The organism is Alcaligenes ammonioxydans (assembly GCF_019343455.1).
Classification (GTDB): domain Bacteria; phylum Pseudomonadota; class Gammaproteobacteria; order Burkholderiales; family Burkholderiaceae_B; genus Alcaligenes; species Alcaligenes ammonioxydans.
Genome location: NZ_CP049362.1, coordinates 573,015 through 685,258 on the forward strand (window position 1 = coordinate 573,015; position 112,244 = coordinate 685,258).

The 112,244-nt window shown below is 58.3% G+C and carries 111 protein-coding genes, 1 tRNA gene and 2 pseudogenes (2 of these 114 cut by a window edge); 53 read left to right on the forward strand and 61 right to left on the reverse strand.

Features of this window, described 5'->3' with window-relative positions:
• From pyk to gcl, 6 genes are all read right to left on the reverse strand, one after another.
• Positions 1-42 carry the 5' end (the start) of a pyruvate kinase gene (gene pyk, locus FE795_RS02585; RefSeq protein WP_003803891.1) on the reverse strand. It extends 1,380 nt beyond the left edge of the window, so the window shows 42 of its 1,422 coding nt (coding positions 1-42); it begins with the start codon at positions 40-42; its stop codon lies beyond the left edge, outside the window.
• A 29-nt stretch (positions 43-71) separates the two neighbouring features.
• Positions 72-470, reverse strand: coding sequence for a GlcG/HbpS family heme-binding protein (locus FE795_RS02590; protein WP_003803889.1), 399 nt, complete (start codon positions 468-470; stop codon positions 72-74).
• A 23-nt stretch (positions 471-493) separates the two neighbouring features.
• The gene (locus FE795_RS02595) at positions 494-1,771 is read right to left on the reverse strand and encodes a glycerate kinase type-2 family protein (protein WP_131071278.1); all 1,278 of its coding nucleotides are present in this window, start codon (positions 1,769-1,771) and stop codon (positions 494-496) included.
• 223 nt (positions 1,772-1,994) lie between these two features.
• On the reverse strand, positions 1,995-2,879 hold the full coding sequence (locus FE795_RS02600) for a 2-hydroxy-3-oxopropionate reductase (protein ID WP_003803882.1): 885 nt from the start codon (positions 2,877-2,879) through the stop codon (positions 1,995-1,997).
• A 39-nt stretch (positions 2,880-2,918) separates the two neighbouring features.
• Positions 2,919-3,707: a hydroxypyruvate isomerase gene (gene hyi / locus FE795_RS02605; RefSeq protein WP_003803881.1), complete on the reverse strand. Its 789-nt coding sequence runs from the start codon at positions 3,705-3,707 to the stop codon at positions 2,919-2,921.
• A gap of 28 nt (positions 3,708-3,735) precedes the next feature.
• Entirely contained in the window at positions 3,736-5,511 is a 1,776-nt protein-coding gene (gene gcl / locus FE795_RS02610; protein ID WP_003803878.1) for a glyoxylate carboligase, read from the reverse strand.
• Positions 5,512-5,621: 110 nt separating this feature from the next.
• On the opposite strand from gcl, the gene FE795_RS02615 reads away from it, so the two are divergent.
• Positions 5,622-6,539 carry a LysR family transcriptional regulator gene (locus FE795_RS02615; RefSeq protein ID WP_059318628.1) on the forward strand — a complete coding sequence of 306 codons (918 nt, stop codon included), beginning with the start codon at positions 5,622-5,624 and terminating at the stop codon, positions 6,537-6,539.
• 26 nt (positions 6,540-6,565) lie between these two features.
• Here the strand turns inward: FE795_RS02615 and FE795_RS02620 are convergent, their stop codons facing one another.
• The 6 genes from FE795_RS02620 to uraD form a co-directional block, all read right to left on the reverse strand.
• Positions 6,566-7,444 carry a hypothetical protein gene (locus FE795_RS02620; RefSeq protein WP_003803868.1) on the reverse strand — a complete coding sequence of 293 codons (879 nt, stop codon included), beginning with the start codon at positions 7,442-7,444 and terminating at the stop codon, positions 6,566-6,568.
• Positions 7,445-7,644: 200 nt separating this feature from the next.
• On the reverse strand, positions 7,645-9,129 hold the full coding sequence (locus tag FE795_RS02625; RefSeq protein WP_003803867.1) for a nucleobase:cation symporter-2 family protein: 1,485 nt from the start codon (positions 9,127-9,129) through the stop codon (positions 7,645-7,647).
• 369 nt (positions 9,130-9,498) lie between these two features.
• Entirely contained in the window at positions 9,499-9,684 is a 186-nt protein-coding gene (locus FE795_RS02630) for a 4-oxalocrotonate tautomerase (RefSeq protein WP_003803864.1), read from the reverse strand.
• A gap of 23 nt (positions 9,685-9,707) precedes the next feature.
• Positions 9,708-10,499 (reverse strand): class II aldolase/adducin family protein, encoded by a 792-nt coding sequence (locus tag FE795_RS02635; protein WP_219235596.1) that lies wholly within the window; start codon positions 10,497-10,499, stop codon positions 9,708-9,710.
• Positions 10,496-11,008 (reverse strand): ureidoglycolate lyase, encoded by a 513-nt coding sequence (locus tag FE795_RS02640; RefSeq protein WP_131071281.1) that lies wholly within the window; start codon positions 11,006-11,008, stop codon positions 10,496-10,498. Before FE795_RS02640 ends, FE795_RS02635 begins: the two co-directional genes overlap by 4 nt.
• Before the next feature lie 146 nt (positions 11,009-11,154).
• Positions 11,155-11,685: a 2-oxo-4-hydroxy-4-carboxy-5-ureidoimidazoline decarboxylase gene (gene uraD / locus FE795_RS02645; RefSeq protein WP_003803856.1), complete on the reverse strand. Its 531-nt coding sequence runs from the start codon at positions 11,683-11,685 to the stop codon at positions 11,155-11,157.
• Positions 11,686-11,977: 292 nt separating this feature from the next.
• Here uraD and FE795_RS02650 point away from each other — a divergent pair, with 292 nt between their 5' ends.
• The 9 genes and pseudogenes from FE795_RS02650 to FE795_RS17395 all read left to right on the forward strand — a co-directional run bounded on the left by FE795_RS02650 (position 11,978) and on the right by FE795_RS17395 (position 22,711).
• Positions 11,978-12,934 (forward strand): LysR family transcriptional regulator, encoded by a 957-nt coding sequence (locus FE795_RS02650; RefSeq protein ID WP_003803852.1) that lies wholly within the window; start codon positions 11,978-11,980, stop codon positions 12,932-12,934.
• 200 nt (positions 12,935-13,134) lie between these two features.
• A complete protein-coding gene (locus FE795_RS02655; RefSeq protein ID WP_003803851.1) occupies positions 13,135-14,259 on the forward strand; it encodes an MraY family glycosyltransferase in 1,125 nt (374 codons plus the stop codon).
• 55 nt (positions 14,260-14,314) lie between these two features.
• Positions 14,315-15,589: a Vi polysaccharide biosynthesis UDP-N-acetylglucosamine C-6 dehydrogenase TviB gene (tviB, locus tag FE795_RS02660; RefSeq protein WP_003803850.1), complete on the forward strand. Its 1,275-nt coding sequence runs from the start codon at positions 14,315-14,317 to the stop codon at positions 15,587-15,589.
• A 14-nt stretch (positions 15,590-15,603) separates the two neighbouring features.
• Positions 15,604-16,629 (forward strand): SDR family oxidoreductase, encoded by a 1,026-nt coding sequence (locus FE795_RS02665; RefSeq protein WP_003803849.1) that lies wholly within the window; start codon positions 15,604-15,606, stop codon positions 16,627-16,629.
• Entirely contained in the window at positions 16,626-17,987 is a 1,362-nt protein-coding gene (murJ, locus tag FE795_RS02670; protein ID WP_003803848.1) for a murein biosynthesis integral membrane protein MurJ, read from the forward strand. Before FE795_RS02665 ends, murJ begins: the two co-directional genes overlap by 4 nt.
• 39 nt (positions 17,988-18,026) lie before the next feature.
• On the forward strand, positions 18,027-19,136 hold the full coding sequence (locus FE795_RS02675; protein ID WP_039943882.1) for a glycosyltransferase family 4 protein: 1,110 nt from the start codon (positions 18,027-18,029) through the stop codon (positions 19,134-19,136).
• Between the two features lie 63 nt (positions 19,137-19,199).
• The gene (locus FE795_RS02680; RefSeq protein ID WP_059318632.1) at positions 19,200-20,327 is read left to right on the forward strand and encodes a glycosyltransferase family 4 protein; all 1,128 of its coding nucleotides are present in this window, start codon (positions 19,200-19,202) and stop codon (positions 20,325-20,327) included.
• A pseudogene (locus FE795_RS17390) lies at positions 20,324-21,388 on the forward strand (glycosyltransferase); the annotation flags it as partial. The gene FE795_RS02680 and the pseudogene FE795_RS17390, both read left to right, overlap by 4 nt.
• Before the next feature lie 207 nt (positions 21,389-21,595).
• The gene (locus tag FE795_RS17395; RefSeq protein ID WP_059318800.1) at positions 21,596-22,711 is read left to right on the forward strand and encodes a glycosyltransferase family 4 protein; all 1,116 of its coding nucleotides are present in this window, start codon (positions 21,596-21,598) and stop codon (positions 22,709-22,711) included.
• A 160-nt stretch (positions 22,712-22,871) separates the two neighbouring features.
• On the opposite strand, the gene FE795_RS02690 is transcribed toward FE795_RS17395, so the two are convergent.
• On the reverse strand, positions 22,872-24,260 hold the full coding sequence (locus tag FE795_RS02690) for a phosphomannomutase/phosphoglucomutase (protein ID WP_003803844.1): 1,389 nt from the start codon (positions 24,258-24,260) through the stop codon (positions 22,872-22,874).
• 128 nt (positions 24,261-24,388) lie between these two features.
• Here FE795_RS02690 and FE795_RS02695 point away from each other — a divergent pair, with 128 nt between their 5' ends.
• Positions 24,389-25,804, forward strand: a complete 1,416-nt coding sequence (locus tag FE795_RS02695; RefSeq protein ID WP_059318634.1) for an FAD-binding oxidoreductase — start codon at positions 24,389-24,391, stop codon at positions 25,802-25,804.
• A gap of 16 nt (positions 25,805-25,820) precedes the next feature.
• A complete protein-coding gene (locus FE795_RS02700; protein ID WP_059318635.1) occupies positions 25,821-26,507 on the forward strand; it encodes a phosphatase PAP2 family protein in 687 nt (228 codons plus the stop codon).
• Between the two features lie 193 nt (positions 26,508-26,700).
• On the opposite strand, the gene fahA is transcribed toward FE795_RS02700, so the two are convergent.
• The 6 genes from fahA to mutM form a co-directional block, all read right to left on the reverse strand.
• Entirely contained in the window at positions 26,701-28,026 is a 1,326-nt protein-coding gene (gene fahA, locus FE795_RS02705) for a fumarylacetoacetase (protein WP_219235598.1), read from the reverse strand.
• Entirely contained in the window at positions 28,023-29,327 is a 1,305-nt protein-coding gene (gene hmgA / locus FE795_RS02710; protein WP_219235600.1) for a homogentisate 1,2-dioxygenase, read from the reverse strand. The genes fahA and hmgA overlap by 4 nt, the downstream gene beginning before the upstream one ends.
• 14 nt (positions 29,328-29,341) lie before the next feature.
• Entirely contained in the window at positions 29,342-29,551 is a 210-nt protein-coding gene (locus FE795_RS02715; RefSeq protein WP_003803823.1) for a DUF2783 domain-containing protein, read from the reverse strand.
• Complete coding sequence (locus FE795_RS02720) at positions 29,539-31,212, reverse strand: FAD-dependent oxidoreductase (protein WP_219235602.1); 1,674 nt, start codon at positions 31,210-31,212, stop codon at positions 29,539-29,541. Before FE795_RS02720 ends, FE795_RS02715 begins: the two co-directional genes overlap by 13 nt.
• A 24-nt stretch (positions 31,213-31,236) precedes the next feature.
• The gene (locus FE795_RS02725) at positions 31,237-32,193 is read right to left on the reverse strand and encodes an MBL fold metallo-hydrolase (RefSeq protein ID WP_003803820.1); all 957 of its coding nucleotides are present in this window, start codon (positions 32,191-32,193) and stop codon (positions 31,237-31,239) included.
• A gap of 163 nt (positions 32,194-32,356) precedes the next feature.
• Positions 32,357-33,184: a bifunctional DNA-formamidopyrimidine glycosylase/DNA-(apurinic or apyrimidinic site) lyase gene (gene mutM, locus FE795_RS02730; RefSeq protein WP_131071284.1), complete on the reverse strand. Its 828-nt coding sequence runs from the start codon at positions 33,182-33,184 to the stop codon at positions 32,357-32,359.
• 122 nt (positions 33,185-33,306) lie between these two features.
• On the opposite strand from mutM, the gene FE795_RS02735 reads away from it, so the two are divergent.
• From FE795_RS02735 to FE795_RS02780, 10 genes and pseudogenes are all read left to right on the forward strand, one after another.
• Positions 33,307-35,052 (forward strand): tetratricopeptide repeat protein, encoded by a 1,746-nt coding sequence (locus FE795_RS02735; RefSeq protein ID WP_230406242.1) that lies wholly within the window; start codon positions 33,307-33,309, stop codon positions 35,050-35,052.
• A 2-nt stretch (positions 35,053-35,054) separates the two neighbouring features.
• Positions 35,055-35,644, forward strand: a pseudogene (locus FE795_RS02740) (outer membrane lipoprotein LolB).
• A 20-nt stretch (positions 35,645-35,664) separates the two neighbouring features.
• Positions 35,665-36,603, forward strand: coding sequence for a 4-(cytidine 5'-diphospho)-2-C-methyl-D-erythritol kinase (ispE, locus tag FE795_RS02745; protein ID WP_059318642.1), 939 nt, complete (start codon positions 35,665-35,667; stop codon positions 36,601-36,603).
• Positions 36,604-36,608: 5 nt separating this feature from the next.
• A tRNA-Gln gene (locus tag FE795_RS02750) sits at positions 36,609-36,685 on the forward strand.
• A gap of 104 nt (positions 36,686-36,789) precedes the next feature.
• The gene (locus FE795_RS02755; protein ID WP_003803813.1) at positions 36,790-37,740 is read left to right on the forward strand and encodes a ribose-phosphate pyrophosphokinase; all 951 of its coding nucleotides are present in this window, start codon (positions 36,790-36,792) and stop codon (positions 37,738-37,740) included.
• Between the two features lie 97 nt (positions 37,741-37,837).
• Complete coding sequence (locus FE795_RS02760) at positions 37,838-38,434, forward strand: 50S ribosomal protein L25/general stress protein Ctc (RefSeq protein ID WP_003803811.1); 597 nt, start codon at positions 37,838-37,840, stop codon at positions 38,432-38,434.
• Positions 38,435-38,560: 126 nt separating this feature from the next.
• Positions 38,561-39,157, forward strand: a complete 597-nt coding sequence (gene pth / locus FE795_RS02765; protein WP_003803810.1) for an aminoacyl-tRNA hydrolase — start codon at positions 38,561-38,563, stop codon at positions 39,155-39,157.
• Positions 39,158-39,160: 3 nt separating this feature from the next.
• Positions 39,161-39,982 carry a CPBP family glutamic-type intramembrane protease gene (locus FE795_RS02770; RefSeq protein ID WP_003803808.1) on the forward strand — a complete coding sequence of 274 codons (822 nt, stop codon included), beginning with the start codon at positions 39,161-39,163 and terminating at the stop codon, positions 39,980-39,982.
• A 131-nt stretch (positions 39,983-40,113) separates the two neighbouring features.
• A complete protein-coding gene (gene ychF, locus FE795_RS02775; protein WP_003803805.1) occupies positions 40,114-41,205 on the forward strand; it encodes a redox-regulated ATPase YchF in 1,092 nt (363 codons plus the stop codon).
• Positions 41,206-41,423: 218 nt separating this feature from the next.
• Entirely contained in the window at positions 41,424-42,608 is a 1,185-nt protein-coding gene (locus FE795_RS02780; protein ID WP_219235604.1) for a tyrosine-type recombinase/integrase, read from the forward strand.
• 27 nt (positions 42,609-42,635) lie between these two features.
• On the opposite strand, the gene FE795_RS02785 is transcribed toward FE795_RS02780, so the two are convergent.
• The 17 genes from FE795_RS02785 to FE795_RS17210 all read right to left on the reverse strand — a co-directional run bounded on the left by FE795_RS02785 (position 42,636) and on the right by FE795_RS17210 (position 61,807).
• Complete coding sequence (locus tag FE795_RS02785) at positions 42,636-43,745, reverse strand: hypothetical protein (protein WP_219235605.1); 1,110 nt, start codon at positions 43,743-43,745, stop codon at positions 42,636-42,638.
• 67 nt (positions 43,746-43,812) lie between these two features.
• Complete coding sequence (qatD, locus tag FE795_RS02790) at positions 43,813-44,562, reverse strand: Qat anti-phage system TatD family nuclease QatD (protein WP_219235607.1); 750 nt, start codon at positions 44,560-44,562, stop codon at positions 43,813-43,815.
• A 16-nt stretch (positions 44,563-44,578) separates the two neighbouring features.
• Positions 44,579-45,946: a Qat anti-phage system QueC-like protein QatC gene (qatC, locus tag FE795_RS02795; protein WP_219235609.1), complete on the reverse strand. Its 1,368-nt coding sequence runs from the start codon at positions 45,944-45,946 to the stop codon at positions 44,579-44,581.
• Positions 45,943-46,494, reverse strand: a complete 552-nt coding sequence (gene qatB / locus FE795_RS17200; RefSeq protein WP_226034183.1) for a Qat anti-phage system associated protein QatB — start codon at positions 46,492-46,494, stop codon at positions 45,943-45,945. The genes qatC and qatB overlap by 4 nt, the downstream gene beginning before the upstream one ends.
• Positions 46,404-46,760 carry a hypothetical protein gene (locus FE795_RS17205; RefSeq protein ID WP_230406245.1) on the reverse strand — a complete coding sequence of 119 codons (357 nt, stop codon included), beginning with the start codon at positions 46,758-46,760 and terminating at the stop codon, positions 46,404-46,406. Before FE795_RS17205 ends, qatB begins: the two co-directional genes overlap by 91 nt.
• Positions 46,761-46,826: 66 nt before the next feature.
• Positions 46,827-48,761 (reverse strand): Qat anti-phage system ATPase QatA, encoded by a 1,935-nt coding sequence (gene qatA / locus FE795_RS02805; RefSeq protein WP_219235626.1) that lies wholly within the window; start codon positions 48,759-48,761, stop codon positions 46,827-46,829.
• Between the two features lie 45 nt (positions 48,762-48,806).
• Positions 48,807-52,010, reverse strand: a complete 3,204-nt coding sequence (locus FE795_RS02810; RefSeq protein ID WP_219236092.1) for a type I restriction endonuclease subunit R — start codon at positions 52,008-52,010, stop codon at positions 48,807-48,809.
• 34 nt (positions 52,011-52,044) lie between these two features.
• The gene (locus FE795_RS02815; protein WP_219235630.1) at positions 52,045-53,091 is read right to left on the reverse strand and encodes a hypothetical protein; all 1,047 of its coding nucleotides are present in this window, start codon (positions 53,089-53,091) and stop codon (positions 52,045-52,047) included.
• Positions 53,092-53,095: 4 nt separating this feature from the next.
• A complete protein-coding gene (locus FE795_RS02820; protein ID WP_219235632.1) occupies positions 53,096-54,409 on the reverse strand; it encodes a restriction endonuclease subunit S in 1,314 nt (437 codons plus the stop codon).
• Positions 54,399-55,955 (reverse strand): class I SAM-dependent DNA methyltransferase, encoded by a 1,557-nt coding sequence (locus FE795_RS02825; protein WP_219235634.1) that lies wholly within the window; start codon positions 55,953-55,955, stop codon positions 54,399-54,401. Before FE795_RS02825 ends, FE795_RS02820 begins: the two co-directional genes overlap by 11 nt.
• Positions 55,956-55,962: 7 nt before the next feature.
• A complete protein-coding gene (locus tag FE795_RS02830) occupies positions 55,963-56,889 on the reverse strand; it encodes a helix-turn-helix transcriptional regulator (protein ID WP_230406246.1) in 927 nt (308 codons plus the stop codon).
• A 193-nt stretch (positions 56,890-57,082) separates the two neighbouring features.
• Positions 57,083-57,856, reverse strand: coding sequence for a plasmid recombination protein (locus FE795_RS02835; protein WP_219235636.1), 774 nt, complete (start codon positions 57,854-57,856; stop codon positions 57,083-57,085).
• A gap of 323 nt (positions 57,857-58,179) precedes the next feature.
• Positions 58,180-58,578 carry a hypothetical protein gene (locus FE795_RS02840; protein ID WP_219235638.1) on the reverse strand — a complete coding sequence of 133 codons (399 nt, stop codon included), beginning with the start codon at positions 58,576-58,578 and terminating at the stop codon, positions 58,180-58,182.
• Positions 58,575-59,486: a hypothetical protein gene (locus FE795_RS02845; protein WP_219235639.1), complete on the reverse strand. Its 912-nt coding sequence runs from the start codon at positions 59,484-59,486 to the stop codon at positions 58,575-58,577. The genes FE795_RS02840 and FE795_RS02845 overlap by 4 nt, the downstream gene beginning before the upstream one ends.
• A 24-nt stretch (positions 59,487-59,510) precedes the next feature.
• Positions 59,511-59,717 carry a helix-turn-helix transcriptional regulator gene (locus FE795_RS02850; RefSeq protein WP_071845397.1) on the reverse strand — a complete coding sequence of 69 codons (207 nt, stop codon included), beginning with the start codon at positions 59,715-59,717 and terminating at the stop codon, positions 59,511-59,513.
• Positions 59,718-60,187: 470 nt separating this feature from the next.
• Positions 60,188-60,910, reverse strand: coding sequence for a hypothetical protein (locus FE795_RS02855; protein ID WP_219235641.1), 723 nt, complete (start codon positions 60,908-60,910; stop codon positions 60,188-60,190).
• A 204-nt stretch (positions 60,911-61,114) separates the two neighbouring features.
• A complete protein-coding gene (locus tag FE795_RS17210) occupies positions 61,115-61,807 on the reverse strand; it encodes a hypothetical protein (protein WP_230406247.1) in 693 nt (230 codons plus the stop codon).
• Positions 61,808-61,844: 37 nt separating this feature from the next.
• Here FE795_RS17210 and FE795_RS17215 point away from each other — a divergent pair, with 37 nt between their 5' ends.
• Positions 61,845-62,609, forward strand: a complete 765-nt coding sequence (locus FE795_RS17215) for an AAA family ATPase (protein WP_230406248.1) — start codon at positions 61,845-61,847, stop codon at positions 62,607-62,609.
• Positions 62,610-62,701: 92 nt separating this feature from the next.
• Here FE795_RS17215 and FE795_RS02865 read toward each other — a convergent pair whose 3' ends face one another.
• The gene (locus tag FE795_RS02865; protein WP_219235643.1) at positions 62,702-63,130 is read right to left on the reverse strand and encodes a hypothetical protein; all 429 of its coding nucleotides are present in this window, start codon (positions 63,128-63,130) and stop codon (positions 62,702-62,704) included.
• Between the two features lie 2 nt (positions 63,131-63,132).
• Positions 63,133-64,245 carry a hypothetical protein gene (locus FE795_RS02870; RefSeq protein ID WP_230406249.1) on the reverse strand — a complete coding sequence of 371 codons (1,113 nt, stop codon included), beginning with the start codon at positions 64,243-64,245 and terminating at the stop codon, positions 63,133-63,135.
• Between the two features lie 108 nt (positions 64,246-64,353).
• Between FE795_RS02870 and FE795_RS02875 the strand changes: the two genes are divergently transcribed.
• Entirely contained in the window at positions 64,354-64,584 is a 231-nt protein-coding gene (locus FE795_RS02875; RefSeq protein ID WP_103524200.1) for a helix-turn-helix domain-containing protein, read from the forward strand.
• A gap of 379 nt (positions 64,585-64,963) precedes the next feature.
• Here FE795_RS02875 and FE795_RS02880 read toward each other — a convergent pair whose 3' ends face one another.
• Both FE795_RS02880 and FE795_RS02885 read right to left on the reverse strand, forming a co-directional pair.
• Entirely contained in the window at positions 64,964-66,199 is a 1,236-nt protein-coding gene (locus tag FE795_RS02880; protein ID WP_219235645.1) for an autotransporter outer membrane beta-barrel domain-containing protein, read from the reverse strand.
• A 270-nt stretch (positions 66,200-66,469) separates the two neighbouring features.
• Entirely contained in the window at positions 66,470-67,120 is a 651-nt protein-coding gene (locus FE795_RS02885; protein WP_003803801.1) for a carbonic anhydrase, read from the reverse strand.
• A gap of 108 nt (positions 67,121-67,228) precedes the next feature.
• Between FE795_RS02885 and cynR the strand changes: the two genes are divergently transcribed.
• Entirely contained in the window at positions 67,229-68,116 is an 888-nt protein-coding gene (cynR, locus tag FE795_RS02890) for a transcriptional regulator CynR (RefSeq protein WP_003803800.1), read from the forward strand.
• Positions 68,117-68,158: 42 nt separating this feature from the next.
• Here the strand turns inward: cynR and FE795_RS02895 are convergent, their stop codons facing one another.
• Positions 68,159-68,701: an ureidoglycolate lyase gene (locus FE795_RS02895; RefSeq protein WP_230406250.1), complete on the reverse strand. Its 543-nt coding sequence runs from the start codon at positions 68,699-68,701 to the stop codon at positions 68,159-68,161.
• A 214-nt stretch (positions 68,702-68,915) separates the two neighbouring features.
• Between FE795_RS02895 and ccmA the strand changes: the two genes are divergently transcribed.
• Genes ccmA through FE795_RS02945 form a run of 10 tightly spaced genes read left to right on the forward strand, consistent with a single transcriptional unit; the run spans position 68,916 to position 76,134 of the window.
• Positions 68,916-69,536 carry a cytochrome c biogenesis heme-transporting ATPase CcmA gene (gene ccmA / locus FE795_RS02900; RefSeq protein WP_039943770.1) on the forward strand — a complete coding sequence of 207 codons (621 nt, stop codon included), beginning with the start codon at positions 68,916-68,918 and terminating at the stop codon, positions 69,534-69,536.
• Positions 69,530-70,198 carry a heme exporter protein CcmB gene (gene ccmB, locus FE795_RS02905; RefSeq protein ID WP_003803794.1) on the forward strand — a complete coding sequence of 223 codons (669 nt, stop codon included), beginning with the start codon at positions 69,530-69,532 and terminating at the stop codon, positions 70,196-70,198. Before ccmA ends, ccmB begins: the two co-directional genes overlap by 7 nt.
• Before the next feature lie 5 nt (positions 70,199-70,203).
• Complete coding sequence (ccmC, locus tag FE795_RS02910; protein WP_003803793.1) at positions 70,204-70,935, forward strand: heme ABC transporter permease CcmC; 732 nt, start codon at positions 70,204-70,206, stop codon at positions 70,933-70,935.
• Between the two features lie 17 nt (positions 70,936-70,952).
• Positions 70,953-71,120 carry a heme exporter protein CcmD gene (ccmD, locus tag FE795_RS02915; RefSeq protein WP_230406251.1) on the forward strand — a complete coding sequence of 56 codons (168 nt, stop codon included), beginning with the start codon at positions 70,953-70,955 and terminating at the stop codon, positions 71,118-71,120.
• Positions 71,113-71,562 (forward strand): cytochrome c maturation protein CcmE, encoded by a 450-nt coding sequence (gene ccmE / locus FE795_RS02920; protein ID WP_003803788.1) that lies wholly within the window; start codon positions 71,113-71,115, stop codon positions 71,560-71,562. The genes ccmD and ccmE overlap by 8 nt, the downstream gene beginning before the upstream one ends.
• Positions 71,559-73,526, forward strand: a complete 1,968-nt coding sequence (locus tag FE795_RS02925; protein WP_003803787.1) for a heme lyase CcmF/NrfE family subunit — start codon at positions 71,559-71,561, stop codon at positions 73,524-73,526. Before ccmE ends, FE795_RS02925 begins: the two co-directional genes overlap by 4 nt.
• Positions 73,523-74,053, forward strand: a complete 531-nt coding sequence (locus FE795_RS02930) for a DsbE family thiol:disulfide interchange protein (RefSeq protein ID WP_003803786.1) — start codon at positions 73,523-73,525, stop codon at positions 74,051-74,053. The genes FE795_RS02925 and FE795_RS02930 overlap by 4 nt, the downstream gene beginning before the upstream one ends.
• Positions 74,050-74,523: a cytochrome c-type biogenesis protein gene (locus FE795_RS02935; RefSeq protein WP_219235647.1), complete on the forward strand. Its 474-nt coding sequence runs from the start codon at positions 74,050-74,052 to the stop codon at positions 74,521-74,523. Before FE795_RS02930 ends, FE795_RS02935 begins: the two co-directional genes overlap by 4 nt.
• Positions 74,520-75,395 (forward strand): c-type cytochrome biogenesis protein CcmI, encoded by an 876-nt coding sequence (gene ccmI / locus FE795_RS02940; RefSeq protein WP_003803784.1) that lies wholly within the window; start codon positions 74,520-74,522, stop codon positions 75,393-75,395. Before FE795_RS02935 ends, ccmI begins: the two co-directional genes overlap by 4 nt.
• A gap of 1 nt (position 75,396) precedes the next feature.
• Entirely contained in the window at positions 75,397-76,134 is a 738-nt protein-coding gene (locus FE795_RS02945) for a cytochrome c biogenesis CcdA family protein (protein ID WP_219235648.1), read from the forward strand.
• 59 nt (positions 76,135-76,193) lie between these two features.
• Here FE795_RS02945 and FE795_RS02950 read toward each other — a convergent pair whose 3' ends face one another.
• From FE795_RS02950 to FE795_RS02965, 4 genes are all read right to left on the reverse strand, one after another.
• Entirely contained in the window at positions 76,194-76,943 is a 750-nt protein-coding gene (locus FE795_RS02950; protein WP_219235650.1) for an SDR family oxidoreductase, read from the reverse strand.
• A 224-nt stretch (positions 76,944-77,167) separates the two neighbouring features.
• Positions 77,168-78,232 carry a bifunctional DNA-binding transcriptional regulator/O6-methylguanine-DNA methyltransferase Ada gene (gene ada / locus FE795_RS02955; RefSeq protein WP_219235652.1) on the reverse strand — a complete coding sequence of 355 codons (1,065 nt, stop codon included), beginning with the start codon at positions 78,230-78,232 and terminating at the stop codon, positions 77,168-77,170.
• A 219-nt stretch (positions 78,233-78,451) separates the two neighbouring features.
• On the reverse strand, positions 78,452-78,646 hold the full coding sequence (locus FE795_RS02960; protein ID WP_003803780.1) for a heavy-metal-associated domain-containing protein: 195 nt from the start codon (positions 78,644-78,646) through the stop codon (positions 78,452-78,454).
• A gap of 72 nt (positions 78,647-78,718) precedes the next feature.
• Positions 78,719-79,156: an Ivy family c-type lysozyme inhibitor gene (locus FE795_RS02965; protein WP_003803779.1), complete on the reverse strand. Its 438-nt coding sequence runs from the start codon at positions 79,154-79,156 to the stop codon at positions 78,719-78,721.
• A 325-nt stretch (positions 79,157-79,481) separates the two neighbouring features.
• Between FE795_RS02965 and FE795_RS02970 the strand changes: the two genes are divergently transcribed.
• The 7 genes from FE795_RS02970 (at position 79,482) to serA (ending at position 86,779) form a co-directional block, all read left to right on the forward strand.
• A complete protein-coding gene (locus FE795_RS02970; protein WP_003803778.1) occupies positions 79,482-80,651 on the forward strand; it encodes an ABC transporter substrate-binding protein in 1,170 nt (389 codons plus the stop codon).
• Positions 80,652-80,671: 20 nt separating this feature from the next.
• Positions 80,672-81,592: a branched-chain amino acid ABC transporter permease gene (locus FE795_RS02975; protein WP_003803777.1), complete on the forward strand. Its 921-nt coding sequence runs from the start codon at positions 80,672-80,674 to the stop codon at positions 81,590-81,592.
• A 3-nt stretch (positions 81,593-81,595) separates the two neighbouring features.
• Positions 81,596-82,558: a branched-chain amino acid ABC transporter permease gene (locus FE795_RS02980; RefSeq protein ID WP_003803776.1), complete on the forward strand. Its 963-nt coding sequence runs from the start codon at positions 81,596-81,598 to the stop codon at positions 82,556-82,558.
• Positions 82,555-83,373 (forward strand): ABC transporter ATP-binding protein, encoded by an 819-nt coding sequence (locus tag FE795_RS02985; protein WP_003803775.1) that lies wholly within the window; start codon positions 82,555-82,557, stop codon positions 83,371-83,373. Before FE795_RS02980 ends, FE795_RS02985 begins: the two co-directional genes overlap by 4 nt.
• Complete coding sequence (locus FE795_RS02990) at positions 83,366-84,070, forward strand: ABC transporter ATP-binding protein (RefSeq protein ID WP_059318648.1); 705 nt, start codon at positions 83,366-83,368, stop codon at positions 84,068-84,070. The genes FE795_RS02985 and FE795_RS02990 overlap by 8 nt, the downstream gene beginning before the upstream one ends.
• 275 nt (positions 84,071-84,345) lie before the next feature.
• Positions 84,346-85,347, forward strand: a complete 1,002-nt coding sequence (locus FE795_RS02995) for a cytochrome-c peroxidase (protein WP_059318649.1) — start codon at positions 84,346-84,348, stop codon at positions 85,345-85,347.
• A 223-nt stretch (positions 85,348-85,570) separates the two neighbouring features.
• Positions 85,571-86,779: a phosphoglycerate dehydrogenase gene (gene serA, locus FE795_RS03000; protein WP_131071291.1), complete on the forward strand. Its 1,209-nt coding sequence runs from the start codon at positions 85,571-85,573 to the stop codon at positions 86,777-86,779.
• A 136-nt stretch (positions 86,780-86,915) separates the two neighbouring features.
• On the opposite strand, the gene FE795_RS03005 is transcribed toward serA, so the two are convergent.
• A complete protein-coding gene (locus FE795_RS03005) occupies positions 86,916-87,368 on the reverse strand; it encodes an RrF2 family transcriptional regulator (RefSeq protein WP_219235654.1) in 453 nt (150 codons plus the stop codon).
• A 2-nt stretch (positions 87,369-87,370) separates the two neighbouring features.
• Positions 87,371-87,775 carry a group III truncated hemoglobin gene (locus FE795_RS03010; RefSeq protein ID WP_003803768.1) on the reverse strand — a complete coding sequence of 135 codons (405 nt, stop codon included), beginning with the start codon at positions 87,773-87,775 and terminating at the stop codon, positions 87,371-87,373.
• Positions 87,776-88,119: 344 nt separating this feature from the next.
• Here FE795_RS03010 and FE795_RS03015 point away from each other — a divergent pair, with 344 nt between their 5' ends.
• A complete protein-coding gene (locus FE795_RS03015) occupies positions 88,120-89,139 on the forward strand; it encodes a glycosyltransferase family 2 protein (RefSeq protein WP_003803766.1) in 1,020 nt (339 codons plus the stop codon).
• A 124-nt stretch (positions 89,140-89,263) separates the two neighbouring features.
• A complete protein-coding gene (locus FE795_RS03020; protein WP_230406252.1) occupies positions 89,264-90,934 on the forward strand; it encodes an ArnT family glycosyltransferase in 1,671 nt (556 codons plus the stop codon).
• Here the strand turns inward: FE795_RS03020 and FE795_RS03025 are convergent.
• On the reverse strand, positions 90,873-91,250 hold the full coding sequence (locus FE795_RS03025; RefSeq protein WP_039943765.1) for a GtrA family protein: 378 nt from the start codon (positions 91,248-91,250) through the stop codon (positions 90,873-90,875). The two genes, FE795_RS03020 and FE795_RS03025, sit on opposite strands and share 62 nt — an antisense overlap.
• A 66-nt stretch (positions 91,251-91,316) precedes the next feature.
• Between FE795_RS03025 and FE795_RS03030 the strand changes: the two genes are divergently transcribed.
• Complete coding sequence (locus tag FE795_RS03030; protein WP_100214885.1) at positions 91,317-92,075, forward strand: ChbG/HpnK family deacetylase; 759 nt, start codon at positions 91,317-91,319, stop codon at positions 92,073-92,075.
• Positions 92,076-92,084: 9 nt separating this feature from the next.
• Here FE795_RS03030 and FE795_RS03035 read toward each other — a convergent pair whose 3' ends face one another.
• Positions 92,085-92,681, reverse strand: a complete 597-nt coding sequence (locus FE795_RS03035; RefSeq protein WP_003803761.1) for a GNAT family N-acetyltransferase — start codon at positions 92,679-92,681, stop codon at positions 92,085-92,087.
• Positions 92,682-92,731: 50 nt separating this feature from the next.
• Here FE795_RS03035 and FE795_RS03040 point away from each other — a divergent pair, with 50 nt between their 5' ends.
• Together FE795_RS03040 and FE795_RS03045 are read left to right on the forward strand one after the other, a co-directional pair.
• The gene (locus tag FE795_RS03040; RefSeq protein WP_003803759.1) at positions 92,732-93,073 is read left to right on the forward strand and encodes a TIGR01244 family sulfur transferase; all 342 of its coding nucleotides are present in this window, start codon (positions 92,732-92,734) and stop codon (positions 93,071-93,073) included.
• Positions 93,074-93,160: 87 nt separating this feature from the next.
• Entirely contained in the window at positions 93,161-93,622 is a 462-nt protein-coding gene (locus FE795_RS03045; protein ID WP_003803758.1) for a universal stress protein, read from the forward strand.
• A 166-nt stretch (positions 93,623-93,788) separates the two neighbouring features.
• Here FE795_RS03045 and FE795_RS03050 read toward each other — a convergent pair whose 3' ends face one another.
• From FE795_RS03050 to FE795_RS03070, 5 genes are read right to left on the reverse strand one after another with little or no spacing between them, the layout of a single operon-like run.
• Positions 93,789-94,040, reverse strand: a complete 252-nt coding sequence (locus FE795_RS03050) for a formate dehydrogenase subunit delta (protein WP_219235656.1) — start codon at positions 94,038-94,040, stop codon at positions 93,789-93,791.
• Positions 94,037-94,903 carry a formate dehydrogenase accessory sulfurtransferase FdhD gene (gene fdhD / locus FE795_RS03055; protein ID WP_219235658.1) on the reverse strand — a complete coding sequence of 289 codons (867 nt, stop codon included), beginning with the start codon at positions 94,901-94,903 and terminating at the stop codon, positions 94,037-94,039. The genes FE795_RS03050 and fdhD overlap by 4 nt, the downstream gene beginning before the upstream one ends.
• Positions 94,904-94,934: 31 nt before the next feature.
• Complete coding sequence (fdhF, locus tag FE795_RS03060; RefSeq protein WP_219235659.1) at positions 94,935-97,859, reverse strand: formate dehydrogenase subunit alpha; 2,925 nt, start codon at positions 97,857-97,859, stop codon at positions 94,935-94,937.
• A 13-nt stretch (positions 97,860-97,872) separates the two neighbouring features.
• Positions 97,873-99,441, reverse strand: a complete 1,569-nt coding sequence (locus tag FE795_RS03065; protein WP_219235661.1) for a formate dehydrogenase beta subunit — start codon at positions 99,439-99,441, stop codon at positions 97,873-97,875.
• The gene (locus tag FE795_RS03070) at positions 99,438-99,944 is read right to left on the reverse strand and encodes a formate dehydrogenase subunit gamma (protein ID WP_003803748.1); all 507 of its coding nucleotides are present in this window, start codon (positions 99,942-99,944) and stop codon (positions 99,438-99,440) included. Before FE795_RS03070 ends, FE795_RS03065 begins: the two co-directional genes overlap by 4 nt.
• A gap of 201 nt (positions 99,945-100,145) precedes the next feature.
• Here FE795_RS03070 and FE795_RS03075 point away from each other — a divergent pair, with 201 nt between their 5' ends.
• From FE795_RS03075 to mobA, 3 genes are all read left to right on the forward strand, one after another.
• Positions 100,146-101,252: a substrate-binding domain-containing protein gene (locus FE795_RS03075; protein WP_039943870.1), complete on the forward strand. Its 1,107-nt coding sequence runs from the start codon at positions 100,146-100,148 to the stop codon at positions 101,250-101,252.
• A gap of 68 nt (positions 101,253-101,320) precedes the next feature.
• Positions 101,321-102,574 (forward strand): GTP 3',8-cyclase MoaA, encoded by a 1,254-nt coding sequence (gene moaA / locus FE795_RS03080; protein ID WP_230406253.1) that lies wholly within the window; start codon positions 101,321-101,323, stop codon positions 102,572-102,574.
• A 14-nt stretch (positions 102,575-102,588) separates the two neighbouring features.
• A complete protein-coding gene (gene mobA, locus FE795_RS03085; protein ID WP_081050097.1) occupies positions 102,589-103,170 on the forward strand; it encodes a molybdenum cofactor guanylyltransferase MobA in 582 nt (193 codons plus the stop codon).
• Positions 103,171-103,388: 218 nt separating this feature from the next.
• Here the strand turns inward: mobA and FE795_RS03090 are convergent, their stop codons facing one another.
• The 7 genes from FE795_RS03090 to FE795_RS03120 form a co-directional block, all read right to left on the reverse strand.
• The gene (locus FE795_RS03090) at positions 103,389-104,594 is read right to left on the reverse strand and encodes a molybdopterin molybdotransferase MoeA (protein ID WP_131071297.1); all 1,206 of its coding nucleotides are present in this window, start codon (positions 104,592-104,594) and stop codon (positions 103,389-103,391) included.
• A 103-nt stretch (positions 104,595-104,697) separates the two neighbouring features.
• Positions 104,698-105,228, reverse strand: coding sequence for a molybdenum cofactor biosynthesis protein B (gene moaB, locus FE795_RS03095; protein WP_059318656.1), 531 nt, complete (start codon positions 105,226-105,228; stop codon positions 104,698-104,700).
• Positions 105,221-105,700: a molybdenum cofactor biosynthesis protein MoaE gene (locus FE795_RS03100; protein ID WP_059318657.1), complete on the reverse strand. Its 480-nt coding sequence runs from the start codon at positions 105,698-105,700 to the stop codon at positions 105,221-105,223. Before FE795_RS03100 ends, moaB begins: the two co-directional genes overlap by 8 nt.
• A gap of 1 nt (position 105,701) precedes the next feature.
• Positions 105,702-105,986 carry a molybdopterin converting factor subunit 1 gene (gene moaD / locus FE795_RS03105; protein WP_003803738.1) on the reverse strand — a complete coding sequence of 95 codons (285 nt, stop codon included), beginning with the start codon at positions 105,984-105,986 and terminating at the stop codon, positions 105,702-105,704.
• Positions 105,987-106,021: 35 nt separating this feature from the next.
• Positions 106,022-106,525, reverse strand: a complete 504-nt coding sequence (gene moaC, locus FE795_RS03110) for a cyclic pyranopterin monophosphate synthase MoaC (RefSeq protein WP_003803737.1) — start codon at positions 106,523-106,525, stop codon at positions 106,022-106,024.
• A gap of 80 nt (positions 106,526-106,605) precedes the next feature.
• Positions 106,606-107,244 carry a response regulator transcription factor gene (locus tag FE795_RS03115; RefSeq protein WP_003803736.1) on the reverse strand — a complete coding sequence of 213 codons (639 nt, stop codon included), beginning with the start codon at positions 107,242-107,244 and terminating at the stop codon, positions 106,606-106,608.
• On the reverse strand, positions 107,241-109,208 hold the full coding sequence (locus FE795_RS03120) for a PAS domain S-box protein (protein ID WP_131071299.1): 1,968 nt from the start codon (positions 109,206-109,208) through the stop codon (positions 107,241-107,243). Before FE795_RS03120 ends, FE795_RS03115 begins: the two co-directional genes overlap by 4 nt.
• 115 nt (positions 109,209-109,323) lie before the next feature.
• Here FE795_RS03120 and FE795_RS03125 point away from each other — a divergent pair, with 115 nt between their 5' ends.
• From FE795_RS03125 to FE795_RS03135, 3 genes are all read left to right on the forward strand, one after another.
• Positions 109,324-110,307 (forward strand): TRAP transporter substrate-binding protein, encoded by a 984-nt coding sequence (locus FE795_RS03125; RefSeq protein WP_003803732.1) that lies wholly within the window; start codon positions 109,324-109,326, stop codon positions 110,305-110,307.
• 118 nt (positions 110,308-110,425) lie between these two features.
• Complete coding sequence (locus FE795_RS03130; protein ID WP_003803728.1) at positions 110,426-111,061, forward strand: TRAP transporter small permease; 636 nt, start codon at positions 110,426-110,428, stop codon at positions 111,059-111,061.
• A protein-coding gene (locus tag FE795_RS03135) for a TRAP transporter large permease (protein WP_003803726.1) crosses the window boundary here: on the forward strand, positions 111,058-112,244 show its 5' portion. It continues 139 nt past the right edge of the window; only the first 1,187 of its 1,326 coding nucleotides appear in the window; the start codon lies at positions 111,058-111,060; the stop codon falls past the right edge of the window. The genes FE795_RS03130 and FE795_RS03135 overlap by 4 nt, the downstream gene beginning before the upstream one ends.

Genomic DNA, 112,244 nt, shown 5'->3' on the forward strand with positions numbered 1-112,244 from the left:
ACCCAGGGTAGCCAGAATGCGGGAATGACGTTGACGTTTCATGGGTTGTTGTCCTTAGGGGGATCGATAGCTCAAAGAGCAGCGATACCGGCGCGGGCGATCTGAGCGTCTTCGGGTGCTTTCACGCCGGACACGCCGACAGCACCAATCACTTGACCGTCCACCACGATTGGCTCGCCGCCCTCCAGTGGTGTGATGGGCATGGACAGAGCGGCAAAGCGACCATTGTTGACCATGTCTTCAAAGACCTTGCTGGGTTTGCCACCGCCCAGCACGCAGGTTTGCGCTTTTGCCGGGGCAACCTGGGCGCTCATCAGGGGAGCGCCATCCATGCGTTGCATCCACAGCGCATGACCGCCCGCGTCGCAAATGGCGATGCTGACGGCCCAGTTGTTTTTCAGTGCTTCTTGCTCGGCTGCAGCGGCCATTTTTTTGACATCGGTCAGGGTCAGTGCTTTTGTGTCTCTCATGTCCATTTCCTTTAAGAAAAGCGTTAATCGCTAGGGGATAAAACCAGAATTGCGCGAAAATCGTTGACATTGGTCAGGGTCGGACCCGTAACCAAGGCATCGTCCAGGGCTTCAAAAAAGCCGTGACCATCATTATTGTCCAGACTGGCCCTGGGGCGTATACCTTGTTGCCAGGCACGCTCCAATGTGTCGGGACCGCAGAAGGCACCGGCAATCTCTTCCTGGCCATCTACCCCGTCAGTATCGCCTGCCAGACCATAAATGTCGGCTGCGCCGTTCAAGGCGATCGCCGTGGACAGCAGAAACTCCACATTGCGACCGCCACGGCCCTGGCCACGCAAGGTCACGGTGGTTTCTCCGCCAGAGAGCAGGACGCAGGGAGCCTGGGCGGGCTGCCCGTGTTTGGCCACGCTCAGGGCAATGCCGGCCATGACCTTGCCGACCTCGCGGGCCTCGCCCTCAATGCTGTCGCCCAACAGGACCGGGTGGACACCGCTGGCCTGGGCGACCCGAGCGGCAGCCTGCAAAGCCAGTTGCGGCGTGGCTACCAGATGGGTGGTGACATGAGCCAGGCGAGGGTCATCGGGCTTGATGGTTTCGCCTTCGCCACTTTCCAGCCGGGCACGGGCAGCGGCAGGGATGTCAATGCCATAGCGCTGAATGATGTCCAGCGCTTGTGCGCAGGTGGTGGGATCGGCCACCGTGGGACCCGACGCGATGTCCATGGGCTGGTCGCCCGGGACGTCCGAAATGAGCAGGTTCAGGACACGGGCAGGCGCACAGGCCGCCGCCAGACGCCCCCCTTTGATGGCCGACAGGTGGCGACGCACCGTGTTCATCTCACCAATCGAGGCGCCCGATTTCAGCAAGGCCTTATTGATGGCTTGCTTGTCGGCCAAGGTAATGCCTTCTCCGGCTAAAGGCAGCAGAGACGAACCGCCGCCGGAAATAAGACAGATCACCAGGTCATCTTCAGTGAGATTGCTGACTGTTCGCAAAATTTCGCGGGCGGCATCTTCGCCAGCCTGGTCAGGCACAGGGTGAGACGCTTCCAAAATGGTGATGTGGTCGCAGGGTACGCTGTAGCCGTAGCGGGTGACGACCACGCCGCTGATGGGGCCTTTGTCCCAGTGACGCTCCAGCGCCTGGGCCATCGCTGCCGATGCCTTGCCGGCGCCAATCACAATGGTGCGTCCTTTAGGAGCATCGGGCAGGTAGGGCGGGATGCAGTGTTCGGGTTGAGCCGCGTTGACGGCAGCCTGAAACATTTTGCTGAGTAAGTCTTGTGGCTCGATCTTCATGGGTCAATCCTAAGGCAGAGCGATGGCAACTGACCATCTTACCGCGCTACAACACGCCTTCATGAGATCACTGGGACTTGCTGCCCCCCTGGGGAGTGCAGGCTGTCCTGGTGAGGTCCGGCGGTAAAAAAAGCGGGCTGCAGCCCGCTTGCTGGAGGCCATGCCTGTGTTGGTCTGGGGCATGCAGCAAACCAGCACGGGCGGGAACCCCCTTGAACCGGTCTTATTGACCAATCTCGTAGTTGGCCATGATCTCCAGGGCCCGGACCATCGCGGAGTGGTCCTGTGCAGCGCCACCGTGCGCGGCGCAGGTGTTGAACAACTCCTGTGCGGTAGCGGTGTTGGGCAGAGCCACGCCTAGCTGACGCGCGGTGGTCAGGGCCAGGTTCAGGTCTTTCTGGTGCAATTCGATGCGAAAGCCCGGGTCAAACGTGCGCTTGACCATGCGCTCGCCGTGAACTTCCAGAATGCGCGAGTTGGCAAAACCGCCCATCAGGGCCTCACGGACCTTGCCAGCATCGGCACCAGCCTTGGAGGCCAGCAACAGGGCTTCGCCCACGGCTTCAATGGTCAGGGCCACGATGATCTGGTTGGCAACTTTGGTGATTTGACCGTCGCCGTAGCCACCCACCAGGGTGATGTTCTTGCCCATCAGTTCGAACAGCGGCTTGACCTTGTCGAAGGCTTCCTGCTTGCCACCGACCATGATGGTCAGGGAGCCGGCCTTGGCGCCGACTTCCCCGCCAGAGACGGGAGCGTCCAGGTACTCGCCGCCCAGCTTGACGATGCGTTCGGCAAAGTCCTTGGTGGCGACCGGGGAAATGGAGCTCATGTCCACCACGATCTTGCCAGCGCTCAGGCCCGCGGCCACGCCGTTTTCACCAAACAGGGCATCTTCCACGTGGGGGGTATCGGGAACCATGGTGATGATGATGTCAGCCTGGCGGGTGACTTCGGCGCCATTCTCGCAAACGGTAGCGCCTGCTTCTTTGACGCTTTTGGGGAAGTCGCCACGGGTGTAGGCGAACAGTTCATGACCGCCTTTGATCAAGTTGACCGCCATGGGTGCGCCCATGATGCCCAAACCAATAAAACCGATTTTAGCCATTGTGTAATCTCCTAATAATTATCTGCAGGTATCCGACGATCAGGCGGTGACTTCTGTCAGCTCCGTCATCCAGCCCAGGCCATCCTTGGTCACGCCAGCGGGCTTGTACTCGCCGCCGATCCAGCCTTGATAGCCGATGCTGTCGATGTACTTGAACAGCCAGGCGTAGTTGATCTCGCCCGTACCCGGTTCGTTACGACCGGGGTTATCTGCAATCTGAATGTGTGCGATCTTGTCCAGGTGCTTTTTCAGTGTGTTGGCCAGCTCGCCTTCCATGCGCTGGGCGTGGTAGACGTCGTACTGAATGAACAGATTGTCCGAACCGACGTCCTGCAACAGAGCCGCAGCCTGTTCGGTGCGATTCAGGTAGAAACCGGGGATGTCGAAGGTGTTGATGGGTTCAACCAGCAGACGCAGACCAGCGTCTTTCAGCTTGGCTGCCGCAAACTGCAGGTTGCTGACCAGCGTTTTGTGGGCCAGTTCGCGATCAGCGCCGTCGGCCAGTTTGCCGGCCAGGCAGTTCACCTGTTTGCAGCCCAGCGCGGTGGCGTATTCGATGGCACGGCCAACGCCGTCCTGGAATTCGCCCACACGCTCGGGCAGGATTGCAATGCCGCGCTCGCCGCCGTCCCAGTCGCCCGCAGGCAGGTTGTGCAACACCTGGGTCAGACCGTGTTGTTGCAGTTTGTCAGCCAGCTGCTGTTTGTCGTAGGCGTAGGGGAACAGGTACTCCACTCCCTTGAAACCGGCTTGGGCCGCTGCCTGGAAGCGATCCAGGAAGTCGTGCTCGTTAAACAGCATGGTCAGGTTGGCGGCAAATTTTGGCATAGTGCTACTCCGTTTTTTAAATCAGCAATCAGTCCATCAGCGAGATGGCGGTGGGGGCGTCAATACCCGCTTCGGCCAAGGATTCGAACTCTGTCACATTGTGCAGTTCGGTGCCCATGGCAATGTTGGTGACGCGCTCCAGGATCAGTTCAATCACAACCGGCACGCTGAATTCTTTCATCCATGCACGAGCCTGTTCAATGGCAGGCTGAATGTCTTCGGGTTTGTGGACGCGGATGGCCTTGCAACCCAGACCTTCCACCACGGTGATGTGATCCACGCCATAACCTTCGGTTTCAGGGGCATTGATATTGTCAAAGGCCAGTTGCACACAATAGTCCATCTCAAAGCCGCGTTGTGCCTGACGAATCAGACCCAGGTAGGCGTTGTTGACCAGAATGTGCAGGTAAGGCAGCTTGAATTGTGCGCCCACGGCCAGCTCTTCAATCATGAACTGGAAGTCGTAGTCGCCCGAAATGGCCACCACTTCACGGCCTGGGTCAGCCGCAACCACACCCAAAGCGGCAGGAATGGTCCAGCCCAGTGGGCCTGCCTGACCGCAGTTGATCCAGTGGCGTGGCTTGTACACGTGCAGGAACTGGGCGGCGGCAATCTGCGACAGACCGATGGTGCTGACGTAGGTGGTGGAGGGGCCAAAGGCGCGGTTCATCTCTTCGTAAACGCGCTGCGGCTTCAAGGGCACATTGTCAAAGCTGGTCTTGCGCTGCAAGGTGGCTTTACGTTTCTGGCATTCTGCAACCCATGCGGCGCGGTCACGCAACTTGCCGGCAGCCTTGTACTCTTTGGCCACTTCAATAAACAGTTTCAGCGCAGCACCGGCGTCCGAGGCAATGCCCAGGTCCGGACCGAACACACGCCCGATCTGGGTGGGTTCAATATCCACGTGCACGAACTTGCGGCCTTCGGTGTAGACGTCAACCGAACCGGTATGGCGGTTGGCCCAGCGGTTGCCGATACCAAATACAAAGTCCGATGCCAGCAAGGTCTGGTTGCCGTAGCGGTGCGAGGTTTGCAGTCCGACCATACCGGCCATCAGCGGGTGATCGTCAGCCACGGTGCCCCAGCCCATCAGGGTCGGGATGACCGGCACATTGACCAGTTCAGCAAATTCTTGCAGCAGCTCGGAGGCGTTGGCGTTGATGACACCACCACCGGAGACGATCAGCGGACGCTCGGAAGCGTTCAGCAGTTCGATGGCTTTTTCAGCCTGAGCGCGGGTGGCCGTCGGTTTGTACGCTTCCAGGGGCGAGTAGGTGTCCAGATCGAATTCGATCTCGGCCATCTGCACGTCGATAGGCATATCAATCAGCACAGGACCGGGGCGGCCCGAGCGCATGATGTGAAAGGCTTGCTGGAACACACGCGGGATCAGATCGGGTTCGCGAACGGTCACTGCCCACTTGGTCACGGGTTTGGCAATGGATTCGATGTCCACAGCCTGGAAATCCTCTTTGTACAGGCGGGCGCGAGGGGCCTGGCCGGTAATGCACAGAATCGGGATCGAGTCAGCCGATGCGGAGTACAGACCGGTAATCATGTCTGTGCCAGCGGGGCCGGATGTGCCGATGCACACGCCGATATTGCCGGGATTGGCACGGGTAAAACCTTCGGCCATGTGGGAGGCACCTTCCACGTGGCGGGCGAGAATGTGATCAAAGCCACCTTCTTTGCGCAACGCGGAGTAGAAGGGGTTGATGGCGGCGCCGGGCACGCCAAATACGGTGCTCACGCCTTCTTTACGTAAAATTGCGGCGGCGGCGTCCACTGCTCTCATTCGAGCCATTGATATCTCCTAGATCATCGTTTGACGAAATTCACAACTCGATAATAAGGAGTGATAGACCTGCCTAGAAATGGTGGTACGATTGTTTCTATCGATACTTGGAGTATTGAATGAGCCGTTACACCGAAATTAGAAGTTTTGCGTTGGTCGCTGAAAAAGGCAGTTTTGCGGCTGCTTCCGTGGTCGAGGGCGTGACCCCCGTGGTCATGGGCCGTCGCCTGGATGCACTGGAGCAGCGTCTGGGCGTACGTTTGATGCACCGTTCCACTCGTGGTCTGACCCTGACGGATTTGGGCGAACAATTTCTGGAGCAATGCAAGCAGATCCTGAAGGACTTTGAGGAGGCGGAGGCCAGTATCAGCGCCCAGCGCAAGGTGGTGCGTGGGCACCTGGTGGTATCGGCTCCGGCGGCCTTTGGACGGCGCCATGTAGCCCCGCATGCCTTGTCCTTTAAAAAACGCTATCCCGAACTGAAGCTGTCCTTTAACTTTACGGACAGCGTGGTCGATCTGGTGCGCGAAGGCTATGACATGGCCTTGCGGATTGGCGAGGTCACCGACCCCAATTACGTGGCGGTGCGCTTGTATCCGAACCGTCGGGTAGTGTGTGGTACGCCCGAGTATTTTGAGCGCCACGGCGTGCCGCGTGTGCCCGAGGACCTGGCGCGTCACAATTGTCTGGCGTTCAATTTGCAGGGCGGGCAGCAGCGGGGCTGGACCTTTTTGCGTGATGGCCGGCCTTTTGCGGTACGAGTCGATGGAGACCTCGATTGCAATGACGGTGAGCTGCTTTTTAACTGGGTCAAGCAGGGCTGGGGCATAGGCTGGCGGTCCACTTGGGAGATCCAGCCCGAACTCAAGCGAGGCGAGCTGGTCACCGTGCTTAATGAGTTCGAAGTCCCCAGCTATGACATTCAGGCGGTGTATCAGCAGCAACGCTATTTGCCCGCCAAGGTGCGGCGCTTTATCGATTACCTGCGAGTCATCTACAACACGCCAGGCTACTGGGATGGCGAGGTGCAGTTCTAGACGGGGGCTGTTTTCTTGTCTCCTGCTTAGAAATGCCATTCCACCTGTACGGTCGGAGCGCTGGTTTTAATACCGGGCTTCAGGTTGCCGTTCGCCATGTAGCGGTTGCCGAATTTGTTGTGCCAGTATTCATAGCCAATGCCCACCCACAGGGTGTTTTTCTTGTCGAAGGCCACTTTGCCTACGTCCGCCATCAGGGAGGTACGCACCAGGACTTCAGACTTGGTGCTGATCCCGGCGTAGTCATGGCCTTTGGGGCTGGCATAGTTGGCAAAACCCTGGAACTTCAGCGGCAAGGCGCCTACCTCGAAAGGCAGGTTCCAGTTCAGACTAGCCATGAACTGAGGGTCAAACGAGCGGCGGCTATCGGGGCAGGCTGGTGCTCCCAGGCCGCAGTGGTTCCATTCTTTACCGATCATCAGGCTGAGATCGACAAAGCCGCGGGGCACATCAAACTTGAAGGTCGGGCCCAGCACCAGCAGACGCTTACGAGGTGCAAAGGCGGTGTTCTTGGTGTTCAGATCAAAGCCTGCCGTGATGGCTACGTCCTTGACCGGACCAAAGCCCAGGTCCTTGTCGAACACTTTGCCCATGGAAAGCTGGTGGCGGTAGGTCGCGTAGAACTCGGTGGCGCCATTGCTGCCATTTCCGCTGGACGGGTCGTAGCGGTCGGACTGCAAAACATCCAGATTAAAAAAGTTCTGTCCCAGGCTGTAGCCGTTGACGTGCGTCAGGCTCAGGATGTGCTTCTGGATAGTCCGATCGTTCATGGGCTCGGTGTATTGCGTGCTGAAGCGATAGCCCAGGAACGTGTCGCTCCAGTCTGCGGCCAGAGCAGTGCCCGATAGCAGGGGGGCGGCCAGCAAGGTGCATGCCCAACGGGCGGCGGGGCGTCGATGTTTCATGGTGTCTCCTCTTTGTTTGAGCGCAAGCAGGCCCTTGGGATCTGATGTCCCTTTCGGCCTGAGGCTTTGGTTTTTGGATAGGGGGTGCTACTGACTGTGCTTAGATTAATTATGGACAGTCGATACTTTTCCGTATGTACTGCGGAAATTTGAGTAAGCGCCCGTTTCAGGTCGGGCGCTTACTCGAAAAGGAGGGCGGCTTAGCCGTTTTGTGCGGCCAGATGGTTGCTGCTGTCTTCGGTCGTTTCGGCTGCGTCGGCCTGCTTGCGGGCCTGGGTGGCGGCAGTGGATTCGACCGTGTGGCCCTGATCTGCGTATTTCTGAACACCGTTGAAAAACAGATTCAGCACGATGGCAGAGACGGCGGCCAACAGGATTCCGCTGTGCAGCAGGGGAGCCAGAGCGGGAGGCATCTTGTCCAGCAGGTGCTCGGCGACCAGGGGAATCATGCCAAAGCCTAGGCTGATGGCCACGATGTAGGGGTTGTAGGGGTTGCGATTCAGGTTGGCAGACATCAGGATCTTGATGCCGGTGGCAGCCACCATGCCAAACATCACGATGCCCGCGCCACCCAGAACGTAGTTGGGGATGGAAGCCACGACAAAGGCCATTTTGGGAAACAGGCCCAGTATGATCAGGAAAGCACCGCCCATGACGCATACCCAGCGGCTGCGTACGCCGGTCACGCTGACCAGCCCCACGTTTTGCGAGAAGGAGCTGTGTGGAAAGGTGTTCATGATGCCACCGACCAGCGTACCCAGCCCATCAGTGCGCAGGCCACGCACCAGCGCTTCACGGTCAGTAGGACGGCCACAGATGGAACCCAGTGCCAGGAACATGCCCAGGGATTCAACCATGATGACCACCATGATCAGTGACAATACTGCCGCCGCGCCCAGCAGTGCCCAACTGAATGTGGGAACCCCGAAGTGAAAGGGCGTCACCACGGCAAACCAGCTGGTCTGATCTAGGCCATCGAAGGTGATGCGACCCATGGCCAGTGAAACGAAAAAGCCCGCAAGCAGCCCAATCAGCACCGCTACGTTTGCCAGAAAACCGCGTGCGAACTTGGTGATCAGCAAGATGACGGTCAGTACCATCAAAGCAATGGCCAGGTTCTCCAACGAGCCGTATTCAGGGTTGGGCATGGACAGGCCAGTGGCTGGGTCAGTAATCGTTGGAGAGCCGCCGCCGATCCAGTTCAGGCCCACACGCATCAGCGTCACGCCAATGACGGTAATGATGATGCCAGTCACAACGGGCGGAAAAAGCCCCATCAGACGGCTGAATACCGGGGCGATCACAATGCTGAAGATACCGGCCAGGATGGTGGCACCGAAAATGCCCGGCAGACCCAGTTGAGGGTCCAGGCCAATGGCAATCATGGGGCTGACTGCCGCAAAAGACACTCCCATCATCACCGGCAGCTTGATGCCGAAGATACCCAAGCCGCGAGCCTGGATGATGGTAATCAGGCCACAGCACAGCAGGTCAGCATTAATCAGGAATGCGATCTGTTCTTTGGTCAGGCCCAGGGCGGCGCCAATAATCAGGGGGACAGCAACTGCACCTGCGTACATCACCATGACGTGCTGTAAACCAAGGGTTGCCAGGCGCGCCGTTGGCAGGCGCTCGTCTACACCGTCGCAAGCAGTGGGTGTGGACACTTCTGGGTTGGCGGACATCCGGGTCTCCTTATTTAATACGTTATGCGCAGCCGATGCCTGGGCCGCGTAAGCATAAAGTTATCGGATGGGCGGTATCACTGGAAGGCGGTACGGCTTGATAAGTAGAATACGTAAAAACATATGGCAGGCTGATCGGTGCAAGGGTGAAAGGATATAAGCCCGGTAGACGGGGGGCTGTGTTCACGCCGTAGTCGAGTCTATTCCTGCTTTTTTCAGGTGTTTTTCGCTGCTAGGGGTATTGCCCACCTAGTCCAGCGTCAAAAACTGTGTTAGAAGCCGCCAAATTACTGATTCGTGCCAGCTTGTCGCGGGATGACGAGGCTGATGAAAAAAAAAGCGGCTTGCCAGCCGCTTTGGGAAGTTCGCTTATTTGTCCGACCACAGGACACCGGCTGTGGCCCAGTTCTCGCGCTTGACGTCGGTAAAGACAATATCAACCGCCTCTGGTGAACAGCCAAGCACGCGACAGGCTTCTTTGGTCAGGGCCTGAGCAAGTTCACGCTTGATTTCCACTGGACGGCCGTCGAATAGTTGTACGTTGATAGAAGGCATAAAGACTCCGTAAGGGGGATGGATTAGCGGCAAAAATCCGGCTCGCTCTGGTAGAGCTTGCGCAGCAGAGCCGGCCATTCTAGCAAGCCCTCGGGCTCGTTCCCCGGTAAAAGCTGGCGATGTGTCAAATCCAGCACATCCTTCGGGGGCAGATGCAGTTGCGGGCTGGCTGCCATGGCCGAGAGCTGAATGCGGCAGGCGCGCTCCAGAGCATCCATCAAGACATAGGCTTCGGTAACGGTGCGCCCACAAGTCAGGGCGCCGTGATTACGAAGCAGCAGGGCCGGATGGGCACCTAGCTGCTGCAGCAGGGCTTCTTGCTCCTGAGGCGGGAAGGCCAGTCCAGCATAGTCGTGATAGCCGATGTCTTGCCAGAAGCGCATGGCGTGCTGTGACAGGGGCAGAAGTCCGCAGGGCAGCGCTGATACGGCGATGGAGGCGTCGGTATGCAGATGGATGACACAGTGTGCATCCGCACGGGCGCGGTGAACCGCGCCATGAATGGCAAAACCACTGGGATTGGCACGGCGACCGGTTCCGTCCGCGACCTGCCCTTGCGTGTCAATCAGCAATAAATTGGACGCGCAGATTTCCGCAAAGCGCAAACCAAAAGGATTGATCAGGAACAGCCCATCCTGGCCCGGCAGACGCAGAGACAGGTGGGTGTAGATAAGGTCGTCCCAGCCCTGGCGGGCGGCCAGCCGGTAAGCAGCGGCCAGATTGACACGGGCGCGCCAATGCTCGGGGTCAATATCTGCCGGACGATGCGCGTAAATGGGCGCTAGGTCCGGCGTGATCGGACAGGACTGGCTCACGCTGCGGTGGTCTCCAATTCCGCGATGATGGCTTTTTCTTCCAATTGGATGACATCGCAGTTGTCACCCGGGCCTTTACGGTCGATGACGATGAAATCGGCGACCTGATTCAATGCCATCAGCGGATGGTGCCACACGCCGGTCGCATAGTTCACACCCTGATCGCCGCGGGCCAGAAACAGACGCAATTCGCTGGCTTTGGGGGCGGGACCGGCGGGGGCCACGATGACCAGGTAGGGTTGGCCCGACTGGGGGATGAAGGCTTGGCTGCCTTTGGGATGACGCTCCATCATCTCCACGGTAAAGGGCAGGCTGCGCGGCTGGCCGCGAAAAATCGAAACGATGGCTCGACCGTCCGTGCCGGGGTCAATGCTGGCCAGGTCGTGGTAGCGCTCGGTATTGCCTTCGTTGATGGTGAAATGCTGCACCGTGTCGCTCGCCTCGATAACGTCGCCAAACGGGGCGAAGGCATCAGCGGTCAGGGTTTCCAGCTTCAATGTGATGGTCATGGCAGATCCTCGATGAGGCAAAGCTGCGCGGTGTGGCAAGCAGCCCCGCGCAGGCAAGGTCAGAGCAAACAAAGGGCAGCGTGCCGCAGGCTGTCGCTGCCCTGATAATCTTGTTGGATCAATGCGTGATCCGGCAGGCTTCAGGTTCAGGCCAGCAGCGCGTCCAGACGGAAGCGGGCGATCTTGCCGATTTCGGTCAGGCAGGTCTGGAACTCGGTTTCAGCGCTGTTGTTCAGACGCGCTTGAACCGTGTCCATGATCTGGTAGCGGCTCAGTCCTTTGACAGCGATGACAAAGGGAAAGCCAAAGCGTTCGCGGTACTGTGCATTCAGACTGCGCAGGCGAGCCAGCTCCTCGGCTGAGCACTGGTCCAGGCCGGCGCCACGCTGCTCACCCGTTGACGCCGTGGTCAACGTGCCTTGCTCGGCTTCTTTGCCCGCCAGTTCGGGGTGAGCACAGATCAGGTTTTTCTGTTCCTCGTAAGAGGCTTGTTCGACCACATGCACCATGCAGGCATGCAGTTGATCCACGCTCTCAAAGGGACGTTGGTTCCAGCTACGCTCAGGGACCCAAGGGGAGTGTTCAAAAATACCTTCGAGCTTGTCCACAAATTGGCTCTGGTCCAGGCTGGAGAGTTCAGCCAGCGCCTGGGAGGTGGTGAGGGTTTGAGTAGTCATGTGTCAGTCCGATTGTCTAAGCGTAAAGAATGCGAGCCGAGCCGACTCCAGGGCCAGGCCTGGGAGCCGTTGTATCAAGGGTAGTGGGGAGGCGTTTACATGGTTTGCTTGTTTTAATCAAACCCTTATAAACCACCGCCAGGGGGGGGCTATGATTTTCTTATGTGGGACCAGTTTAAGTTTTCTGCTTATAAATAAAATAGAATTAGGCGTATAAATGATATATGCCATCTCGTATTGTGCATGTATGTCATTATCATGCTGGAAAAAAGCGTAAGAAGGAGAGACCAGGATGGCCGCCCGACGTGGGGATAACCCGCTTGATACCTATCTTTTGAGGGTGTTTTGCCTACTCGTTACCGAGCGCAGTGTCTCGCGTACCGCGTTCAAAATGAACCAGTCGCAGCCTGCTATCAGTGCGGCTCTACGACGCTTGCGCGACATTATTGGCGATCCATTGCTGGTTCGTGAGAAAGGCGGCATGGTGCCTACCGAGCGTGCCATCAGCCTGCTGGCTCACGCCAAGGGCGCTTTGGCTGAAATTGATTGCATGGTCAATGCGCCGGACAGTTTCGACCCGCAGGTCAGCCGTAGCGAATTTCATATCGGCGCGCCGGATTACCTGGCGCCTGTTTTTATTGGTGGGGTCGTCGAGCGTCTGCGCCGGGAAGCACCGGGCGCACGCCTGAATTTGCATTCCCTGGATGCCAGTTTCGATTTTGAGCGTTCGCTGGCTGAAGGGGATCTGGATATGGTCATCGGCAACTGGCCCGAGCCGCCCGATCGCATGCACTTGTCGGTGCTGTTGGAAGATCAGATCGTCTGTCTGGTCGCGGCGACCCACCCTTTGGCGCGCAAGGGCCTGACCCTGGACGATTATGTGCGTGCACGCCATGTGGTGCCCATGCCGTATTCCATCAATCAGCGCGGTGTCATCGACACTACCTTGTCGGCTCTGCGCATTCAGCGTGATGAGAGTGTCGTGGTGCAGTCTTTTTCGGCAGCACCGTATTTGCTACAGAATACAGACTTGGTGTTTACCACTTCGCGCCACTTTGCCGAGTTCTATTGCCGCCTGCTGCCCCTGGCAATTCTGGAGGCTCCGCTGGAGTTCCCGCCCATGCGGTTTTATCAGCTCTGGCATGAACGCAACCGGCACTCGCCCAGTCATCGCTGGTTGCGCCGGCTCTTGACCGAGTGCGGCAATCAACTGGCTTCTACCGAACCGTTGCCCCAACCCGATTCCTGAGCGTCAATCCCGCAAAATACTTGCTTTCGGGCTCGCGCTCGGGCAAATTAGCGAGCTACTCCTGCCTATGCGAAAGTGATACGGAACTTGACGGAAATTGTTGCACTTAATGCGACTGGTCACGGACACAATCCGGAAGGCAGGTTGATAATAATGTAGTTCCTAACCTTGCAGGGTGTTACGCGGTGTCTTTACCTCAGATGGGGGAATCCTTTACCTGGTTGTATATCTGTGTCGTGGCTTTTATGGTCGGCGGGCTGATTGTAGCCTCCGAACGTTGGCACGGCCGCTTGACCGGGGACAGCGACCTGAGCAAGCCCCAGGCTTCCCATTCCCGCCCCACACCCCGCGTGGGGGGGCTGGCGGTGGTGGCCGGCAGTTTGGCCGGTTTGCTGGTGCTGGGTCCGAGCAATATGACCTTGACCTGGTTGTGGCCGGTTTTGTTTCTGGCCGCCATGCCGGTGTTTGTGGCGGGTCTGGTCGAGGACATCACCAAGGATGTGGGTTCCCTCAAGCGCTTGCTGGCCGCCTTTTTGTCGGCTGCCATCGCCTGGTGGCTGCTTGGCGGAGTCTCGCGTGTGGGGGTCAGTTGGGCAGATTGGGTACTGGGTTTTTGGCCCATTTCCTTGCTCTTTACCATGATCGCTGTCGGTGGCTGTACACATGCCCTCAATATTATTGACGGGATGAATGGCCTGGCCGGCATGATTGCCACCTTGATGGCCTTGTCCTTGGCGCTGGTAGCCTTGCAGGTGCAAGACATTCCGATTTTTTTGATTGCCGCCTCGTTGGCCTCGGCCACCTTGGGATTTCTGGTCTGGAATTTCCCCTTCGGGCGCGTTTTTCTGGGCGATGGCGGGGCGTACTTCCTGGGCTTCATGCTGGCCGAATTGGCTGTCCAGCTCGTTGTGCGCAATCCCAGCGTATCGCCCTTCTATGCCCTGGCGGTATTGTTTTACCCTGTTTTTGAAACCCTGTTTTCGATTTGGCGCCGGCGTTTCAAACGCGGTGTGCCCGTGGATCAGCCCGATGCCTTGCACTTGCATCAACTGGTGTTTCGCCGTCTGGTGCGCTCCACGTTCAGTCGTGACAGTGGCGGGGCCTTGCCCGCGTTTTGTAACGCCATGACCTCGCCTTACCTGTGGGTGCTGGCTTTGATCGGTTTGGTTCCGGCAACGATCTGGTGGGACAATACCTGGGCCTTGTGCGCCAGCATGTTGGCCTTTTCACTCGTTTATATCTGGCTCTATTCCCGTCTGGTTTCGTGGCGTCGCCCCTCCTGGTTGCTGCTGCCCTCGGTAAGGCGGCGGGCAGACCGGGACTAATACTGTTAGGCGTTCAAGATTATTCCTTGCGCATAGCGCTAACTGGAGAATGAAGTTGCAACTTGAGAATGTGAAACTGGCCGTAGTCGGCTTGGGATATGTCGGTTTGCCTTTGGCAGTGGAGTTTGGCAAAAAGCGTTCCGTTATTGGGTTTGACATTAACGCGCGTCGTGTCGCCGAACTCAAGGAAGGGGTGGATCGCACCTTGGAAGTCGAGAGCGAAGAGCTGGCCCAGGCCACCGGCCTGAGTTATTCCTGCGAGGCCGATGAGTTGGCCCAGGCCAATGTGTTCATCGTGACCGTGCCCACGCCCATTGATGAGTTCAAGCAGCCTGACCTGACCCCCTTGGTTCGAGCTTCTGAAACCATCGGTAAAGTGCTCAAGCGTGGTGATATTGTCATTTACGAATCGACGGTGTATCCGGGCGCGACCGAAGAAGTGTGCGTGCCCGTGCTCGAACAGGTATCGGGCCTGCGCTTTAATGAAGATTTTTATGCCGGTTACAGCCCTGAGCGGATCAACCCGGGTGACAAGGAACATCGCGTCTCCACGATCAAAAAAGTGACCTCCGGCTCGACCCCCGAGGTTGCAGATCTGGTCGATGCCCTGTACCGCGAGATTATTGTTGTCGGTACCTTCAAGGCCAGCTCCATTCGTGTGGCAGAGGCTGCCAAGGTGATCGAGAACACCCAGCGCGACGTGAACATTGCGCTGATCAACGAATTGGCCCTGATTTTCAACCGTCTGGGCATTGATACCCTGGACGTGCTGGAGGCGGCCGGCACCAAGTGGAACTTCCTGCCGTTTCGTCCCGGTCTGGTTGGCGGTCACTGCATTGGTGTGGACCCGTATTACCTCACCCATAAGGCTCAGGCTATTGGCTACCATCCCGAGATCATTCTGGCTGGCCGCCGTCTGAACGACTCCATGGGCGGCTATGTAGCATCCCAACTGGTCAAAGCCATGACCAAGCGCCGCATTCAGGTGCAAGGCTCTCGCGTGCTGCTGCTCGGCTTGGCTTTCAAGGAAAATTGCCCGGATCTGCGCAACACCCGTATCGTCGATATCGTGCATGAGCTCAAGCAATACGATGTTCATGTGGATGTCTATGATCCATGGGTTGATCCGCAAGAGGCAGAGCACGAATACGGCATTACCCCAATCGAGACTCCCCAGGCAGGCGAGTATGACGGGGTGATTGTGGCTGTGGCCCACAACCAGTTCAAGGAACTGGGTATTGAAGGGGTGCGCCAGTGGGGCAAGCCCGAACATGTGCTCTACGACTTGAAGTATGTGTTTGATCGCGACCAGTCCGATCTGCGCCTTTAATTTTGGAAAGCATTATGAGCTCTGCATTTGAACAGGCGAGCCAGCAGTTGCGTAATCAGCCTAAAACCTGGTTGGTGACGGGCTGTGCCGGCTTTATCGGTTCCAATCTTTTGGAAGCGTTGCTGAACCTGGATCAACAGGTCGTAGGGCTGGACAACTTCGCGACTGGCCATCGATACAATCTGGACGAAGTGCGCGATCAGGTTGGTGCCGAGCGCTGGGCCCGTTTCCGCTTTATCGAAGGTGATATCCGCAATCTGGACACCTGCCGACAGGCCGTCAAGGGCGTGGATTATGTGCTGCATCAGGCCGCCCTGGGCTCAGTGCCTCGCTCTTTGAACGATCCATTGACCTCTAATGAGGTCAATGTGAGCGGCGCCTTGAACATGATGGTGGCAGCGCGTGACGAGCAGGTCGGCGCTTTTGTCTATGCGGCCTCCAGTTCCACCTATGGCGACCATCCCGGTTTGCCCAAGGTGGAAGATACCATCGGACGCCCCTTGTCTCCGTACGCGGTCACCAAGTTCGTGAACGAGTTGTACGCAGACGTGTTTGCCCGTGCTTATGGCTTTTCCAGCGTGGGCCTGCGTTATTTCAACGTGTTTGGTAAACGTCAGGACCCCAATGGCGCATACGCGGCCGTGATTCCCAAATGGGTATCGGCCATGATCCAGAACCAGGACGTGCAAATCAATGGTGATGGTCAGACCAGCCGCGATTTCTGTTTCATTGATAACGTGATCCAGATGAATATCCTGGCCGCTGTGCATCAAAAGCCCCGCACGGCCGAGGTCTACAACGTGGCACTGAATGCCCGAACCAGCCTGAACGAGCTGTTCGGGTATTTGCAGCAGACCTTGAGCCGCAACGGGATCAACTACACCAAGCAGCCTGTTTATGCGGACTTTCGTGCCGGGGATGTACTGCATTCGCAAGCGGATATCTCTAAAGCTCGCACTGAACTGGGCTACGAGCCGACTCACACAATTTTGCAGGGCCTGAATGTTGCCATGCCCTGGTATGTGGCGTTTCTGAGTTGATTTGGACCGGCCTGAAAGCACGTCTGTCTAGTCTGCATGACGACCATCGTCGCATCGCCCTGGGGGCGATGCGGGTGGCGTTTTTTCTATTGCTAGGCAAGGCGGCGGGCGCTTTCAAGGAAATGGCCGTGGCGTATCGCTATGGTGTGAGCGATGTCGTCGATGCCTATCAATTCACGATGGTCATGGCCAACTGGCTGCCCGTCACCATTGTCGGTTCCATGTCGGTTGTGTTGATTCCCGTTCTGGTGCGCCTGCATCGCCTGGAACCGGCTGCGCGCAGCCGCTTTTTAGGGGAACTCAAGGCCTGGTGCATCGTGCTTGGCTGTGTGCTGGGCGCACTGATCTGGATCAGCTGGCCCTGGGTGCTGAAATGGACTGGGCAGGGCTTGAGTCCCGCGGTTCATGAAATGAGTCAGGAGCTGCTGTTTGCCTTTGCGCCAGCGGCTGTGCTGACCCTGATGATAGGTTTGAGCGCCGCTCGTCTGCGCGCTCATGAGCGCCACATCAATACCTTGCTCGATAGCGTTCCGGCCTTTGTCATACTCATCTGGGTGCTGGCGGCAGGGGCCAATGCGGGCATTGGTCCGCTGCTGTGGGGCACCTTGCTGGGCCTGACTATTCAGGCGCTATGGTTGATGGTCCTGGCCTCACGGGCCGATCAGATCTGGGCGCGCCCCAGTATCAGCTTGCGTGCCGAGCAATGGCCCGATCTGCTCAAGGCGGCCACCATCATGCTGGTAGGGCAGGTGGCCATGAGTTTTGTCGGTCCGATCGACCAATATACGGCTGCCAATCTGGGTGCCAATGCCAACGCCACGTTGGGCTATGCCACGCGTTTGCTGGCGCTGGTGCTGGGGGTGGGGGCCGCGTCGGTAGGCCGTGCCGCCTTGCCGGTACTGGCAGATGTCCAGAGCCGGGGAGATCAGGCCCGTGCCCGCTCCATGGCCTTGAAGTGGTCAGTCATGATGTTGCTGGCTGGTGCGGGAGCAGCGGCCATTGGTGTCTTGCTGGCTCCCTGGGGCGTGGCGCTGCTGTTTGAGCGCGGCGCCTTCACGGCGCAGGATACGGCCACGGTCGCCCAGGTGTTTCGGTGGGGGCTGGTGCAACTGCCTTTTTATTTTGGGGTGCTGATTTTGGTGCAGTTGCTGGCCAGTCAGAACCGTTATAAATCCATGGCAATCATTGCCGTGATCAATTTTCTGGTGAAAGCGGCCTTGAATCCGGTGCTGGCGGCACGCATGGGTCCTTCGGGAATCATGCTGGCGACCAGTCTGATGTACGCGGCCTCTTTTACGTGTTATTTCATTTTGGCCTTAAAGCCAGCCAGCGCAACGGCGTCTGGTTCGCAGGAATAGGAAAACGTGCACAGTCATTCGGTAGTTCGCCCTCATATCATGTTGCTGATCCACTCTTTGGGTGGGGGCGGGGCGGAACGTGTTGCAGTCGATTTGAGCGCAGCCTGGGTGGCGCGTGGCTATCGAGTGTCCCTGGTGACGCAGGCCGGTTGTGACCAAGACGCATATACCGTGGCGCAAGGAGTGGAGCGTCATGTTCTGGGGACGGCAGGCAACAGCCGGGGCCGTCTGGATGCCTTGTGGAAAAACTGGCGTCGTGTCAGCCGCTTGCGTGCTTTGTTGCGAAAAACCAAGCCCGATGTCGTTCTGGGCATGATGACCACCTCCTCTGTGCTGGCTATCTCGGCCGCCAAAGGCCTGCCCTGCAAAGTGATTGCAACCGAGCATACCCACCCACCGTCTCAATCGTTGTCGCCTTTCTGGCAGAAAGCCCGCTTACGTACTTATCCGCAGGCACACGCCGTTATTGCCTTGACCGCCGGCACCGCAGACTGGCTGCGTGAGCATGTCCCTGGCAGTCAGGTACACGTGATTCCCAATGCAGTGCGCTGGCCCATGGACAGTGCCGAGCCTTTGGTGCCGGTTCCCGCCTTGCCAGATGGGCGCAAGCGCCTGCTGGCGGTGGGCCGCTTGCACCCGGTCAAGGGTTTTGACACCCTGATCGAGTCCTTTGCCATGCTATCGAACTATTTCCCCGACTGGGATCTGGTGATTCTGGGCGAAGGCGAGCAGCGGGGGGCGCTGGAGGCGCGGATCCAGGAGCTGGAACTGCAGGAGCGGATTCAGCTCCCGGGGCGTGTTGGCAATATGGCGGACTGGTACGAACAGTCGGATCTGTATGTGCTCAGTTCCCGGATGGAGGGCTTGTCCAACAGCCTGCTGGAGGCGATGGCCAGTGGCCTGACCGCGGTGGCTTTCGATTGTGATACCGGACCTCGTGAGATTATTCGCGCCAATATTGATGGTGTGTTGGTGCGCCCGGTTGAGGATATCGAGGCTTTGGCGGCGCATTTGTCCGACCTGATGGCCAATGAGGACAAGCGCCAGCGCCTGGCGCGTCGAGCCACCGATGTGCGTGACCGTTTTTCCTCGGCCCGCGTTCTGGCGCTATGGCAGCAAGTGTTGGAACAGTGCCTGCGTCGGACTTAAAATGGCGCTTTGCGTCGTGTCGGTAGACTCTCGCTATCCGGTCGATGAGCCCACGGAGGCCCAGTGAATATTCTGTTTTTCGTCAGCTCCCTGAACGCAGGCGGCGCCGAGCGTGTCGCCTCTACCTTGGCGAATGCCTGGGGCTTGCGAGGTGACCAGGTGACCCTGGTGCCAACCTACAGCGGGGGAGGCACGGCTTTTTACCCAATCGATTCCAGGGTGGAGGTGGTGTGGCTGGCCCATCGCATGCGCGGCAGCTGGCTGCCCAAACCCCTGGCCAAGCTGCGTGCCATGCGCAAGCTGGTGCATGAAAAGCAGCCTGACGTGATCGTTTCTTTTCTGACCAATGTGAATATCAATGTGTTGCTGGGGCTGGGCAAGATGGGCGTTCCCATTGTGGTGGGCGAGCGCACAAATCCGGCCTTCAGCAGCAGTGCCGGCAAGCTTTTGCAAGGCCTGCGTCGTCGTCTGTATCCCCAAGCCCAGGTGGTTACCGTCCAGACCCGTGCCAGTGTCGCAGCGTTTCAGGCCATGGTGCCGGGCATGAAACAGGTCATGGTTGTACCCAACCCCTTGCCCCAGGCGCTGGATGCGGTACAACGCGAGGTGCGGGTGGAGGAAAACCGGCATTGCACCTTGATGGCCATGGGCCGTTTGGTGCCCTCTAAACGCTTTGACGTGCTGATTCGCGTGTTTGCAGGACTGGCTGCCGATTACCCGGAGTGGAAACTGAAGATCTGGGGCGATGGCCCGCAGCGTGCACAGTTGGCACAGCAGATCGCCCTGTGCGGGGCGAGCGACCGGATTGAGCTGGCTGGCAAAACGGCCCAGCCCTGGCAGGAGATGGCGCGCTCCCATGCCTTTGTCATGACTTCGGAAGTGGAAGGTTTCCCGAACGTACTGCTGGAAGCCATGGCGATGGGCTTGCCTGCCGTCACGGTGGACTGTCCCAGTGGCCCGCGCGAGATCAGTTCCGATGGCAAAGATGCCTTGCTGGTGCCGGTTGGGGACGAAGGCGCCTTGACTGCTGCCTTGGCCGAGCTGATGGGGGATGGCGTTTTTCGGGGTGTGCTGGGGCGTCGCGCTGCGGCCGCGGTGCGCCAGCGTTATGAATTAGAGCAGGTTTTGCTTAACTGGGACCAGGTCTTTCAGGCCGCCCGTGGCGGTATAAAAGAGGGAGCCAAAGCATGAGTGCAGTGCAACCAGCGTCGTTGAGTCAGGAAGCGGATGAGGACAAGGCAGGAAAAACAAGGCCCGCCTTGCGGGTCGTGCATATTATTGCCGGGCTGGGGCAGGGGGGAGCGGAAACGGTTCTGTTTCGTCTGGTGACGGCCCCCGGGCAGGACACTGAACATATTGTGATCTCGTTGGGTGACGAAGATGTTTTTGGGCCGCAGCTACGTGCGGCCAATATTCCTCTGTATTGCCTGCACATGCAGTCACCCCTGGGTTTTCTGAAAGGGCTGGGGGCATTGACGCGGGTGCTGCGCGAGGTGCAGCCCGATGTTGTGCAAACCTGGATGTACCACTCTGATCTGATTGGCGGCGCGGCAGCGCGTCTGGTGGGCATTCCGGCGGTTTCCTGGGGCATTCGCAACTCGGGGGCCAACTTGTATCAGGGCAGCCCGAAAGCGCGCCTGGTGGCCTGGTTGTGTGCCCGCCTGTCGCGCCTGATTCCCAATCTGATTGTGTCTTGCGCCGAGAACGCGGCCCGACGTCACAAGCAATGGGGGTATCGCGCCGACATCATGAAGGTGATTCCCAATGGCTACGATTTGAGCCGCTGGCATCCCGATCAGCAGGCACGCGAAGCAGTGCGTCAAGAGCTGGGCCTGTCGCTGGATACGCCCGTCATAGGCAGTGTGGCCCGCTGGAATCCCTTGAAGGATCACCCCAATTTGCTGGCGGCCTTGGCTCGCAGCCTGCACCGGCATCCCACTTTGCGTTGCTTGCTGATTGGTGATGGCATGGACAGCAGCAACGAGACCTTGATGCGTTTGCTGGATCAACATCAATTGCGTGACAGTGTCATTTTGATGGGGCGTCGCAGCGATGTGCCTCGTCTGATGAATGCCTTGGACGTGCATGTCTTGTCCAGTTCGGCAGAAGGTTTCCCCAACGTGGTGTGCGAGGCCATGGCTGCCGGTGTGTCCAACGTGGTCACTGATGTGGGCGATGCGGCCCTGATCGTGGGCAATGAGGGGTGGATCGTGCCGCCCAGCAATGCCGAGGCGCTGGCCGGCGCCATCAACAGCGCCGTCGATGAGCTGGGTGCGCCATCCTGGCAGGCGCGGCATGAGCATGCCCGTGAACGGGTGGCCCGTCTGTTTTCCCTGGAAGGCATGGTCAAGAATTACACGCAGGCCTGGAAGACCTTGACGGCCCAGCATCCACCCAAACGCAAGCGCAGCCGTCAGGCCCTCAGTGTGTTGACCGATGAGTCGGGTAACAAAACCCGCATGCTGATGTTTGTGGTGAATAATCCGGCTTTTTTCCTGTCGCACCGTTTGCCCTTGGCGCAAGCTGCGCAGCGTGAAGGGTACGATGTGCATGTCGCTACCATGGACGGCCCTGCTGTTGCCGACATTGAGCGCCACGGCTTGCAGCATCATGCGCTGCCCATGACGCGCAGCGGGACCAATCCCTTACAGGAGCTGCAAACCATCTGGGCCTTGTGGCGCTTGTTCCGACGGGAGCGCCCCGAACTGGTTCATGCCGTCACCATCAAACCTGTTTTGTATGGCGGCATTGCGGCGCGGCTGGCTGGCGTGCCCGGTTTCTTGGCCGCCGTGTCCGGTCTGGGGTATGTGTTTACTCAACGCGAGAAGTCCTTTGACCCCGTGCGCTGGATTGCTTTGCTGCTCTATCGTATTGCCTTGGGGCATCCCAACAGCCGTGTGATTTTCCAAAACAGCAATGATCGTGATGTGCTGCTGAACGATCGCGTGGTCAAACGCGACCAATGCATCCTGATTCGTGGCTCCGGAGTGGACCTGAACGAATTTCAGGCTGTGCCCGAGCCGCCGGGCCCGCCCGTCGCCTTGATGGTGTCTCGCCTGCTGGTGGACAAAGGGGTGCGAGAGTTCGTGGAGGCGGCCCGCATCAGCGCCGCTCAAGGCAGCCCGGTTAAGTGGGTGTTGGCCGGGAGCCCCGACCCGGGTAATCCGGCCAGCATCAGTGATCAGGAGTGGCAAGGCTGGCAGCAACAAGGCCTGGTGCAGTGTCTGGGGGAACGGCGCGATATTGCGCAGCTTTACGCCCAATCGCATATTGCTGTGCTGCCGTCTTACCGTGAGGGCTTGCCCAAATCCCTGGTGGAAGCCGCTGCCTGCGGACGGGCGGTGGTCACAACCGATGTGCCCGGTTGCCGCGATGCGATCGAGCCAGGAGTCACTGGCGTGCTGGTGCCGGTGCGAAATGCACAGGCATTGGCAGAAGCCGTGATGGAACTGGGTGAGGATACGGTCAAGCGACAGGCGATGGGCGTTGAAAGTCGGCGCCTGGCGCAAGAGGCATTTGATATAGACCGGATCAGTCAGGCCCATCTGGATCTGTACCAGTCTTTGAGCCGATAGGGTGTTGACCGCCTTGGTTCAAGACCAAGGTAGACAAAACGGGCTGAACGGTCGTTGAAGTCTTGGATTTACAACCAAGTCATCGCAGACAGTTCAGCCCGTTTTTTAGATTGCCAGAGCCTGGAGCAGGGCTACTGGACGCTAGTGAATCAACGCGACTTTAGAAAGGCAATGCCGCATCCGGCTTCAAGGCCAGTAGTGCCGCCCGGAACTCCCCTTGAATCCGATCCAGCGCCTCTTGGGACTGGGCCTCGAAACGCAGCACAATCACGGGCGTGGTATTGGAGGCGCGAGCCAGACCGAAGCCATCGGGATACTCGGCACGCACGCCATCGATGGTGTTGAGCTGATTGGCGCTTGGGAAACGCCCTTCTTTTTGAAGCCGGGCAATCAGGGCATGGGGCTCACCCTCGGCCAGTGGCAGTTTCAGTTCGGGTGTCGACAAGTCCTGGGGCAAGGCTTCCAGTTCGGCCGTGGGGTTGGCTGTGCGCGAGAGAATCGCCAGCAGGCGTGCACCGGTGTACAGGCCGTCGTCAAAGCCATACCAGGCTTCCTTGAAGAAAACGTGGCCGCTCATCTCGCCAGCCAGGGGGGCGCCCGTCTCGGCCAGCTTGGCCTTGATCAGGGAATGACCGGTCTGCCACATCAAGGGTTGGCCACCAGCCTTGGCAATTTCCAGAGCGACATGGCGGCTGCATTTCACGTCAAAAATGATGGTGGAGCCAGGTTCGCGTTGCAAAATATCGCGTGCATACAGAATCAGTTGACGGTCTGGCCAGATGATCTGGCCCGAGCGCGTCACCACGCCCAGGCGGTCGGCATCACCGTCAAAGGCCAGGCCCACTTCACAGTCCGTGTTTTGTACATGCGCGATCAGGTCTTGCAGATTGTGCGGCTCGGCCGGGTCAGGGTGGTGGTTGGGGAAGCTGCCATCCACCTCCTCAAACAGCATGTCGACCTCGCAGCCCAGGGCCTTGAACAGCCGGGCGGCAACGACGCCGCCCACGCCATTGCCACAGTCCAGGGCGATCTTCATCGGGCGCGCCAGGGTGACGCGCTCGGCGATCGTGCGCACGTACTGGTCCAGCATATCTTTCTTCTGGCCTGTACCGGGTTGAGGCGCTGGCTGGGCGCCGGCCTGCATGCGTTGCATCAGGCCCTGGATGTCCTGCCCGTGCAGGGTCTTGCCGGCCATCATCATCTTGAACCCGTTGTAATTGGATGGGTTATGGCTGCCGGTAATGGCAACCCCCGAGCCTGTTTCCAAGACATTGGCGGCAAAGTAAACGACCGGGGTGGGTACCATCCCCAGGTCCACGGTGTTGACACCTCCTGCCTGGATGCCTTTTTGCAGGGCCTGGGACAGGGAAGGGCTGCTATGGCGGCCATCGTAGCCCACGACCAGGGTTTGAACGTCTTGTTCACGGGCACTGGCGGCCAGTGCCAGGCCCAATTGATAGGCGAAGTCTGGGTTCAGTTGTTCGGGAACCGTGCCTCGAATATCGTAGGCCTTGAAAACAGCAGTCGGTAGGGCAGGAAGCTGGGTCACGTCGTGTCCTGAGTGGATAAGTAAAGAATGTAGTTTAGCGTGAATGCCCCCCGCTTTCGTGAGTTACCATTAAGAGCTGTAGCGCGACAGCAAGAGCGCCCGACTGTTTTTCTTGAGTGGCTTGGGTCATGACTTTTCTAAACGAACTTGAACAGCGTATTGGTCAGCAACATGTGCTGACAGGACAATCCATGCAGCAGTACCTGGAGGATTGGCGAGGACGCTATACCGGCACTGCGGTGGCGGTTGCCCGACCTGCAACGACGCAGGAAGTGGCCCAGGTCGTGCGCCTCTGTGCTGAACATCGTGTGCCTATTGTTCCGCAGGGCGGCAATACGGGTCTGTGTGGCGGCGCGACGCCGGATAACACGGCCACCGCACTGGTATTGTCCCTGGAGCGTTTGAACAAAATTCGCAGCGTGGATACCGAGAACGACACCATGGTGGTGGAGGCGGGCTGCATTTTGCAGAATGTGCAGCAGGCCGCCCGCGACCATCAGCGCCTGTTTCCCTTGAGCCTGGCCGCCGAAGGCAGTTGCACCATTGGTGGCAATCTGGCCACCAATGCGGGCGGCACGCAGGTTCTGCGTTACGGCAACGCGCGTGATCTGACGCTGGGCCTGGAAGTGGTGACCGCCCAGGGCGAAATCTTGCACGGTCTGCACGGCCTGCGCAAAGACAATACCGGTTACGACCTGCGTAATCTATTCATTGGCAGTGAAGGGACGCTGGGCATCATCACGGCAGCCACCATCAAGCTTTATCCCCAACCTGTTGCTGCCTGCACCGCCTTGCTGGCGCTGGACACCATTGAGGATGCAGTACACGTGCTGGCCTTGGCACGCCAGGGTCTGGCAGCCTCCCTGACCGGTTTTGAGTTGATTGCGGGCAATTGTCTGCAAGCGGTGCTGCATTGCTATCCCGATCAACGCATGCCGTTTCAGGGGCCGGCGGCCCAGGCAGCCTGGTATGCCCTGCTGGAGCTGTCTGATAGCGAAAGCCTGGAGCATGCGCGCGAGCGCTTTGAAAGCGTGATCGGGCAGGCCCTGGAGCAGGAGCTCGTACAGGATGCGGTCATTGCGGAGACCATTGCGCAGAGCAAGGCGCTGTGGCATTTGCGTGAGAGCATTCCGCTGGCCGAGAAAGCCTATGGGAAAAGCATCAAGCATGATGTTTCCATTCCCGTCTCCCTGATGGCTCAATTTGTGCATGAGACGGACCAGGCCTTGCAGGACGCTTTTCCAGGCTTGGAAAACGTGACTTTCGGACACCTGGGCGATGGCAATTTACATTACAACGTGGCACGTGGAACGGCTTTTACGGAAGAAGAGCTGTTAAAGCGCCAGGACGAAATCTATACCCTGGTCCACGATAGCGTCCATCGTTTTCAGGGCTCCATCAGTGCCGAGCACGGCGTAGGTCAACTCAAGCGTCAGCTTTTGCCCCGCTATAAAGACCCGGTGGCGTTGAGTCTGATGAAGCAAATCAAGCTGGCGCTGGACCCCTTGGGGATTATGAACCCCGGCAAGGTCTTGCCTGACTGATTGACGTGGTGGCTGGATGCTTTTTCGCCCTTATATCCTCGGTAGTGCGGTCTTTTTCCTTGTTTTGGGAGTTCTGGCCTCGGTCACCATGGGCTCGGCAACGGACTTGTCCTTAAGCGCCTTTTTCTTCGATCCTCAGATGCTGGACTTCCCCTGGCGATTGCAGCCGTTTGTGGATTTGTTCGGTCGCAAGCTGGTGTGGTTCGTGCCCTTTGGCGGGGCAGTCATCGCTGCGGTTGTGGCCTGGCGCTTACCCAGGGGCTCTTGCCGGCAGTTGGCCTGGGCAGGGGCCGCTTTCTACATGGGCAGCGGCCCCTTGCTAATAGGCGTATTGAAGCATCTGACCGCCATGCCAAGGCCTTTTAATCTGGCCCTGTTCGGTGGCACGGAATCAATGCCTGATTATTTCTGGGCCCATTCCTGGGCCCAGGCAGGTAACGCCCTGCCCAGCGCCCATGCTGCATCCGGCTTTGTGCTGCTCTCCCTGTTTTTTGTGGGTGTCATGATAGGCTGCCGCAAACTGACTGCCGGAGGATTTGTTCTGGGACTGGGCGCGGGCCTGTTGTTTGGCTTTTTACGCATCATGCAGGGTTATCATTTTCTCAGTCAGGTACTGGCCTCCGGCGCAGTACTGGGCCTGTATGGTTGCGTTCTGTTTTATCTTTTATGGACCTGGGCCAGACACAAACCGTTGGAATCTTGATGGTTTGATCCATGCTAGCCTGCCCGCCGAGGCATTTTTCTGTCTGGAGTGGCCCGAAGAGTTGGCTTGTTACGGCTTGATGTTAGCCCGACCAGCCGGCTCGAATGGCGTATAAAAAACACCCCGGTTTCTGATACGGAAACCGGGGTGTTTGGCTCAAAGGCGCTCAAAAAGGGCCTGACAGCCTCCTTGCCTACACAATAGCGGGCAAGACGCGTCCGGCACATTCGCCAAAAGAGAGGGTCGGGTAGCCATCCTGGCGGCAGAAACCCTTAAGAATGACCTCGTCCTGATCTTCCAAGAAATTGCGCTGCTCTCCCCAAGGCAGATCAATCGGGTTCTTGCCCCCCTGGTTCATTTCCAGCAAAGAGCCTTCCTGACCTTTGCCCGGACCGGACAAGGTGCCAGTGCCCAGCAGATCACCGGTTTGCAGATTGCAACCGTTGACGCTGTGGTGGGCAACGAGTTGGGCCACGGTCCAATAGGCTTGCTTGAAGTTGCTGCGCGAGAGCAGGGCCGGATCTTTGTGTTGCTGGCGTGACTGCTCGGTGCTCAGGTACACCTCCAGCTCCACATCCAGCACGCCGCTTTCCAGATTGGCCTGGTCCTGCAAATAGGGCAGGGGCTGAGGATCGGATTCAGGACGACTGAATGGGCGACGGAAAGGAGCCAGAGCTTCCAGTGTTACTACCCAGGGGGAGATGGTCGAGGCAAAGTTCTTGGCCAGGAAGGGACCCAAAGGCTGGTATTCCCAGGCTTGCAGGTCGCGTGCCGACCAGTCATTGAACAGGCACAGACCAAAAACGTGCTCGTCTGCCTGACCGATAGGAATACGGTGACCCGCTTTGTTGCCTTTGCCAATCAGAATGCCCATTTCCAGTTCAAAGTCCAGGCGCTGGCAAGGACCAAAGTTGGGCTGCTCCTGCCCCTCGGGTGGGCGGGTCTGGCCGATGGGGCGCGGGAACTGCTGGCCAGACACACCGATGCTGGACGCCCGGCCGTGGTAGCCAATAGGCACCCACTTGTAGTTGGGCAGCAAGGGTGCATCGGGGCGGAACTGTTTGCCCACTGCTGTTGCGTGGTGCACGGAAATGTAGAAGTCGGTGTAGTCGCCAATCTGGGCGGGCAGGGCGTATTCCAGCTTGCTGCGTTCGATCAGCATGGGGCGCAGGCGCGATTCGGCCGAGGAGCCCTGGCGCAAGTCCTGCGACAAGGCGGCACGCAGTGCGCTCCAATATTCCTGACCCAAGGCCATCAGATCATTGAGAGCCGGTTTGACGCAGGCTGCCAGGGCGTCGGCGGCTTTGCCGTGCCAGGGGGTATCGCAGGCCAGCAGGCCCAGATCCAGGGCGTAGGGGCCGATCGCCACCATGACACGGAAGTCTTCCTGACTGTCACGGCGGCGCGCTACGGCAAAGGGCAGGTTCTGGATAGGAAAGCCGTTGTCGGCCTCGTTGGCGCCGGGCACCCAGCTTTGCAGCGTGGGATCGTGAGTGTCATTCAGATAAGCGTGGGTCATGCCTTTTGTTCCGTAGAGAAATGTTTTTCCAGACCGTCCCAGACGGCATCGTAGTTAGCCTGCAGGCTGTTGCTTTGCAAGGCCCGAGGCGAGGGACGAATCACTTTGCGGGTTTCAAACATAAAGGCCATGGTACCGCGCAGATAGTCCGCCTTGCTCAGATCTGCGCGGCTGGCCTTGTCAAAGGTGCTGGCATCGGGGCCGTGCGGGCTCATGCAATTGTGCAGGCTGGCACCGCCCGGCGCAAAGCCATCGGCCTTGGCATCGTACACACCCTGGATCAGACCCATGAACTCGCTGGCGAAATTACGGTGGAACCAGGGTGGGCGGAAGGTATTTTCCATGGCAAGAATGCGGGGCGGGAAAATGGCGAAGTCCAGGTTTGCCGTACCCGGCGTGTCCGAAGGGGAGGTCAGCACAGTGAAAATACACGGGTCGGGATGATCGTAGCTGATCGAGCCGATGACATTGAAATCCCGCAAATCGTATTTGTAAGGCGCATGCGTGCCATGCCAGGCCACTACATCCAGTGGCGAATGGCTTAATGCGGCGACCCAAAAGCCGCCGGTAAATTTGGCGATCAGTTCATGTGGCTCGCTGACATCCTCGTACCAGGCGACCGGTGTCTTGAAATCGCGTGCATTGGCCAGACCGTTGGAGCCGATCGGACCCAGTTCGGGCAAGCGCAGCGGCGCGCCGAAATTCTCCAGCAGATAGCCCCGGGCGGTATCGTCCAGCAGCTCTACCTTGAAGCGCACGCCACGAGGCATGACGGCAATTTCGCAGGGTTCGATTTCCAGGATGCCCAGTTCGCTGAGCAGACGCAGACGCCCTTGCTCGGGCACGAACAGCATCTCGGCATCGGCGTTGTAAAACACCCGGCGTCCCATGGACTGGTTGATGGCATACAAATGGATGGCAATGCCGCTTTGCGAGTCGCTGCTGCCATTGCCTGCCCAGGTGTGAACGCCGGCCAGAAAATCAGTGGGTGTATCGGGCAGGTTCAGCGGATTCCAGCGCAAGCGGTTGGGGTTGGCCGGCCCGTGTCCGAAGTCCTCATTCCAGTAGGGGGCTCCCTCAAAAGCGGCAAAGGCTCCCTGTTTGGCGCTGGGGCGAATGCGATACAGCCAGGAGCGGCGGTTATCGGCGCGCGGCGCCGTAAAGGCGGTACCGGACAGTTGCTCAGCGTACAAGCCATAGGGGCAGCGTTGGGGCGAGTTGCGCCCAAGGGGAAGCGCACCGGGCAGGGCCTCGGTGGCAAAGGCATTACCAAAACCAATCTGATACTTCAAAGCGCTCATTGGGATCTCCAGATTCAGGCGGCCTGCTCCAGGCAGGTCTGGCGGGCGGCATCCAGGGCTTGCTTGATCACGTCCAGCGAGCCGATATGATTGCACAGCAACAGTACCAGGGCGGCATTCATGGCATGGCTTTGGGCCGTGCTCAGGCCCTGGTGGGCATCGATCAACATCTGGTAGAAGTCGTCAGCCCGTTCCAAGGGGGTATGGGTATTCAGTGTAGACATGAAGCACTCTCCAGGAAATGGCCACAGGCTTTTTGCAGGGCAATACGTACAGCCTGCCCATCCAGATGACGCCAGCGGGCGCACAGGTGTTGATCGGGACGGATCAGATAGCAGGAGCCGGGCTGAGCGTCATAACGCTGACGCAGCATATCCTGGCTGTCGATGATGTCACCTTGGGCCTGGACATCTGGCGTGCCTGCCGGCCAGACGCGCCGGCGGGTCATGAGACCTTGGGCGACCAATTCTTCTAGCGCTTCAGGCTGGCTGGTCTGGCCTTCGCCAAATTCCAGCAAGGTAAAGCCACTACCCAATTGACCCAGCCACCAGTCTGCCTGACCGTTTTGCTCGATAGGCGCATCGGGGACGCAGGCGCCCAATGGCGTGGCGCAGGCGGCAAATTCGTGTGTGTCAGCCGTATTCAACGGGCTGTCCGGATAAGCGCTGGGCAAGGACAGGCGACCGCTATTGACCAGCACACGGGCAAAGGCGTGGCGACGCGCCAGAATCAAGGCTGCATCACGGAACAGGCGGCTGACTTCGCTTTTAGGGGTAATGAAATCTGTTGAACGGCTGGAGTGACGAATGTTCTCGTCCGCGGCCAGCTCACGTTCATGACGGTAGCTGTCCAGCAGGCTGTCGGGGGCCTGGGCATTCAGAACCAGATTCAGCTTCCAGGCCAGGTTGTCGGCGTCCTGGATACCGCTATTGGCGCCGCGTGCGCCAAAGGGCGAGACACGGTGGGCCGAGTCTCCGGCAAACAGGATGCGGCCATGACGAAAGCGCTCCATGCGCTCGCAGGCAAAGGTGTAAATGCTGACCCACTCCAGTTCAAAGGGGGCGTCGGCACCGAGCAGGGCGCGAATGCGGGGCAGCACGTTCTCGGGCTTGACGGCTTCCACGGGGTCCGCATCCCAGCCTAGCTGGAAGTCGATGCGCCAGACATTGTCCGGTTGGCTGTGCAGCAAAACAGACTGGTTGGGATGAAAAGGCGGGTCAAACCAGAACCATCGTTCAGCGGGAAAGTCCGCCTGCATGCGCACGTCCGCAATCAAAAAACGGTCCTTGAACACGCGTCCGCTGCTGCTTTCACCCAAGGCGCGGCGAATGGCCGAGCGTGAACCATCGCAGGCCAGCAGCCATTCTGCTTCCAGGGTGTAATGGCCTTGCCGGGTTTCTATATCCAGATGCACGCCGTTTGCCTGATTCACCACGTTCAGCACTTTATGGCCGGAGCGCAGCTCGATCAAGGGCTGGGCGCAGACCGCTTCGTAGAGATAGCCTTCGCAGTAGTACTGCTGCAAGTTGATGAAGGCGGGACGCTGGTGGCCTTCTTCCGGCAGCAAATTGAAACTCCAGACCTCCTGGTTGCGGAAAAAAACTTTGCCCACATTCCAGGACACGCCTTTGTCCATCATGCGAGCGCCCACGCCCAGGCGGTCCCAGATGTCCAGGGTGCGCTTGGCAAAGCAGATGGCCCGTGATCCTTTGGACAGCGTCGTGTCGTCGTCCAGAATCACGACCTGGTGGCCTTTGGCCGCCAGGTCCAGAGCCATGGTCAGCCCCACCGGGCCGGCCCCCACCACCACGACAGGGTGGCGGTGATGGGCGGCCGGCGGGGGGGCTTGTGTCAGCTCCAGGGTCTGGTAATTAATGTCTCCCATCTTCTCTCTCCCTGGCCTGGCGTCTTATTGACCTTCGAGCTGCTTCCACATTTCCAGATCGCGCTCGGCGGTCCAGATACGTGGGTCTTCGTGACCGTTGACCTCGTCGTAGGCACGGGACACATCAAAGGGCATGCAGTGATCGAAAATGACCCAGTCCGCATAGCGCGGCTTCATGAAATCGTAGGTTTCGCGGTAGATGGTTTTCAGATCTTTGCCCGCAGCAGCGCCTTGCTGCACGCTGGAATACAAGTCGGTCAGAAAGGCACGGGTGCCTGCCAGGGCCTGACGCACCTCCGTAGCGTTCTTCAGCGCAGGGCCACGGCCAGGAACCATTTTCTCTGCCTTGAATTCGTCCAGACGATCTAATGTGCGTGGCCATTCGCGAAAGTAGCAATCGCCTGCGTAGGGAGTGGACTGATACTCGACCAGATCACCGGCAAACAGGATTTTTTCCTTGGGCAGCCAGGCGATGGTGTCGCCTTTGGTATGGCCGCGGCCTACTTGCATCAGATGGACCTCCAGATTGCCCAGGTCCACCGTCATGTGTCCTTCAAACGTCATGGTGGGCCAGGTCAGGCCGGGAGGGATGGATTCGGCGTTGCGAAACAAGCGAGGAAAACGGCCAATTTCGCTGGCCTTGTCCTGCTCGCCACGTTCCACGATCAGGTCGTAAGTGTCACGGCTGGCCAGGATCTCCTGAGCCTGGTAAGCCGATGCGCCCAGTACGCGCACGGCGTGGTAGTGCGACAGCAGCACATACTTGATGGGTTTGTCGCTGACTTCGCGGATGCGGCGAATGACATCCTGTGCCATTACCGGCGTGGCTTGAGTGTCGATCACCATAATGGCCTCATCACCAATGATGATGCCTGTGTTGGGATCACCTTCAGCCGTGTAGGCGTAGGCATGGTCGGACAGTTTTTCAAAGGCAACGACTTTGTCTTCCAGGTCGTTGTGCGAGGCGAAGGACTTGCTCATGAAAATGACTCCACAGTCGATAGGGATGATGTCAGATTAGTTTATGGCGAATCAGTTAGATATAGGTGAATACCTGAATAGGGTATAGGCCTGCTGTTAAAACGCGCGTGCGCCTGCCTGCCGGAACCGGCATGACAGGCAGACAGAAGGGAAGAGAGCGGGCTTAGCGGCGTTGGCAGCGCGAGCAGTAGTAGGTGGCGCGCTGACCCTGAACGATACGTTTGATGGGCTGTTGGCAACGCGGGCAGGCTTTGTCCACCCGTTCGTACACATTGGCGTGAATGGCAAAGTAGGCACCTGGCTCGCCACTGGCGTTCACGTAGTCGCGCAAGGTGCTGCCCCCTGAGTCCAGGGCGGCCTGCAGGGTGCTCAGGATAGCCGCGTGCAGTTTCTCGCAGCGATGCAGAGAAACTTCACCGGCAGGCAGTTCGGGATGAATGCCCGCCAGAAAAAGAGATTCGGAGGCATAGATATTGCCCACGCCCACGACAATCTTGCCGCCGAGCAGAGCCTGTTTGATGGCCATGCGTCGTCCCTGCAAATGCCGGAACAGATAGGCCGGCGTAAACAAGGGGTCAAAAGGCTCAATGCCTAAAGTACGTAGCAAAGGATGGTTTTCCAGCGGGCCGTCCTGGTGGGCATGCCATAATATCGCACCAAATCGTCGTGGGTCATGCAGCAGGAAGCGGGCCTCGTCAAAAATCCATTCCGCATGATCATGTTTGCGGCGTTCTTCCTCCAGCGCCACGCGCCGCAGGGAGCCCGACATGCCCAGATGGATGATCTGCACGCCTTTTTCAAAATGCAACAACAAGTACTTGCCTCGACGCGTGCAGTCAAGAACGGTCTGGTCTACCAGGCATTGGGGCAAGGAGGCGGGCACGGGCCAGCGCAGACGTGGTTCGTGAACCAGGAATTGTCGGACGTTTTTTCCTTGGATAACCGTCGCAATTCCGCGACGAGTTGTTTCAACTTCTGGCAGTTCAGGCATGGGGGGGTGATACCATCAACAAATCTGATTCCTTTATTGTGCCATCGGGCGTTTTATCGCGCGTATCAGGGCACGGGTTTTTCTGGATGAATGCTCTGACCTTAGCACTAAAGCTGGGCCTGATGTCGTTGCTTGCAGCGGTTTCGGCGCAAGCACAAACCTCACTTCCCATACTCAAGGCGGAGCCGCCTGTCGACACCATCCGCTTGCGCAGCGGACAACTGCCGTTGGTAGGCTTGACCTCGGACATCCTCTATCGCATTTTGGTGGCCGAGGTTGCGGCTTCCCGAGGCGAGTACGATGTTGCCAGCCAGACTTTTCTATCCTTGGCTCGTGACACCAGTGATCCTCGGCTGGCTCAGAGCGCGTTTCAATATGCAATGGCCGACCGTGATCTGGGTCGCGCATTGCGGGCTGCCAAAGAGTGGGCCCTGTTAGCCCCCAACGATGCGGAAGCCAAGGCCACTGCCCTGGCGCTGGAAGCGTCCAGCGGTCAGACCGAAGGCCTGGCAGATGCCTTGTGGCTGCGCATTTCACGGGCTGAAGATAAAGAGCAGGCCGTGGTACAGGCCATGAGCATGGTCAGCAAAATGGTGGATCGCCGACTGGCGCTGGAGGTGCTGGACAAGGCCTTGCAGCAGCCGGTGCGTTCTTTGCCTATCGCCCGTCTTGCTCTGGCCGATACCGCCTGGAGTGCCGGTGACGCAGCACGCGCGGAGCGCGAGGCACGGGAAGCCCTGAAACTGGACCCGCATTCTGAAGCAGCCGCGCAGCGAGTGCTGGAATATGGTATCAAGATTGATCCTTCGGCTGCCTTGCAAAGCGCACGTGCCTTCGTACGCGACAATCCGGACAGCCGCAAGCTGCAGTTATTGTTGGCCAATCGTTTGGTCGAGCGTCAACAGTTTGACGAGGCCCAGGCCATTGTCAGCGCCTTGCAGCGCGCTAACCCGGAAGACTTTGACCTGCTCTATACCCAGGCCGAAATTCACATCCGCGCCAAGGAGTATGCGCAGGCCCGCCAGTTGCTGGAACAATATATTACGGTTCAGCAGCAGCGCCGCCAGTCCTTGAATGACGCCGTCAATACGGCTTTGGCCAGCATCTCCGAAGCTCGCTTGTCCCTGGTGCAGATTGCCGAGGCGCAGGGTGATCTGAACGAGGCTATTCGTCAGCTGGATTTGATCGAGGAGCCTGCGCTGCGTTTTCAGGCGCAGATTCACAAGGCGGTTCTGCAGGCCCGTCAGGGCAACTTGCCCCTGGCACGCCGTACTTTGGAAAGCTCCCGCCCGCGAGATATGAGTGAGCAGGTGGTGGTGGCCCTGACCTATTCCTCCATTTATCAGGACAGCGGTCGTACGGATCAGGCTCTGGAAGTGTTGGAGCGCGCTGATCGTGAGCTGCCCGACAGCCCTGAAATCAAATACAACCTGGCCATGCTGTACGAGCAGCGGGCCAAGCATGATCAGTTCGAGGCTCTGATGCGCCGCGTTATCGAGTTGCGCCCTGACCACGCGAATGCGTATAACGCCTTGGGCTATACCTATGCGGATCAAAATCGCCGTATGGACGAGGCCCAGGATTTGCTTGAGCGCGCCATGGAACTGGAGCCGGACAACCCCTATATTCTGGATAGCGTTGGCTGGTATCTGTTTCGCATCGGTGATTTGCAGGCCGCGCTGGAGTATCTGCAACGTTCCTACGAACGTTTGCCCGAGGCGGATGTGGCTGCCCATCTGGGAGAAGTGCTTTGGGTCAAAGGCCGTCGCGAAGATGCCATGCTGGTCTTTCGGGCGGGCTTGAGTAAAGATCCAGACAATCGCACTTTGACTGAAACCATCAAGCGACTGGGAGTGCCGCTGCCGTGAAGATGTTGAAACAGCGCTTATGGTATCGGGCTGCGGCCCTGACGCTGCTTGCCGTGCTCAGTGCCTGTGCCACCCCCCCCAGCCCAAGGACGGCAGTGGCGCCGAGGCTGATCAGGCCTCCAGCGCGTTGTCACGTTCAGGTCGCTTTGCCGTAAGCGTGACGCACTCCAGCTCGCAGGTCGAAGCCGTGCAGGGTGGTTTTTCCTGGCGTGATGATGGGCGCAAGCTGATGCTGGATTTGAGCAATCCATTGGGTAATACCTTGGCGCGTGTCTGGGTACTGCCGGGGCAGGCCATTTTGGAGCGTACCGACGGAAGCCAGGAGCTCGCCACTCATCCGGATGCGTTGGTGGAACAGGTTCTGGGCAGCCCCGTGCCCGTGGCCGGCTTGCGGGACTGGCTGCATGGCCGCACGGGCAGTGCCCCCGTTCAAAGTGAACGCAGGGACGATCAGCAAAAACTGAGCAGTTTCGAGCAGTCCGGCTGGCGTGTGACGCTGTCGCGTTACGACGAACAAGGCCCGCGCTTGCTCCAGTTGAACCGTCATGAAGCCAATCGCTCCATCAGCGTGCGTTTGGTTGTGGACCAGTAAAGCGCGAGCAGGTTTGTGTCATGGCGCTCTACAACGTCCCGGCTCCGGCCAAGATCAATCTGTTTTTACACGTCACGGGTCGTCGTGAAGACGGCTACCATTTTCTGCAAACCGCCTTCCGCTTTGTGGATCTGAATGACTACCTGAGCTTCGTTCCTCGTAGCGACGGACAGATCTGCCGGGTACACAGTACCTTGAGCGATGTGGAGCCTGAACAGGATCTGGTGATCAAAGCCGCTCGTGCCCTGCAACAAGCGACGGGCACCCGGCAAGGCGTGGATATCTCTTGTATCAAGAACATTCCGTCGGGAGCGGGGATGGGCGGTGGCTCCAGCGATGCGGCCACGACCCTGATTGCCTTGAACCGTTTGTGGAACCTGGGCCTGAGCCGTCAGGCCTTGATGGATATTGGCTTGCCTCTGGGCGCCGATGTGCCGGTTTTTGTATTCGGACAGGCTGCGTTTGCGGAAGGGGTAGGGGAACAACTGCAGGCCATTCAGATGCCGCCCCGGGACTACATCATCATTCGGCCACCGCAATTTATATCCACAGGAAAAATATTTAGCGCCGAATGCTTGACACGCGATGAGAAACCGATCACAATAACGTTCTTTACTGATTGGCAAGAAAAATTCTGGCAAGCCAAGGATAATAATCCTTATTTTGGCAGAAACAATCTAGAGTCGGTTGCATTTAATCTTTATCCTGATTTGTTGCTGTTAAAGCAGGGTTTGCAAAGTTTAAAATTAAATGCTAGAATGACGGGCTCAGGTTCTTGTTTGTTTGTTGAGTGCAGAGACAAACAAAGCGCCATGAAAGGTCAGTTTGAAATTGACCGAAATAGCAGTAAAATAGATTTTTCTGGTAGCGAAGAATCAAATAGTGGTAAATTGCTGGTCGATCAAACATGGGTTTGTTCTGGTTTGCAAGATCATCCGCTACGCTACTGGATTAAGTAAGTATTTGGGGAATCGCCAAGCTGGTTAAGGCACCGGATTTTGATTCCGGCATGCGAAGGTTCGAATCCTTCTTCCCCAGCCACCTTTCAGGCCTGGCCTGCGATAATGTAAAGCTGTTGAGTCGTTTCCTTGTAGGGGTTTCGATCAACAGCTTTGCTTTTCCTGCATCAAAATCTATCTCCCATCATGGCACAAGACCGATTCATGATCTTCACCGGCACGGCTAATCCTCGCCTTGCTGTCGATGTCGTCAACCACCTTGATATGTCGCTGGGGAAAATGACGGTGGGTCGCTTCTCTGACGGGGAAGCCATGGTTGAAATCAACGAGAACGTGCGCGGTCGCGATGTTTTTGTTCTGCAGCCCACCTGCGCTCCCACCAACGACAATCTGATGGAAATCATGGTGATGGTCGATGCCTTGCGCCGCGCGTCGGCCGGTCGCATCACCGCTGCCATCCCTTACTTTGGTTACGCCCGCCAGGATCGACGCCCCCGTTCGGCGCGTGTGTCGATCTCGGCCAAAGTCGTGGCCAATATGTTGCAAGTGGTCGGTGTTGATCGCGTCATGATGATGGATCTGCACGCAGACCAAATCCAGGGTTTCTTCGACATCCCGGTCGACAATATCTACGCTTCCCCCATTTTGCTGGGCGATATCTGGCGCTGTAACTACCAGGACATGGTGGTTGTCTCGCCTGACATCGGCGGCGTGGTGCGCGCACGTGCACTGGCCAAGCAACTGGAAGTGGATCTGGCCATTATCGACAAACGTCGCCCGCGTGCCAACGTATCCGAAGTCATGAACATCATTGGTGATGTCAACGGACGCACCTGCATCCTGATGGATGACATGGTGGATACGGCCGGTACGCTGTGCAAAGCGGCCGAAGCCCTGAAAGAGCGCGGTGCCAAGGCGGTTTACGCTTACTGTACGCACCCTGTGCTCTCGGGCGAAGCCATCGAACGCATTACGCAGTCCCAATTGAACGAGCTGGTTGTGACGGACACCATTCCGTTGTCCGCCAAGGCCCGCGAGTGCAGCAAGATTCGTCAGCTGTCCTGTGCAGCACTGCTGGGCGAGACCATCTTGCGTATCTCGAACGCCGAGTCGGTCAGCTCCTTGTTCAGCGATTAAGTTTTTTAACGTGTGCTGGTCGCGGCACACGTCAACTAGGTAGTCCGCTACCACTTTTCAGCAGTACGCCTCAAGCGTTCTGCCATTGGAGTTTTAAATGAAATTCACCGCTACGTCGCGTGATGTACAGGGTACGAGTGCGAGCCGCCGCCTGCGTCACGCTGGTCGAGTTCCTGCAATTGTTTACGGTGGCGAAGAACAGCCCGTCGTAATCTCGCTGGACCATAACGAGATCTACCACAACCTGCGCAAAGAAGCGTTCCACGCATCCATCCTGACGATGGAACTGGACGGTAAAGCTGAAAAAGTGCTGTTGCGCTCGGTTCAGTGGCACCCCTACAAGCAGCAGGTTCTGCACGTTGACTTCCAACGCGTTCTGGCTTCGCAAGCCATCACCACCAAAGTTCCTCTGAACTTTGAAGGTGGTGAAGTGTCCCCAGCTGTCAAGCTGAGCGGCCAGGTCATCAGCCACATCCTGACCGAGCTGGAAATCACCTGCTTGCCCGGTAACCTGCCTGCGTCCATCACGGTGGATCTGAGCGGTATGACGGCTAACGCCAACCTGCACCTGGACAGCATCAAGCTGCCACTGGGCGTGACTTACGCTGGCAACGACACCAACCCTCTGCTGGCTGCTGCCTTGCCAGTGGGTGGTGCTGCTGCTTCGGAAGAAACCGAAGAAGGCGCCGAGTAATCAAGATTGCCTGTCGGCTTTGGCCGGCTTGCAGCTTGGCGAATCAACCCCTGTCAGCGTATGCTGGCGGGGGTTTGTTATTTCTGCCTGCGCCATTGCTGGTGTATGCCTCCTGCGAAAACATTCATGTCTGAGCCTATCCGTTTGATTGTTGGCCTGGGTAATCCCGGCCCCGAGTATGAAGCCACCCGTCATAATGCGGGCTTTTGGTTGGCAGACCAGTTGGCCGATGATCTGCATGCGAGCTTCAATCTGGAAAAGTCATTTTTTTCCTGGGTCGCCAAAGCGCGCTTTGAAGGTGAGAACGTCATCATCGCCAAACCCATCACCTTCATGAACAAGTCTGGGCAAGCCGCCGGGGCCTTGATGCGTTTTTACAAGCTCAAGCCCGAGCAGGTGCTGGTCCTGCATGACGAGCTCGATTTGCTGCCCGGACAGGTGAAGATGAAAAAAGGAGGCGGGCACGCGGGGCATAATGGCCTGCGCGATATTCAGTCCGCCTTTGGCACGCCGGATTTCTGGCGCTTGCGCCTGGGGATTGGTCACCCTCGCACCCTGGGCCTGGCCCAGCAAGTGGTGAATTTCGTACTGCATGCGCCCCGTCAAGAAGAGTTGCGCGAGATTGAAGATGGCATGAACCGGTGCCGGCTTATGATGCCTGCCTTGCTGCGTGGCGACTTTGAGCAGGCCACCCGCCAGCTTTATGCTCCGCAGAAGGCCTGATGCATGAAGTCAGTGCCTAGTAGCCCGTTGCGTTTTAGGGATGAGCTCAAAGACTTCTTTTACTTTTTGCGCCATCCCCGCAGCGCCCGACGTTTGCCTGGCAGGGTACCGGGTGATGGCTGGTATCTGGACTGGTTTGCTCCCTTGCCCTGGAAGCGTCTGCTGCAATGGGCGGGCATGCTGTGGCTGATTAATGCATTGGTACTGGGCCCAATCGCGGTCTCGGTGGCGGGTCTAGGTGGTGCACAGCATCGTCTGGACCCGACCCGCATTCCTTGGGCGCAAGCCATCATCTGGGCGCCCATTGTGGAAGAGCTGGTTTTCCGCTTTGTGCTCAGACGTCCGTCCCAATGGCTGACAGTGGTCCCCTTGGCCGTGTTTCTGATGTTTCAGGGACCAAGTGGGTGGTTGATACAAGCACTGCTGGTTTTGTGTCTGGCCGTCTGGATCAGTCGTTATACCGGCATGCCCCGTGAAGCCTTGCCCGCAGATAGCGGATGGTGGCGCAGGTTGGTGGGAGCAGTGCAGGGGAGGGCATGGCGTTTTTCATCCATGCGACGCTATTGGCGTTGCTTTCCCTGGGTGTTTTATGGTGCAACGCTGGCCTTTGGCGCATTGCATTTGTATAACTTCCAGCTCAACAGCATGAGCTGGTATTTGCTGCCCTTGCTGGTCCTGCCCCAATGTATGACCGGTCTGGTGTTGGCCTGGCTGCGTGTGCGTCGAGGCATGGGCGCCTCGATTGTGCTGCATGCCATCTTTAACGGTGGCCCGGTCTTGCTGATTATCGGACTGCTCAAGCTGTTTGACGGTATTCCGGTTTAAGAATACCTGCCGTTCAAGGCGCTCTCCTGTGTCCCCGGCACGACTGTTCTGATCCGTCTGCAGGCGCTGTAGCGCCCAAGGGCGCTACAATAGCGCATCGTTTATATAACTCTTTGATTTTCAGGATACTCATGGCACTGCAATGCGGCATCGTTGGCTTGCCCAACGTTGGTAAATCCACTCTGTTCAACGCTCTGACCAAAGCCGGCATTGCGGCTGAAAACTACCCCTTCTGCACTATCGAACCGAACGTCGGTGTGGTCGAAGTTCCTGACCAGCGTTTGCAAGATCTGGCTAAGATCGTGAATCCCGAGCGCATTTTGCCTGCCGTGGTGGAATTCGTAGACATTGCCGGTCTGGTGGCGGGCGCCTCCAAGGGTGAAGGTCTGGGTAACCAGTTCCTGGCCAATATCCGTGAAACCGACGCAACCGTGCATGTGGTGCGCTGTTTTGCCGATGAGAACGTGATTCACGTTGCCGGCAAGGTGGACCCCTTGGCAGACATTGAAATCATCAATACTGAATTGGCGCTGGCTGATCTGGGCGTGGTCGAGAAAGCCCTTCACCGCAATCAGAAACTGGCTCGTTCGGGCGATAAAGACGCTGCCAAGCTGGTTGCCTTGCTGGAGCGTATCGAAAAAGCGCTGGGCGAAGGAAAATCCGTGCGTTCGCTGAAGCTGGACGAAGACGAACTGCACCAGATCAAATCCTACGGCTTCATCACCGCCAAGCCCACCATGTACGTGGCCAACGTGAAAGAAGACGGCTTTACCAACAACCCACACCTGGAAGCCGTGCAGAACTACGCTGCCGCTGATGGCGCTCCTGTGGTTGCCGTATGCGCTGCCGTGGAAGCCGAAATCGCTGAGCTGGACGACGCCGACAAGATCGAATTCCTGTCCGATCTGGGCATGGAAGAACCTGGTCTGAACCGTGTGATTCGCGCCGCCTACAGCTTGCTGGGCCTGCAAACCTACTTCACCGCAGGTGTCAAAGAAGTGCGTGCCTGGACCATCCGCGTGGGCGACACCGCCCCTCAAGCCGCTGGCGTGATTCACACCGATTTCGAGCGCGGCTTCATCCGTGCCCAGACCATCGCCTTTGACGACTTTGTGGCTTGCAAGGGCGAACAAGGTGCCAAAGAAGCTGGCAAAATGCGTGCGGAAGGCAAGGAATATGTCGTGAAAGACGGTGATGTGCTGAATTTCCTGTTCAACGTCTGATTCGAGCAAGCCATTTCAGGCGATTGCATCTGCTTGCACGCGCATCACTGAAAGCGATTCAAAGTCCCGTGGATACGGGGCTTTTTCATTTCAGCCCGTTGCATGCAACCACACTTGATAGCTCTGCGCAAGTGAATACGGGCGTGTATATGGATCTTGCAACAGGTCGATGAAGGTGTATACGATGAAGCCCTGAGGACGAACAGGAGAGCTTCACGATGCTGACAGACGCCCAGTGCCGAGCCGCTAAGCCTAGAGAAGGCATCTACCGCCTCAATGACTACAAGGGGCTGTACCTAGAGATCAAACCCAACGGCATCAAGGCCTGGCGCTATCGCTTCAAGCTCAATGACAAGGCCTCATGGTTTGCACTTGGCGACTACCCCAGCGTGACGCTCGGCGAGGCCAGAGAGAAGTGCGACGCGGCGCGGAAGCTGGTCAAGGAGGGCATCAATCCCGTCCAGAATCGCCAGATCGAACGCATCAAGCGCGAGCAAGACTCAGCGAACACGTTCGAGTCCGTCGCCAAGGAGTGGCTGGCTCTGAAGGACTGGGAGGAAGTGACCAAGAAGCGCCGGCTCGACATGCTTGAGCGCGTGGTCTTCCCGTCGATTGGCAAGCTGCCGGTACGTCAGATCACTCCGGCCCATGTCCTCGACATTCTCAACAAGACGGTCAAGCGGGGCGCCCCCACGGTAGCGGCTGAAGCCAAGCGCACCATGTCTGGCGTGTTCGAGCATGCAGTCGCGACCCTACGGGCAGACACTGACCCCATTTGGCCGGTTCGCAAAGCGCTGCCGCCCAACAAGACGCAACACAGGCGCGCCCTCAGCTCGGAGGAAGTCGGCCAGCTGCTGAGCGACTTTGATGGACATGGCGGCAACTTCCAAACCATTAAGGCCTTTCAGCTCATGTGGCTGACGCTCAGCCGCCCGAATGAATCCGTCCAAGCAGAATGGGCTGAGTTCGACCTGGACAAGGCGCTCTGGACCATTCCTGCACGTCGGATGAAGGCTCGGCGAGAGCACGTCGTTCCGCTACCGACTCAGGCGGTTGAACTTCTCAAGGCCATGCATCCGATCACAGGGCACACGAAGTTCGTTTTCCCGAACCGCGACGACCGCCAGCGCCCAATGGCCGACGCAGCTCTGCGGCAGGCGCTCAAGAAGCTCGGTTGGGCAACCAAGTACAGCCCACATGGCACTCGCACCACGGGCAGCACACGGCTCAATGAAATGGGCTATCGGTCCGATGCCATCGAAGCCCAGCTTGCACATGCGGAGCCGAACAGTGTTCGGCGCACATACAACCATGCCACCTACCTCGACGAGCGGCGGGTGATGATGCAAGACTGGGCAGAAAACCTGGAAAGTTGGAAGGTAGCCGCACAGGAAAGAAATTAACTTCGGATGCCCGCAGCAGCCCAGGGCTCAGATGAATTTTCGCCGTTCGGTTTCGCCATTCCAGATGGTCCCATGCAGGAAAGTATCCCGCTCTTCTGGCGTAGTTAAAGGGAAGCTGGCATATTGGGTGTGAGCCATTAGCTTCACATCCTCCGCCCATTGCTGACGCATTTCTTCCGTTTCCAGCCTTTCGCCACTTAGCGCCTCCGGTCCAAACAAATCAGTAAGATCACGTGGCGGGGCGTTTGCAGTGCGGAGGCGAGAGCGGATATTAGCCGAGGCTATTTCTACCATCACGCCCGAAATGTCTTTCTGTAGCAATTGCTCCAAAACCTTAATACGTTTCCTGGCGGCGAAGTTGGTTTCCTTCAACTGCTCGTTGTAGTGCGGCTGGAAATGCCGGATCAGGGCTGCTTCAGCTAAAGCAACTTGTGCATGCCTGGAAAGTGTTAAAGCCCGCATGTTCTCCAGATGCGCTCTTTCCTCCTCCACACTTGATTGCGGATCGGCTTGAAGATCTCCTCCTGTGCTCATGAAAACTCGGCGATGTTCAAACCGGTAGAGCAACAGCAACACTTCTGAGGTAGGCCGATATGTCATCGCCTCGGCGAGGATTCTCTGCAATGTTGAGTGATTGAGCAGTCGATCCAGCGCAGTTCGCCGCTGCGATCTTCCAATACCTTGCCCGACATAGACTACTTCAAGATCGGAGTCTTCGTAGCTCAGGAGCGAATCGGCATTGGCGACCACAGCATGCGCCGGCACCTGCATCGAGCCTCGCTGTGTCTCGACAATGAGGTGTGTACCAGACGGCAAGACCCCAACGCCTCTCACGGAGTCTCCGCTACGCTTTAATGCCTTCACCAAGTCCCAGCAGAAGGGAATTTGCACCCAGCCGTTTTCTCGCATGACTATAAATTCGCCATGGAGAATATTGTCGACAAACGACACTCGTTCTGGCTGAATTAGTATTCGCTCTCGGGTTGCAATGACATAGAGATTGCAGTCAGTGATGGCGTTTCTGAAATGCTGATTGTTTCTTCCGTCGTACAAGTCTGCCGGGGAAAGGGCAATAGGCTGGCTCGAATAGAGGTGTACGCTGCCTTCTGTAACGAATAGGCGCTGCGTCTCCGGCATGATGTTAAAAGCTCCTACGATTTTCCCGTCAGCCAATCCGCTTCGGGACGATATGCCGCTGAAATTGTTACAAAAGAATTGTTCGCAAGTTATCCCGAATAGCCTTAGCAGTTTCCTCTGGGGACATGCGGCGCAACTGGCTGAGAAGCTTGACGACGAGCGCGACATCAACTGGCTGAGAAGGTCTCTCGCCCGTGCGGGTAAAAGGGCCATCCGTTTCCGTCAGCATGCGCTCTAATGGAATGCATTCCACCATTGACGCATGTCTCTCATTTCCGAGCATTGCTGCATTGATGGAAAAATAGCAGCCTAAATCCAGCGCGCGTTTCGCTTCGCTTTTCGTTCCGGTGAACCAGTGGAGGACGATCCTCCCTCGCTCTGACGGTAGATGTGCTTCCACAAGATCGAGAACCATCTTGGCCGATCTGATGCTGTGGACCGTAATGATCTTGTCGCCGGCCTGCGCACAACGCTGCAACACATGCTGGAACACACGCTTTTGCGCATCGAGCGATTTGAAGAATCGGGGACCGGCGTCCAATCCGACTTCGCCAACATAGCGTGTCTCCGCAAGGTACCGATCCCACAGCTCGATCTCGTTTTCACGCTCAGCGACCAGTTGGGGGTGCAAGCCCAGTGCTGCTCGAACATGCTTTGTGCGCTGCGCTAGTTCGTGATTGCGGGGCCACGCACGGGGTGTCGTCGTTACGGCCAGCGTGAATACGCCGGACGCCTCAGCATCCTGGACCGCCGCCGCATGGTCCGGGTAGAGATCAAGATGGCAATGGAAGTCCACAAGGCCTGCAGTAGCGATCATGCGCGCCCCTCACCCATCAACTTGGTCTCGCCTCGGCACCGTCAATAAGCCGTGCGACTTCGCCCAAGCCGCGCCGATAGACGTCGGCAAGCTGGTCCAAGTGCGCGGCTTCATCTGCAAGCGAGCCGGGTTTGTGGATCAAAAGGTTCGCGATCTGTGGCTTGTCCTTCAAGCGCTCAATCGCGTACTGGAAAGACCTGACCTGTACTCCCATCGCCTGGCGTGTGTCTAACGGCTGCGCGTGAAGATCGGGAACCGTGTATGTTGTAGGGTCGTTCCCAGTACCCCATGCTGCCGTCAACGCTGCGCGACGGATCAGACATGGTAGGCAATAGCCACATTGTTCGATGCCATGTCCTAGCCATCGGGCCTTGGCGGGGGACGAGCACGATAGCGAATCTGTTGCCAGTTTCTTCAAGAGATCCGGGTTGCGGCAGGCTGCTGCCATCTCGCCTTTCGTCCTATCCCAGTATGGATTCCGAATTTCTCCGTCTATGCCGAGCGCGACAAGCAGATCGTTCCACCTCGCCATGTAATACGGATGCGTGGTGCGTGTGCTGTTTGATCCCAATCTCAGAGGGTCCAAAGGCACATTCAGAGCGATCAGCCCATTCTCGGGGACGCGCAGGACGAAACGCCGTCCGAGCCCAGTGCCTGCGAATACCCCGAGAGCGAAGAACAGGAACGACCTGCCTCGTGTGCTGTTCTCTGAGCCGACGCCTTCTACAAGACCATCCACGAAGGTCATGCCGACCCGCAACCGCTCGAAAGATGACTTGATGTAGTGCTTCTTCAAACCTGCAAACAGCTTGCCTTGAGCATCGCTCGTCGCCCCTTCCCCGAAGTGGCTGACCAGCAGGGGAGTGGAGCCGTCCTCCAGCAGGTCGATGGCGCCAATCAAGCTGTCCAGCCCACCCGAGAACAAGCTGACAGAATCGAAAGGAGGAGCAATCAGGCTCGGAGGTTGGGCTTGAGCGATCGCCGCGAATCGAGCTGGGCGTGCTCTGAAACTGATCGTCCAGCGATCTCCAGTCAGGAAGTCTAAAGATCTCCTGAGCGTCAGTGCTGCAGCATCCCAGCGAGCCGGATCGCTGACCGGAACGACCAGACGTATCTCGCGTGTCCATGAATCTTGGGACTGCTCAGTGCGAGAGATGCGCGTGTCGGCGGCATGCACGTGGGCGGCCAGCACCAGTAAGTCGATGCCGATTTCTGAAGGAAATACGCCGATCTTTTTCAGGCTTGTCAGCGCGCTACCGATACCATGATCCAAAGATTTCTCTCCGGCGACGAGTTGCAGGTAGGTCGTTTGTTCATCGGTGCCCGGCGTCACATCGAAGCGGTCGTCCGGGCCAAAGCGGCCCGCCAGGAGTTGTCGCTTCATTGGTTGGCCTCCGCATCGCCAAGGGTATGCAAGATTGCAAAGGCGGATTCATACACAGCGTCAACGAAGCCTTGAATTCGTTCAGGGGTGAGATTGGGGGTTTCCGCCCGCGCTCGTGTCAGCGCGTCGCTCACTCCTCCCCGGATGAAGTCGCGTAACTGCTGTTCGACGCGATGTGCAGCTTGTACATCTGTTGGCATGGTCACAGCCTTGGTACCGATGTCATTGCAGATGCGTGCCTCGATCGCATGAGTGGCATATAGCTCGAAAACCGTCTGCATTTGATCGGGAGTGAACGTGGTTAGATCGGTGAGCCCTTCGCTCGCCAGTTCAACGATGGTTTCGATATACGCCTCGCGGGCAATGCCTTCATCAACCGTACCCGCACCTGGGCAGATGTAATCGGCCAGCCCCACGAAAATTTCAGTGATTGGGCGCCCCGCCAACGATTCCAGGTTCAGGGCTCGCAGTGCTTCGCGTACACCTCGCGTTTGCGCGTCGGCGAGGAAGCCGAGGAGCCGCGCTCCGGCGCCGCGCGAGGCACCCATGCGTTGGGCAGCTTGGCGCGAACCACCAGCGGATGTTGAGACGTACTTTGAGACGGCACGGCCAAGGCTGGCTCGATCGCTGCCACCAGAGCCAGCGAATCGCGTGAAGCTATTGCGGGCGCCAGAGAAGCGTTGAGGGTCAGCTGTCCTGGGAATAGGCGGGCGGCTTGGCGGCGCCGGCTGCGTAGCACCATCAGCGGGCGGCTGGCCGTCTGGTCCTGCACCATCCCCCGGTGGAGTTGCAGGCGGGCTACCGCTGTCCGCATCACCTAACCATGACGGAATAAGTGGTGTCCCGCCGCCTGGGCCGCCATAAGCTGTTGAGGTTCCCATCAACGTCCTCCCTTCAGATCTTTGAGCGCTGCTTCGGCGCTGGCCTTGAGGCCAAGATTTCCGGTGACTTTGCTCCAGTCTCCCAGTAGCTTTGTAAGGCGAGCAGCGCATTCGGTGTCTTTGATGACGCTTTGCCAGCCACTGACGGCCCAAGGCCCGCACTTACCACTTGGTAGCGCCTCCAGGAAGTCCATTAACCGGCTCTGGAGGCCGGGCTGTGCCTTCACGAGGACGGTGAGGCCATCTACACCTGCAGGCCTGGTCTCAAAAGCGCCGGAGCCCATAATCTTGCTGCGCACGGCCTCGAACACCTTCTCGGCTTCGGGTTGCACGAGTTGCTTTAACTCGGCTTCGTAGCTTTGGACGGTCATCTTGCCGCCGAACAGTTTCTCGACCACAGCAGCCAGGTGACCCAACACCGATACCGGGCCGAAGTAGTCCTTCTTGTCCTTTGTCACGAACAGGTAAGGGCGCAGATCGAGTCCTGATAGCTTCGGCAGGAGGAGCGCCCAGTCGCGCACCGGCTCCGACGACTTCCACTCGGTCAACACAGCGTTGTCAGACACAGCGGTGGGCTCAGTGGCCTTCTGCCCCTTCGGCTCGCTAGCTTTGCCGTCAGCCAGTGCAAGGCTCTTTTCCAGCGTTTCGAGGTCTTCACATAGCCCTTGCGGATGGACTGCCGCGACGAATGCGACCTGCTCGAACAACCTTGGGAGGAAGCGTTCCGCAAGCATGAGCTTCGCCAGCACGGGTAGCTTGATGTCGTCACCGAAACCGCGCGCGGTCGCAGTGCGCTCGCGCAGCAGCAACGTGTTGAGAAAGCGCTTGATCTGGCGCGGGTTGCCCTTTGTACCGCTCGCCAAAATGGGACCGATCTGGTCGCTGAGTGCAAGTGCGTTGTTCGCCTTGTCGGCTTGCTTGCCGAGGGCCGTCTTGACCGCTGCGGCATCAAGACCGCCGTTGGTCCAAGGACGTTTCAGCTTCTCTCTTGCTACGGTGATTAGCTTTCCATAGTCCGCGTCGTCCTCCCCGACCTCAGCGCCGGCCAGCAACAACGTCACGTAGATCCGAGTCTCGGTCTCACCCAGCGCCGGGATGCGGAACGGAACCTGGATGAGCTTTTCGAGGTAATTGCGGGCGTAATCGCGCGGTCCAGTGCTGTCGGGTAGGTCAGGAAAGTGCTTACGCACCGCGTATTCGATCATCGCCTCGTCTGCTGCAACGACGAACGCCGTCTGGGCAGTGAAGACAAACAACCGGATCGCTTCGAGCGTTTCAATGGCCGTATCGGGCAGGCAGCGGTCGAGATCGTCAATCAGGACAACAAGCTGCTTGATGCCAGCATCTTTCAGGAGTTGGTCGAACGCTTTGCGGAAGGCCTCCACTTCCTCCGGCACATTCTTGGACTCGCCTGGTTTGAGCAGGTCTTTCGCTTCGTTGATGGCGGTCGAGAGGTTTTCTTTCGTAACAAGCTTTGCAGGATCTGCCACTAATGCTTCGAGCGACCCGACAATCGCCCCGATTTGTTCGGGTGTCGGGATACCGGTGAATGCGGTCAGGGCCAGTCCGCCGGCTCGCTTGGCCACCTTCAACCAGTCGATGCGACGAAAGACATCCTTGACGGCCACTGCCGCCGTCTTCAATGCCGGACGTTTCTCGACCAAGCCCGTGACGATCCCTTCGATCAAGGCGATCTTCGCGTCCTCGAAGCCTTGAAAGCGCCATCCATTGAACTTCAGGCACAGGACATCGCCCTGATCAGAAAAACCAGCTTCGATCATTTCGAGCACGCTGGACTTTCCTGCCCCCCAGTCGCCGTGCACACCGATAGTCACAGGGTGGTCTGGCTTCGCGCGAAGTAGCCCAATGATCGTGGAGGCAATTGCCTCGTTGTTGAGTAGATCGACCTTGGTCTCGTTATCGGTCAGGATCATCTGTCTCTCCCTGAAGTCTTCTCAATCCCCTACCGCCAGGTGTAATCAGGTTGTTCCGCGATGCGACACCGACCACCCCGACGACAGCGCCTCAGCCTGCTGCAACACCGTTTGCACCGCCATGTCCTGAAGGTCGGGCGGATAGCCGTACTTCCGCAGAATGCGCTTCACCAGCACACGCATCCGGGCACGGGCAGAGTCTCTGTGCGCCCAGTCAACCGATACGTTCTCGCGCAGGCTCATCAGCAACTCGTGGGCGATCAGCTTGAGCTTGTCGTCGCCCATCATCTGCACGGCGCTCTCGTTCTCAGCCAGGGCGTCGTAGAAGGCAATCTCCTCGTCTGACAAGCCGGACTCTTCGCCACGCTGGCGCGCCGCACGGATGTCCTTGGCCAACTGGATCAGCTCCTGCAGCACCTCTGCGGTCGTGATCGCATTGGCGTGGTAGCGCGCCACGGCGTCTTCCAGGCGTTCCGAGAAGGCCTTGGTCTGCACCACGTTGGCCTTGCTGCGCGAGCGAATCCCATCGTTAAGCAACTTGCGCAGTGCTTCCAGAGCAAGATTTCGCTTCTCCATCTGTTGCACTTCGGCAAGGAACTCGTCGGAGAGTATGGAGATGTCCGGGCTCTTGACTCCCGCAGCCGCCAGGATGTCTACGATTTCGGTCGAGACCACAGCACGGCTGACGATTTGCTGGATAGCCAACTCGCGCTCCTGCTGGGCCATGCCAGACCCTGTGCTGCTCTTGACCAATGCAGCGCGAATCGCTTGGAAGAAGCCAACCTCCTCTCGAATTTCTCGCGCCTCGTCAGAGGCAGAGGCCAGAGCGTAAGCCTTGGACAATGCGAGCACGGCATCCTGGTATCGGCGGTGAGCGCTCTTCTTACCCTCCACCGTTTTTTCCTTCTCAGCCAGCTTCTGCTGCAGATCGAGAATCCACTCGATAGCGCCAGCCATCATTACCAAGCGCTCTTGGGGCGTACCACCCATCGCCGACGCATAGTCGTAGCCGTGGTACAAGTCCCGCACGACCTCGTACTTCTCCATCATCACTGAGATGGCTTGCGCTTCGTCGACGCCGGTGTTTTCTTGGTCGTTCTTGGAGTATTGCTGCAGAGCGGACTTCAGGCTTTGCGCAATGCCGATGTAGTCCACAATCAGCCCTGCGGGCTTGTCGCGGAACACGCGGTTCACACGTGCAATCGCCTGCATCAGGCCGTGCCCCTTCATCGGCTTATCCACGTACATCGTGTGCATGCACGGTGCGTCAAAGCCCGTGAGCCACATGTCGCGAACGATCACGAGCTTGAGCGGGTCTTTGGGATCGCGCGCACGCTTGGCCAGCAGATCACGCCGGGCCTTGTTACCAATGTGCTGCTGCCACTCCTGCGGGTCGCTCGCCGCCCCCGTCATCACGATCTTGACTGCACCGGCGTTGTCATCGGCGCTGTGCCAGTCGGGTCGCAGCTTGATGATCTCGTCGTAGAGCTTCACGCAAATGCGACGGCTCATACACACCACCATCGCCTTGCCATCAAGGGCTGCCACGCGGTCCTCGAAGTGGGCAACCATATCCTTGGCCACCAAGGCAAGGCGCTTGTCGCTGCCAACCAGGGCTTCCACCGTTGACCACTTCTTCTTGAAGCGCTCCTGGTCGACCTCGGAATCATCCTCGGTCAGATCGTCAACCTCGGCGTCGATCTTTGGCTTCTCGTCCTCGTTGAGTTCGATGCGCGCCAACCGCGACTCGTAATAAATCGGAACGGTCGCGCCATCCTCGACAGCACGGCTGATGTCGTAGACATCGATGTAGTTACCGAACACCGCCGGGGTATTGACGTCGTCCGCCTCGATGGGCGTACCGGTAAAGCCGATGAAAGATGCGTTCGGCAGAGCGTCGCGCATGTACTTGGCAAAGCCATAGGAGATTTCGCCGGTCTTCGCGTCCACCTTGGCCTTAAAGCCGTATTGACTGCGGTGCGCTTCATCCGCGATAACAACAACGTTACGACGGGTAGTGAGCGGCTCCGCAACCTCGCCGAACTTCTGCAAGGTCGTGAAAATCACGCCGCCCGATGCCCGGCTCAAAACCTTCTGCAGGTCTTCTCGGCTCTCCGCCTGCACCGGCGTCTGCCGGATCAGGTCGCGGCACATCGAGAAGGTAGAGAACAGCTGATCGTCGAGGTCGTTGCGGTCAGTCAGCACCACCAACGTCGGGTTGGCCATTGCCGGGTGTTTCACCAGCTGCCCGGCGTAGAACGCCATCAACAGGCTTTTACCGGAGCCCTGGGTGTGCCAAATCACGCCCGCGCGTTTATCGCCTTGACGTTGAGTCCTCACACTTGGCAAACCGTAGCCAGCAGGGTCTTCTGCCACCCCCTCCACTGCCATCGAAGCACGAACAGTCGATGCCACCGCGTGTCGCACCGCATGGAATTGGTGGTAGCCCGCAATGATCTTGGCCAGCCCGGAACCGGTTTCGCTGAAGACAGTAAAGTGGACGAGCAGATCAAGCAGGCGGCGATGCTCAAACACGCCCTCGATCAGCGTCGAGAGTTCCGGCGCACCTTTCGGGGCAACGTCCGTACCGTCGGTAGTGCGCCACGGCATGAAGCGCTCAAGGTCTGCCGAGAGTGAACCCACTCGGGCTGCAATGCCGTCCGATGTGACCAGCAGCGCATTGGTGTTAAACAGCGCTGGGATCTGCTTCTTGTAGGTCTGCAGCTGGTTGAACGCGCCCAGCAGGTGCGCCCCGGCGCTGCCCGGTGCTTTCAACTCGATCACGCCCAGCGGCAAGCCGTTCACGAACACCACCACATCGGGCCGCCGTTTGCTCTGGCCGTTGATCACAACGAATTGGCTTACCACCAACCAGTCGTTCTGCTCCGGGTGCTCGAAGTCGATGAGCGCGACCTTGCCTGCTGTCAGTGTGCCGTCGTTCGTGTAGTACTCGACGTCCACACCTTCCGTCATCAGTTTGTGAAGACGGCGGTTCTCTTCGAGCAGCGATGGGAGTTCGGACTGCATCACGCGCGCTACAGCATCCTGACGCGCGTCCAATGGCAAACCAGGGTTCAGGCGCACAACGGCGTCTTCGAATCGTTTCTTGAGCACGACCTCGTCGTGACTTTCGCGCGCCGGTCGGTGCCCATCGGGGCCGATGTCCTCCTCACGTTCGACGATGTAATCGAGAGCTCGCAGCTGATCCAGCAACGCTTGCTCGACGGCGGCCTCTGATAGGAATGCCATCATTGTTCTCCTGCGATCTTGGATTCGTACATTTCTATTCCGTCCCCAATCCAAACAGTCCTCGCAGCTCGTTTATTTCTGTTGCGAAGCTATTTCTGCTTTCTTCGTGACGTGTGGCTTCTCCAATAATTTCGTATTCAAGCCGCCGATCGGGCACTTCGCCTCGTGTCTTTCTAAAGATGCAAAGACGAGTCGTGTGGCCCACACCGTCCTCGCGAAAATGAATCATTGGGCGAAGCCCGAAAATCAACCCATCAGCAATCACTAGCATCTGCCTTTGTTGGAAATACCTCGCCGAATCGAGCATTTGCTGATGACTAATCTTGATATTCTGAATCGTCCTGGTAGAGCTGTGCCCTCTGAATATTTCACATCTCAGAGTTGTTCCATCAACTTGACTCAAATACCGAACGATTTGTATGTCTTCCAGGCCATCCAGCTCTGCAAGAACTTCGACGACGTCTACGTAGCATTCGCTGATCCAACTCCGTGCCTGTGCTTCGGACTGCGCTGCGCTATGAGAGAAGGCATTGCGAGACTGGTTGAGCTCCTTCATCGCCGCGAGTGTCCCCGCCGGTGATATTTTCGCGACGGCTGGTAAAATTCCTACGGCGCTCAGCTGGGTAGTTATGTGCTCTATGTTCTCCAGTCTTTTTGCAACACTGTCGGTGAACAAGTCCTTAAACTTCAGCGGATCTGCGACCAGGATATTTCGATGACGGCATTCCGCCACGGCGAGTGCGTGCAGGATGTCGATGACCGATTCCCATGTGTCGCGGAGAAGATGAAGGCGCTGCAGATCACTTTCATACCCATTTTCGAATCGGTAGAAATAATAAGCAATCGGTGATGGAAATTGATTGCATACAGCCTCCCTTATTGCTTGTTCGCGCTGCTGCGTGAAGTCTGAAAATGTAGCCTCATAAGTATCCGGGCTCATGCTAAAAAGAACAAAACTTGGCCTTGGCTGATAGCCGAGAATGTCGAGCGTTCCGCCCGACTGTTCTGAGTACTGTTCATCTAGCCATTCGTTATATGGCGGACAAGCCTCATAATTTGTAGGGTCGAGCTGAAGCTTCATCTGATCAAGCCTCGAGGCGGTACTCGACATCTGTAATGCGCAGTTCGCCAGAGATCAACTTAGGCAGTAGTGTGTCGCGCAGTAGGGCGAGTGAGTGTGATTCGTTGACATTACGGAGAATTGGGTCGAGCAAGCTAGCGACGCTTTCCTCAAATTGGTGAAGCACGCTTACTGGCGGATGCACAGCACATACGGCCTCAAACGTTTGCCGCGTAATGGTCGAGAAAACAGAGCCATGCGCCATTGATTTAAGCTGTTCAACCATGCGCTGTGCAGAGAGGAATACGAAGTAATTACCCGAACCGTTCCTGCCCTGGAGCGCATAGCAGGATTGATTAAATGTCATGTCGCATCCGGCAATGGCCAAATTGCCAACAGTCCCGCGAGCAGAGATAATAGTTGTGCCTTTGGATATTAGTCGTGTCGAACTTCCATTCAATCCGGCCTGAGTAATCGATTTTTCAGTTTTAACAACGAAGGCATCGCTTGCTGCAGGCGTGTCTACGACAGAGAACCAAGGAATTTCGCCACCCCAGTATTCGCTGACTGAAGTCTTCGGTGTACCGCCTCCGATAATATCAACAGCATCGGCGAAACTGCCGACCACCCACCCCTCTGGAATATCGCCCAATTCTGATTGGACGAGTTGGTCGGGAAAGACGTCGTAAAGATGCGCGGGTAGGCCCGGTAGCGACTGGCCACGCTGCCAGCGACCTTCCATCTTGGCGCGCACAGGTTCGAAGTCCACAAACCACGCCTTGAACAAGGTGCGGGCCATCGCCTCCAGCGTTTCGTTCTGCTTGCGGTTAAGTTCGATCTTGCCGTCAAGCGTGCCAAGGATGTGGGCGATGGAGCGCTGTTCGGATAAGCGTGGTAGCGCAACCTCTATTTTGCGAAGTTCGCTTTGCTTGATGCCTGTAACCGTTGTCCCTGAGCTTCGCCCCAACAGTTTCGCCTGCATTTCTTGCGATTGCATTAGGTAAAGCAAGTAGCCGTTATCAAGCAAACCTGGTTTTCCCCGCAGCGTGACGATGCGCTGGGCTAACGCAACCGGAAGAAATTTAATCTGTGCGACTTCGCCAAGTGGAGCTTCGGTAGTCAACACGACATCACCGATTTGGGGATAGCCACGCGTCATCCACGTTTCGTAGTCCCCTTCGGCAATAAACTCATTGGGCGTCTCGATGCGCCCCGCTTTAACCACTTTCGCGGTAATTAACGGAATGCCGAAATCAGTTTTGCGCGGCGTTTTCCCGCGATAGTCAATAAGAGCATCAAGACATTCTTCCAGCTTAAGAACAGTCAACTCATTCGCCATACCCAAGCTCCTTCAGGTTGGCTTCAATGGTGGCATCCAACCTAATAGCCTCCGCCCGTTGCGCCCGCCACTGCTGAGAGAGTCGCAACATCTTTTCTTCAAAAGGTTCGCCGTCTTCTTCCTGCTCCACAGCACCGACGTAACGTCCTGGGGTAAGGGCGTAGCTGTGCTTGCGAACATCCTCTATGGTTGCGGACTTGCAGAAGCCCGCGACGTCGGCGTACTCCCCGACGCCTTGCTCACCGCGCCAAGCGTGGTACGTATCGGCAATCTTCTGGACCTCTTTGTCGGTAAGCTCGCGCCGGGTGCGATCCACCAGCTCGCCCATCTTGCGGGCGTCGATGAACAGTACTTGCCCGCGCCGGTCATGCAGACCCTTTCCGGGGTTTTTGTTGCGAGCCAGGAACCATAGGCAGGCGGGGATCTGCGTGGAGTAGAAGAGCTGTCCCGGCAGCGCGACCATGCAATCCACCGCGTCGGCCTCGAGCATCGCTTGGCGGATGTCGCCTTCGCCGGATTGGTTGGAGCTCATCGATCCATTGGCCAGTACCACCCCTGCTGTGCCGTTAGGTGCAAGGTGGTGATAGATGTGCTGGAGCCACGCGTAGTTGGCGTTGCCGACAGGTGGCGTGCCAAACTTCCAGCGCACATCTTCACGCAGGCGGTCGCCGCCCCAGTCGGAGATGTTGAACGGCGGGTTGGCGAGGATGTAGTCTGCTTTGAGGTCGCGCAGTTCGTCCTTGTGGAAGCTGCCCTCGTTGTTCCAGCGGATGTCGGAGTCGATGCCGCGCACAGCCAAGTTCATCTTGGCCAGCCGCCACGTGGTGTAGTTCGACTCCTGGCCATAAATGGCGATGTCGCCGATGCGGCCGCCATGCTCTGTCACGAATTTTTCCGACTGCACGAACATCCCGCCCGAGCCGCAACACGGGTCGTACACGCGGCCTGAGTACGGCTCCAGCATTTCAACCAGTACGCGCACCACGGAGCGTGGGGTGTAGAACTCGCCGCCGCGCTTGCCTTCCGCTCCAGCGAACTGGCCCAGGAAATATTCGTACACGCGCCCGAGAATGTCCTTCGAGCGGTCGCCTTCCTCGTTGAGCGCAATGCCGGAAATCAGGTCGATCAGCTCACCTAGCATCACCTTGTTGAGCGCGGGCCGAGCGTAGTCCTTGGGCAGCACGCCCTTGAGCGACTCGTTGTCCTTTTCGATGGCGCGCATCGCGTCATCGATCAAGGTGCCGATGGTGGGCAGCTTGGCGTTGGCCTGCAGGTGCGACCAGCGCGCCTCTTTCGGAACCCAGAACACGTTGTCCGCGAGGTACTCGTCTTTGTCCTCGGCGGCCTGCGCGTCTTCAGCCAGCAGCGCTTTGTGCTTGGCCTCGAAGGCATCGGAGATGTACTTCAGGAAGATGAGCCCGAGCGCGACGTGCTTGTAATCGCTTGGCTCCATATTGCCGCGCAGCTTGTCGGCGGCCTTGAAAAGATCAGCCTCGAAGCCGAGATTGCCTCCGTTGCCATTTTTGGCGGTGTCGTTCTGTGCCATCTTGTTCTTACCCTTTACGTAATGTCTTTGCTACCGGGGCTTGATAGCCCGGTGCGAGCTTTGCGTTCTCAACGCCGTACAGGGTCAGCGGATCGCTGAGCCATAGGCGGTACTGTTCTTCCTTGAGCCGGTGGTCGGGCGAGCAGTCCACGCTCCAGCGCAGCAGCATGTACCCCGCGACCGCAGCGCGCACACGCATCCGTATCGAACCGTCAGTCATCCCGTAATCCATCTTGATGATCTCGGGGCGCTCAAGGCGCGGATGCGGCACGAAGTCCAACTCGACGATGCGCGTCCACTGGATGTCGTTGTCCGGACGCTCGTTGGCCTGTGGTTCTTCGTCGAGCAGCGTTGGCGCTTCGATGCGGGTGACGACGAAATCCCGAAACTCTCCGCTCTTGCGATCAAAGGTCCGGACGTGCCAGCGCAGGCCGGTATCCACCAGCGCGAAGGGAACGATGACGCGCTCGGACTCACCGCTGCTCATCGAGTGGTAGCGGATGGCGACGGGCCGCTTGGCGTGGATCGCCCGGCAAACCGGGGCAAGCACGTCCATCCTGGGGTTGCTCAGAGCGGTGGGTGACTCGCACGGCAGCAGCGGCTGCGTTGCACCGTTCAAGCCATCGCCGAAGCCGAGCGCCAGCGCCGACAGCACGCGCTGCGATGCGTGGTCGAACAGCGGCGAAAACGCCTGCCCGATCCGGTAGATCTTGTTGCTGCCGTCAAAAGTGATGTTCTGCGGCGCGATTTCCCGGTACAGCGCCAAGTCACGTGTCGCCCCTGCCGGAGCCACGCCGAAGCGTTCAATCAGGTCTGGGCGACCGATCTCACCAAAGAAGTAGAGCCGGAAGTCGATGTAGGCCAGCCGCTCGCGCTGGGCGTGGCTCAAGCTTTCGACGCGCTGGGGTGGAGTCACCAACTGCTCCTCATCCAAGGCGGACGACCAAAAGACTGAGATTGGTTTTATATTGGACCATTATTGGCGCCTAATGTAATCAGTTTGATCACATTATGCACCGTCAAGTGGACGCCTACAACACTGCTACACCTATACGCTGGGTCGTCAAGTTCAGGACAAGCTAGCCCGCTAACCGGTGCACCTTATCTGCTGCATCCTGTTGGAGTCGTTAGCTCTGTTCCGGCTCCTCAGGATGAACACCCTGAATGCCCAAGCCATGCCTCGCCTCCAGCTCCAAAATCCGGGCCTCACGCGCTTCCAGCTGCTTGATCAGGGCCTGCGCCTCCAGCATGGTTTTCTCGGCAAATGAACGCAGTTGGCGGTCTCGTTCGCCCGTCCCACGCGTGATCTCTCGCGCACGCTGGAGCAGCGCGGCCTGCGCCGGCAGCCCAAACTTCACTCGCGTCCATTGCGCACGACTCATGCGCTGGCGACCCGGCCCCAAACGAGCGAGTCCAGACGGACCGGCAACGTCCTCCCAGAATCGGTCCTGAAATGCGCGCATTGCCGTGTTGTAGGCATGGCGCTGTTCCTTGGGTGTTTGAGCGCCCTTTGCCGCACGGAAGCCGGGATGCAATTCCTTGACGTTGCCACCGTCAGGATTGACGACATAGAAGTGGAGATGCGGGTGCGCCTCATCGATGTGCTCGACAACAGACCGAAGGCGACCACCGAATTCCGTTTGCAGCCACTCCACGGCGCTTTGCTTCCAGTAGCTGTATTCCATGCCGCCACGTGGATACGACGCCACTCCGGCCAGCAGGACGGACGCATCCTTTCGCAAACGGCGACCAGCTGCGTCAGTGCTGCGCGCATGTATGGCGCCAACTTCCGCTTCCAGATCAGCCAGGCTGGGACAATGCAGCAGGTTGGGTCGCCTCGGTCTCGGCACATGCAAGCAGGCTTGCGGCTCGCGGCTGGCCTCAGCAATCACGTCGCGCACAGCCCATTTCCGATCTGCTCCCCGCGAGGTTTTCTTCGGTGAGTGCAGCGAATAGACAGCGATGTGAACAAACTGGATGCCGCCTGTGATCATGGCGCACCGTGTTCGCAAACATAGTGACCGACTATATTTATCGCCGCTGTCGCAACGATAAATGTCGGCCAGGGAGAAATCCCCTGGACCCCGCCGCCCAATGTGCAAACAGTATGTTGAAACTGTGCGAACCAATGGGCGAGACTGTGTGAACAACTGGCTGATTTGATGCCAACCCTTGTGTTAACAGTGCGGCAACCATGTGGGGCAATGTGGCGCACATTGTGTAATCAGTGTGCGAGTTTCCCACGGCGCCTCCGCTGATTACCAAAAACTTGCACGAGCAGACCGTCATCCGCCAGGCCATTCAGCAATTCCGGTGCGGCCAAATGGACTGGAGTTGATGGGACTTGCCGCAGCCTGTAGATGACCGCATCGAATGAAAGCCGGGCCACATACTCGCGGAGCACGAAGCCGCTGTCCGTATATTCGATCAACGTGGTCTGATCGAGCGCAATGAGGCAAAGCCGCATGCATCGGTCGTTACCAAGAGCTGGTTGCTGTACGCACTCAATATTGACCCTGCCCGTCGCCACGGTGCAGGTTTGCATCCATCCCCAGCCAGCCCATTTATCATCCGCCACGACATCTCGCCAGGCGAATCGGTTTGCCAAGTTTTTGTTGTTCATGCTGTGCCTCGTGGCATTACCGATGTGTGTGACTTCTTTGCGAGTTCATCACGCATCTGCTGGAGCCTTTCTCTGGCTTGAGCCCGGTCCACCACTGGCCGATCCGTCACGATTGCTTGAGTGGGCTCAGCTGCGGCTTCCACGGCGCGTTGCCGCCTGATGATTTGCCGAAGGTCCCGTCGCAGCTCTGACCCAGCCGACAAGGTGAACTTGCCCTCGCGAGCCCTGCGCAGCAGGGAGGCAAGGAATTGGGGGACAGTCTTCCGGATACTGTTTTGGCGCTTGCATTCGAGGACTTCTGCCAAGACATCCAGGGCTACGGAGGTGGAGAGACCCGTGCATTGATCCCGCGTCTTTTGGGGTTCGAGTGATAGCTTTTGGCACAACCACAACCAGCACTCTTCATCCGCCTCGTCCATGATCAAGGTCGGCGACTCGTCAGTCTCAGGTGGCGTGTCTTCTGGCCCGGTAGTGGTTGTCTTTGATAAATCCAATTTTTCTAAAAATACAGTGTTTGTAGCCCCTTGGTCGCCCTGAACTGGGTGATCCAGAACTGGCTCTTCCACGCGTGGGTTTTCAAGGTGTGGAGCCCAGTCCACAATCGGCTCATCACTGACAATCCATTTCGAATGGATGAATCGCCCGGATGCAGCGCGCTCACGGACGATTCGCATGTAATTCAGGCGCTCAAGCTGTTGGATCGCACTGCGCATTGCCGTTTCCCCTTCATTGCGCGCTTTGCAAAGAAATTCGATGCTGATGCGAAACCCTGGTGGGAGTGACAGCAGATGAACAATCACCCCGAGAGATTTCGAGCTAAGTTCATCATTGCGAATCAAAGCATTCGGGATTTGAGTGAAATTCCCCGTGTGCCGACGCCGAACGATCAGCAATTGAGAGGTGTTCACGGGCATCTCCACCGGCCATCATGGTCAGCGCTCCACCCGTGCGGTCGCAGCTTGCTGTGCAATCCAGGCCTCGATTTCTTCAGCAAGAAATCCGATGGCCGCGTTGCGAGAGTTGCCCAGGCGGATCGGGCGCGGGAAGGTTGGGTCTGTTCTCGTCCTGCGCCAAATGGTGACGCGGTTCATGCCCAACTGGGTTTCCAGGTCGCTGTACCGGAGGATGCGGTTTTTCATTTGATTGCCCATCGTTTCGATTGATGACAGGCAATTCTTCGTTCTGCGTTGTCGGCGTGTCCAGAGGCTCAGATTTTGGCCATATTCCGAGATTTACATGACAAATTCAGATAACTGATGCGATTGTCAAAAACGTGCAGCGGCATGTTTTTGACCATACGGAGAAACGCAAGCACTGCGGCCTCAATTAAACGGACAGTTCAACTTCGCATTGGTCGATTGACTTCCGCTCGGGCACGGATACGAAAGCAGCTTTTTCGGAAATCACCGACCAACGACCATTCACCGCCGAATGACGGATATGGAATCAGTTGTTTTGAATCAGAAGCTAGAAACCTGAATCGCCATCTTTTGAACCAGAAAATGTCCTTTATCAACAGCTACTTGCGCGATTCGTGGATCGCGAGGGGAAAGATGACGGCGCGAGCGAAGTAAATCATCGATTGTTGCGTTTGCGCAACAATTAATGCCTATTTCTGGCTATCCCGTGCTGCGGAGATCCATTGAGCAATCGCGCTGGGATCAAACCCATCATGCAGTGCTGCGCGTAGTGCTTGCTCCAGTTTTTGCCAGCCGACGGGAGAACTGGTGTTGGTTGAAGCGGTCGGCCAACTGCTATTTCCAAGCTGAAACAGCAGACTGTCCAACAGCTCGTCGTCGCCCACGTCATTTGCAGCTTGCTCAGCCAGCGTAAGCAATGCTTCACGCGTGGCACTGACCGGCTCCACCGGGACCGCAGCAAGGGGCTCAGCCAGCGCGATCACACGGTGCGGCTGAATGAAGTCGGTCAAGTCCTGTGCTGCCGCAACGCCAGCGGTTAGCTCGACGCGGACAAGTACACCGCCAATTTGCAGGAACCGGGTCTTGTTAAGGCCTGGCTGACCATCCTGGTAAAGCACAACAGCCTCAGAGCCGACGAGGGCGTTCAGCACCAGTCCCAGGTCATCTAAGGCACCAGCGTCCCGCCATTGGTGGAGGATGTCTGCGCGTAGGCTGCTCCCCTCCAGCCCTAGGTGATACATCAACGTCGCCACGCGCTTGGCAGAAATGACCTGCTCTTTGCCTCTCAGCCAAACGGACAGGTTCGCCGGACGGATACCGGTGGCCATCCCCACAGAGCTCAGCGTATCGCCACGCAGGTGCATGAGTGCGGCTGCTATGGCACGCAGTTGTTCGGCCTGAAGTGTCGGCATACGGCACCTACATTGTTCTAACAGTAAATCACTATAACAAAGCGACCATCACCCAGCCAAGACTTGGCATGCTGCGTTTACGTGGTTATAGTAATTTATAGTTAGATGGAGAGTGCCATGGCCGACCTGCCACGGAAGTACCGCCCCATGCGACGCCGAGAGTACCAAGAGGCCGTCGAAGAGCTGAAGCGACTTCACCCTTGGCTAGAGAAGCAGGTGTTTCAGCCCGCCCCAGGCCATCTCGCTGTGGTCGCCGAGTTGATCGATCAATGCGAGCGGTTGATGCATCGCAGTGACTACCAGCGCCGTCCGCTGTTCTGTGTCACTGCCACGAGGGAAAAGCTGGCTGTTCGAGTCGAGGTCTCCGATGCCAGCATCCAGCGCGAGCGCGCCTTGCTCGATGTGGTGGAACAGGCTCGGCACGCCGCCCAGCAGTGCTGCCCTGTGTGTGGTGCTCCAGTTTTCGGTGGCGATGCCAATGCCCCCCAAGGTGCTCGGTGCGCTTCGCACGAGCAAGTGGTCGGACTGTTCGCAGAGGACATCCAGCGTTTCAAGAGGGCTGCGAAGGCCTTGGAGTTGGCGGATGCAGAGCGTGCCAGCAGCACTGCTGATCGCGATGCACCCACTCGCAGCGAAGCCGCCAAGAAAGCCCAGCCCGATAGCCCCGTCCCCGCACGCGATAGCAGCGGCACTTCGACGGACGACAAGCACGCGCCGTTGATCACCTTTCTGGACGCTTCCGGCCTCAAGCAATTTGTTGACCGCCATCGCGCAAAGGCAGACGAAAAGTTCAAGCGTGCCCAGCAGATCGCGGAGCGCATCCGGGCGGCCGGCCATGAGCATCGCAGGCTCGGCATGCTGCCCGACGAGTGGGGCGTTCTGATTCGAAGAGTTCACCCAAGCCTTCCCGAACTTCAGCGAGCTGGCCGAGGTGTTGCACGATCACTTTGCCCTCAATGCGATGGGCGATGGCCGCGTTGCCTGGTCGCCGCTGCTGCTGGTCGGGCCTGCGGGCATCGGCAAAACAGAAGCAGCCCGCTGGCTGGCGGAGAGGCTGGCCTTGCCCTTCCGTGTGTTCGACATGGCGAGCGCCCAATCCGGTTCGCCACTGGCTGGGTCAGAAGCCTTCTGGAGCAATTCCGAGCCGGGCCTCCTGTTCGAACTGCTTGCATACCAGCCAAAGGCCAACCCCGTCGTGGTCTTGGATGAGCTGGACAAGACCGAGCAGGTGCGCCAGTACGACCCATTGGCGGCGCTTTACACCCTTCTTGAGCCCCGCAGCGCACGGTCCTTCACGGACCTCTCTATTCGTGATTTCACCATCGATGCAAGCCACATTAACTGGATCGCAACGGCAAACAGCCTGGATGGCATCCCGAGCCCATTGCTGTCGCGGCTCACGGTGCTGCATGTCCAAGCACCCACGCCCGATCAAATCGCTCGAATCGCGCAGAACATTTATGGACGAATGCGTGCCGAAGCCAACTGGGGCTCTGCCTTTGTACCCTGTCTCGACGGGGCCGTGGTGGAGAAGTTGAAGCACTTGCCGCCGCGAAGTCTGGGCTTGGCATTGCGACGGGCGCTTGGGCATGCCGCACGGGATCTGCGCGATCACATCCAACCCAAGGACCTACAGCTGGTCTCGGACGGTGGGAAACGTAGCATCGGTTTCACCGCTGGCTTGACTGTCCAGCGGTAGTCCATGCACCCGTTATCGTAATTACGGTAACTACGATAACGGGCGGGTGCCGATCAGTTTCTGAGATGTGCCTGCCCGCACGTATGGCAAAATCACGTGCTCTGCCACTGGCGTTTCGCGGCACTGTAGACCTTCGCCTGGGAACGCCAGCCCTTCATCAACAGCCAGCCCAGCGCGATGAGTCCCAAGCCGACAGCCGCTTGCTTCCAGTTGTAGCGCAGGCCTGCCATGCCGACGTATACGCACTCACGCGCCAACAACGGGCACACCGTCATCGACATGTAGATGATGATGCCGCCAATCCCATAGGCTCCAATGAACGGCAGCGGTGATGGCGGCGCAGGTGGGGCGCAGTGCTGGGCCAACGCCGTGGACTGCGAGCCCTGGCTGCTGCCTTGAACGAACTGCCCATCTGAAGTGACCGCCGTGTGCGTTGCGTGGAAGTGCTGCGTGCCGCCCGCATGCACAACGGCCATCGGCTGGATGTGCGTGCTGCCGCAACTAGGGCATTGCATCGACATGCTCAGCCCTCCGAACCTTCGGTGTTGACTGTGCAGGTCAGCGTGGCTTCGCCGCCCTCCGTGCCCGCCGACAGCACGCCGACCTTGGTCAAACGGCCATAGGTCCTGCCATCCTTGCTCAGCTTCAGCGAGGCTGATTTCGCAAGCTGGTGGACCGTGAGGCCGGGCAAATAGCTGCGGTAGGTTTGCTCACCACCGTCACGTGACACCGCCACCTTGCGGACGCTGAACACATAGACCTTGACGGGCTCGGCGAGCGTGACCGGCGTGACGCCTTGATCGGGATTCCATCCCGACTGCTTGAGCAGCGACTCAGCCAGTTCAAATCGTGGACCGATGACAGTGCAGCTCAGCGCCTGTTCGAGCTGCGCCTTGGTCTTGGCGTCCACGGGCTGCGACGCTCCGTTGCTGGAGGCAGGAGGCACGGTTGGCTTGATGACCGCGTTGGCGTCATACCCTACCAACCAGAGATTGGTCGGTGCGCCCGGCTGCCATCCGGTGTCGAGCACCAGCTGCTGGACAAACCCCTGGAAGGCGAGCTGCTGCCGCTCGCTGATCGGCTGCCGGTCGGGGATGGCCAGCATGGGCGGCTTGGGGCCAGCAGTGCGGACATTGCCGCTGTGCTCGACCGCCATCTGCTGCATGAAGAGGTGCAGGTTCGCGGCGTTGTTGACCGCGTACCCCACCGACTGTCCCCAGCACACAGAGAAGGCGGGCACAGCTTCGGACTTGGTCTTGCTCCTCCAAATGGTGGCGGTGCCGATCCAGCAGTCACTGCGGGACCAGTCCGTGACCGTGACAGCCACGCGGGGGAAGTAGGTCTTGGGCGTTCCGTCGTAGGAGTGCTTGCTGAAGACGCCTGCCAGTGCTGTTGCACGGATGCCAGGAGCGCCGGGCGGCGCGCTTTGGTCTGGCTTTGCTTGATTGGCAACGACGGCTGGGCGAGTCTCGGTAGCAGGAGGCGGTGCCACGTTACCTTGGCTGGCCTTCGACACGCCACCCAAGGAGAGGTGAACCTTGGTCGAGCCGTCAGCCTGCGGCTGTGTCGTGACACAGCCGGTCACGGTCATCACAACGGCCAGCCCGGCCAGCATCCGAAAGCAGAGTCCACTCATCCATCAGCTCCCTTTGATCCCAAGTTGAGCTGATTATGAAGACTATATTCGACATTGTCGAATATAGTCCGTGGATTAAAGGTCTCATGACGCCCATGCTCGGCGTTGATGGGACGAGACTACGAGCAAGTGCGTCAGGACTTGGCGCGCAACATGAAAGACTTCCGGGGCAAGCGTGGCTTGTCGCAGGAGGCGCTCGCCCTGAGCGCGGATGTGGATCGCACCTACGTGAGTCAGATCGAGCGCGCTGTGGGCAACCCGTCCCTGCTGGTCCTGTGCAAGCTGGGCGCAATCCTGGAGACCGACGTGCTTGATCTCTTGGCGGAACAGACCAAGTGAGCATGGGTGAGGCCTTCCACGCGGGGATGCTCGCAAAAAATGTATACGGAGATGACTACGGAATGAGCCAAACCGCGCTGAGACCCAGTAAAAATGGCACTTCCAAGGTCATCTTTCACTTTAACGTCTAAGCGAGTTGTGCCGGTGGTAGAAATGGCAGGCCCCTCTCGGGGGCCTGCTTTTTTATGCTTCCGTTGTGCCCGGACACGACTCTTGCCTCAGGTGTCGGGCTGCCACTGTTGTGCGAGGTGTGGTTTTAGTGAGCTTGCCGCGCGAGTCGTCTGGAGCCGTTTCTGAATAGAGTGACGGTGCCCTGAGCAATTGGGCTCTGGCTCAGGCGCGAGGCAGAACGCGGCAAGGAGCGGCAAGACAGACCAGCCTAGAAAAGATACGCCGTATTCAAGTACATGGCTGTTTGTGGACGGGTGCCTGGAGCCAGCTGAACGCTGATGCCTGCACCCAGTGTCCAGTGATGGCTGAGCTGACCCGTTACCCCCCATTCCAGCAGTCCTGCATCACGCGCCTCTTCCTGATCCGTGGGCAGGTAAAGGTGGCGTTTACTGTAGGGGCCGTCCTGCAAACGTGCGCCTAGCAGTTCCGCCGGTTTTCTGAATTCGTGCAGCCACTCTGCGGAGGTGTACAAGGACCACTGAGGGCTGATGGCGACATTGATTTGGTAGCCCACACTGCTTTGCACAGAACGTTGGGACTGTGCATCAAAACTCATGGTGGTGGACAGATTCGGATCATCTTCGGATAAAGGCTTGATCCGGGATTGTTGCATGCTCAGGCTCAAGAGCGGCCCGTGAGTCACACTACCTGTCTGCCAGTCGTAGCCCGTGCTGATCTTGCCGCCATACTGCTCGCCCCCCGCTTTGGCCTGATGCTCTCGCGCCGCCGTGCCCAAATACAGATGGCGGCGGGTCTTGTTATCCAGATCGCTGTAGAACAACTGAGCATTCACCCAAAATTTCTCGGATTGCCAGCGTCCGTACAGACCTGCCGATTGGCGCTTTTGACTATATGTTCCTTCCTCGTCCGTGTCGCCATCCAGGTTCTCGTAAGACAGATAGGCACCCAGTGTCCACGCATCCAGCGGTTGGTCCACGCCCAGTTTCCAGGCGGTCTGAATACCCTCCGGGCGCGCATTCGCGCTGTTGCGACTGCCGGTTATGTCTTCTCCCTGCAACCAGACGGCCAGTTCTGAATCCTGGGAGGCGCTAAGCGTTTGCAGACGACGGTCAATATGCTGCATTTGCATTTGGCCGGCCGTGTTGGCCGAGGAGGCCAGCATGGCAACCTGGCTAGGGGCGCTGACGACAGACTGTGCATATTCGGCAAGGAGCTTGTGATGCTCTTCGCCTGTGGCTACCGGAGTCACGCCATAAGCCTGCGGGTCGGCAGCGATCTCCTGCAAAAGTGCTGACACATTCAGGGAAATAGTCTCGGTCGCCGGATCGCTTATTGGCCCAGCCAGCGCGTGGTTGTAGACGTTTCCTGGCAAGAGGGCGGCAGTTGCGCGGGCGTGAGCGGCGGTCTCTTTGTCGGAACCGGCTTGGGCTTGGGTGGCGGCGTGCAGGGCCATCAGAGCCAGAGCAAGACAAGTTTTCTTCATGGGCCTGCTCATTCTGTAAAGAGCCTTTCATCGGCCTGGGCGGTACCGCTTTGAATTGTGTGTGTTGCGGTGTTCACCCTGCCATGGCAGCTCGGATGGAACAGAAGGATGACGCATTATCGGATTACCGTCCATCTTAGCGAGGGAGCGTTTATTTCTGTGGGACGCTGGCGCGGCGCGTGCTGGTGGGCTAAAGGACCGTTACAAGCAGGTTCAAAGACGAAAAAAAACGCCTGGCAACGGCCAGGCGTGAATCAGTCCCCGATACGTTTACACGCGTCTTACCGGGGCGGCAGCAACGTCTGGGTTGTCTGCCAGCGACACGAATTTCATGCTGCCACCGTCATAGGCATCAATCGTGCCGGACTCAATGTCGTAAACCCAGCCGTGCAGGGTCAGGCGACCTTCTGACATGGCCAGCCGCACGGAAGGGTGGGTCTGGATATTGGCCAGCTGAGCCACCACATTCTCGCGCACCATGGAGGCGATGCGCTCTTGTTCGTTGGCGTGAGTACGCGCCTCGTTGACCAGGCGAGCCGAGTCTGCGTAGCGTAACCAGTGCTCGACGGCAGGCATATGATCCAGACATTGGCAGGACGCGATGGCAGTCATGGCGCCGCAGTCCGAATGTCCGCAGATCACCACATCCGACACGCGCAGAGCGGATACCGCGTATTCCACCGAGGCGGTGACCCCTCCCGGTTCCGGTCCGTAAGAGGGAACGATATTGCCCGCGTTGCGAATCACGAACAGATCGCCCGGCTCACGCTGTGTGACCAGCTCGGGGACCAGGCGGCTATCGGAGCAAGAAATAAACAAGGCGCGGGGGTTTTGTTGTGTAGCCAGATTTTTGAAAAGCTTGGCGCGCTTGGGATAGGCTTCCCGCTGGAATTTCAGGAAACCGTCGATAATGTCTTTCATCCTTGTCCTTGTAGTTCGGCGTGGATAGAAGGTTAACGCGTCCGGGTCATAAGGTAAAATACCGAATTCTGATGCTTTTTATTGGGTTTACTTATAGAAAGGCCCCCTATGCTTTTGCGCCATCTTAATTACTTTCTCGCGGTTGCCCAGTATCAGAGCTTCACCCGCGCTGCGCGCGCCCTGCATGTCTCGCAACCGGCTTTGTCTCAGCAGGTGCGTCAGCTTGAAGAGCATCTGGGGGCGCAACTCTTTGACCGTACGGGGCGTCTGGTTCGTTTGACGGATGCTGGCGAAGTCTATCTGCGTTATGCCCGGCAGGCTTTGCAGGATCTGGAAGAGGGGCGTCGTGCCTTGCACGATGTCAGTGATCTGAGCCGCGGCTCCTTGCGGGTGGCGGTCGCGCCCACATTTACCTCGTATCTGATTGGCCCCTTGGTAGAGGCCTTTCACCGTCGTTATCCTAATGTGCGGTTGGTGGTACAGGAAATGCTGCAGGAGCGTGTGGAAACGCAGTTGGTTGAGGACGAGCTCGATATCGGTATTGCTTTTGAGAAGCCCACTTCGGCGGCGGTTGAGTTTCAGGCCCTGCTGGTTGAGACACTGGCCTTGGTGATGAGCCGCACTCACCCCCTGGCCGAGCGGCGCAGCATTGATCGAGAAACCTTGATGCGGGAATCCCTCGTTTTACTGACTCCTGAGTTTGCTACACGCGGGCAGATTGAACGCTATTGCCGTGAGTACGATCTGGACTTGAATGTATCAATGGAGTCCAACTCGCTCAATGCGGTGATTGAAGTAGTAAGGCGTACGGGTTTGGCGACCTTGCTGCCGGCTGCCATTGCTGGCAATAGCGAGTATCTGGTGGCCGTCAGCCTGGACCCGGCACCGCCGCAACGACGCGCGATCCTGATGCAGCGCAAGGGCGCTTATCAGTCGGCAGCAATGCGTGCCTTTATTGAGTTGGCGCTGAAATACGGTGCGGCCTCGACATTCTGATCGGGCATTGTGCGCTGGTCGCCAGGCGACCAGGCAGACCCTTTACAGAATCACACGCACGCTCTGCTCCAAGGGGCGAAGCTCGCTTTCGCGCGCGGGTTGACCCTGGCTTAAATGCGCCACCAGATCGACGGTGGTAGACAGGCGTGTCAGCATCAGACAGGTCACTTCCTTGCCGGCGACTCGGCTGCTGTGCCAGCAGCCGGGCCGCATGCACACGCCTTGCCCTGGAATGATCCGGAACGCTTTGAGGGTCTTCAGGTCCGGGCCGCCCTCGGGTGTACTTTGGGCCACGATATGAATCACCTCCCCGGTCAGCGGAATCAGAGCCTGCTGGGTCAGCAGGTGATTTTCCAGTGTCGTAATCGAGGGGTCCTGAATGCGGTAATTCACCCACAGCACTTCGGTCTGACCACTTGGACCTGTGTCAAAGGCGTGTTCGTGCCAGAAGTCAGTGGCGGCATTGCTAAATGCGGCTGTGGCTGGGGCAGTGGTCAAACCTTTACCTAACATCCAGCCGTAGGGGGCGAAAACCTCTGGGCTGAGAGACTGAGGGGTGAGGGTGATAGGGCTTGTCATGGGCATCACTCAAAGAAGTGCTAAGGCACCATAGTAACAAGACCGAGGCCTAGTGTCGGATTTGGCCTAGATCAAAAAGCCTGCATTTCGAGGGGTTATTGCGGAACTAAGTCTGGCATCCCCTGTCTTGAAGGAGGCTCGCGATGACTTGGCGGGCCAGTAAAGCCGCCTTTTTGCTCGGGCGGCTTCGCGCTGTTGGCTTTCATGATAAGGGGGTGCTGTGCTTGAAGCGGTTTCGCTGTCCTGCCGACGAGGGCAGCGTCGTGTGTTCTCTGACCTGAGTGTCAAGCTTGAAGCCGGCCAATGTTGTCTGGTCAGTGGCCCCAATGGCAGCGGCAAAACCAGCTTGCTGCGTATTCTGGCCAACATCGCCCAGGCTGATGCGGGGCAACTGCTTTGGCATGAGCGCCCTGTACAGCGTAATGACAGTGATTATCGCCGCAACTTGATGTATGGCGGGCATGCCCCCGGGCTGAATGCCAATTTGTCCGTGCAGGAAAACCTGGACAGCCTCTTGCTGCAGGATCGGGTTGCATGGGAGCGCCAGGACTACGATCAGGCTTTGCGGGCAGGCGGTTTGCTGGCGTACCGCCGCGTGCCGCTGCGGCAGTTGTCTGCCGGGCAGCGGCGGCGCGTATTTCTGGTGCGTTTGTCCCTGAGCAATCGCCCTTTGTGGATTCTGGATGAACAGCTCACCGCACTGGATAGCGCCGGCCAGCATTTCCTGGGCGAGCTGATTGCGCAGCATCTGCAAAGGCAGGGGGCCGTCATTCTGACCAGTCATCAGGCCTTGCCCTGGAAGCTGGACGTGCAGCACCTGGATCTGGGGTCGGCATGTTGAGTCTTTTCCTGGCCCTTCTGAAACGTGAATGGCGTCTGGCGGTGCGTCGCCCCGGTGACGTCCTGATCCCCCTGGTGTTCTTTCTGGTGGTGTGCAGCCTTTTTCCATTGGGAGTCGGTGCCGACGCCGCCTTGCTCTCCAAGATGGCTCCGGGCGTGCTGTGGGTTTCAGCCTTGCTGGCTACCTTGTTGTCGCTCAGTCGGCTGTTTGAGCAGGACGAGCAGGATGGCGCCCTGGAGCAGGTTCTGTTTTCTCATTTGCCTCTGGGCTGGTGGGTGTTGGGCAAGGTTCTGGCGCATACCTTGCTGACGGGCGTGCCCTTGCTGCTGCTGGCCCCCATTTTAGGCCTGCAATTTAGCTTGCCCCCAGCCAGTCTGGGGGTGTTGATGCTGTCGCTGGCGCTGGGCCTGCCTGTCCTGACTTTGCTGGGAGCGATTGGCGCGGCCTTGGTGCTGGGCCTGCGTTCAGCAGGGGTGTTGTTGGCTTTGTTGATTTTGCCTTTTTATGTTCCCGTGCTGGTCTTTGGCGCGGGGGCCGTGCAAGCGGTTCAGGCCGGGTTGGGAGCGCAAGCGCACCTGTCCGTTCTGGTCGCTTTTTTACTGTTGGCTTTGTTCTTTGCGCCCCTTGCTACGGCAGCGGCGTTGCGCCTTGCTCTTGAGTAAATGTCATGAATTTTTTGTATCGCTACGCCGCCCCTCAAAACTTTTATGCCCTGGCCGGACGCATGGTGCCTTGGGCTGCGTTTCTGGCGCTGCTGCTGTTTGTGGCGGGGGCGTATGTGGGCTTTTTCCTGGCTCCCACCGATTTTCAGCAAGGCGAGGGCTATCGCATTATTTTTCTGCATGTGCCCGTGTCATGGATGTCCATGCTGATTTATCTGGCCATGGGCTTCTGGTCCCTGATCTGCCTGGTTTTCAATAGTCGTACGGCCGCCATGATGGCTGCCGCGCTGGCTCCGACCGGTGCGATCTGTACGGTGCTGTCGCTGGTTACGGGCGCCTTGTGGGGCAAGCCCATGTGGGGCGCCTGGTGGGTCTGGGATGCCCGTCTGACGTCCGAATTGTTGCTGCTGTTTCTGTACATGGGGTTTATGGGCTTGCGCGGAGCGATTGACGATCCGCGCCGCGCGGACAAGGCCGCCTCCATCCTGGCCTTGGTCGGGGTGGTGAATGTGCCCGTTATCTATTTCTCGGTGCAGTGGTGGAACACCTTGCACCAGGGAGCATCGGTATCGCTGACCAGTTCGCCGTCCATGGCGACCGTCATGTTGACGGGCATGCTGCTGATGAGTCTGGCCATGTGGTGTTACTGCATTGCCATTGCACTGTACCGGGTGCGCAACTTGATTCTTGAACGTGAGGCGCATACCGCCTGGGTTCGCAACTTGCCGGAGGGCTGAGGATGCATTGGTCGAGTGTGAGCGATTTTTTCGCTATGGGCGGCTATGCCGTGTATGTCTGGGGTTCGGTGCTGGCCTGTGCCGTGCTGATCCTGGGCGAGGTGCTGGTTGCACGGGCAGGGCGGGCACGCGCCTGGCAGCGCGTGCGTGACGAGCGTGCTCTGGGAGAGCAAGGTCATGACTAAGCGACAGAATCGTCTGGTACTGATTTTGGGGGCTCTGGTGGTACTGGGCGCTGCGACGGCCCTGATCCTGAATGCCTTTCAAAGTAGTCTGGTGTTCTTCTTTACCCCTACCGAGGTCAGCCAGGGACAAAGCCCCGAGAACCGCACCTTCCGAGTCGGTGGCATTGTGCAGATGGACAGTATCCGTCGCGGTGGAGATCAAGGCATGGCCGTGAACTTTGTGGTCACCGATGGTGCGGCCCAGGTGCCCGTCAGCTACACCGGGATTTTGCCCGACCTGTTTCAAGAAGGGAAAGGCGTCGTGGCCCAAGGTCGCTTGAACGAACAGGGACATTTTGTGGCGGAAGAAGTGCTGGCCAAGCACGATGAGAACTACATGCCGCCGGAGGCCATGCACGCCATGGAGCAGGCCGAGCGTGCGAAACAAGGAGCTCAGCCATGATCCCGGAACTTGGGCACTTTGCCCTGATTCTTGCGTTTGTGCTGGCACTGGCCCAAGGCATTGTGTCCTTGTATGGGGCCTGGCGCGGCAATCTGGCCTGGATGGCCTTTGCCCGTCCAGCGGCCCGCTGGCAGTTTGGTCTGGTGGCCTTCAGCTTGCTGTGTCTGGCCTGGTCCTTTGCCAGTTTTGATTTCTCCGTGGCTTATGTGGCGCAGAATTCCAGCACCAAGCTGCCTTTGTTCTATCGCATTGCTGCGGTGTGGGGCGGGCATGAAGGCTCGCTGCTGCTGTGGATGTTCATGCAAACGGGCTGGGCCTTTGCCGTCAGCATTTATTCGCGCTCCTTGCCTGAGGCCATGCTGGCTCGTGTACTGGGTGTGCTGGGTCTGATCACGGCCGGTTTCTTGCTGTTTGTGCTGATCAGCTCCAACCCCTTCGAGCGCATGTTCCCGGTTCCGGCAGAAGGTCTGGATCTGAACACGCTCTTGCAGGATATTGGCCTGATTGTTCACCCGCCCTTGCTGTACATGGGGTATGTGGGTTTTTCGGTGGCCTTTGCCTTTGCAATTGCCGCTTTGTTGGCCGGGCGTCTGGATGCCAGCTGGGCGCGCTGGTCGCGTCCCTGGACGACAGCTGCCTGGCTGTTTCTGACCCTGGGTATCGCTGTAGGCAGCTGGTGGGCCTATTACGAGCTGGGTTGGGGCGGCTGGTGGTTCTGGGACCCGGTGGAGAACTCCTCCTTTGTGCCGTGGTTGGCGGGTACCGCCTTGATTCACTCTTTGGCGGTCACGGAAAAACGCGGCAGCTTCAAGAACTGGACGGTTCTGCTGGCAATCAGCACCTTCTCGCTGTCGATTCTGGGCGCCTTTCTGGTGCGCTCCGGTGTGTTGACATCCGTACATGCGTTTGCAACTGACCCGGCTCGCGGTGTGTTCATTTTGAGCCTGTTCGCCGTCATCGTTGGCAGCTCCCTGATCCTGTTTGCCTGGCGGGCGCCGCGTGTTGGCGCAGGTGGGCAGTTTGCCGTGGTATCGCGTGAATCCTTGCTGCTGGTCAACAACGTCCTGCTGGTCGTCGTGACGGGCACGGTTCTGTTGGGGACTTTGTACCCCCTGATTATGGATACGCTGGGTCTGGGCAAAATTTCCGTGGGGCCACCTTATTTCAACAAGGTGTTTGTGCCTTTGATGATCCCGGCGCTGGTCCTGATTGTGTTTGGTGTGCTGGCTAACTGGAAGCGGGCCAACTTGATGGACATCGTGCGCCAGTTGGCCTTGGTGATTGTGTTCAGCGTGGTGCTGGGCGCAGCCATTCCTTTGCTGTACGGCCAGTGGCAGGGTACCGCCGCTTTGGGCGCCGGCCTGGCCATGTGGATTGTGCTGGGCAGCTTGTTTGATGTGGTCAAGCGTGTGCGCGCCACGCGTTCAGGCGTGTTCTCTCAGCCGCGCAGCTGGCTGGGCCAGCATCTGGCTCATATCGGCGTGGCCGTCTTTGTGCTGGGGGTGACCATGGTCAGCCACTACGAGACAGAAACCGATGTCTTGTTGCAGCCTGGCCAGACGGCGCAGGTGGGCGCGTATGACGCGCGCTTTCAGGGCGTGCGTATTGTGCCCGGCCCGAACTACTCGGCCGAGCGTGGCACGGTGGAGCTGCTGCAGGACGGCAAAGTAGTGTCGACCTTGTACCCGGAAAAGCGTACCTATCTGTCCTCGGCTTTGCCCATGACGGAATCGGCGATCAACGCCAATGGCTTGCGCCATATTTACGTGGCGCTGGGCGATAACTTTGAGCAGGGTGGCTGGAGTGTGCGTCTGTACTACAAGCCCCTGGTGGACTTTATCTGGCTAGGCTGTTTGCTGATGGCCCTGGGCGGTGGACTGGCAATAAGTGATCGACGCTATCGCGCCAGGCAAACCCGTGCCGCTGTGCAGAGCAAAGCCATGAATACGCAGGTACAGGCATGAATCGTTTTACTGTTCCTCTGATTGGCTTTGTCCTGTTGCTGGTTTTTCTGGGCATCGGTCTGACGTTAAAGCCGAGCGAAGTGCCTTCACCGTTACTGGACAAACCTGCACCCTCTTTCAGTTTGCCTCAGTTGCACAATCCCGAAGTCAGCTTTTCGGGCGAGCAGATGAAGGGGCGTGTCTGGCTGCTGAATGTGTGGGCGTCCTGGTGCTATCCCTGTCTGACCGAACACCCCTTTATCAAAGAGCTGTCCACTGAGCACAAGGTGCCGGTGGTGGGGTTGAACTACAAGGACGTGCCTGAGGAAAGCCGCGAGTGGCTGCTGCGCAACGGCAATTCTTACGAAGTGTCCGTTATGGACAGGGATGGCCGCGTAGGCATTGATTTTGGCGTGTATGGCGTACCGGAGACCTTTGTCATCGACAAGCAGGGCATTGTGCGCTTCAAGCATATCGGCCCTGTCTCGCGTGAATCCATGGAGGAGACCTTGTTGCCCTTAATCCGTCGTTTGGAGCAAGAGCCATGATGATGCGTGTATGGATGGCCGCTTTCCTTGCCAGTATGTGGCTGCTGGTACCGACCGCTCAGGCGCAGTCTGACGCGCAGGGAGTTCAGGAGTCAGTGATGTTGGAAATTGCTGCTGAGCTGCGTTGTCTGGTGTGCCAGAACGAGTCTATTGCGGCTTCGCGTGCCGAGCTGGCTGTGGACTTGCGCCATCAGATCATGGAGCAGTTGGGGCAGGGCCGCAGCCCGGATCAAATCCGCTCGTATATGGTGGACCGCTACGGCGACTTCATCTTGTATCGCCCGCCCTTCAAGTCCACCACGGCACTGCTCTGGCTGGGACCAGCCCTGTTGTTACTGACTGGCTTTCTGGTTTATGCCTTTACCCTGCGCCGTCGACGCCGTGCGGGTGATGAAACGACCCTGACGGATGAGCAACGCCGTCAAGCCGATGCCCTTTTGCAGGGTTCTTCTCGGGATGAACAATCGTGACTATTGTTTTTTATAGCGTAGCCGCGCTGCTGGTACTGCTGTGTGCGGCCTATCTGATGCTGAGCGTCAAACGCAAGCCAGCCTTGCAGCGTGTGGTTGAACACAAGCAGGCGAACCTGGCGATTTTGCGCGAGCAGTTGAAAGAAATTGAGCGGGACAAGCAGGCCGGTGTCTTGTCCGCTCAAGATTTCGAGCAGGCGCAGATGGATTTGCGTCAGCGCGTACTGGAAGAGAGCGAAGGGCTTAAAACGGAGACTGTTCAGCACACTGGCGCCCCCAGGCTGGCCTGGACCCTGATGATCAGCATCCCGATTGCTGCCATCGCCCTGTACTTTTATCTGGGTAACCCGGTGATGCTGGACCCTGCCGCCGTGCAGCAACAGGCTAACGCACAGCCCGTGGATATTGAGGCCATGGTGGCCCGTCTGGAACAGCGTCTGAAAGAAAACCCGGATGACCCGGGGGCTTGGTTGATGATGGCCCGCTCGCACCGTTACTACGGTCGTCATCAGCAAGCGGCAGAGGCCTATGCCAAAGCCATGCCGGTGGTGGACGGAGACCCGACGGCACTGGCTGAATATGCCGAGTCCATGTTGCTGGCTGGAATCGACACCCTGGATGGGTTGCCCGGCCGTTTGGTCAAACGTTCCCTGGATCTGTATCCGGAAGAGCCCTTGGGCCTGATGCTGGCGGGGGCTGCGGCTTTGCACAAGGAGCAGTATCCGGCCGCCATCGATTACTGGCAGCGTTTGCTGGCGCAGTTCCCGCCCGATTCGGAAACCGCCAAGGTCGTGAATCAGGGCTTGCAACTGGCGCGTGAGCGTATGCGTATGCCAGCGAACTCGGAACCGGAACCTGCCGCGGCTCCCTGATATGGAAATAGCGTCTCTGGATTTGGGCCTGATTGCCCTGATAACGGCGTTTCTGGCGGGCATGGCTTCGTTTTTGTCCCCCTGTGTCTTGCCTTTGGTTCCCGGCTACCTGTCCTATCTGGCCGGGGACGGCCAGGTGTATACCCAGGTCAAGCGCAGCCAGTTACTGGGCCGCAGCGTGTGCTTTGTTGCCGGCTTTTCGCTGGTGTTCATTGCCTTGGGGGCCAGCCTGTCTTACCTGGGTCAGATCTTGATGGCCTACCGTTATGAGTTGAATGTGGCGGCAGGCGTGATGGTGGCCTTAGCCGGTTTGAGTGTGATGGGTGTGCTGCGCATGCCCATGAGTCTGCAACGGTACTACCGTTTTGAGTCCGGTAAAGCGGCGGGCCCCGGTGGCGCAACGCTGATGGGGCTGGCATTTGGATTTGGCTGGACTCCCTGCATCGGCCCGATTTTGGCTGGCATTCTGATGATGGGGGCCAGTACCGCCAGCGCAGGCAAAGCCAGTATTCTGCTGTCTGTATATGCGTTGGGCCTGGGTGTTCCCTTCATTCTGGCCGCGTGCTTTTTGACGCCCTTTTTGCAGCGCATGACGCAAATTCGCACGATTGGACGCTATGTGCGTTGGGGTGCGGGTCTGGTGTTGATTGTGATGGGCTGGGCCATGGCAAGCGGTGAACTGGCCCGTTTTGCGATCTGGGTGCTCAAAACATTCCCGGTGTTAGGACAACTGGGCTAAGCCTTTGTCCGCCGGGAGTCCGTGCAGGGACTCCTCTGTGCTCAGGACGCAGTGCGGCGTCACTTTACGGCGGCATTGCCGCCATCCGCGAACAGGGCTGATCCGGCAACAAAACTGGACAAGGGGCTGGCCAGAAAGAGCGCAGCGGACGCAATTTCGTCTGCTTGGGCGATGCGCTTCAGGGCATGCAGCCCCGCTGCCCATTCCTTGGTGCTGGGGTCTCCGGCTATGTCTGTATCGGTGCCGCCAGGCAAGAGGGCATTCGCCCGTATGCCTTGAGCCGCATAGTCAGCCGTAATGCCTTTTACCAATCCCATGAGTGCGGCTTTTGAAGCCCCGTAGGCCGCCATGCCAGGAAGGCCCGCGCTGGTGCCGACAAAGCTGGAGGTGAAAATCAGTGAACCGCTGCCACGCGTGAGCATGGCCGGAATCTGGCTGCGGGCCCCTAGAAAGGCTGCGGTCAGATTGGTCTGGAGTGTGTGTTGCCATTCCTCAGGGCTTATCGCTACCAGAGGTTTGAGGGGGCCGATGATGCCGGCGTTATTGACGGCGATGTCCAAACCGCCGAATCGGTTCAGGGCGACTGCAACCAGCCGCTCATGGGTTTGGGCCTGAGTAATGTCGCCGACCACCAGCTCGACCTCTCCGCCATCGTGCCGGATGGTGCTGGCAATTTCCTCAAGCAAGGCACCACGTCTTGCCGTCAGAACCATTGCCGCCCCGTGGGCCGCAAACATCAGTGCCGTGGCGCGTCCGATACCCGACGATGCCCCCGTGACAATTGCCACTTTGCCATCCAGTAAAGCCATTTGTGAAACCTCCCACTGGGTTCATTGAGAGCTCACATCGTAATGATCCTGAGCTCGCGCGGAACTCCGTTTCTTGTTCTCGAATTCGGCAGGCTCAAGGCGTGAAGGAGACGGTTCGCATGACAGGCCTGGTGGCCGTGGCGTCGTGTTGTTTGGCAGGTATTGCAAGCGCGGGTATCTGTCCTGAGCGAGGGAGCCGCAGTTGCCGGGCAGTTGGCCCGTCCTCAGTCTTGTGCCTCGCGGCGCAGCAGCTCGCGTTTGCGTTCCACGCCCCAGCGATAGCCTGCCAGATCGCCGTTGCGTCGTACGACGCGGTGGCAGGGAATCGCGACCGCAAGGTGGTTGGAGGCGCAGGCCTGGGCCACCGCGCGTACTGCCTTGGGTGAGCCGATGCGATCAGCAATCTCGGTATAACTGGCCGTAGCGCCGGATGGGATCTCGCACAGCGCACGCCAGACACGTTGCTGAAAGGCGGTGCCTTGCACATCCAGGGGCAAGTGCAAACCGATCGATGGGTTCTCGACAAAACCCACCACCCGGGCGATCAATTGCTCGAACTTAGCGTCGCAGCCAATCAGTTCGGCTTTGGGAAACTGGTCTTGCAGGTCGCGCAGCAATTGCTCGGGGTCCTCACCCAGCAAGATAGCGCAGATGCCGCGCTGGCTCTGAGCGACCAGGATGGCACCCAGCGAGCATTGGCCCACAGCAAAGCGGATGACGGCCCCGGCGCCGCCAGCCCGGTAGTCGCGCGCGCGCATGCCCAGCAATTGACCGGAGGCCTCGTAAAACCGGCTGTTGGAATTGAATCCACTGTCGTAGATCGCATCGGTAATGGAGGTGTTTGGGCTGCTCAGTTCTTTGCGCAGTCGGCGTGCCCGGGCGGCCGAGCTGTAGGCTTTGGGCGTCAGACCGGTTTCTGCCTTGAAGAGTCGATGAAAGTGAAAGGGGCTTTTGCCAACTTGCGCGGCCAGCTCTTCCAGTGACGGTGGGGTGTCCGAGGCCTCGATAAGACGGCAGGCGCGTGCGACAAGGGCCGCCCGCTCGGCGGCAGCGCTGCTCTGGTCTTTACTGGGATGACGGCTGCAACGGTAGCCGGCCGCCTCAGCCGCTTGGGCAGAATCGAAGAATTCAACGTTTTCACGTTTGGGCAGCCGACTGCCGGCACTTGGGGGACAGTACACGCCCGTTGTGCGCACGGCATAGACAAAATGGCCGTCGGCGGCGGCATCCCGCGCTTGTACGGCCGCCCAGCGCTGCTCGTCGGTTTCGTAAGCAAGGTCCGTCTTCATGGCAAAAGCCCTGTCAATGTTGATGACGACGCCAGAATACGCGGGTCTTTCATCGCCAGCACTCCGATTCTTGCGGTCAACGGCGGGTACCTCGGCCAAGGTGGCTGTTGTGATGCCAACCTTGCCAACAGGTGTTCTTGCTCCAGGCAGAGCACAAAGGCCGGTTGATACCGGCCTTTGTGGTGTGAATGCGTGGGCTGTGCGCCCGGCGCTGTGTGTTTACACCGGGCTGGGCGTGTAACCCGCTTCTTCAATCACTTTCAGGGCTTGTGCGCTATCCAGACCCTGCACGGTGACCTGATGTTTTTCCAGGTCCGTGCTGACCGTGGCTTGAGGCGCAACGGCCTGAATGGCCTCAGTGATGCTGCGTACACAGTGGCCGCAGGTCATGTCGGGAACAGAAAAGGTGGACATGGCTGACTCCTTGGATAAAAACAATGAAGCGAGCTTAAGGCTTGCCACAGGGGCAAGGTCAAGCCCTGTTTCCTAAAACAGGGCCGGTGCCATCAGACGGATCTGGTCAAGTTCCGGATTGCCCAGCCATTGAATTTGGCTGCTGTCCAAACCTAAGCCTGCTTCCTTGTTCTCCACGAACGCACCCTGGGTCAGGGTCTGCTTTTCCGTATCCATCAGAACGACATAGCTGGCACGGGGGCAGTCATGTGGTTTGCAGCCGGAAAAGACTTGATAGTCGCGTCCATCCAGAGAAACGGTTTGGCCTGGTGAGGCGGTGCCGAAGTCCTTGACCCAACTGGCATTGTTGGCCACGTCCTGCATCAGCTTTTGGTATTGCTGGGCTACGTGCGGATTGGACTTGGCCAGATCTGCCAGATAAACGGATTCCGGGGACTGTGCATGGCTCAGAAAGGGAAGGAGCAGGGCGCTGCCCAGGACCAGGCGGCACAGGGAATGGGAAATACGCATGGGATCTCCAAGAATGAGGCGAGCGCCCAGTTTAGCAGCCGACCAGCGGCGATACTGTTAACAAAATCAAGGAAAACGTGCATAAACGACGGTGTCCGCAGTCGTTATAGTGCTTATCCGTCCCTGCGATTGGCACAGGTTCGTGTTTCCTGTCGCATGAGCAGGATTTCGAGGAGGTGTAGGTAAAAACCACAGCTTGCCAGCAAAATTGTTTCATAACTAAACTATTTATAAATGAACGGTTGGCATGGTTGCATTTGTGGTTCGATCTGCTGTGCATCTTAGATAAAGACAGCCTATAAGCGCGGTGGCGCAAGGAGATAACATGAAAGGTATTGCATTGACCGTGGCCTTGGCTGCGGCTTTTGGCGGTTCTTTGGCTCAGGCCGAAACCATCAAGGTGGGGATGGCAATGGACACCTCGGGTCCGTTTGCTGCCGTGGGGGGCGAGGTTCGTGACGGTTTCAATCTGGCCATCAAGCAACTGGACGGCAAGCTGGGCGGCTTTCCGGCCGAGTTCATCCAGCAGGATATGGCCGGTAATCCCGACCAGGCCCGCCAGTTGGTCAATCGTTTCGTGCAGCGTGACAAGATCGACTTCTTTACCGGGCCTGTCGGCTCCAACGTGGCGCTGGCTGTCGCTCCTGCTCTGTTCTCGGCCAAGGTGCCTTACCTGACCAGCAATCCAGGCCCCAGCCAACTGGCCGGCGCAGGCTGCAATCCTTATTTCTTTGGGGTGTCCTATCAGAACGATGCGTTTGACGAGGCGGCCGGCAAAGTGGCGGCAGACCGCAACTACGAGAAGATGTTCATCATTGCTCCTGACTATCCAGCCGGCAAGGATCATCTGAACGGTTTCAAACGTGGGTATGGCAAACCGGTCAGCGATGAGCTCTACACCAAGCTCGGTCAGATCGACTACTCGGCAGAGCTGGCCCAGATTCGTGCCGCCAAGCCTCAGGCTGTGTTTTTCTTTCTGCCCGGCGCCATGGGCATCAACTTCATCAAACAGTTTGTGGCGGCTGGCCTGAACAAAGATGTGGTCTTGCTGGGCCCGGCTTTCTCGGGTGACGAGGACATTATCCCAGCCGTGGGCGAGCCGATTTTGGGCATGCTCAATACTGCGCAGTGGTCGCCTGATCTGGACGTTCCGGCCAACAAGACCTTTGTGGAGGAGTTTCGCAAAGCCTACGACGGCCGTTACCCCTCGGTGTATGCCGCGCAGGCCTATGACGTGATTCTGGCGATCGATGCCGCAGTCAAGCAAGTGGACGGCAAAGTCTCGGACCGTGAGGCGGTGCTTAAGGCATTGAAAGCGGCCGACTACAACTCGGTGCGTGGCCCCTTTACCTACGGCAACAACAACTTCCCTATCCAGGCTTATTACCTGCGTGAAGTGGTCAAGGACCAGGATGGACGTCTGGTCAACCGTATGGTCAGCAAGGTGTTTGACTCCTACCAGGACGTCTACGCCAAAGATTGCAAACTTAATTAAGATTCACAGGTGGTAAAAGCATGTCGCTCATTCTGATTAGCGAGCAATTGCTGAATGGTTTGCAGTTTGGTTTGATGTTGTTTCTGATTGCCGCGGGCCTGACATTGGTCTTTGGCATTATGGATATCATGAACCTGGCCCACGGCTCCCTCTATATGGCGGGAGCCTATGTGGCCGCGGAAACCATGCAGCGTACAGGGTCTTTCACCGCCGCCATTGTGGTGGCGGTGGCAGTGACAGCCCTGGTCGGTATTGCCCTGGAAATTCTCATTCTGCGCAAGCTGGTCACTCGTGACCACCTGGCTCAGGTACTGGGAACCTACGCCGTTATTTTGATCGCCAACGATGTGGTCAAAATGATTTGGGGGCCAACCCCCGTAATGTTGAATATGCCCGCCTTGTTGTCCGGGCCGGTAGAACTCTTGCCTGATTTCCTCTATCCCGCCTTCCGTCTGATGATTATTGCGGTTGGTCTGGTGATGGCGCTGGCCTTGTATGCCTTCGTGACCAAAACACGAGCCGGTGTGCTGGTGCGGGCAGGCGCCTCCAACCGGCAGATGGCCACCCTGATGGGTGTGCGGGTGCCTATTTTGTTCCTGGGCGTGTTCACGCTGGGCGCCGCCTTGGCTGCGCTGGCCGGTGCGCTGCTCGGCCCGATTACCGCGGTTCAGATCGGTATGGGCGAGGATATTCTGATCCTGGTTCTGGTCTGTATCGTGATCGGTGGGATCGGCTCGATTCGCGGCGCTTTTGTGGGCGCTCTGCTGGTGGGGATGGTCGATACTGCTGGCCGTGCGTTCCTGCCCATGTTGCTGCGTAATATCTTCCCGGCTGACGTCGCTTCCAGCGTCGGGCCTACGATTGCTGCCATTTCGATTTACGTTCTGATGGCGGTGGTTCTTGTTTTCCGTCCTTCGGGCCTGTTCCCGGCGCGAGGTTAATGTATGTCTACTTCGCGTATTTTGTCGGCCCTGGTGCTGCTGGCTTTGCTGGCCTTTCCCTTGATTGCACCGATGTATGGGCTTGAGTTCTACATTTCGTTTGTTCGCCGCATTTTTATCTATGCCCTTGCGGCCAGTGCCTTGAATTTGGTGCTGGGCTATGGCGGGATGGTGGCGCTGGGTCATGCCGCCTTTTTTGGGGCAGGGGCCTACACCGTCGGTATTCTGGCCACAGAAGGTGTGCAAAGCGGCCTGGTCGCCTGGCCTGCTGCCATGCTGATCTCCGGTCTGCTTGCGTTCCTGACGGGGGCGGTGTCGCTGCGTACCCGTGGTGTGTACTTCATCATGATTACCCTGGCCTTTGCCCAGATGATCTTTTATATGTTCATCTCCTTGCGCCAGTACGGGGGTGAGGACGGCCTGAATATGTATAGCCCCTCGTCGCTGCCCGGAATCGATCTGAGCAATGACCTGAGCTTTTACTACCTGGTTCTGGCTATCCTGCTTGTGGTTCTGTTCCTGTTCAACCGTCTGGTCAATGCCCGTTTCGGACAGGCCTTGATGGGCACCCGTGAAAACGAAAGTCGCATGACGACCCTGGGTTACCCGGTCTATCGCATCCGTTTGACGGCGTATACCCTGAGTGGCGCCATCATGGGCCTGGCCGGCGCCTTGCTGGCGAACCACAACCTGTTTGTCTCGCCCAGCCTGATGAACTGGACCCAGTCGGCCGACCTGATCATCATGGTGCTGGTCGGGGGGATTGGACTGTTGTATGGCGGTGCGCTGGGGGCGTTCGTGATGTTGGTGCTGGAAGAAATCCTGCGCAACTGGACGGAGTACTGGCATATGCCGCTGGGTATTTTGTTGCTGCTGGTGGTGTTTTTCGCACCCAAAGGACTGGCCGGACTGGTACGTGTCCGTTCGGCTGCTGATCCGGCAACGGCCGCCAAGGAGCAAGCATGACGAACACGATAGCCGCCGCCAAGGCGGGCAGCGGCACAGCCGCTTTGCAAGCCCGTGGTCTGATGAAGCGCTTTGGTGCTTTGCAGGCTACCAATGATGTTTCCCTGGATCTGGTTCCCGGTGAAATCCATGGTCTGATCGGCCCGAATGGGGCCGGTAAATCGACCCTGATTCACTTGTTGTCGGGTACCCTGAGCCCGGACTCGGGGCAACTCTTGCTGGGAGGGCGCGATGTGACGGCCCTGTCCGGTCACCAGCGCGTTGCCGCTGGGCTGGCACGGTCCTTCCAGATCACGAATATCTTCAAGAACTACACGGTACTGGATAACTTGGTACTGGCCCTGCAGGCCTGTAGTGGCAGCAGTTTCCGCTTCTGGCGTGCGCGGCAGACGGAAACCGAGCTGTATGAACAAGCCCGTGCCCTGGCTGCCGAATGCGCCATTGATGCCTCGCTGCTGCATACCCAGGCCGGTGTTTTGCCGCATGGCGAGCAGCGCAAGGTGGAGTTCGCCCTGGCCTTGGCCAGTCGGCCGCAAGTCCTGTTGCTCGATGAGCCTATGGCAGGCATGGGGCCGGACGAAACGCTGCGTTTGACCGAGCTGATCGAGACCATGCGCGGCAAGGCCACCATGTTGCTGGTCGAGCACGATATGGAGGCGGTGTTCCGCCTGGCTGACCGGATCTCCGTGCTGGTGGCTGGCCACATTATTGCGACTGGTACTGCGGCCGAGATCCGCGACAACGAGGCGGTGCGCCAAGCTTATCTGGGCGACGATGACACGCCAGCTCCAACCAAGGTGGAAAGCCATGCTTGAAACGACTCAATTACAAAGTGGCTATGGCGCCAGTCAGGTGCTGTTTGGGGTGGATCTGTCCATTCGCAGCGGTCAGGTAGTGACAGTGCTGGGTCGCAATGGCATGGGCAAGACCACCTTGCTGAAAACCATTCTGGGCCAGTTGCCCGTGCGCGGCGGCGATGTGAAGTTCGACGGCCAGTCCATTGCAGGCTGGAATCCGGACCGTATCGCCCGGGCCGGTATCGCCATTGTGCCTGAAGGGCGTCAATGCTTTCCCAACCTGACGGTGGCCGAGCACCTGACGGCCTTTGCCTGCAATCGCAACCCCAAGGCGCACAAAACCTGGACGCCTGAACGTGTCTATGATTTTTTCCCGCGTCTGCGGGAGCGTGCGTCCAATATGGGCAATCAGCTCTCGGGTGGTGAGCAACAAATGCTGGCCATTGGCCGTGCCTTGGTCACCAACCCCAAGCTGCTGATTCTGGATGAAGCATCCGAAGGTCTGGCGCCCAAGGTACGTGAGGAAATCTGGAACTGTCTGGCCGTGTTGCGTGAAGAAGGGCAGACCATCTTGCTGATCGACAAATATGTCGAGCGCCTGATGGCCTTGTCGGATCACCACATTATTCTGGAACGGGGCAAATTGGTCTGGCAGGGAAATTCTGAGGCACTGGGAGCGGACCGCACGTTGTGGACACGCTATCTGGGCGTGTAAAAAACACAATTTGCAATAATTGTCCTCAAACCGCCTGGTCGTGCACAGGCGGTTTTTTTTGTCTCAGACTTCGGAGTTTCTTAGGAGCGGCTTGTCAGGCAGGGGGACTTTTCACCGAAAGTTCCCTAACGATCTGAAGAAAGATTCTTTCCTTGCGATGTATCAATGTGTAATGAAATGGCATTCCTTACGATGTCCATAAGGCCAGCAGGGTTATGCGTCCTACCCGGACTCCTTACTGGCAGGAAGCTCTGTCATCCCATAAGGAAGTTGTTATGAAATTACGCCTGTTCACTCTCTCTGCTCTGGCTGCCGGTTTGTTGCTGGGCACTGCCGCGCAGGCCCAGGAAAATGAACCTGTACAGCCCATCCCTGCCGCCGTTGTCACGGACCCTGCACGGGTGGAGCTGGGTAAAAAGCTGTGGTTTGAGCCCCGTTTGTCACGCTCGGGTTTTATCTCCTGTAATTCCTGCCACAACCTGAGCATGGGGGGCACGGACAATATCCGCACCTCTATTGGGGATCGCTGGCAGGAAGGCCCGATCAACTCACCGACCGTCCTTAACTCCAGCCTGAACCTGGCCCAGTTCTGGGATGGTCGAGCCAGCGATCTGAAAGAGCAGGCCGGCGGCCCCATTGCCAACCCGAAGGAAATGGCATTTACACATGAACTGGCCATGGAGTTTCTGAGCTCGATCCCCGAGTACAAGGCCGAGTTCAAGCAGGTATTTGGCAAGGACGATTTCGGTATTGATGAAGTCACCTCGGCGATTGCGGCGTTTGAAGAAACCCTGGTGACCCCGGACTCCCGCTTTGACTTGTGGTTAAAGGGTGACAAAAAAGCCATTACAGATCAGGAACTGGCCGGTTATCAACTGTTCAAAGGCAGTGGCTGCGTGGCTTGTCACAATGGTCCCAACCTGGGCGGCACCTCTTTCCAGAAAATGGGCCTGGTCGAACCCTACCAGACCACGAACCCTGCAGAAGGTCGTGCAGCTGTAACGGGCAAGGATGCCGACCGTTTCAATTTCAAGGTGCCCACGTTGCGTAACGTGGAGTTGACCTACCCCTACTTCCATGACGGCGCGGTCAATACTCTGACCGAAGCGGTCGACACCATGGGCCGGCTGCAGCTGGGACGCAGTTTCACTGCGGAAGAAAATGCCCAGATCGTGGCGTTCCTGAAAACGCTGACGGGCAAGCAGCCTGAAATCACGTTGCCTATTTTGCCCCCATCGCGTGATAACACACCCCGTCCGGTGCCATTCGGTTCCTGATAGGGAGCTGTTCCGCGGCGGCCGCTAGTGATCCGGCGCCGCCTGTACGACTAACCCAGGACTTGGAAGCAGTTTTCCAAGCCTGGGTTTTTGCTGTTGGGCGCGGATTGAGGGTCCGGTTCTGCCCTCCGTCCAGCAATCCCCTGTTGCTATTGTTGATGCTCACTCAGTCAGGTCAAAAAAATAGTACCATTTAGATACTATTTAAATGACTGGAACCATCATGAGTCGCATTGTCCTGTTTGAGAACATTCATCCTAGCGCCCGTGAAGTTTTTGAGGCGGCGGGCTTGACCGACATTCAGACCTACAAGGGAGCCTTGTCGGGTCAAGAGCTGCTGGAGGCTGTCAAAGGCGCAGAAGTTGTGGGCATCCGTTCCCGCAGTCAGTTTGACCGCCGGGTGCTGGAACAGGCAGACCAGCTCAAAGTGCTGGGCTGCTTTTGTATCGGGACCAACCAGGTGGACCTGGAGCAGGCTCAAAACCGCGGTGTCCCGGTCTTTAATGCGCCGTTCTCCAATACGCGCTCGGTTGCCGAGCTGGTGCTGGGTGAGGCCATCTTGTTGCTGCGTCGTATCCCCGAGAAAAACCTGCGTGTGCATCAGGGCTTTTGGGACAAAAGCGCCGATGGTGCCTTCGAGATTCGCGGCAAGACGCTGGGTGTGATTGGTTACGGCAATATCGGCTCTCAAGTCGGCACCTTGGCAGAGGCCTTGGGTATGCGCGTGCTCTATCATGATGTCGAATCCAAGCTTCCTCTGAGCAATGCGCGTGTTTACGGCAGCTTGAAACAGATGCTGGCTGAATCTGATGTAGTGACCTTGCACGTTCCCGGTGGCCAGGGAACGCAGAACATCATGAATGCCGAGACCATCGCGGCCATGAAGCCGGGTTCCATTCTGATCAACGCCTCGCGCGGTACGGTCGTGGACATTGATGCCTTGCATCAGGCGCTGGTCAGTGGCCATCTGGCAGGGGCGGCGCTGGACGTTTTTCCAGTCGAGCCGAAAAGCGTGGACGAGCCCTTGAAGAGCCCGTTGATCGGTATGCCCAATGTTATTTTGACACCGCATATCGGCGGTAGCACGCAGGAGTCGCAAGAGAATATCGGCCGTGAAGTGGCGGAAAAGCTGGTCAGTTATCTGCGCAGTGGTGCGACCAAGGGGGCCGTGAATTTTCCGGAGGTGTCGTACTACGACATCCAGGGGGCGGTTCGTTTGCTGCATGTCCATCGCAACGTGCCGGGGGCGATGGGCAGCCTGAACAATATTCTGGCTCAGCACGGCATTAACATCACTCGTCAGCAACTGCAAACGCAGGGCGAGTTGGGCTATGCCATGACAGACCTGGATCGTGTGCCTGATCAGGAGGTGCTCGATGCAATCCGCGCGCATCCCGGCACGGTTCGTAGCGATTTGATTTTCCCGGCGTAAGACGAGCCCTTAGATCGTGCAAATGGCCCCGGATTCCAAGGAATCCGGGGCCATTTGCCACCTGCTGCGCTGCCACCTGCTGCGCTGCCACCTGCTGCGCTGCCACCTGCTGACTAGCGCTCTCCTGTGTGCCCGCTCAGGCGGAGTGTAGGGACCGGGTTGGCCAGGCGATGGTCTGTTCGGGGCTGCTGCCCGGAACAATAATGTCACGCAGGGTGTAATTGTCCAGATAGCTCAGGAACTGGACCAGGGCCTGCTTGAGAATGCTGCTGAGATTGCAGCGCCCACTCAGAATGCAATGGGTGCCGCTGCCCAGGCATTCCACCACGGCAAGATCTGTTTCGGTGTAACGGACCAGCTCGCCCAGATTGATGTCATCGGCAGGGCGTGCCAAGCGCATCCCACCATTTTTTCCTCGCTGCGTCTGAATCCAGCCGCCTTTGGCAAGCAGATGGGTTACTTTCATCAGGTGGGCCTGGGAAATCTGGTGGTACTGGGCAATTTCCGCGATGGTGCAGAGCCTGTCTTCATTCTGGCCCAGATACATCAATTGACGCAGGGCATAATCGGTAAGATTGGTCAGACGCATGATCAGGGCAGTTGCAACTCTGTGGCTACTTGGGTGGGGTTGTGCTGGAACTGGTAGCCAAACCAGAAGCTGCGGGCGATGCGCTGGGCATATTCCAGTGCCAGCTCGGCCATGGCCCGGTTTTCACGCTCCTGGCAGGTTTCTTTGAACAGACGCAACCATTGTTCAAAGTGACTGGCTTGAATGTGCTGGAGCGACAAGTGCTTGGCCATCGGGTTGCCATTGAAGCCGTCTGTCTTGAGCAGCAAGGAGGACCAGAACTCCTCCATGACGCCCAGATGCGTATCCCAATCCTTGATGCGTTCTGAAAAAATCGGGCCAAGAACATCGTCCATCCGGATACGGTCATAGAAATCCCAGACCAGATCATGAATTTCCTGGCGGGTACATAAAGGATTGAGAGCCATAATATTTTGAATTTAAAGATATATATTTTATCTATCTTATTGGCAGCGCTCGCCGGGGTCAAGCCGGAAAGGAAACATCTGGTTTACACACATTGCTGTGCTTGATTTCACGCAGATTCAACGCCTGTGTCCCTACACTCAACTGCAGTTTCAGAAGTGTAGATGTAGCGTTCTGAACGCTTGGCCGGTCAAGCCGGCAGGGCAAAGGTGGATCAGGTTTTGAACAGCGTTCTTTATAAAACACAAGTATCACGGAAGGTAAATTGCACTAGGCGGGCTGGCAAGCTACGATTACTTTTTGTTGGCTGAATCCTATTTTGTTACAACATGGTGCGCTAGGAATAATGATTACAAAAAGACAGGCCCAAACGCTTTCTTGCGTCATCCCTGGTTTGAATGAAGCAGAAAACCTGCCCGCTTTGCTGCCGGTTCTGGTGGCGAAGTTGCGCGAACTGGTCCCGGATTTTGAAATCATTTTCGTCGATGATGGCAGCACGGACGCAACCCCGTTGGTGGTTGAGCAGTTGCGGCAAACCTATCCTCAACTGGTGTATCTGCAGTTATCCCGCAACTTTGGCAAAGAAGCGGCGTTGACGGCAGGTCTGGAGGCCAGTCGCGGGCAGGTCGTGGTGTGTATGGATGCGGATTTGCAGCATCCCCCCGCCTTGATTGAAGCCATGTTGGAGCGTTGGTCGACGGGTCTGGAAATGGTCTATGCCGTGCGCGAAACCCGCGATGATGAGACCTGGATGAAGCGGGCTGGCACCAGCTTGTTCTACAAGCTCATGCGTACGTCCAATGGCTTGCGGGTGCCACGCGACGCGGGGGATTTTCGCCTCATGGATCGTTGTGTGGTCGATGCCTTGTTGGCCTTGCCCGAGCGCAGCCGTTTCATGAAAGGCTTGTTTGCCTGGGTGGGCTTTCCTTCCGAACCTATTTATTACTCGCCTGCGGAGCGTCTGCATGGTGTTAGCCGCTTTCGTCCTGCAAAGTTGTTGCGCTTTGCCGTGGACGGTCTGACGGCCTTCACCACCTGGCCGCTGCGCTTGCTAAGTTTGCTAGGTGCGATACTGGCCATGCTGTCATTCAGTTATGGCTTGTTCATTATCTTTAAGCATTTGCTCTATGGCGATGCGGTGCGGGGCTGGGCCAGCTTGATTACGGTGGTGCTGTTTTTTGCCGGCGTGAACATGCTGTCGCTGGGTGTGGTGGGCGAATATGTCGCCAGCATCTTTGCCGAGGTCAAAAACCGGCCCTTATATCTGGTTCATCGCCGTCGGGGGCAGGGCTTGTCCTCCGTTCCCGTGCCGTCGCAAAGCCAGGAGCCGAACGCCTCCCAGCGTCAGGCTCCATCAGGGGATTGAAGGTGATTTTTGCCGTTTAATGGGCAAAATGCCGTCAAATGTAATTGAACGCTACAACGATATTCTGATTCATGTCGACAGCCACGACAGTGGCTGCCTCACTCTCTTGGTTTGACCGTGAACGATGAGTATCGATAATTCATTTTCCCCTTCTGGCGCAACGGTCCCACATGGGCAGTCTGATGGGATGGCCTGCTGGCTGCGCCGTGGCGTAGAGCGCCTGGGTACGCTGCCCAGCGCCTGGGTGGGACTGCTCGCACTGCTGTGGTTCGCTCTGACGCTGGGAGTCTACCCCTTGCTGATTCCGGACGAAGGACGCTATGTGGGTGTTGCCCTGTCCATGCTGGAGTCCGGTGACTATCTGGTGCCGCGTCTGGATGGTTTGCCTTTTTTTCATAAGCCACCGCTGCATTACTGGCTCACCGCCTTGAGTCTGAAAGTGCTGGGCGTCAATTTTGTCGGCGCCCGTCTGGTCCCGGCCCTGATGGCCGCGCTGCTGATTGCCGGAATGCATGCCTTTTTGAAGCGTCATGCCAGTCGGCAACATGCCGCCTGGACGGCTTTGATCCTGACCAGCAGTCCTTTGCTGTTCGGCGCCTCCCACTACGCCAATCTGGATATGACAGTGGCGGCCTTGATCAGCAGCTGTGTGCTGCTTGGTGCACATGCCGCCTTGCAAATGGAGCAGGGACGCGCCTATCGGCTGGCATTGATGGGGCTGTATGTCATGGCGGGTCTGGCCTTTCTGGCCAAAGGCCTGATCGGGATTCTGATTCCCGGTGGCGTGCTGGTGTTCTGGTTGCTGGGGCGTGGTCAGTGGCGCGTCTTGCTGCGGCTGTTTTCCTGGACCGGCCTGGGCCTGCTGGCATTGGTGGCCACGCCCTGGATGTGGGTCATGCAAGCCCGCTATCCGGGATTTTTCGACTATTACATCGTCTACCAGCATTTCCAGCGCTTTCTGGAAACGGGTTTTAACAATCCGCAACCCTTCTGGTTCTACTTCGCCTTGATGCCGGTGGCCACCTTAGGGTGGACGCCCTTTTTGTTCCGGCGGGGCCGAGGCGCCGACCACACGCCGGATGGCTTGGGGGCGGTACGGGGGCTGATGTTGTCGGCTTTGCTGACGGTCCTGATTTTTTTCTCCATACCCACGTCCAAGCTGCTGGGCTATGTGCTGCCCGCCATGGGGCCCTGGGCTTTTTTTCTGGCCGATGGTCTGATCCGCCAAAGCCAGCGGGAGGGGGAAGCGAAAGTAGCGCGTTTTGCTGTCGGGAGTGTGGCGGTTTGCCTCACGGTCTGTCTGGTCGCGGTATTGACCATGGTGCTACGTCCACAGGTCAATAGTCAGGCCTTGGGCCGCGTTCTTGCCGCCCAGTACCACAAGGGAGATCGTATCGTTTATCTCAATGACTACCGCTACGATCTGGGGTTTTATGTACCGGGCATGTCGAACGTCAGTGTGATGGGCCGTTGGGATGATCCGGAGATCATGCATACGGATAGCTGGCGTAAGGAGCTAGTGGAAGCGGCACGTTTCGAGCCTCATCGCGGGGCGCAGATATTGATAGACCGGCCAACCCTGCGCCAGCAGTTGTGCCGGGACCGGGCAGCCGTAGTGTGGCTGATCGGTGCGCCTGACGCGGTGCGCCAAAGCCAGGTGCTCAACCATGCCCAGCGCCTGTATGATGACCAGCGCATCGCCTTGTGGCGCTTTGATAGCGATGAGTACGAGCTTATGTGCGGCGAAACGCCCACAGTCGCCCAGCCAGAAACGTCAGCACCGCCAGGCCAATAAGAATCAAGCCCAGCAGCAGGTCGTAACGCAGGCCGGAGTGATTCAGCAAGAAAGCGTAGCTGGCTTCGTTCACGGCGAAGCCAGCAGCCGACACCAGAAAAAAACGGGATAGCGCGGGCAGGAAACGGGCATTCTGGGACCGGAAGGTCAGCCAGTAATGGCCACCAAATGACACCAGAAAGGCAGTCAGCCAGCCAAAAAGATTGGCCAGCAAGGGCGACAGGCTCAGCGTTTGCACCAGGGCGATTACAATCCCCCAGTGCGTGAAGGCGGCCAGGGTGCCGACCAGAATGAACAGAATGATTTGACGAGACATAAAGCGAAAGCGGAGCGAGCGGTGGCCAAAGACAGGCAGATCAGTATATGCGCGGATGATTTCGGCATGGCCCAGGCTGTAGACGAGGCCATCTTGAGCTTGGCCCAGGCCCGGCGCCTGACAGGAACCTCCTGCCTGGTCGATGGGAACAGCTTTATACAAAATGCTCCAGCGCTGCGTCAGAGTACCTTGCAAAAAGGCTTGCATCTGAATTTTACCGAGTTTGCCGGACAAGCGGGTGTTTATGCGATGCCGCTCAAGCAGGTCATTATTCGCAGCCTGCTGAATCGTCTGGACAGCCAGAAGATCAAGGACAGCGTGGCCCGCCAGCTGGATAAGTTTGAGCAGGTGATGGGACAGGGGCCTGACTACATTGATGGGCACCAACATGTGCATCAGCTACCCATGATTCGTGAGGCCTTGTTGGCCGAAGTGGAGCGTCGCTATGCCGCCCGCTTGCCCTGGCTGCGCTATACCGGCGCTGATCGACTGGCAAGCGGCTTTGCGTTCAAGGACCGATTCAAGGCACGGATTATTGCGGCCCTCGGTTCCAGCCAGTTGTCACGCTTGGCCCGGGCCCGGGGGATCACCTTGAATACCGGCTTTACCGGTGTGTACGATTTCCAGGGAGGCAGGCAGCGCTACGGTGAACTGGTCAGGGCCTGGCTGGCTGTCATGCAGCATGGAGACAGCATGATGTGCCACCCCGCGCTACGCAGCGTGCCTGATGACCCGGTGGGCGCACAGCGGCTGGCGGAGTATGAGGTGCTCGCCAGCCCGCAGCTGCAACAATGGCTGGATCAGTACAGTCTGAGAATCGCCTGAACCGGGTTGCTAGACTTGGGTGGCAGGCAGGCTGTGGCTGCCTTCTCCCAGGCTGCGCTGCATGATGACCACATCAATCCATTGCTGGAATTTATAGCCCACCGCCGGTTGGGTGCCGACATGGGCAAAGCCCAGTGAACGGTGCAATGCGATGGAGCCCCGACTGTCATGGCCGGCGATAATAGCCACCATTTGTCGCCAGGGACCTTTTTCGCACTCCATCACCACTTGTTCCAATAGCGCCTTGCCCAGGCCTTTGCCAATCTGCCCCTGAGCCAGATAGATGGCGTTCTCTACCGTGAAGCGGTACGCAGGGCGGGATCGGTAGCTGGTGGCATAGGCATAACCGACGATTTGCCCATCCAGTTGTGCGACCAGCCAGGGTAGGCCCAGCTCCTGCACCTGGGCAAAACGGCGACGCATTTCCTGTTCGTCAGGCGGGCTTTGTTCGAAGGTCGCCGTACTGTGCAGCACATGATAGGCATAGATGGCTTGCACCGCCGCCATGTCTTCCAGACTGGCGGGGCGGATCAGCAAGGTGCTGGCCTGGCTGCCTTTAGGCAGGGACGAGGCGAAAGGGGCTTGCGTACTCTCGGGGGGGAACATACTATTTTTCCTTTGAACTGATTTAGTTTATCCCGACTTCAGGAGTGTCTATGTCCTTTCCACACCAGTTTTTGACCGAGCAATTGGCCGTCGCCCCTCAGTTGTCGGGAGAGGACATGCAAGCGGTAGCCGATGCGGGCTTCAAAAGCGTTATTATCAACCGGCCTGACCTGGAGGGCGGCCCCGATCAGCCTTTGTCAGCTGATGTGATGAAGGCCGCTCAGGCAGCAGGCTTGCAGGTAGAGTATCAGCCGGTGGTCGGTAGTGCCATTACCCCTGCTGATGTTGCCCGTTTTGGCCAATTATTGGAAGCCTTGCCAGCCCCGACCCTGGCCTATTGCCGCACCGGCACACGTTGTGCCGTATTGTTTCGCGCATTGAACGAAACCTGACCTGGCTCAAGGTTCAGGTGTTTATCCGCTTGTCCTGCGTCTGTAAGCAGCGCTAAGCTATCTGTCTCCATTCAAAGGGGTTATGCCATGTTCAAGAAAATTCTGATTCCAACTGACGGTTCCGAGCTCTCCTCTCAGGCAGCCAACAAGGGCGTGACCTTTGCCCGCCAAATGGGAGCCGAAATTCTGGCTTTGCACGTGACGCAGCCGTTTGCCGCCACGGTGGGTTTTGATGGTATGGCCGCGGCTTACGCCATCACCGACGAGGACTACGACAAAACCGCCAAAGAACAGTCACAAAAATACCTGCAGCAGATTTTGGATCGTGCCGAAACCGCGGGTGTAAAGGCGACCGGTAAATCCGTGTCCAACTTTAACGTGGCCGACGGTATTGTGCAGGTCGCCGAGCAGGAAGGGTGTGATCTGATTTTTATCGGCAGCCACGGCCGCAGTGGTCTGTCCCGCCTGTTGCTGGGCAGTGTCACCATCAAGGTGTTGAACATGGCCAAAAACACCGTACTGGTGTATCGCGTCAAAGAACACGACTGATCGTTTTCAGGTCCCTAAAAAAACCCGCCCAGGCGGGTTTTTTTTATCTTCACAGCCTGCCGTGGCCAGGTCTGATCCGCGCGTTTACTGAAGAGGTATGGCATCAAAAAAGCCAGCCTGGGGGCTGGCTGTAGGCACAGTGGCCGCAGGTTTGCGCAGAGCCGGTTTATTGCTGGCGCGGCTCTAGCTGCTGCCTGTGCGTGAGGACAGCTTGCAGCACGATGGCGGTCAGCTCGCCATCTTCACTTTTGCCATTCGGGTGCTGCTCTACAAAATCCAGCAGGGAGCGACGCATGCGCGGGTCCCAGAATTTCTGTATATGGTCGGCAATTTCGCGTAGACCCTGCTCCCGATTGCTCAGGGTTTCAAAGAACTGGCCGATCTGGTTGGCCATGGGAATCAAAGGGACAATATTCATGGTGAGGTGGCCGAGGCAGACTCGGCAGAATTCAGGTAGTGGGGATGGCTGTACAGCGTGAAGCTGCGGTCACGGGCAAAGGCGGCCAGCATGACGCCCAGTTCATCGGCAATCTGTACAGCATAGGTGGTGGGGGCGGAAACGGCCACCACGAAACTGATGCCCATGGCAGCGGCTTTCTGGACCATCTCGAAGCTGGCACGGCTGGAGATCAGCACCATGCCAGAGCGGGGATCAATATCGTTGCGCAGCAGGTGTCCCAGCAGCTTGTCCAGCGAGTTGTGACGGCCAACATCTTCGCGAACGGCCAGGATATCGCCTTGCAGATTGCACCAGGCAGCGGCGTGAGTGGCCCCGGTCAGGCCATGCAAGGGCTGGCTGGAGCGCAAGGCATCCAGAGCCCGGAAGATGGCGTTGGCATCGGGCCGGTGATGGGGAGCTTGCAGACGGGGCAGCGCCCGGCGTACCTCGTCCAGGCTTTCCAGGCCGCACAGACCACAGCCTGTACGGCCTGCCAGCTGACGGCGGCGTGCCTTTAACTGATGCTGACACGCACTGGCAATCTCGATCTGCAACAAGCTGCCACGTTCGCCTTCCAGCACATCCACGCTGCGTATATCGTCTGCATCGCGGATGATGCCCTCGGTCATGGAAAATCCGTAGGCCAGATCTTCCAGATCGCTGGGACTGCATAGCAAGGCACTATGGCTGATGCCATTGAATTCAAGGGCAACGGCTTGTTCGCGGGCCAGCATGTCCTGGTCCTCCTGGGGCAGGTTTCCGGTGTTGGCTTGCGCCGGGGTACGCGCCTGCCGCCATACGGTGGCAGGGGCACTGGCATCACGAAAATCTGCCTGGCTCACGTGGCAACTCCTTAAGGTCGGTTAGTACGCATCATACTTTCGCGACCGCCGGGGCATGCTCCGGCGAGCAGGGGTGATCCTCCGGGTCTGGCAGGTCCGCGGCGGGGACAGTCTCGCCTTGCAGGAGGCGCTGCTGAATCTCGTTGAAGCGGTTCCAGCGGTTTTGCCACGCCGAGTCGGACGTGACGCGTTGAATCTGCACAGCCGTCACTTTGTACTCGGGGCAGTTGGTGGCCCAGTCCGAATTGTTGGTGGTGACCACATTGGCGCCCGACTCGGGAAAGTGGAACGTAGTATAGACCACCCCTGGCTGCACCCGTTCGGTGACCGTTGCACGCAAGACCGTCTCGCCCGCCCGGCTCTTGACCGAGACTTTGTCACCACTGCGAATGCCTCGGTCCTCGGCATCTGCCGGGTGAATTTCCAGCAAATCTTCGGCATGCCAGGCGACGTTCTCGGTACGGCGGGTCTGAGCGCCCACGTTGTACTGCGACAAGATGCGACCGGTGGTCAGCAGCAAGGGGAACTTGCGGCTGCTGCGTTCTTCAGTCGGGACGTACTGGGTCAACATGAAGCGCCCCTTGCCTCGCACGAATTGGTCAATGTGCATGGTGGGGGTGCCATCCGGGGCCTGTTCGTTGCAAGGCCACTGCACGCTGCCGCCCAGTTCCTGAATGCGCTGGTAGGACACGCCGGTAAAGGTGGGGGTCAGGCGGGCGATCTCGTCCATGATCTGGCTGGGGTGATCGTAGCTCATGGGGTAGCCCAGAGCTCGGGCCAAGGCGCAGGTGACTTCCCAGTCGGCCATGCCGGCTTTGGGCTCCATGACCTTGCGCACGCGCGAGATGCGGCGCTCAGCGTTGGTGAAGGTGCCGTCTTTTTCCAGGAAAGACGAGCCAGGCAGGAAAACGTGCGCGTATTTGGCGGTTTCGTTCAGGAACAGATCCTGCACCACCACACACTCCATGGCGGCCATGGCGGCGGCCACGTGCTGGGTATTGGGGTCTGATTGAACAATGTCCTCGCCCTGGCAGTACAGCCCCTTGAAACTGCCACTTAAGGCGGCCTCAAACATATTGGGAATGCGCAGCCCAGGTTCGGACTGCAGGGGCACGCCCCAGGCCTGTTCAAATTGCTGGCGTACGCTTGTGTCGGAGACATGACGGTAGCCGGGGAACTCATGCGGGAACGAGCCCATATCGCAGGAGCCTTGCACGTTGTTCTGACCACGCAGCGGATTGACGCCCACGCCTTCGCGCCCCACGTTGCCGGTGGCCATGGCCAGGTTGGCAATGGCCATCACCGTGGTGGAGCCCTGGCTGTGCTCGGTCACGCCCAGACCGTAGTAAATCGAGCCGTTGCCGCCGGTGGCGTACAGACGGGCTGCACCACGGATGTCGTCCGCGGACACGCCGCAGATCTCGGCCATGGCTTCTGGCGAGTTCTGGGGCTGGCTGACAAATTGGCGCCACTCCTCAAAAGCGGCCGTATCACAGCGTTCGGCCACGTAGGATTCGTTGACCAGATTCTCGGTAACGATGACGTGAGCCATGGCGGTCAGAATGGCGGTGTTGGTGCCGGGGCGCAGCGGCAGGTGGTAATCGGCCTGGATGTGCGGCGAGCTGACCAGCTCGGTCTGGCGCGGGTCAATCACGATCAGGCGTGCGCCCTGGCGCAAGCGTCGTTTCAGGCGCGACGCAAAGACGGGGTGTGCCGCGCTGGGGTTGGCGCCGATCACAATCACCACATCGGTGTGCATGACCGAGTCAAAGGTTTGGGTACCCGCCGATTCACCCAGTGTCATTTTCAGACCATAACCGGTCGGAGAGTGACAGACGCGGGCGCAGGTGTCCACGTTGTTGGTACCAAAGGCGGCGCGAACCAGCTTTTGCACCAGATAGGTCTCTTCGTTGGTGCAGCGCGAGGAGGTGATACCGCCCACGGCGTCACGACCGTGCTGATCCTGAATGCGACGGAACTCGGAGGCGGCGTAGTTGAGAGCCTCCTCCCAGGACACTTCCTGCCAGGGGTCGGTGATCTTCTTGCGAATCATGGGGTTCAGGATTCGATCCTGGTGCGTGGCGTAACCCCAGGCGAAACGACCTTTCACGCAGGCGTGGCCACGATTGGCCTTGCCGTCTTTCCAGGGCGTCATGCGAATGACCTTGTCGCCCTTCATTTCGGCCTTGAAGCCACAACCTACGCCACAGTAGGCGCAGGTAGTGATGACGGCGTGTTCGGGCTGACCCAGGTCGATGACAGATTTCTCCATCAGCGAAGACGTGGGGCAGGCCTGGACGCAGGCACCGCAGGAGACGCAGTCACTGCCCAGAAAATCATCATTCTGGCCGGCAGTGATGCGCGACTCAAAGCCGCGCTTGTCTACGGTCAGCGCGAAAGTGCCCTGTACTTCCTCACAGGCACGTACGCAGCGATTGCAGACAATGCATTTGCTGGAGTCATAGGCAAAGTAAGGATTGGAGTTGTCGGTGGTGTCGTCCAGATGGTTGGCGCCGTCAAAGCCGTAGCGCACGCTGCGCAGGCCCACGACGCCGGCCATGTCCTGCAGCTCGCAATTGCCGTTGGCAGGACAGGTCAGGCAGTCCAGCGGGTGATCGGAGATGTACAGCTCCATCACGTTGCGGCGCAGCTTGTGCAAGGTGTCGTTTTCGGTCTGCACGACCATGCCTTCTTCCACTAGCGTCGTGCAGGAGGCAGGGTGGCCGCGGCGGCCTTCGATATCCACCAGACACAGGCGACAGGAGCCAAAGGCTTCCAGTGAATCGGTGGCGCACAGTTTGGGAATGTTGATGCCAGCCAAGGCGGCGGCATGCATCACGGAAGTGCCCACGGGCACTTCAATCAATTGGCCATCAATGGTCAGCTTGACCATCTCGGTCTGGGTCGAGGCTGGGGTGCCCAGGTCACGTTCGCGTACGGCGACTGTTTCTTTCATGGTGATCTCCGTCTTAGACCTTGGCCAGGTCCTGCTCGGTTTGCGGGGCCAGTCCAAAATCCTGGGGGAAGTGTTCCAGCGCGGACAGGACGGGGTAAGGGGTCATGCCGCCCAAGGCGCACAAGGACCCGGAGAACATGGTGTCGCACAGATCGCGTAGCAGCTCGACATGGTTGTCCATGTCTTCGCGGCGACGGATCTTCTGGATGGTTTCCACGCCACGCGTGGAGCCGATCCGACAGGGAGTGCATTTGCCACAGGATTCGATGGCGCAGAACTCCATGGCGTATTGCGCCATGTGGGCCATATCCACCGTATCGTCAAAGGCCACCAGACCACCGTGACCGACCATGGCATTGATCTTCATGTAGGCTTCGTAGTCCAGAGGGACATCCCACTGATGCTCAGGCAGATAAGCACCCAATGGGCCGCCGACCTGGACCGCACGCAAGGGACGACCGCTGGCGCTGCCGCCACCGTAGTCGTACAAGAGTTCACGTAGCGTGACGCCGAAGGCTTTTTCCACGAGGCCGCCGTTTTTCAGATTACCCGTCAACTGGAACGCCAGGGTGCCGCGCGAGCGGCCCATGCCGTAGTTCTGGTAATAGGCACCGCCCTTGGCCAAAATGATGGGCACAGAGGCCAGGGACACCACGTTGTTGATGACGGTGGGTTGACCAAACAAGCCTTTGATTGCCGGCAAGGGTGGTTTGACTCGCACCATGCCGCGCTTGCCTTCCAGGCTGTCGAGCAGGGCGGTTTCTTCGCCACAAATATAGGCTCCTGCCGCTTTGCGCACTTCCAGATCGAACTCGCGCCCGCTGCCCTGTATGTTCTTGCCCAGCCAGCCTGCTGCACGCGCTGCCTCAATGGCTTCGTTCAATGCTTGCACCGCCAGCGGGTATTCGGAACGCACATAGATGTAGCCATAGGTCGCACCGACGGCCAGACCAGCAATCGTCATGCCTTCTACCAGGCAAAGCGGATCGCCTTCCATCAGCATGCGATCGGAGAACGTGCCCGAGTCGCCTTCGTCGGCATTACAGACAATGTATTTCTGCTGTGCCGGGGTGTTCAGTACCGTGTTCCATTTGATGCCGGTCGGGAAAGCCGCACCGCCCCGACCACGAAGGCCGGAGTCAGTGACTTCTTTCACAATGGCGGCCGGCTCCATGGCCAGCGCTTTGCTCAAACCTTCAAAGCCACCACAGGCCTGATAATCGGCCACGCTGACCGGATCAATAATGCCCACGCGGGCAAACGTCAGGCGTTCCTGTTTCTTCAGGTAGGGGATGGCGTCCGTCAGACCGTGACACAAGGTATGTGCACCGCCTTGCAGGAAACCAGCGTCAAACAGGCCAGGCAGATCCTCGGTCTGGACAGGGCCGTAAGCCACACGGCCTTCTGCCGTTTGCACTTCCACCATGGGCTCCAGCCACAGCAAACCGCGCGAACCATTGCGCACAATTTGCACATCCAGACCGCGTTCCTTGGCCTGGGCCGCCAGTTGCCGGGCGAGCTGATGCGCACCCATGGCAACCGCCGCGGTATCGCGCGGAATATAAACGGTAATGGTGCTCATGATTGGGACTCCGGGCGGCTTAGCAGCGCGTCCAGCTTTTCGGGCGTAACGCGTGCGTGGGGAACACCGTCCAGCATGACGGCAGGAGACTGGGCGCACAGGCCCAGACAGTAAACAGGCTCCAGCGTGTACTGACCGTCCTCGCTGTTTTCATGAAAGTCACAGTTCAGACGGCGGCGGGCATGAGCGCTCAGTTCCAGTCCACCCCGCGCCTGGCAAGCTTCGGCCCTGCAGATTTCCAGGGTGTGAGTTGCGTGGGGCTGGCTGCGGAAATGGGCGTAAAAGGAGATCACGCCATGAATTTCTGCCCGTGACAGGGCGAGCTGCTCGGCCAGCACCGGCACCACGGAATCGGGAATACAGGCTAGCCGGTCCTGAATCGTGTGCAATATAGGCAACAAGTTACCTTTTTGACCGGCGTGCTCCTGCACGGCCTGCAAGGCAAGCTCTTCAGGTGTCAGGCCGGACCGGGCCTGTTCCTGCGCATGGGGGGTAGTTTGCATGTCCTGTGTGCGCGGTGCCCGGAACGGGAGCCTGCGCCTCCATATTTTTATGCACAGCCGTGCATATTATTTGATTGTGTTTTCCCCCGTAATCTAACCACTTAAGTACGTAACTTCAATAAGCAATTATTCGCATATATAATGTTTGGTACATGCAGCACAGAACATAAATACGAAAACACGACCGGTCTTAAAAAACACATGACCAAACAAAAATTCAAAGCCCGGCTGCGCTCTGAATGGATTCTGGAAAATGCAGACGGCGTTGAGCTTCCCATGGGAGACGTGCTGCGTCTGTTAGGTGCCATCGAACGATTGGGGCATCTGGCCGGAGCCAGCAAGGAATGCCGGTTTTCCTATAGACATGCCTGGGGCTTGTTGCGCAATGCTGAAAAACAGTTTGATGCGGCCCTGCTGGAGACGTCCCGCCGCAAAGGCACCAAGTTGACCGAGTTCGCCCAGCGTTTGCTGTGGGCGAACCGGCGTCTGGATGCGCGCCTGACGCCAACCCTGGAGAGCATGGCTTCCGAGCTGGAAGAGGAACTGGGTCGTTTGTACGCTCAACCCTTGGACCGTCTGCGGTTTCAGGCCAGCCATGGATTTGCGATTGAAGGCTTGATGCGCTTTGCCAACGAACGCGAGGGTTTGCCTCTGGAGCTGCGTTACCGCACCGCGATCGAGGCCTTGGCCTCATTGGAGCGCGGGGATTGCGATCTGGCCGGCTTTCAGGTGCCAGTGGGTGAGTTTGAGGCGGCGGCTTTGCGCCGGTACGGACAGTGGCTGTCACCGGCGCGTCACCGACTGATTTTTCTGTCTACCCGACGCACAGGCCTGTTTGTGGAAAAGGGCAACCCCAAGAACATCACGGGCATGGCGGATTTGCTGCGGCCCGATGTGCGCTTTGTAAACCGGCAGATGGGTTCCAGCACCCGCTTTCTGGCTACCTTGCTGCTGGGTCAGTTAGGGGTAAACACGAATGCGGTGCTGGGCTTTGAAACAACAGAATTGACGCATATGGCGGTGGCAGCGCATGTGGCCAGTGGCATGGCCGATACCGGCCTGGGCGTGGAAACGGCGGCCAGCCGTTGTGGGCTGGAGTTCATACCCCTGGCGCAGGAACGTTACTTCATTGCGCTCGAGCAGGAGTTGCTGGATAAGGCTCCTATGCAGCAATTGATGAACGTGATTGGCGGTTGCGCGTATAGTCAATTTATGGAAGATCTGGTGGGTTACGACCCACGGGGGCTAGGTCAGATCATGACGCTGGAACAGGCATTTGGGCGGGCTGCCGATTTGCTTTGGCGTTAAGCCCTTTGCATGATGAAAACACACACCATGAGACGGGGACGAACCCTGTCCTTGAAAAAGAGAACACCATGAGCGATGAGCATGGGCCAAAACGTGAGCCTCTGTCTGTAGACAGCGCTCAGGCCAGGCCATATCAAGAGGCGAGTTCTTCGGATTCGGAGATCGCTTTTCCTGGGCGAGGCGATACGCCGCCCTCTGGATCGGAGCTTGCACAGGCGGTGCTAGCCCGCCCTGAGCAGACGCCGCAAACGGGCCGTGTCGACGCGTCCCGTCGCCCTACCGTGCGGTTTGCGCCGGTCGAGGGGCAGCCCCGGGACAAACGTCAGCGTCCCTTGCGTGATTTGCGCATTTCCCTGACGGACAAATGCAACTTCCGCTGTACCTACTGTATGCCGCGGGAGGTATTTGGTACGGATTACGAGTTCCTGCCCCATTCTTCCCTTCTCAGTTTTGAAGAGATCGAGCGGGTGGCACGACAGGCTGTGTCGTTGGGCGTGCGCAAGCTGCGGCTGACAGGAGGCGAACCGCTGTTGCGACGAAACATCGAAGTGCTGATCGCGATGCTGGCCAAGCTGCGCACCCCGCAGGGTGAGCCGGTGGAACTGACGTTGACAACCAATGGCACTTTATTGGGTCGCAAAGCCCAGTCCTTGAAAGAGGCGGGCTTGAATCGTGTCACTGTCAGCCTGGATGCGCTCGATGACGCCCGTTTCACGCAGTTAAGTGACAGTGGCGTTTCCGTCTCCACGGTGTTGGAAGGCATTGCCAAGGCGCAGGCGGTAGGCTTGAGCCCGGTCAAGGTCAATATGGTGGTGCGCAAAGGTCTGAATGACGATCAGATTCTGCCCATGGTGGAACACTTCAAGGGTTCGGGCCAGATCCTGCGCTTTATTGAGTACATGGATGTGGGCACCAGCAACGGCTGGAACCTTCAGGAGGTGGTCAGCGGAGCGGAGATAGTGGCACGTATCCAGTCCCGCTTTGCGCTGGAGCCCGTTGCGGCACAGTATCGTGGGGAAGTCGCCAGTCGCTGGCGTTTTAAGGATGGCTCTGGAGAGGTGGGGGTGATTACCAGCGTGACCCAACCTTTCTGTGGCGACTGTTCGCGCATGCGTCTTTCCCCGGAAGGGCGTCTGTTTCTGTGCCTGTTTGCGTCTCAGGGGTATGATGTGCGGGCGCAATTGCGCTCGGGCGCGTCTGACGAGCAGTTAGCCGCCTATATGCACGGCGTCTGGACCGGACGGCAGGACCGATATTCCGAGATTCGTGGCGAGCAAACCACGAGTCGTGACCGTATAGAAATGAGTTACATCGGCGGATGATAAGCACACAGGACATGAGCGGTATCGTGCTGGCAGGCGGGCGGGCCCGGCGATTTGATTTGTCGGGCCAGATTGATAAAGGCTTGTTGCTCTTGCAGGGCCAGCCGCTGGTTCAGCATGTGGTTCGTCGCCTGCGCCCGCAGGTCGGCCCTGTATTGATCAGTGCCAATCGCAATCCTGAGCAGTATGTGCATTGGGGCCGCGTGGTCCCCGATGCGCTTGAGCTGGAGGGCTATCTGGGCCCCCTGGCCGGTCTGGCCAGTGTGCTCGATCAGGTCACCACACCCTGGGTCTTGTCCTGTCCGGTCGATTTGCCTTTTGTTCCCAGCGATCTGGGTAAACGCCTGAGCAGGGCCGTAGAAGAACAGGGTGCCGTTGCCGCTTATGTGCAGGCCGAACGCAGCCACCCCCTTTGCTTGTTGCTGCGTGCCGATCAGGCTGCGGTGCTGAAAGCGTATTTGCTCAGTGGTGAGCGTCGTGTCATGAATTTTCTGCAGAGCATAGGCGCGATAGCGGTGGATTTGCGCGATGCCCCCGAACATGCCTTTTTCAATATCAATACGCCACAGGATCTGGATCAGGCGCAAAGCTGGTAGGCCTGTTGGGGCTCCTCTGTTTCCCCTGAACGCATACATGCAGAAAAGAGGGGGCGATAGGGTCGTTCACGTATCCGCGTGTCCTGACGTGAACGCGTTAAGGGCAGAGTGTCTGTCGCGGCGACATCCGAGAATTGCGTCAACACACGGCATAAAAAAACCGCCCCGAGCAGGGCGGTTTTGTAGGGCCAAGCCAAAAGCGGAATGAGCCCCTGAAGCTAGGCCTGCCACTGGCTGTATTCATAGAGCCGAACGGCATCACCCGGCACTACGGTGGTGTCTGCGGGGATGCGGGCCAGTGCCTGGGCCCAGGGCAGAGAACTGATCACGCCAGAGCCCTGGTTGCCGAATGGACGCACCAGCAGGCGGCCCAGCTCGTCGTTGTCCACCTGTACCCGGATAAACTCTTCGCGGTCACCCTTGAATTGGCGCTCGCCTTGCAAAATGCCGAAGCGTGTGGCGGGCAGTGCGTCTTTGCGGCCTTGCAGGCGGCGAATCAGCGGAGAGACCATCAAGGAAAACACAGCGTAGGAAGAGACCGGGTTGCCGGGCAGGCAGACCAGCGGCTTGTTGTCGATGTAGGCCAGCGCCAGGGGTTTGCCAGGCTTCATGCGCACTTTCCACAGATCCAGCTGTCCGCCCATGCCTTCGATGGCAGGTTTGACAAAGTCTTTCTCGCCGACGGATACACCGCCGACTGTCAGAACCAGGTCGCAGCGTTGCAGCAAGTCTTTCAAGGCGTCCTGAATAGCGTCCAGCGTGTCTTTGGCATGGACGGCGTGCACTGACTCCACGCCCAGCGCCTGCAGTTGCGCACGCAGCATGGGGGCGTTGGAGTTGTAGATCTGGCCGGCTTGCAAGGGCTGTCCGGCAGGAGTCAGCTCGTCGCCTGTGGTCAAAATGCCGACAGTCAGTTGTGGATAGACCGGTAGCTGAGCGTGGCCTTGCGCCGCCAATTGCGCAATATGGGCCGCAGTCAGTTTGGTACCTGTGGTGATCAACACGTCACCCATGCGCATGTCCTCGCCCCGGCGACGGATGTTCACGCCAGCCACGGGCATTTCCAGAATGCGCACCCCGTGCTCATCTTCCTGGCAGTTTTCCTGAATGACGACGGTATCGGCGCCGGCTGGCAACATGCTGCCGGTAAAGATGCGGATCGCCATACCTGCTTGCAAGGGTTCGGGAATATCCCCGGCATAGCAGCGTTGCTGAATGGGCAGTTCCTTGCCCTCGACAATGTCGCTCAGGCGCAGCGCATAGCCGTCCATGGCACTGTTGTCGGCGGGCGGCATGTCCAGTTGGGCGGTGATGTCCTGAGCCAGAATACGTCCCAGGGCGTGGGCCAGTTCGCAGTGCTCGGTTTGGGTGGGGGCTTGTCCCGCTTGGGCCAGGCGCTGCTGAGCTACGTCAAATTCGATCATAGGATTGGATACAGTCGATAAAACAAGGTCGTGGCTGAAGCAGGGGAGGGGCAGGCCCCAAAGAACCGTTTGGGGGTGCGGATGGCCCCGGTGCTTTCAGGCTTTAAGGGGAATGCGGTTCCAGATACTGGGAGGCAAAATTGCAGGGACGATGACGGCTGTCCAACTGTTCTTTCAGGATATTCTCCCAGGCCAGTGCGCAGGCGCCGCCCGAACCGGGAAGGCAAAATATCAGCGTGCGGTTGGCCGTTCCCGCCAAGGCATCGGACTGCAAGGCCGAGGAGCCAATATCCTGATACGACAAATACCGGAACTGCTCGCCAAAGCCGGTAATGACTTGATCCAGTAACGGTGTTACCGCCGCAATGGTGGATTTTTTATGGCTGAAGCCGGTACCGCCATTGCAAAGGATGACATGGATGTCGGGGTCTGCAATCCATTGGCTCAAGATGGCGCGAATGGCATAAATATTGTCTTTGCTGATGGCGCGCTGCACACAATGGTGACCGCTTTCGCTCAGGCTGCTTGCCAGGTAATCGCCCGATGTGTCCTCGTCGGGGCCACGGCGCTCTGAGATGGTCAGAACCGCAACGTTCAAACGTGCGGCAGGTCGGTCGGTCTGAGCTTTAGACATGCTTGCTGGTGTCCGCAGTAGTGTTCCAGGAATCGGTTTTTCGGGCGTCGCTGTCGCGCTGCTGCACCCAGAAACGCTGGCCGTCGGCCAGGGTTTCGCGCTTCCAGAAGGGCGCACGGGTTTTGAGCACATCCATGATGAACTCGCAGGCACGAAAGGCATCGCCGCGGTGGGCGCTGGTGACCCCAACATAGACAATCTGTTCGTTCAGATGCAGTTCGCCTACGCGGTGCACGACCAGCGTATCCAGAATGGGCCAGCGCTGGCGCGCCTGCTCGCACACGGTTTCGATTTCGCGCTCGCACATGCCAGGATAGTGTTCCAGGAACAGGGATTCGGTGGCGGTGCCATCGGCCTGATCGCGTACATAACCCGTAAATGTCACCATGGCACCGGCCTTGCCGCCTGCCGTGGCACGCAGCTCGGCATTCAGGGCCGCCACATCAAAGTCTTCGGTCTGGATACGTACCATTTTAACCTCCGGTGACGGGCTCAAAGACGGCCACTTCATCGCCGGGGCGCACAGGGTCGGTGGGTTTGGCGTGAAACTGGTTAACCGCTACATGCAGTCGGCCGGCCATGTCGCTCAAATTTGGGTGGCGCTCCAGCAGGGCATCGGTCCATTGCTGGACGGTGCCTTCCTGCGGCCAGTCCCAGGTTTCCTGACGCTGGCCGGTGCGTTCGGCTACCTGGGCAAAGTACAGGACACGTAATGTGGAGCTCTCAGGTCTGTTGGTCGGGGTCAAAGGGCTTGTCATGCTATCTCCGTGAAAGGGCTTAGGGTCAACAGGCCCTATACCGAGGCCGTCCAGGTCCCGCTTTTGCCGCCGGTTTTTTCCAGCAAACGGGTCTGCTCAATCACAATGCCTTTGTCAGCCGCTTTGCACATATCGTAAATCGTCAGCGCCGCAATCGAGCAGGCGGTCATGGCTTCCATTTCGACGCCCGTGGTGTAGCGGGTCCGGCAGGTGGCCAGTACGGCAATGGTGCCCGCTGCGGCATCGCTTTCAAACTCAATGCCGACAAAATCCAGGGGCAGACTGTGACACATGGGGATCAGTTCAGCGCAGCGCTTGGCGGCCAGAACCCCCGCCACGCGTGCGGTGTTCAGCACCTCGCCTTTGGCATTGTGCTGGGCCGACAGCAACTGGTAGGCGGCCGGGCTCAGGCGAACCACGGCGCGGGCAGTGGCCGAGCGGGCGGTGGCCGATTTATGGCTGACATCGACCATCTGAACCTTTCCATCCTCATCCAGATGGGAAAGGTGCAAATCAGTATTTTCGGTAGTGGTGCTCATGATCGCTCCGGAGACCGGGCCTAGTGCGCGGTTCTAATTGTTTATGGTTGCATTATATACATCCGCAGCGCGGGCCCCGCCTAAGGCCCTGGAGGGGGGCGGTCTTCGCGCAAGCGTGCTGGATCGAGCAGACGCGCCAGTTCGATCAGGGTGCGCGACTGCATTTTTTCCAGAGCTCGTGCGCGGTGGACCTCCACGGTGCGCATGGTGATGCTCAACTCCTGGGCAATCTGTTTGTTCAGACGTCCTTCCAGGGCCAGCGCCAGCACTTCGCGCTCGCGCTGGGAAAGGGTATCGAGCCGCTCTTCCAGCGCCTGCTCATCGTCCCGCTCTTGCTGACTGGCTTCGTAACTGCGCAACACATCCAGAACCCGATCCACCAGATCGTTGTCATTAAAGGGCTTTTCAATAAAGTCGGCCGCGCCTTGTTTCAAGGCTGATACGGCCAGCGGCAGGTCGCCATGACCTGTCAGAAAGATGACAGGCAGGCAGGACTGGCGGTCGCGCAACTGCTCGAATACCTCCAGCCCGGACAGGCCCTCCATGCGGATATCAAGCAAAATGCAGCCGTGGGTGTCAGGACCCAGGGCAGCTAAAAAAGCCTCGCCGCTCTCCCACTGTTCGGTATGGACCTGCCGAGTGGAAAACAGCCAGGACAAGGCATCGCGGATGGCTGGGTCGTCGTCCACGATATGGACCAGGGGAGCGCGCTTAGTCATAGTTCGATCAGGGGTAAGGAAAACAGGAAGGTGGCACCGTGGGGAACCCCGTTTTCAAACCAGAGTTTGCCATGGTGCAGCTCCACAATGGAGCGGCAAATATTCAAGCCTATGCCCAGGCCCTGGGCTTTGGTCGTGGTGAAAGCCTGGAAGACCTCGGCCATGATCGTCGCTGCCACACCGGGCCCTTGGTCGGCCACCATCACCAGCACCACGCCATTGCTGGCTTGCATGGTCACTTCCAGAATGCGCCGTTCCGGCTCCAGGCCTGACATGGCTTCGGCCGCATTGCGCAGCAGGTTGAAGATCAACTGCTCCAGCAGAACCTTGTCGCCCATGACGGGTAGCCGCTCGGGGTGGGAGGGCACAATCAACTGGATCTGGTGATGGCGCAGGCCCGCTTTGGCCATGGCCAGGGCACCCTGCAGGGCATCGGGCAGATTCAGGGGACTGAGCTGCGGATCTCGCTTGCGCACGAAATCATGGATACGGTGAATGATCTGCCCGGCGCGACGCGTCTGGTCAGCCAGACTCTCCAGCCCGCGTCGCAGCTGCCTGGGGTCCAGCGGCTCTGCACCCAGTAGGTTCAGGGAGCCAGCCGCATAGCTGGCAATGGCCGATAGGGGCTGATTCAGTTCATGGGCCAGCGTAGAGGCCATCTCGCCCATGGTGATGAGCTTGGCTGTGTGGTGCAGTTGTTCAGACTGTGAACTGGCCAGGGCTTCGGCCTGCTTGCGCGAACTGATGTCAATGATGGAGCTGATCCAGCCTACATGCTGTTCCTGGGCATCAATCAGGGGGGACTCAAAAACCTGCACATCGACGCGAGAGCCGTCGGGTCGTTGAAACTGGGTGTCAAAAACCTGCACGGCGCGGGTGGACTTGAGGCGGTCCCGGCGCTCCAGGGTTTCATCCATCATCTCCGGCACCCACCAGGGCATGGGCGGGGCCAGGCCAATAATGTCCTCACTGCGGCGGCCGACCAGCTCGCAAAACGCGGGGTTCACGTACAGCACCTTGCCGTCCAGATCGCGGGCGCGCATGCCAGTGACCATGGAGTTTTCAATGGCGCTGCGAAAGGCCTGCTCTTGCATCAATGCCAGTTCCGCATCACGGCGCTTGCGGGCGTAGTGGTGCTGCATGGCCAGGTTCACCACAGCCAGCAAGGCCAGGCCGGCGATGACGGTCATCAGCAGTGTGAACGTGGGAATGTTTTGCTGCGGGTATGGGATCATCAGCAAACGCACCCCATGCAAGGGAGGGTCCACCGACATGGCATAGCGCAGCTCGCTTGGGCCGGGCTCGCCTTTGGAGCGCGTGGCCAGCGTCTGGTCGCCCTGGTCAATCAGGGAAACATGGTACTGCTCGGCAATCCACCAGGGCACGTTTTCCATCAGGATGGTCGCCAGGGAGAAAGTGGCCCGCAAGGTGCCGACAATCGCATTGTCCTCGTAAATGGGAACCACCAGATCCAGCACGCTTTCCTGGTGCTCGCTGGAGTAATAGGCTGGCAGCCAGGTCGAGGTTCTGGGTGTGCTGACGTGGGCCGCAATACGGGTGTCGGCGCCGGGTGGACGTACCAGCAAGGTCGTGCCAAAGCGGTCCTGGATGGCCACTTTCAGCAGGTCAGGATGAATCGTCTTGAAATGCTGCAATTGCGTTAAAGCCGTCTGGGTGGTGATGGGTGGGGAGTGCATTTCAATTTCGCTGGCAATGCGGCTTAAATTGTTTTCGTGCGAGCGCAGTTGAAAGGACAGGGATTGTTCCACCCACAAGGCATTGCGGATCAGTTCATTGGATTGCTCATCCGTGCGCTCCTTGTTGACCGCCCAGGCAAATACGCCCATCAGCAGCACAATAATCAGGATGGCCAGAATCGGCACATAGCTGCTGAGCGGGTGAGGGGTCAGGGTACGCGAGGCAGCCTGGCGTATGAATCCGGACGGGCGAGCAAGACGCATCATGGCAAAAGGTTTCGGATTTCCACAATAGATAATTCGGGACCGCTTTTTTAAGCTACACGCTTTCACGCAAATCAATCAATAACACGTGTCGGCTCCCCACCGACCGGAGGCAACCATGAAAAAGACCCTTGTGGCCAGCGTGCTGGCGTCCGTGTTTCTGTCCGCGCCCGCCATGGCCAACCCCCTGATCATCAAGTTCAGCCACGTCGTATCGCCCGATACGCCCAAGGGCAAGGGGGCCGTGCGCTTTAAAGAACTGGCCGAAAAGTACACCGAGGGCAAGGTGGTTGTCGAGGTTTACCCAAACTCGCAACTGTACAAAGACAAGGAAGAGCTCGAAGCCCTGCAATTGGGCGCGGTACACATGCTGGCACCGTCGCTGGCCAAGTTTGGTCCTTTGGGTGTGCGCGAATTTGAGGTGTTTGACCTGCCATTCATCTTCAATGACCGCAACGATCTGCGCAAAGTCACCGAAGGGCCCGTGGGCCGCATGCTGCTGGACAAACTGGAGCCCAAGGGCATCAAGGGCCTGGCTTACTGGGACAACGGGTTTAAGGTCATGAGCGCCAACAGCCCGCTGAAAAGCGTGGATGACTTTCTGGGCCTGAAAATGCGCATCCAGTCCTCCAAGGTGCTGGAAGCCCAGTTCAAGGCACTGGATGCCGTCCCCCAGGTGATGGCGTTCTCCGAGGTCTACCAGGCCTTGCAAACGGGTGTTGTGGATGGCACCGAGAATCCGCCTTCGAACATGTACACCCAGAAAATGCACGAAGTGCAAAAGCATGCCACCGTGTCTAACCACGGCTACCTGGGTTACGCCGTGATCGTGAACAAGAAGTTCTGGGAAGGCCTGCCTGACGATATTCGTCAAGGCATGGAAAAAGCCATGAGCGAGGCCACGGTGTATGCCAACGACATTGCCGAGCAAGAGAACAACGACTCCATGAAAGCCATGGAAGAGTCCGGCAAGACTCAGTTCTACCAGCTCAGTGATGCGGAGCGCGAACAATGGGTCAAGCAACTGCGCCCTGTTCATAAGGAAATGGCTTCGCGTATCGGTCAGGACGTGATTGACGCTTTCTATAAAGCCACCGAATAAGAGCAGCGTCATCTGATTGTCTTATACAGGTCTGATTCAGACCTGTTCTTCCTTTCTTCCCGCTCTCTGTTTGCGCCAGCCCGGTTCCGGGCGGGCCAACTGTAGTCTGGAGCTACCCATGTTTTTACGATTTCTGGACCGCTTTGAGGAAATGTTCATTTCATTTCTGATGGTGGCCGCCGTAGTGATTATTTTTGTAGCGGTCTGCCAGCGCTACTCGGTCAGTCTGTTGGCGGACCTGGTGGCCTGGTCGCGGGCTCAGGGCTATGAGTCCGTCATGGCCATGGCTCGTTCTACCTATCGAAGCGTGGCCGGCATCAACCTGCTCTGGGCACAGGAGCTGTGCATTTACCTGTTCGTCTGGATGGCCAAGTTCGGCGCTGCTTATGGCGTGCGCATTGGCATCCACGTGGGGGTGGACGTGTTGGTGAACGCGGTGGGACCGCGCTGGCGTCATCTGCTGGTGGTGATTTCTCTGTTGTCGGGCGCTTTGTTCACCGCGATTGTGGCCTGGATCGGTGGCAGCTTTGTCTATGGCATTGCCCAGACGGCCCAGGTGTCGGCTGATCTGGAAGTGCCCGTGTGGATTGTGTATCTGGCTGTGCCGGCAGGCTCGTTGCTGATGTGCTTTCGCTTTCTGCAGGCCTTGATGAACTTTATTCAGACGGGGCATTTGCCCAATCACGAGCCGGTGGCGGATCTGGTGGCTGAAACAGAGCGCGGTCTGTCTGAATCTGAAGGAGCGCGCGCATGACCGCCCTGATTATTTTTGCCATGCTGGCTGTCCTGCTGCTGACAGGCATGCCCGTATCGATTGCCCTGGGCCTGACGGTGATGGGCTTTCTGTTCACCATGACCGAAGTTCCGATGGACAGTATTGCGCTCAAGCTGTTCACCGGGATTGAAAAGTTCGAGATCATGGCGATCCCGTTCTTTATTCTGGCGGGCAGTTTCCTGACTCATGGCGGGGTCGCCCAGCGCATGATTCGTTTTGCCGCCTCCCTGGTGGGGCACATGCCCGGTGGCATGGGTCTGGCGGCCGTGCTGGCCTGCGCCTTGTTTGCATCCATCAGCGGTTCGTCGCCGGCGACGGTGGCGGCCATTGGTTCCATCATGATTCCGGCCATGGTCAAACAAGGCTATCCGGCGCAGTTTGGTACCGGGATTGTGGCAACGTCGGGCGGTCTGGGCATTTTGCTGCCACCGTCGATTGTGATGGTGATGTACGCCGTGGCCACCAGTGGCATGATGGTGGAAGGTCCGGACGGCGCCAAAGTGGGCACAGCTTCGATCGGTCAGCTGTTTATTGCCGGCGTGGTTCCAGGTTTGATCCTGGCATTCCTTCTGGGGGCAACGACCATGTTCCGTGCCTGGAAACTGGACTACCCCCGTATGCCGCGTGCCTCCTACAAAGAGCGCTGGCGTGCCTTCCTGGACTCCATCTGGGGCCTGATGCTGATCGTCATTGTGATGGGCGGTATCTATTCCGGTGTCTTTACCCCCACCGAAGCGGCCGCCATCAGTGCCGTGTACGCCTTTGTGATTGCCGTCTGGGTCTATAAGGATGTGAAGCTGCGTGAGGTAAAACGCATTGTGCTGGAATCGGCAGCCATGAGCGCCATGCTGCTGTACATCATCACCAATGCGGTCATGTTTGCCTTCATCCTGACCTCCGAGCAGATTCCACAGGCGATTGCCGAATGGATTGTGTCGCAGGGCATGGGCCTGATCGCGTTCCTGCTGTTTGTGAACGTCTTGCTGCTGGTGATCGGCATGGTGATGGAGCCCTCGGGTCTGATCTTGATCATGGCTCCCATCCTGTTTCCGGTTGCCATGAAGCTGGGCATGGACCCGGTTCACTTTGGCATCATGCTGGTGGTGAATATGGAGATCGGGCTGGCGACACCGCCGGTCGGTTTGAATCTGTATGTGGCCTC

Bases quoted from the DNA above. Each gene is read 5' to 3' on its own strand.
- FE795_RS02590 (WP_003803889.1), bottom strand. From the start codon at position 470: ATGAGAGACACAAAAGCACTGACCCTGACCGATGTCAAAAAAATGGCC.
- FE795_RS02595 (WP_131071278.1), bottom strand. From the start codon at position 1,771: ATGAAGATCGAGCCACAAGACTTACTCAGCAAAATGTTTCAGGCTGCC.
- FE795_RS02600 (WP_003803882.1), bottom strand. From the start codon at position 2,879: ATGGCTAAAATCGGTTTTATTGGTTTGGGCATCATGGGCGCACCCATG.
- hyi (WP_003803881.1), bottom strand. From the start codon at position 3,707: ATGCCAAAATTTGCCGCCAACCTGACCATGCTGTTTAACGAGCACGAC.
- gcl (WP_003803878.1), bottom strand. From the start codon at position 5,511: ATGGCTCGAATGAGAGCAGTGGACGCCGCCGCCGCAATTTTACGTAAA.
- FE795_RS02615 (WP_059318628.1), top strand. From the start codon at position 5,622: ATGAGCCGTTACACCGAAATTAGAAGTTTTGCGTTGGTCGCTGAAAAA.
- FE795_RS02620 (WP_003803868.1), bottom strand. From the start codon at position 7,444: ATGAAACATCGACGCCCCGCCGCCCGTTGGGCATGCACCTTGCTGGCC.
- FE795_RS02625 (WP_003803867.1), bottom strand. From the start codon at position 9,129: ATGTCCGCCAACCCAGAAGTGTCCACACCCACTGCTTGCGACGGTGTA.
- FE795_RS02630 (WP_003803864.1), bottom strand. From the start codon at position 9,684: ATGCCTTCTATCAACGTACAACTATTCGACGGCCGTCCAGTGGAAATC.
- FE795_RS02640 (WP_131071281.1), bottom strand. From the start codon at position 11,008: ATGACCATCACATTGAAGCTGGAAACCCTGACCGCTGATGCCTTCGCC.
- uraD (WP_003803856.1), bottom strand. From the start codon at position 11,685: ATGACTACTCAAACCCTCACCACCTCCCAGGCGCTGGCTGAACTCTCC.
- FE795_RS02650 (WP_003803852.1), top strand. From the start codon at position 11,978: ATGGCCGCCCGACGTGGGGATAACCCGCTTGATACCTATCTTTTGAGG.
- FE795_RS02655 (WP_003803851.1), top strand. From the start codon at position 13,135: ATGGGGGAATCCTTTACCTGGTTGTATATCTGTGTCGTGGCTTTTATG.
- FE795_RS02665 (WP_003803849.1), top strand. From the start codon at position 15,604: ATGAGCTCTGCATTTGAACAGGCGAGCCAGCAGTTGCGTAATCAGCCT.
- FE795_RS02675 (WP_039943882.1), top strand. From the start codon at position 18,027: ATGTTGCTGATCCACTCTTTGGGTGGGGGCGGGGCGGAACGTGTTGCA.
- FE795_RS17395 (WP_059318800.1), top strand. From the start codon at position 21,596: ATGCTGATGTTTGTGGTGAATAATCCGGCTTTTTTCCTGTCGCACCGT.
- FE795_RS02695 (WP_059318634.1), top strand. From the start codon at position 24,389: ATGACTTTTCTAAACGAACTTGAACAGCGTATTGGTCAGCAACATGTG.
- FE795_RS02700 (WP_059318635.1), top strand. From the start codon at position 25,821: ATGCTTTTTCGCCCTTATATCCTCGGTAGTGCGGTCTTTTTCCTTGTT.
- fahA (WP_219235598.1), bottom strand. From the start codon at position 28,026: ATGACCCACGCTTATCTGAATGACACTCACGATCCCACGCTGCAAAGC.
- hmgA (WP_219235600.1), bottom strand. From the start codon at position 29,327: ATGAGCGCTTTGAAGTATCAGATTGGTTTTGGTAATGCCTTTGCCACC.
- FE795_RS02715 (WP_003803823.1), bottom strand. From the start codon at position 29,551: ATGTCTACACTGAATACCCATACCCCCTTGGAACGGGCTGACGACTTC.
- FE795_RS02720 (WP_219235602.1), bottom strand. From the start codon at position 31,212: ATGGGAGACATTAATTACCAGACCCTGGAGCTGACACAAGCCCCCCCG.
- FE795_RS02725 (WP_003803820.1), bottom strand. From the start codon at position 32,193: ATGAGCAAGTCCTTCGCCTCGCACAACGACCTGGAAGACAAAGTCGTT.
- mutM (WP_131071284.1), bottom strand. From the start codon at position 33,184: ATGCCTGAACTGCCAGAAGTTGAAACAACTCGTCGCGGAATTGCGACG.
- FE795_RS02735 (WP_230406242.1), top strand. From the start codon at position 33,307: ATGTCGTTGCTTGCAGCGGTTTCGGCGCAAGCACAAACCTCACTTCCC.
- ispE (WP_059318642.1), top strand. From the start codon at position 35,665: ATGGCGCTCTACAACGTCCCGGCTCCGGCCAAGATCAATCTGTTTTTA.
- FE795_RS02755 (WP_003803813.1), top strand. From the start codon at position 36,790: ATGGCACAAGACCGATTCATGATCTTCACCGGCACGGCTAATCCTCGC.
- FE795_RS02760 (WP_003803811.1), top strand. From the start codon at position 37,838: ATGAAATTCACCGCTACGTCGCGTGATGTACAGGGTACGAGTGCGAGC.
- pth (WP_003803810.1), top strand. From the start codon at position 38,561: ATGTCTGAGCCTATCCGTTTGATTGTTGGCCTGGGTAATCCCGGCCCC.
- FE795_RS02770 (WP_003803808.1), top strand. From the start codon at position 39,161: ATGAAGTCAGTGCCTAGTAGCCCGTTGCGTTTTAGGGATGAGCTCAAA.
- ychF (WP_003803805.1), top strand. From the start codon at position 40,114: ATGGCACTGCAATGCGGCATCGTTGGCTTGCCCAACGTTGGTAAATCC.
- FE795_RS02780 (WP_219235604.1), top strand. From the start codon at position 41,424: ATGCTGACAGACGCCCAGTGCCGAGCCGCTAAGCCTAGAGAAGGCATC.
- FE795_RS02785 (WP_219235605.1), bottom strand. From the start codon at position 43,745: ATGCCGGAGACGCAGCGCCTATTCGTTACAGAAGGCAGCGTACACCTC.
- qatD (WP_219235607.1), bottom strand. From the start codon at position 44,562: ATGATCGCTACTGCAGGCCTTGTGGACTTCCATTGCCATCTTGATCTC.
- qatC (WP_219235609.1), bottom strand. From the start codon at position 45,946: ATGAAGCGACAACTCCTGGCGGGCCGCTTTGGCCCGGACGACCGCTTC.
- qatB (WP_226034183.1), bottom strand. From the start codon at position 46,494: ATGGGTGCCTCGCGCGGCGCCGGAGCGCGGCTCCTCGGCTTCCTCGCC.
- FE795_RS17205 (WP_230406245.1), bottom strand. From the start codon at position 46,760: ATGCGGACAGCGGTAGCCCGCCTGCAACTCCACCGGGGGATGGTGCAG.
- qatA (WP_219235626.1), bottom strand. From the start codon at position 48,761: ATGATCCTGACCGATAACGAGACCAAGGTCGATCTACTCAACAACGAG.
- FE795_RS02810 (WP_219236092.1), bottom strand. From the start codon at position 52,010: ATGGCATTCCTATCAGAGGCCGCCGTCGAGCAAGCGTTGCTGGATCAG.
- FE795_RS02815 (WP_219235630.1), bottom strand. From the start codon at position 53,091: ATGAAGCTTCAGCTCGACCCTACAAATTATGAGGCTTGTCCGCCATAT.
- FE795_RS02820 (WP_219235632.1), bottom strand. From the start codon at position 54,409: ATGGCGAATGAGTTGACTGTTCTTAAGCTGGAAGAATGTCTTGATGCT.
- FE795_RS02825 (WP_219235634.1), bottom strand. From the start codon at position 55,955: ATGGCACAGAACGACACCGCCAAAAATGGCAACGGAGGCAATCTCGGC.
- FE795_RS02840 (WP_219235638.1), bottom strand. From the start codon at position 58,578: ATGAACAACAAAAACTTGGCAAACCGATTCGCCTGGCGAGATGTCGTG.
- FE795_RS02850 (WP_071845397.1), bottom strand. From the start codon at position 59,717: ATGAAAAACCGCATCCTCCGGTACAGCGACCTGGAAACCCAGTTGGGC.
- FE795_RS02855 (WP_219235641.1), bottom strand. From the start codon at position 60,910: ATGCCGACACTTCAGGCCGAACAACTGCGTGCCATAGCAGCCGCACTC.
- FE795_RS02865 (WP_219235643.1), bottom strand. From the start codon at position 63,130: ATGTCGATGCAATGCCCTAGTTGCGGCAGCACGCACATCCAGCCGATG.
- FE795_RS02870 (WP_230406249.1), bottom strand. From the start codon at position 64,245: ATGAGTGGACTCTGCTTTCGGATGCTGGCCGGGCTGGCCGTTGTGATG.
- FE795_RS02875 (WP_103524200.1), top strand. From the start codon at position 64,354: ATGGGACGAGACTACGAGCAAGTGCGTCAGGACTTGGCGCGCAACATG.
- FE795_RS02880 (WP_219235645.1), bottom strand. From the start codon at position 66,199: ATGAAGAAAACTTGTCTTGCTCTGGCTCTGATGGCCCTGCACGCCGCC.
- FE795_RS02885 (WP_003803801.1), bottom strand. From the start codon at position 67,120: ATGAAAGACATTATCGACGGTTTCCTGAAATTCCAGCGGGAAGCCTAT.
- cynR (WP_003803800.1), top strand. From the start codon at position 67,229: ATGCTTTTGCGCCATCTTAATTACTTTCTCGCGGTTGCCCAGTATCAG.
- FE795_RS02895 (WP_230406250.1), bottom strand. From the start codon at position 68,701: ATGCCCATGACAAGCCCTATCACCCTCACCCCTCAGTCTCTCAGCCCA.
- ccmB (WP_003803794.1), top strand. From the start codon at position 69,530: ATGTTGAGTCTTTTCCTGGCCCTTCTGAAACGTGAATGGCGTCTGGCG.
- ccmC (WP_003803793.1), top strand. From the start codon at position 70,204: ATGAATTTTTTGTATCGCTACGCCGCCCCTCAAAACTTTTATGCCCTG.
- ccmE (WP_003803788.1), top strand. From the start codon at position 71,113: ATGACTAAGCGACAGAATCGTCTGGTACTGATTTTGGGGGCTCTGGTG.
- FE795_RS02925 (WP_003803787.1), top strand. From the start codon at position 71,559: ATGATCCCGGAACTTGGGCACTTTGCCCTGATTCTTGCGTTTGTGCTG.
- FE795_RS02930 (WP_003803786.1), top strand. From the start codon at position 73,523: ATGAATCGTTTTACTGTTCCTCTGATTGGCTTTGTCCTGTTGCTGGTT.
- FE795_RS02935 (WP_219235647.1), top strand. From the start codon at position 74,050: ATGATGATGCGTGTATGGATGGCCGCTTTCCTTGCCAGTATGTGGCTG.
- FE795_RS02945 (WP_219235648.1), top strand. From the start codon at position 75,397: ATGGAAATAGCGTCTCTGGATTTGGGCCTGATTGCCCTGATAACGGCG.
- FE795_RS02950 (WP_219235650.1), bottom strand. From the start codon at position 76,943: ATGGCTTTACTGGATGGCAAAGTGGCAATTGTCACGGGGGCATCGTCG.
- ada (WP_219235652.1), bottom strand. From the start codon at position 78,232: ATGAAGACGGACCTTGCTTACGAAACCGACGAGCAGCGCTGGGCGGCC.
- FE795_RS02960 (WP_003803780.1), bottom strand. From the start codon at position 78,646: ATGTCCACCTTTTCTGTTCCCGACATGACCTGCGGCCACTGTGTACGC.
- FE795_RS02965 (WP_003803779.1), bottom strand. From the start codon at position 79,156: ATGCGTATTTCCCATTCCCTGTGCCGCCTGGTCCTGGGCAGCGCCCTG.
- FE795_RS02970 (WP_003803778.1), top strand. From the start codon at position 79,482: ATGAAAGGTATTGCATTGACCGTGGCCTTGGCTGCGGCTTTTGGCGGT.
- FE795_RS02975 (WP_003803777.1), top strand. From the start codon at position 80,672: ATGTCGCTCATTCTGATTAGCGAGCAATTGCTGAATGGTTTGCAGTTT.
- FE795_RS02980 (WP_003803776.1), top strand. From the start codon at position 81,596: ATGTCTACTTCGCGTATTTTGTCGGCCCTGGTGCTGCTGGCTTTGCTG.
- FE795_RS02985 (WP_003803775.1), top strand. From the start codon at position 82,555: ATGACGAACACGATAGCCGCCGCCAAGGCGGGCAGCGGCACAGCCGCT.
- FE795_RS02990 (WP_059318648.1), top strand. From the start codon at position 83,366: ATGCTTGAAACGACTCAATTACAAAGTGGCTATGGCGCCAGTCAGGTG.
- FE795_RS02995 (WP_059318649.1), top strand. From the start codon at position 84,346: ATGAAATTACGCCTGTTCACTCTCTCTGCTCTGGCTGCCGGTTTGTTG.
- serA (WP_131071291.1), top strand. From the start codon at position 85,571: ATGAGTCGCATTGTCCTGTTTGAGAACATTCATCCTAGCGCCCGTGAA.
- FE795_RS03005 (WP_219235654.1), bottom strand. From the start codon at position 87,368: ATGCGTCTGACCAATCTTACCGATTATGCCCTGCGTCAATTGATGTAT.
- FE795_RS03010 (WP_003803768.1), bottom strand. From the start codon at position 87,775: ATGGCTCTCAATCCTTTATGTACCCGCCAGGAAATTCATGATCTGGTC.
- FE795_RS03015 (WP_003803766.1), top strand. From the start codon at position 88,120: ATGATTACAAAAAGACAGGCCCAAACGCTTTCTTGCGTCATCCCTGGT.
- FE795_RS03020 (WP_230406252.1), top strand. From the start codon at position 89,264: ATGAGTATCGATAATTCATTTTCCCCTTCTGGCGCAACGGTCCCACAT.
- FE795_RS03025 (WP_039943765.1), bottom strand. From the start codon at position 91,250: ATGTCTCGTCAAATCATTCTGTTCATTCTGGTCGGCACCCTGGCCGCC.
- FE795_RS03030 (WP_100214885.1), top strand. From the start codon at position 91,317: ATGGCCCAGGCTGTAGACGAGGCCATCTTGAGCTTGGCCCAGGCCCGG.
- FE795_RS03035 (WP_003803761.1), bottom strand. From the start codon at position 92,681: ATGTTCCCCCCCGAGAGTACGCAAGCCCCTTTCGCCTCGTCCCTGCCT.
- FE795_RS03040 (WP_003803759.1), top strand. From the start codon at position 92,732: ATGTCCTTTCCACACCAGTTTTTGACCGAGCAATTGGCCGTCGCCCCT.
- FE795_RS03045 (WP_003803758.1), top strand. From the start codon at position 93,161: ATGTTCAAGAAAATTCTGATTCCAACTGACGGTTCCGAGCTCTCCTCT.
- FE795_RS03050 (WP_219235656.1), bottom strand. From the start codon at position 94,040: ATGAATATTGTCCCTTTGATTCCCATGGCCAACCAGATCGGCCAGTTC.
- fdhF (WP_219235659.1), bottom strand. From the start codon at position 97,859: ATGAAAGAAACAGTCGCCGTACGCGAACGTGACCTGGGCACCCCAGCC.
- FE795_RS03065 (WP_219235661.1), bottom strand. From the start codon at position 99,441: ATGAGCACCATTACCGTTTATATTCCGCGCGATACCGCGGCGGTTGCC.
- FE795_RS03070 (WP_003803748.1), bottom strand. From the start codon at position 99,944: ATGCAAACTACCCCCCATGCGCAGGAACAGGCCCGGTCCGGCCTGACA.
- FE795_RS03075 (WP_039943870.1), top strand. From the start codon at position 100,146: ATGACCAAACAAAAATTCAAAGCCCGGCTGCGCTCTGAATGGATTCTG.
- moaA (WP_230406253.1), top strand. From the start codon at position 101,321: ATGAGCGATGAGCATGGGCCAAAACGTGAGCCTCTGTCTGTAGACAGC.
- mobA (WP_081050097.1), top strand. From the start codon at position 102,589: ATGAGCGGTATCGTGCTGGCAGGCGGGCGGGCCCGGCGATTTGATTTG.
- FE795_RS03090 (WP_131071297.1), bottom strand. From the start codon at position 104,594: ATGATCGAATTTGACGTAGCTCAGCAGCGCCTGGCCCAAGCGGGACAA.
- moaB (WP_059318656.1), bottom strand. From the start codon at position 105,228: ATGTCTAAAGCTCAGACCGACCGACCTGCCGCACGTTTGAACGTTGCG.
- FE795_RS03100 (WP_059318657.1), bottom strand. From the start codon at position 105,700: ATGGTACGTATCCAGACCGAAGACTTTGATGTGGCGGCCCTGAATGCC.
- moaD (WP_003803738.1), bottom strand. From the start codon at position 105,986: ATGACAAGCCCTTTGACCCCGACCAACAGACCTGAGAGCTCCACATTA.
- moaC (WP_003803737.1), bottom strand. From the start codon at position 106,525: ATGAGCACCACTACCGAAAATACTGATTTGCACCTTTCCCATCTGGAT.
- FE795_RS03115 (WP_003803736.1), bottom strand. From the start codon at position 107,244: ATGACTAAGCGCGCTCCCCTGGTCCATATCGTGGACGACGACCCAGCC.
- FE795_RS03120 (WP_131071299.1), bottom strand. From the start codon at position 109,208: ATGATGCGTCTTGCTCGCCCGTCCGGATTCATACGCCAGGCTGCCTCG.
- FE795_RS03125 (WP_003803732.1), top strand. From the start codon at position 109,324: ATGAAAAAGACCCTTGTGGCCAGCGTGCTGGCGTCCGTGTTTCTGTCC.
- FE795_RS03130 (WP_003803728.1), top strand. From the start codon at position 110,426: ATGTTTTTACGATTTCTGGACCGCTTTGAGGAAATGTTCATTTCATTT.